The sequence below is a fragment of the Burkholderia cepacia GG4 genome (genome assembly GCF_000292915.1).
Taxonomy (GTDB): Bacteria; Pseudomonadota; Gammaproteobacteria; order Burkholderiales; family Burkholderiaceae; genus Burkholderia; species Burkholderia cepacia_D.
In genome coordinates this window covers 3187787-3301135 of the sequence record NC_018513.1, presented here as the reverse complement: position 1 = coordinate 3301135, position 113349 = coordinate 3187787, and the positions used below count along the sequence as shown (strand labels likewise).

Here is a 113349-nt window from a genome sequence, read left to right as displayed (position 1 = left end):
AGGGGCGCGAGCTGCCGAACCGGATCTACTTCGATCTGGCGACCTGGCACCTGATCAACACGGTCTACACGCCGAAGCGGCTGGGCGAGCTGAAGCTGATGAAGCACCTGTATCGCGAGGTACGGCAGTACGACCGGCTCACGCGCGTGGTCGAGCAGCGGCTCGGGCATGCGCTGATGGCGCGCGCGGAAGAAGCGAAGATCGGCGTTGCGGCGGGCGGGGAGACGATGATCGACCTGAACGACGTGGAGGAAGATCTGCAGATTGCGTTCGACGCTGATCGCCTCGTCGATGCGAGCGTCGACGACACCGCGCGTATCGTCGACGCGGCGCGCGAGACGGTGAGGCTCGCGGGTGTCGCGCCGCGCGACGTCGGCGCGCTGTATTTCACGGGCGGCTCGACCGGGCTCGCGTTCCTGTCGGGTGCGCTCGCCGGCGCGTTCCCGGATGCGCAACCGGTGTTCGGCGACCGCCTCGCGAGCGTCGCGACGGGGCTAGGCATTCACGCGCAGCGGCTGTTCGGCTAAGTGTAGGCCGACGGCCATTCGGCTTCGCGGCGGCTGCACGGCTGCCGCGCAGGAAAACAAAAAGCCCCGCCGAAGCGGGGCTTTTTTACACGAAATATCGCGCCGAACTTAGACCGGACGGATGTTCGCAGCTTGCAGACCCTTCGGGCCCGTCTTCACTTCGAATTCAACCTTCTGGTTTTCTTGCAGCGTCTTGAAGCCTTCGACGCGGATTTCCGAGAAGTGCGCGAACAGATCGTCGCCGCCGCCTTCCGGGGTGATGAAGCCGAAGCCCTTTGCGTCATTGAACCACTTGACGGTACCGGTTGCCATGTTACTTGTTCCTAAAAAGATAAAACGGGGCCGAGGCCCATGGGTGCGGAAAATCAAGGAAGGGGGTAATAGGACCAACCGGAGTACCGTTGATGGGCGAACTACGAAAGAACCAATTCACTCGCCGCTTGAAATCCTGCAACGTTGTTTATACGGCTAATCGGGCGCGCGGTCAACCGGATTTCCATGCACTCAGGGTTATTGCGGAGTTCAGGTTTACAAAGCTTGCAAGTGATGCAGATTTTTTGTAGGAGCCGAATGATTTTGGCGCCAACTCGCAGGTGCAACCGTTAAACTACGCGCCGCGTGGACGGGTTGCCCTGATCGGGTGATCCGTCCCCCCAAGAATGCGTGCGCGGTGCTGTCCGAGCCGATCCCGGACCGCGGGCCGACCATGCTTTTTGAGACACAGGAGAGGATGTGAAGAGTTCTATTCAACGGAACATCGGCCCGTTTGCACTGATGCTGACGGGGCTGGGTTCGATTATCGGCTCGGGCTGGCTGTTCGGTGCCTGGAAGGCCGCGAAGATCGCCGGTCCGGCAGCAATCTGTGCATGGATCATCGGCGCGGTCGTGATTCTCGCGATTGCCCTGACGTACGCCGAACTGGGTGCGATGTTCCCCGAGTCGGGCGGCATGGTGCGCTACGCGCGCTACTCGCACGGTTCACTGGTGGGCTTCATCAGCGCGTGGGCGAACTGGATCGCGATCGTATCGGTGATTCCGATCGAGGCGGAAGCGTCGATCCAGTACATGAGCACGTGGCCGTATCCGTGGGCGCACGCATTGTTCGTGAACGGCGAGTTGCAGACACTCGGCCTGCTGCTGTCGGCCGTGCTGGTCGTCATCTACTTCATGCTGAACTACTGGGGCGTGAAGGCCTTTGCGCGTGCGAACACCGCGATCACGATCTTCAAGTTCCTGATCCCCGGCCTCACGATCCTCGGCCTGATGCTGACGAGCTTCCACCCGGAAAACCTCGGCACCGCGTCGAATGCGAGCTTCGCGCCGTACGGCTGGTCGGCCGTGCTGACCGCGGTCGCGACGAGCGGCATCGTGTTCGCGTTCAACGGTTTCCAGAGCCCGGTGAACCTCGCCGGTGAAGCGCGCAATCCGTCGCGCAGCGTGCCATTCGCGGTGATCACGTCGATCCTGCTCGCGCTCGTGATCTACGTGCTGCTGCAGATCGCTTACATCGGCTCGGTGAATCCGGCCGACGTCGTGAAGGGCTGGGCGCACTTCAACTTCTCGTCGCCGTTCGCGGAACTCGCGATTGCGCTGAACCTGAACTGGCTCGCGATCATGCTGTATGTCGACGCGTTCATCAGCCCGAGCGGCACCGGTACGACCTACATGGCGACGACCACCCGCATGATCTACGCGATGGAGCGCAACAACACGATGCCGAAGATGTTCGGCAACGTGCACCCGATCTACGGCGTGCCGCGCCAGGCGATGTGGTTCAACCTGCTCGTGTCGTTCATCTTCCTGTTCTTCTTCCGCGGCTGGAGCTCGCTCGCGGCGGTGATTTCGGTCGCGACGGTGATCTCGTACCTGACCGGCCCGATCAGCCTGATGGCGCTGCGCCGTGCGGCGACCGACATCGAGCGTCCGCTGTCGATTCCGCTGATGAAGCTGATCGCACCGTTCGCGTTCGTCTGCGCATCGCTGATCCTGTACTGGGCGAAGTGGCCGCTGACGGGCGAGATCATCCTGCTGATGATCGTCGCGCTGCCGGTGTACTTCTTCTTCCAGGCGAAAGCGGGCTGGAGCGGCTGGGGCGACGACCTGAAGGCCGCATGGTGGCTGGTCGCGTACCTGCCGACGATGGCCGTGCTGTCGCTGATCGGCAGCAAGGAATTCGGCGGTCACGGCTACCTGCCGTACGGCTGGGACATGCTGGTCGTCGCGGCGATCGCGCTGGTGTTCTACTTCTGGGGCGTGAATACGGGCTACCGGACCAAGTATCTCGACGAGCGCGAGTCGCACGACGAGATCCTCGAAGGGGTCGGTGTCTGACGCCTGACCTGCCGCGGGAATCGGCGGCGGCAGGAAGCGTGAAAAAAGCCCGCCCGAGCATCGCTCGGGCGGGCTTTTTGTTTGTGGTCGCCGGTTGTGCCGCGGGCTCAGGCGGCCGCGCTCGCGAACACGTAGTTCGTCATCGCGAGCACGCGTTGATACGTGCCGAGCGACTGGATGCCGAGCTGGTAGTCGTCATCGGCCGCGCCGAGCGCAGTGAACACCGGCAGCAGGTGTTCATCGGTCGGATGCATCAGCGCCGCGTGCGGCGCCTGCCGCCGATAGTCGAGCAGCGCGTCGACATCGCGTGCGGCGAGCTTCGCCTCGAACCAGTCGGTGAATTCGGCGACGCGCGGGTCCGCATCCTCCGGCGCGGCGCTGAAATCGGCCGCGCGCAGATTGTGCGTGATCTGGCCCGAGCCGATTACCATCACGCCTTCGTCGCGCAGCGGCCGCAGCGCGCGGCCGAGCGCGAAGTGATGGGCCGCGTCCGCACGCGGCTGGATCGACAGCTGTGCCACGGGCACGTCGGCCTCCGGGAACATCAGCAGCATCGGCACCCACGCGCCGTGGTCGAGGCCGTGCTCGGTCGTCGCCGTCGCGATGCCGGCCGTGTTCAGCAGCACAGCCGCACGCTCGGCGACGTCCGGCGCGCCCGGTGCCGGATAGCGGATCTCGTACAGCGCGCGCGGGAAGCCATAGAAGTCGTGGATCGTTTCCGGGTGCGCGGCGACGCTTGCGACCGGTTGCTGCGTGCCCCAGTGCGCGGACAACATCAGCACCGCGCGCGGGCGCGGCAATTCGGCACCGAGGTGTGTGAACGCGCCGGACGGCAGCGTCGGGTCGATCGGCAGCGTCGGGGCGCCGTGGGACAGGTAAAGCGAGGGCAAGCGGTTCATGGTGTGGAGCCTGCAAAAGGATTTGCCTGTGACTATAGGCCCGCACCGTGCATTGATAAATGAGCTTGGTGGAATTTGATTGAATCGTCGTAGTTGATAATTCGGGCGATTCAGGGAATGCGGGAGCGGCCGCGGTCTTGCGGATGCCAGATCATGCCAGTAGGCGGCTGAATCGGCGAAGATGCGTGCAGAACGGCGCCCCGGGGCGCCGCGTCGGGCGGCTTACTGCGCCGGCCGGATGCCGGCCCACGGCGTCGTCATCGGTGCGCTGAGCGCGAACAGATCGAGCACGCGCGTGACGGTCTGGTCGACGAGTTCCTCGATCGTTTTCGGCATCGCGTAGAACGCGGGCAGCGGCGGAAACACGATGCCGCCCATTTCGGTCACGGCAGTCATGTTGCGCAGATGCGCGAGGTTGAACGGCGTTTCGCGCACCATCAGCACGAGACGGCGGCGTTCCTTCAGCGTGACGTCGGCCGCGCGCGTGATCAGGTTGTCCGACAGCCCGTGCGCGACGCTCGCGAGCGTCTTCATCGAGCATGGCGCGATCACCATCCCGTCGGTCGCGAACGAACCCGACGCGATCGTCGCGCCGACATCGCGCACCGAGTGCACGACATCCGCACGGCTTTCGACCTCGACCTTCGACAGCTTCAGCTCATGCTGGATATTGAGCCAGCCGGCGTTCGAAACCAGCAGGTGCGTTTCGACGCCGCCGGCGGCGCGCAGCAGTTCGAGCAGCCGCACGCCATAGACCGCGCCGGTGGCGCCGGTGATCGCGACGATCAGCCGGCGTGGCGGCGCGCTGGGAGATGCCATCGGAAAGGGGAGATTACGCGGCGGCGAACAGTTGCTGCAGTTCGCCCGACTGGTACATCTCCATCATGATGTCCGAGCCGCCGATGAATTCGCCCTTCACGTACAGCTGCGGAATGGTCGGCCAGTTCGAGAATGCCTTGATGCCCTGACGGATCTCGTCGTCCTCGAGCACGTTGACCGTCTTGAATTGGTCGACACCGCAGGCTTTCAGCACCTGCACGGCGCGGCCCGAAAAGCCGCACATCGGGAATTGCGCGTTGCCCTTCATGAAGAGCACGACCTGGTTTTCGTCGACGATTTGCTTGATACGTTGTTGGGTGTCCATGACTGACCTTGCGTTTGCGGGGCGTTAGAACGAAATGATAGCGGATTTCAACCGGGCGGGCGGGCCATCAACCGGGCCGGCGGCCGCCTGTCGTGCGTTCGATCGCGGCCAGATCGGCAAGCGATTCGACCGCGACGTAGCCGCGTGACACGAGCAGCGCGCGTACGGCTTCGGCCTGGTCGTAGCCGTGCTCGATCCATAGCGTGCCGCCTGGTTTCAGGTAGGCGCCGGCGCCCGCGACGATCGTGCGGATCGCGCTGAGGCCGTCGGCGTCGTCGGTGAGTGCGCCGCGCGGCTCGAAACGCAGGTCGCCCTGCGCCAGGTGCGGATCGTGCTGCGCGATGTACGGCGGGTTGCTGACGATCGTGTCGAATGCGAGCGCCGGATCGAGCGCGGCGTACCAGTCGCTCTGCAGCCAGTGCAGCGGGCCGCCGGGGCGCCGCGCGTCGAGCAGCTTTTCCGCGTTGCGTTGCGCGACGTCGAGCGCGGCCGCTGAACGATCGAGCGCCCACACGCGTGCGTCGGGCCGTTCGGCCGCGATCGACACGGCGATCGCGCCGCTGCCGGTGCCGAGATCGAGCACGGCCGGATGCGGGCGGCCGTCGATCGCATCGAGCGCGGCTTCGACCAGCAGTTCGGTTTCGGGGCGCGGGATCAGCACATCGGGCGTCACGTCGAACGGCCGGCCGAAGAATTCGCGCATGCCGACGAGCTGCGCGACCGGCTCGCCGGCCACGCGGCGTGCTTCGAGCGCGTGGTAGCGCTCGATCGCGGCGGCGTCGAGCGGGGCGTCGCCGCGCGTGATCAGCTGCGTGCGGGTCCAGCCGAGCGCGTACGCGAGCAGCACGCGTGCATCGACCGGGTCGAGCGGCGACGTGCGCAGCAGTTCGTCGGCGGTGGTGTCGGGCATCGCGGTCTCAGTCGGCGTCGCCGAGCGACGCAAGCAGTTCGGCCTGGTGTTCGGTGACGAGTGCGCCGATCAGTTCATCGAGATCGCCGTCCATGAGCGCTTCGAGCCGATACAGCGTCAGGTTGATCCGGTGGTCGGTCATCCGGCCCTGCGGGAAGTTGTACGTGCGAATCCGTTCCGAGCGATCGCCGGAGCCGATCAGGCTCTTGCGCGTCGCCGCTTCCTTCGCGTGCTGCTCGTGATACTGCTTGTCCTTGATGCGCGCGGCGAGCACCTTCAGCGCGCGATCCTTGTTCTTGTGCTGCGAGCGGTCGTCCTGGCACTCGACGACGATCCCGGTCGGGATGTGCGTGACCCGTACCGCCGAATCGGTCTTGTTGATGTGCTGGCCACCCGCGCCGGATGCACGGAACGTGTCGATCCGCAGGTCGGCAGGATTGATCTCGACTTCGCCGATCTCGTCGGCTTCCGGCATCACCGCGACCGTGCACGCGGACGTGTGAATGCGCCCTTGCGTCTCGGTCGCCGGTACGCGTTGCACGCGATGGCCGCCCGATTCGAACTTCAGGCGCGAATACGCGCCCTGGCCCGCGATCCGCACGATCACTTCCTTGTAGCCGCCGAGATCCGACGCACTCTCCGACATCATCTCGACCTGCCAGCGCTGGCGTTCCGCGAAGCGCAGGTACATCCGCAGCAGGTCGCCCGCGAACAGCGCCGATTCGTCGCCACCGGTGCCGGCACGGATTTCGAGGAAGATGTTGCGGTCGTCGTTCGGGTCCTTCGGCAGCAGCATCTTCTGCAACTCGCCTTCGAGACGGACCATGCGCTCGCGCGCGCTGCGAATCTCGTCTTCGGCGAAGTCGCGCATCGACGCATCGGCGAGCAGGTCCTGCGCGGCCGTCTCGTCGCTGCGCGACTGGCGCCACAGCGTGTACTGCTCGACGACCGGGCCGAGTTCCGCGTGTTCGCGCGTCAGCTTGCGGTACTGGTCGAGGTCGGCCGTGACGTTTTCGCGGCTCAGCAGGTCGTTCAGTTCGGCCAGCCGCGTAGACAGCTGGTCGAGCTTGCGTTGCATGCTCGTCTTCATGGTGTGGAGCGGCGCTCCCGGGCAAGGGTATTCGGAAAGGATAGGCCGGCTCGCGGCCGGCGGCAGGGCAACCGGCCGGCGCTAGTGGCCGGACGGGTCGTTCGAGCGTGGCGCGTGCTGGTAGAAGCCGCGCATCAGGTCGATCAGCGAATCGCGGTCGGTGCCGTTCACGCGGTTGAGCGCGCTCGTCGGGCCGTGGATCAGCTTGTTGGTGAGCGCTTGCGACAGCGCTTCGAGGACCGCGGCCGGATCGTCGCCGCGTGCGAGCAGCTTCTGCGCTTTCTCGACCTCCGCGCGGCGCAGCGCATCGGCCTGCGTATGCATGTGACGGATCACGGGCACGACGCTGCGCGTGTCGAGCCATTGCATGAAGTTCTGCACGCGCGTCTCGATGATCGTCTCGGCCTGCGCGACCGCGGCCTGGCGTGACGCGTTGCCTTCGCGCACGATCGCGCCGAGATCGTCGACGGTGTAGAGGAAGACGTCCTTCAGCTTGCCGACTTCGGGCTCGATGTCGCGCGGCACCGCGAGGTCGACCATGAAGATCGGCCGGTGGCGGCGTGCCTTCACCGCGCGCTCGACCGCGCCGAGGCCGATGATCGGCAGCGTCGACGCCGTGCACGACACGATGATGTCGAACTCGTGCATGCGGGCCGGCAGGTCCGACAGCGGCATCGCGCGGCCGTTGAAGCGTTCGGCGAGTCGCTGGCCGCGCTCGGCCGTGCGGTTCGCGACGACGAGTTCGCGCGGGCTTTGCGCGGCGAAGTGCGTCGCGCACAGCTCGATCATCTCGCCGGCGCCGATGAACAGCACGCGCTGATCCGACACCTTTTCGAAAATACGCTGCGCGAGGCGGACCGCGGCGGCCGCCATCGACACCGACTGCGCGCCGATCTCGGTCGTGCCGCGCACTTCCTTCGCGACGGCGAACGTGCGCTGGAACAGCTGGTTCAGATAGGTGCCGAGCGCGCCTGCTTCCGTCGCGGTGCGCACCGCATCCTTCATCTGGCCCAGGATCTGGGTTTCGCCGAGCACCATCGAATCGAGGCCCGACGCGACGCGGAAGGCATGCCGGACCGCTTCCGACTGCGGCAGCGCATAGACGTGCGGCGCGAGCTCGTCGGCCGGAATCTGGTGATACTCCGACAGCCAGCGAAGCGCGCCTTCGCGCGCGGCCCGATCGTCGGTCGCGCAATAGAGCTCGGTGCGGTTGCAGGTCGAGAGGATCGCCGCTTCGGGCGCATTGGGCGCCTGGGGGCCGAGGAACACGTTCTTGAACGTGACGAGAGCCGGCTTGATTTGCTCGAGCGGAAACGCCACGCGTTCGCGCAGGGCGACAGGCGCAGTGTGGTGGTTGATTCCGATCGTGAGGAGTTGCATATCGAGGGCTATCGTTTAGCCCCATATTATAGCGTTTCAGCGATTTCCTCACTCGCGGCATACCGGGCATCAGCGTGGCGGGGTCTTGAATTTGGGGGCTCGATCGGCACGCGGTCGAGCTGATAGCCGTAGCCGTAGAGCGGCAGAAGCCGGTAGCCACGCTCCGGAAGCAACTGCAGCTTGCTGCGCAGCCGGGACGCATGGGTGTCGAGCGTGCGCGACTTCATGTCGCGGCGACGGGCCCAGACCGTTTCGAGGATATGGGCGCGCGACACGGGCCGGGACAGGTTCGCGAACAGCAGCTGCGCGAAGCGGAATTCCTTCGGCGTGAGCGCGACGACCGCGTCGCCGAAGCGCACGAGGCTGTGGGTCGCATCGAATGCATATTCTCCATACATTTCGCGAGAACGATTCGGCGGCCGCCGGACGCCGGCGCGACGGCTCAGCGCATTGACCCGCGCGAGCAGCTCGGGCCCGCTTACCGGGCGCACGAGGCAATCGTCGGCACCCGCGTGCAGGCACGACACGACTTCGCTTTCGCGCGGCAGTTGCATCACGGCGATCGCCGGCAGCCCGGGCAGGATCGCCTGCGCGCGCGGAATGACTTCCTCGGCCGGCTGATCGCCGGCCCAGTTGCCGATGATCAGCATGTCGCAGGTATCGGTGGCGAGCCACTCGAAGAACGCAGCGCTGGACGGAAACGCGTGGCACACATGACCGCCTGCGAAGAGCAGGCGGTTCAGGAGCGCTGCGTGACGCGCCTCCGGATCGATCAGGGCGATTCGCATGAGGATTTCTTCAATACGGCTGCCGGTGCGCGCTTGCCATAACGTCGGGTCGGCCCCTACACTCGAATGTTCGCGGCGCCCGGCTGGTCTCGGGTTCGATGGATGAATCGATGCTAGCCGCTGGCAACGTTCACGCCTATGGGACGAATCTGAATTTATAGAAGGCGTCGAATGAACTGGTTTGGAATCCTTGTCCTGGGAGCGGCCGTCGGGCTGTTCGGCCGGTGGCTGCATCCGATGCGGCACACGGGCCGGCCGGCATGGTGGATCGCCGTGCTGGTCGGCATCGCAGGCGCCGCCGCCGCGCGCATGGCCGGCAGCCTCTCCGGACTGTTTTACGATGGCGAGACGCTCGAATGGCCGGTCTGCACCGGTGTCGCGTTCCTCGCCGTAGCCGCGACGGTCGCCCTGTCGGCCCGTCGCTGAATGCTCTCAGGTGAAATCATGAATGCCCGTTTCCCCGAAGTCCCGTCGGTGCCGGCCCGCCTCGCGCTGCTGCGCGGCGCAATGGCCCGCGAGGACCTGGCCGCCTATCTGGTGCCGTCCGCCGATCCTCACCTGTCCGAGTACCTGCCCGAGCGCTGGCAGGCGCGCCGCTGGCTGTCCGGTTTCACGGGCTCGGTCGGCACCCTGGTCGTGACCGCCGATTTCGCGGGCGTGTGGGTCGACAGCCGCTACTGGGTGCAGGCGGAAGCCGAACTCGCCGGCACGGGCGTCCAGCTGATGAAGATGACGGGCGGGCAGCAGAGCGCGCCGCACGTCGACTGGCTCGCGCAGAACGTGCCGGCCGGCGCGACGGTCGGCGTCGACGGCGCCGTGCTCGGCGTCGCGGCCGCACGCGGGCTGACGGCCGCGCTGAACGCACGCGGCATCGCGCTGCGTACCGATCTCGACCTGCTCGACGCGATCTGGCCCGAGCGCCCGGGGCTGCCCGGCGACGCGGTGTTCGAGCATGTGGCGCCGCAGGCCGACGCGACGCGCACGAGCAAGCTCGCCGAAGTGCGCCGTGCGATGCATGCGCAAGGCGCGCAATGGCATTTCGTGTCGACGCTCGACGATCTCGCGTGGCTGTTCAACCTGCGCGGCGCCGACGTCAACTTCAACCCCGTGTTCGTCGCGCACGCGATGATCGGCGCCGATCGCGCGACGCTGTTCGTTGCCGACGGCAAGGTCTCGCCGGCGCTGGCCGCTTCGCTCGCGCAGGACGGCGTCGAGGTCCGCGCGTACGACGCCGCGCGCGCGTCGCTCGCGGCGCTGCCCGACGGCGCGACGCTGCTGATCGATCCGCGCCGCGTGACGTTCGGCACGCTCGAAGCCGTGCCGGCCGGTGTGAAGCTGATCGAGGCCGTGAACCCGTCGACGTTCGCGAAGTCGCGCAAGACCACCGCCGAGATCGAGCACGTGCGCGTGACGATGGAGCACGACGGCGCCGCGCTCGCCGAATTCTTCGCGTGGTTCGAGCAGGCGGTGAACCGCGAGACGATCACCGAGCTGACGATCGACGAGAAGCTCACGGCCGCGCGCGCACGGCGCCCCGGCTACGTGTCGCCGAGCTTCGCGACGATCGCCGGCTTCAACGCGAACGGTGCGATGCCGCACTACCGCGCGACGCCCGAGTCGCACGCGACGATCGTCGGCGACGGCCTGCTGCTCGTCGATTCGGGCGGCCAGTACACGACCGGCACGACCGACATCACGCGCGTCGTACCGGTCGGCACGGTCAGCGACCTGCAGCGCCGCGATTTCACGATCGTGCTGAAGTCGATGATGGCGCTGTCGCGTGCACGCTTCCCGCGCGGCATCCGCTCGCCGATGCTCGACGCGATCGCGCGCGCGCCGATGTGGGCGGCCGGGCTCGACTACGGCCATGGCACCGGCCACGGCGTCGGCTACTTCCTGAACGTGCACGAGGGCCCGCAGGTCATCTCGCACTACGCGCCGGCCGAGCCGTACACGGCCATGGAAGAAGGGATGATCACGTCGATCGAGCCGGGCGTGTACCGGCCCGGCAAATGGGGCATCCGGATCGAGAACCTGGTCGTGAACCGCGCGGGTGGGCAGACCGAGTTCGGCGACTTCCTCGCGTTCGAGACGCTGACGCTGTGCCCGATCGACACGCGCTGCGTGCTGGTCGAAATGCTGCATGAAGAAGAACGCGCGTGGCTGAATGCGTATCATGCGACGGTGCGCGAGCGTGTCGGGCGGCACCTGAGCGGCGACGCGAAGGCGTGGCTCGACGCCCGCACGCAGCCGATCTGACGCAACGCGCGACCCCGGCCGGATGACGGCCGGACCATGACTGAGAGGGCAGCCGATGGCGGACGCCGCCGTGATCGTGATCGACATGCAGCGCGGGCTGGTGCAACGGGTGCGGCCCGCGTACCGGCTCGACGACGTGCTCGCGACGGAGTTCGCATGACGATCAAGGCGGTGGTGTTCGATTTCGGCGGCGTGCTGATCGACTGGCGCCCCGAGTATCTGTACCGCCAACTGATTCCGGACGAAGCCGAGCGTCAGTGGTTTCTCACGCACGTTTGCGCGATGGACTGGGTGATTCGCCAGGACGGCGGGCAGACGATCGACGAAGGAACGAGCGAGCTCGTCGCGAAGTTTCCGGAGCACGAGGCGCTGATCCGCGCGTTCTACGCGCGCTGGCACGAGATGATCGGCGGCGTGCTCGACGAAGGCGTCGCGCTCGTCGACCGGCTCGACGCGCAGGGTATGCCGCTCTTCGGGCTGACGAACTGGTCCGCGCAGACCTTTCCGTACGCATGGGACAACTTCTCGGTCCTGCGGCGCTTCACTGACGTCGTCGTGTCGGGCCACGTGAAGCTCGTGAAACCCGATCCGGCGATCTATCGCGAAATGCACGCGCGCATCGATCCACACCTGCCGGGCATCGCGCCGCACGAACTCGTGTTCATCGACGACAACGCGAAGAACGCAGCGGCCGCGACGGCGCTCGGCTGGCACGGCATTCATCACACGAGCGCGGCCGAGACCGAGGCGCGCTTGCGCGAACTCGGCGCGCTCGCGTAGGCGGCTGCCGGACGGCACCGGGTGAAAAAAAGCGGGCCATGAGCCCGCTTGTTTCGTTGTGCCGATCCGGATGCGGCCGCTTTCGGCATCCGGCCCCGCGTTGCCGCAGTGCCGGGCGCCCGGGCCGCGCCGTTCAGCGGCTGATCGGCTTGTAGCGCAGGCGCTTCGGCTTCGCGGCTTCCTCGCCGAGGCGCGCACGCTTGTCGGCTTCGTATTCCTGGTAGTTGCCGTCGAAGAACGTGACCTGCGAATCGCCTTCGAACGCGAGGATGTGCGTCGCGATCCGGTCGAGGAACCAGCGATCGTGCGAGATCACCATCACCGAGCCCGCGAATTCGAGCAGCGCGTCTTCCAGCGCGCGCAGCGTTTCGACGTCGAGGTCGTTCGACGGTTCGTCGAGCAGCAGCACGTTGCCGCCGGAGATCAGCGTCTTCGCGAGGTGCAGGCGGCCGCGTTCGCCGCCGGACAGGTTGCCGACGATCTTCTGCTGGTCGCCGCCCTTGAAGTTGAAGCGGCCGATGTACGCACGCGACGGCGTTTCGTACTTGCCGACCGTCAGCACGTCGGCGCCGCCCGAGATTTCCTCGAACACCGTCTTCGTGCCGTCGAGCGCGTCACGGCTCTGGTCGACGTACGCTAGCTTCACGGTCGGGCCCATCACGACTTCGCCCGAATCCGGCTGCTCCTTGCCGGTCAGCATCCGGAACAGCGTCGACTTGCCGGCGCCGTTCGGGCCGATGATGCCGACGATCGCGCCGGCCGGGATCTTCAGGTTCAGGTTGTCGATCAGCAGGCGATCGCCGAACGCCTTGCTGACGTTCTTGAACTCGATCACTTCATTGCCGAGACGGTCGCCGACCGGAATGAAGATTTCCTGCGTTTCGTTACGCTTCTGGTATTCCTGGCTGTTCAGCTCCTCGAAGCGTGCGATACGCGCCTTCGACTTCGCCTGGCGGCCCTTCGGGTTCTGGCGCACCCACTCCAGTTCCTTCTTGATCGCCTTCTGGCGTGCCGATTCCGACGCTTCTTCCTGCTTCAGGCGCTCTTCCTTCTGGTCGAGCCAGCTGCTGTAGTTGCCCTTCCACGGAATGCCGTGGCCGCGGTCGAGTTCGAGAATCCACTCAGCCGCGTTGTCGAGGAAGTAGCGATCGTGCGTGACGGCGACGACGGTGCCCGGGAAGCGCACCAGGAACTGTTCGAGCCAGTCGACCGATTCGGCGTCGAGGTGGTTGGTCGGTTCGTCGAGCAGCAGCATGTCCGGCTTCTCGAGCAGCAGCTTGCACAGCGCGACGCGGCGCTTCTCGCCGCCCGACAGGTGCTCGATCTTCGCGTCCCACGCCGGCAGGCGCAGCGCGTCGGCGGCCACTTCGAGCTGCTGCTCGGGGCTGCCGCCGTCGCTCGATGCGAGAATCGCTTCGTATTTCGCCTGCTCGGCCGCGAGCGCGTCGAAGTCGGCGTCCGGTTCCGCATACGCGGCGTAGATTTCTTCAAGCTTCTTGTTCGCCTGGAACAGGTCGCCGAGGCCGTCCTCGACGGCTTCGCGCACCGTCTTCGTCGGATCGAGCTGCGGTTCCTGCGGCAGGTAGCCGATGTTCAGGTTCGGCATCGGCGTCGCTTCGCCTTCGATGTCCTTGTCGACGCCCGCCATGATGCGGATCAGCGTCGACTTGCCCGAGCCGTTCAGGCCGAGCACGCCGATCTTCGCGCCAGGAAAGAACGACAGCGAGATGTCCTTCAGGATCTGGCGCTTGGGCGGCACGATCTTGCCGACCCGGTTCATCGTGAAAACGTATTGGGCCATTTCGGTGTGAAAGTCAGAAGTGGTTGAGACGGCCGCGCAGCGCGCGGGCGTGGCGGCGTCGGGTGATTCGGTACGGAGCGTGCCGCGCGGGGCGCGGCGGCGCCGCCGCGGGTTGGCGGCGCGAGCGCGTATTGTACTGCGCCGCCGCCTGCCGCTGGCACGCACCTGGCCATTCGGCCGCCCCTGCGGTCACAGCCACGCGGCGACGCCGCCGTGCCCCGAGCAGGTGCCGCGCCGATGGCGGCTGAAGCTGTAGGTGCCGTCGCGGCAACGCGCGCTCGCGCCGTCGGGCACGCGGCCCGATTTCGAATGAGCCGGCGCATGGACGGTGTCGCCGTCGCGATTGCGGTACGTGTCGTGCCGGTCGAGGTCGGCTTCGTTGCCGTAGCCATAGCCGGGCGATGCGCGATATGCATGCGCCGGAGGCGGCAGGGCGGCGCACGCGACGAACAGCGCGGCCGACAGCGTCGCGATGCGCGTCGTGCGGCGGAGCAGGGCAGGCATGGTCTCTCTCCGGATGTTGTTAGCTGCTGTCGATGGCGGGCCGACGGCCCGGGCCGGATGTTAGCGGGTCGGCTGCGTATCGGTGCCGCAGCCGTACGGCGCAGCGACGCTACGCGGCGCCCGTCATCGATGCCGCGCCGTCGGCCTGCGCGGCATCGAGAATCCACCGGCGGAACGCGGCGACCTTCGACCGTTCCGCATGATGTGGCGGATAGACGAGGTAGTACGCGAAGTCGTCGAGCCATGCGACGTCGGCAAGCTGCACGAGCCGGCCGCTCGCGAGCTCGTTGCGCACCATCGCCGCCGGCAGCAGGCCCGCGCCCTGACCGGCGAGGATCGCCTGCAGCAACAGGCCGGAATCATCGAACGCGGGGCCGCGCGGCGGACCGAAATCGTCGATCCGCTGCGCGTCGAACCAGATGTGCCAGCCCTTGCGCTCGGCGTCGTGCAGATGTGGCCATCCGGCCAGGTCGGCGGGCGTGGCCGGCATGCCAAGCCGCGCGACGAGTTCCGGCGCCGCAAGCGCGACGATCTCCACCGTCAGCAGTCGTTCGCTGCACAGCCCGATGTAGCGGCCGAGGCCGTGACGGATCGCGACGTCGACGCCGTCGCGCGAGAAATCGGCGAGCGCGTGGCTCGCGACGATCTGCAGGTCGACGTCCGGGCACGCGTCGCGGAACTGCGCGAGGCGCGGCACGAGCCATGCCGACGCGAAAAACGGTGTGACGCTCACCGTCAGCACGCCGCTGTCGGCGGCGCCCGACACACGCTGCGACGCGTCGGCGATCTGCCGGAACGCGTTGCGCACGGGCGGCAGGTAGTCGCGGCCTGCGGCGGTCAGCAGGATGCCGCGGTTCACGCGCTCGAACAGCTGCACGCCGAGGTGCGTCTCGAGCGTACGGATCATCTGGCTCACCGCGCCGGGCGTGACCGACAGCTCCTCGGCCGCGGATTTCACCGACAGGTGGCGGGCGGCCGCCTCGAACGCACGCAACGCGTTGAGCGGTGGCAGACGGGAACGGATCATTGAGTTTTTCTAAAGCGAAAGGCCGATGAAATATCGTTTGAGGCGACGGGTATGCGCGAGTACCTTTGTTGCATTGGATCGTATCGTCGTGGCCGGCATTTACGCGGTCGATGCGATCAACATAGGTCATCTATATCCATGAGGCAATCCGGGCGCCGCGCGGCGCCCGGCTGAACCTGAGAGGAGCACCGTCATGAACGGCCCGCGCGCATCGCGCGTCTTTTACGGCTGGTATGTGGTGGCGGCCGCGTTCGCCGTCACGTTCGTCGGCTTCGGCAGTGCGTACACGTTCAGCGCGTTCGTCGAATCGCTGCAGCGGGATTTCGCTGCGTCGCGCGGACAGATCTCGCTCGTGTTTTCACTGGCCGGCTTCCTGTATTTCGGCTTCGGCATCATCAGCGGCCCGCTCGCCGATCGCTTCGGCTCGCGGCGGCTCGCCGTCGCCGGCATGCTGTTGACGGCTGCAGGTCTCGCGGCGGCCGGTGCCGCGCATACCCTGCTGCAGGTCTATGTCGCGTACGGGCTCGGTGTCGGCCTCGGCGTCGGTTGCGCATACGTGCCCGCCGTCGGTGCCGTGCAACGCTGGTTCGTGCGCCGGCGCGGCTTCGCGTCGGGGCTCGCGGTCGCGGGGATCGGCGTCGGCACGCTCGTGATGCCGCCGCTCGCGTCCGCGCTGATCGCGCACGTCGGCTGGCGCGGTGCGTATGTCACGCTGGCGGCGATCGCGGTAGTGGTGGGCGTGGGCATGTCGCTGCTGATCGAGAACGATCCGCGCGGACGCGGCTTGGTGCCCGACGGCGATGCGGCGCGTGCGCATTCGGGCGACGGAGCGCGTGGCGCCGCCGCATCGGTGCCTGCCGGCGCGACCGTGCGCGAGGCCGTCACGTCGCGGCCGTTCGCGAGTCTCTACGCGGCGTGTCTCGTGTGCTCGTTCGGTGTCTTCGTGCCGTTCGTGCACCTCGTGCCGTATGCGCTCGATCATGGCGTCGCGCCGTCGACGGCCGTGCTGCTGCTCGGCGCGATCGGCGTCGGCAGCACCGCAGGGCGCTTCTTCCTCGGCGGCCTTGCCGATCGCTTCGGCCGCCGCGCGTCGCTGCTCGCGATGTTCGCGGGCATGGCCGTCGCGCTCGTCGCATGGGCCGGCGCCGGGACCGTCGCGAGGCTGGCCGCGTTCGCACTCGTATTCGGCGTGTTCTACGGCGGCTGGGTTGCCGTGTTGCCCGCCGTCGTGATGGACTACTTCGGCGGTCGCAACGTGAGCGCGATCATCGGCGTGCTGTACACGAGCGTCGCGTTCGGCACGTTGATCGGGCCCGCCGCGGCCGGCTTCATCTACGACGCGGGCGGCGGCTATCTCGTGCCGATCCTGGCCAGCGCGGCCGCCAATGCGATCGCGTTCGCGATCGTTGCCACTACCGGCCGCGCGCCGGCGGCGGCGCGCGCGGCCGGCCGCTAGCCACGCGTCGCCGAGCGCACGGTCAGACGCCTCGCGGCCAGGCGTTATCCACGATTTCCGCTACGGTGGCCGGAACGTCGATCATCGACGGACGGAGGCGCATCGTGACATTCGACCAAGTTCGGCAGATCGCGCTGGCATGGCGGGGCGTCGAGGAGGCCACGTCGTACGGCACGCCCGCCCTCAAGGTGAGGGGCAAGATGCTCGCGCGCCTGCGCGAGGACGGCGACACGCTCGTCGTGACGGGCGTCGGCCCCGACGAGCGTGCGTGGCTGATCGAATCGGAACCCGACGTGTATTACGTGACCGACCACTATGCCGGTTGGCCGATCGTGCTGGTGCGCCTGTCGGCCGCGCATCCCGACGCCGTGAAAAACCTGCTTCTGCGAGAATGGCACGCGATCGTGCCGGCCAAATGGCGGGACGCAGGGGCGAACGGCGCGAACTGAGCATTCGGCGCGGCACCGGCGGGGCACGCGAGTGTCTTTGGCCGCGCCTGTACGGCGCGATGCCGGGCGCACCTGCATCGACGGCAATCTCCTCATCCAGCGGCTCCCGAACCGCTGCCGAACCGGACCACTTGTTGCATCGGTTCGCATCGATGCAACAAGTGGTTCCATCGAAATTCTTCAATTGGTTCTTAGTGAAGAACCGTTTGATGCTTACACTCCTTCGCTTCGAAGGCGGCTGACCGACAGCCGACGGAAAGGGCGCACGCGATGCGCCGGCGCTTCGTGCGCCGCATCGCACCCGCAGCTTCGCAGAGTGCGTCGCGCCCCGACCGGAACAGGCTCGATCCGGCTCCCTGCCTGCATGCCGCGCACGCGCGGCGGGCCGCCGGATTCAACAACGACAATTCCCCGCGCCGCCTTCACGCGACACCCGGTCATACCGGAACCGTTTTTTGGAGAGAGACACATGAGTGGAAGCAAGACAGGCCTCGGCACGGGTCTGAAGCAGCGTCACGTGACGATGATGTCGATTGCCGGCGTCATCGGCGCGGGCTTGTTCGTCGGCTCCGGCCACGCGATCGCGGAAGCCGGCCCGGCTTCGATTCTCGCGTATGCGATCGCGGGCGCCCTGGTCGTACTGGTGATGCGCATGCTCGGCGAGATGGCCGTCGCGCATCCCGACAGCGGCTCGTTCTCGACCTATGCCGATCGTGCGATCGGCCACTGGGCCGGCTTCTCCATCGGCTGGCTGTACTGGTGGTTCTGGGTGCTCGTGATCCCGATCGAGGCGACGGCCGCCGCGACCATTCTCAATGCGTGGTTCCCGGGCGTCGCGACCTGGATCTTCGCGCTCGGCATCACGCTGCTGCTGACGATCACCAACCTCTTCTCGGTCAAGAACTACGGCGAATTCGAATTCTGGTTCGCGCTGATCAAGGTGGTCGCGATCGTCGTGTTCCTGTGCATCGGCGGCGCGGCGATCGTCGGCATCGTGCCCGCGCCGGCCGTGTCGGGCGTGTCGAACCTGTTTGCGCACCAGGGCTTCATGCCGAACGGCGCCGGTGCGGTGCTTGCGGCGATGCTGACGACGATGTTCTCGTTCCTCGGCACCGAGATCGTGACGATCGCAGCCGCCGAGTCGGACAACCCGCAACGCCAGATCGTGCGCGCGACGAATTCCGTCATCTGGCGTATCACGCTGTTCTATCTCGGCTCGATCCTCGTCGTCGCGGCCATCGTGCCGTGGAACGATCCGCTGCTGCCGAAGCATGGCTCGTATCAGCGCGCGATGGAGCTGATCGGGATTCCGAACGCGAAGGCGATCATCGACGTGATCGTGCTCGTGTCGGTCGCGAGCTGCCTGAATTCCGCGCTGTACACCGCATCGCGGATGCTGTTCTCGCTGTCCAAGCGCAAGGACGCGCCCGCGTTCCTGCACAGCACCGATTCGACTGGCACGCCGCGCGCGGCCGTGCTCGCCTCGACCGCATTCGGCTTCCTGACCGTGATCGCGAACTACCTGATGCCGGAGCAGGTGTTCGGCTTCCTGCTCGCGACGTCGGGTGCGATCGCGCTGCTCGTGTATCTGGTGATCGCGATCTCGCAACTGCGGATGCGCAAGACGCTCGAATCGAGCGGCGCCGACCTGACACTGCGGATGTGGCTGTTCCCGTGGCTCACATGGGCGGTGATCCTGTTCATCTGCGGCACGCTGACCGTGATGTTCGTCAGCGAGGAGCACCGGATGGAAGTGGGCGCGACGGCCGTGCTTGCGTTGATCGTGCTGTTTGCTTCGTGGCTGAACAAGCGCGGTCGCGATGCGCGGGCGGGGGCGGGGCGGCGCGTGTCGGCGATGTGATGACGAATTGACGACGTGGCTGCCGGCCTGAGCGTTCGCTGTCGGTAGGCACGGGGATTCCCGTCGTGAAAATGGCCCGATCGGCATTTGCCGATCGGGCCATTTGTTTTGCACCAGCAAACGGAGGCACTTAACGTGGCACCGTAGGGCGTTCAGCACCACGGCGCAATCATTGACATCAGGACTCGCAAAATCTAACTCGTCTGATTTCATCGCCCACGGCAACTTCATACATTGAGCGCATCGACAACCGAAGTAAATGATGAAGTCGACTCGCGTCAGCGGTCGCGCCGGGAGGGCGGTAGATGGCGAATGAGAGCTTGATTTGGATTCATCCGCGAGACGAGAACGGGCGTCGCCTGCCGCCCGTTCGTTCGAATGGGCTTGTTAACCAGCGTCGGCTCGAATCGGCGCCGTTTCGGTCACAACTGAGGGCCCAGTGAGAACGGTCATGACCGGTTTGCTCGTGTTGGTGTCGACGAATGCATTTGCCGACCCGACGCCAGCGGACGAGATAGCGGTGCACAGCGGTTTGCCGGCCAGCGAGGTCAACGCGCTGCTCAGGGACTGTAACTCGAACCAGGCGAGCATGAATTTTTGCGCGTGGCGCGATCAGATCGTCGCCGAGCGGGATTTGCAGCGGGTCGTCGACAAACAGGTGAGCGAGCGACCGGGGCGCAAGAAGGCGCTCGACGCGCAGATCGCACAGTGGAAGAGGGCGCGCGACGCATCATGCGAAAAATCGACGCGTAACGCGTGGAGCAATGGCTCGATGCGACCTGCGGCACAGGCGATCTGTGCAACGGCGGCGACGAAGGAAATGACGAAAAGGTTATCCGCGAGCGCTTCCCGCAAACCTTCATGAATCAGTTCGAAATGAAAAAAAGCCCGCGACTTCCGCGGGCTTTCCCTGGTTACCGTGACACTGCACGAAACAGCGTCGGTCGATGCGTCAGACGTTGAACAGGAAGTTCATCACATCCCCGTCGTGCACGACGTATTCCTTCCCTTCCGCACGCATCTTGCCGGCTTCCTTCGCACCCTGTTCGCCCTTGTACGTGACGAAGTCGTCGAACGCGATCGTCTGCGCGCGAATGAAGCCGCGCTCGAAGTCGGTGTGGATCACGCCGGCTGCTTGCGGCGCCGTGTCGCCGATGTGGATCGTCCACGCGCGCACTTCCTTCACGCCAGCGGTGAAGTAGGTCTGCAGGCCGAGCAGCTTGAAGCCCGCGCGGATCACGCGGTCGAGGCCCGGCTCTTCCATGCCCATGTCGGCGAGGAACGCTTCCTTGTCCGCATCGTCGAGATCGGCGATTTCCGCCTCGATTGCCGCGCACACCGCGACCACCGGCGAGTTCTCGGCTTCAGCGTACTTGCGCACCGCTTCGAGGTGCGGGTTGTTCTCGAAGCCGTCGTCCTTCACGTTCGCGACGTACATCGCCGGCTTCGCGGTGATCAGGCAGAACGGCTTGATCACCGCCTGTTCGTCGTCCGACAGCGACAGGCTGCGCACGGCCTTGCCCTGGTCGAGCTGTGCGCGCACCTTCTCGAGCACCGCGACGAGCTTCGCCGCTTCCTTGTCGTTGCCCGACTTCGCGGCCTTCGAATAGCGCGTGAGCGCCTTCTCGACGGTGCCGAGGTCGGCGAGTGCGAGTTCAGTGTTGATCACTTCGATGTCGTCGATCGGGCTGACCTTGCCGGCGACGTGGATGACGTTGTCATCCTCGAAGCAGCGCACGACGTGCGTGATCGCATCGGTTTCGCGGATGTTCGCGAGGAACTGGTTGCCGAGGCCTTCGCCCTTGCTCGCGCCTGCGACGAGGCCCGCGATGTCGACGAATTCGACGACGGCCGGCACGACGCGCTCGGGACTGATGATTTCGGCGAGCGCCTTCAGACGCGTGTCAGGCACTTCGACGATGCCGACGTTCGGCTCGATCGTGCAGAACGGGTAGTTCTCGGCGGCGATGCCGGCCTTGGTCAGCGCATTGAACAGGGTGGACTTGCCGACGTTGGGCAAGCCGACGATGCCGCATTTGAGACTCATGGAATCCTTCGGACGGGTGGAGCGGCGCGGCCGGACAAGGCACGGCGGCGCGGGAAAATAGGGACGGCCGGCGCGTGGGACGCGGCGGGCCGACGTTCAAAGGCGCTATTGTACCGTGCCGACGCCCCGGTTTCCGGGCTCGGCCCGAACGGCCGATGCGACGGGCCGCCGCGTTGCCGGCGTCGCCCGCGATTCTGCTGATTTCCCGCAAAGTCCGGCCGCGTAAGGGATTGGCCCCGCGGCTATAATGCCCGCCATGACTGCCCACCACACCTTCGATGTCGCCGTGGTCGGCGGCGGGCTCGTCGGCAAGACGGCCGCGCTCGCGCTGACCCAGTCCGGCTACAAGACCGCCTTGCTCGCCCAGCCGGCGACACCGCGCCCCGCCGATCTCGCGTTCGACACGCGCATCTACGCGCTGTCGTCCAGTTCGCAGGCGTTGCTGGAGCGACTGCGGGTCTGGCAGGCGCTCGACCATGGCCGGCTCGCACCGGTCTACGACATGCGCGTGTACGGTGATGCGCAGGCGGAACTGCATTTCTCCGCATACCAGGCTTCCGTGCCGCAGCTGGCGTGGATCGCCGAATCGTCGCTGATCGAGACGTCGCTCGATGCCGCGCTGCGATTCCAGCCGAACCTCACGTGGTTCGATGCGCGCGCGCAGGGTTTCGACGTGCACGACGACGCGGCCGTGCTGACGCTGTCGTCCGGGCAGGTGCTCGAAGCGGACCTCGTGGTCGGTGCGGACGGCGCGCATTCGTGGGTGCGCTCCCAAATGGGGGCCAAGGTCGAACGACGCGATTACCGGCAGACGGGCGTCGTCGCGAACTTCAAGGCGTCGCTTCCGCATCGCGAGACCGCGAGCCAATGGTTCTGCGACGGCGAGATCGTCGCGCTGCTGCCGCTGCCGGACGGCCACGTATCGCTCGTGTGGTCCGCGCACACCGCACACGCGGACGAATTGCTCGCGCTCGATCCCGCGCAACTCGCGGCCGAGGTCGAGCGCGTGTCGCACGGCCGGGTCGGCGCGCTCGAATGCGTGACGCCGGCCGCCGGCTTCCCGCTAGCACTGCAGACTGTCGACAAGCTGATCGCCCCGCGCGTCGCGCTCGTCGGCGATGCCGCGCACCTGATCCACCCGCTCGCGGGGCAGGGGATGAATCTCGGGTTGCGCGACGTCGCGGCGCTCGCCGACGCGATCGCGAACAAGGAAAGCTTCCGCAACCTCGGCGATACGGTGCTGCTGCGCCGCTATGAGCGTTCGCGCCGCGAGGACATTCGCGCACTGATGGTCGCGACCGACGGGCTGCAGCGGCTGTTCGCGGTGCCCGGCTCGTTTGCGAAGGCGGTACGCAACGCGGGGATGGCCTTCGTCGGTGCGCAGCCGCTCGTGAAGCGCTGGCTCGTGTCGGCCGCGCTCGGCTGATCGAACCTTCGCGCGTGTTGCGGGTCGGACAGCGTTCCGTTACGGCGTACACTGTGCCGAGCACTCCGATTGAGCTGAAGGAACCACAGGATGAAAAAAACGATCCGCATCGCATCGCTGGCGCTGGCCGTCACGATGGCGACGCTCGGCTGCACCGCGCAGGCCGACCAAACCACCGACAAGCTGAAAGCCACGCTGCAAACGCGTCTCGGCAGCGACGCGCCGATCAAGAGCGTATCGAAATCGCCGGTCGAGGGCCTGTACGAAGTGAACCTCGGCTCGCAGATCATCTATAGCGATGCAGCCGGCGACTACGTGCTGCTCGGCGATCTCGTCGATACCAAGACGCACAAGAACCTGACCGACGCGCGCCTGTCCGACCTCAACAAGATCGACTTCGCGAGCCTGCCGCTCGCGAACGCGATCAAGGTCGTCAAGGGCAACGGCGCGCGCAAGATCGCGGTGTTCTCCGATCCGAATTGCCCGTACTGCAAGCGACTCGAGACGACGCTGCAGTCGATCGACAACGTGACCGTCTACACGTTCCTGTACCCGGTGCTGTCGCCCGATTCGACCGCGAAGTCGAAGGTGATCTGGTGCGCGACCGACCGTGCGAAATCCTGGGAGGGCTGGATGCTCGACCATCGCGTACCGTCCGGCGCCGGCAATTGCGATACGACCGCACTCGACAAGAACCTCGCGCTCGGCCGCGGGATGAACGTCACGGGCACGCCGACGATCTTCCTGCCCGACGGCCGTCGCCTGCCGGGCGCGGTGTCGGCCGACCAGCTGAACCAGGCGCTCGCGTCGAGCAAGTAACCGACCGACATGCCGGGCCGCACGGTCCGGCCAGCGAGGGGCGCCCGCGGTATCTGCCGGCGCCTCTCTTCGTTTCCGCCGCCGTATTTCGTCCGATTTTCGACCGATTGCCACGATGACCCAGCCGATCCGTTATTCGATTGTCCCGAAAGATCTTGCCGCGCACCTGTTCGAAGTGTCGGTGACGGTCGCCGACCCCGATCCCGAAGGCCAGCGCTTCGCGCTGCCGGTATGGATTCCGGGTAGCTATCTCGTGCGCGAGTTCGCGCGCAACATCGTGACGCTCGCCGCGTTCAACGACGCGGGTCGCAAGGTGCGGATCGCGAAAACCGACAAGAACACGTGGCAGGCCGCGCCGGTGAACGGCGCGTTGACGCTGCGCTACGACGTGTACGCATGGGACCTGTCGGTCCGCTCCGCGTATCTCGACGACTCGGGCGGCTTCTTCAACGCCACGGCCGTATTCTTGAGCGTCGCCGGCCGCGAGGATGCGCCGTGCGAAGTCGACATTTCGAAACCGGCAGGCCCGGCGTTCCGCACGTGGCGCGTCGGCACCTCGCTGCCCGAGGCGCGCGGTACCAAGCGCTATGGCTTCGGCGCGTATCGCGCATCGAACTATGACGAGCTCGCCGACCATCCGGTGACGCTCGGCGAATTCGCGCTGGCGACGTTCGACGCGCACGGCGTGCCGCACGACATCGTGATCGCCGGACGCGTGACGCAGCTCGACCTCGAGCGGCTGCGCACCGACCTGAAGCGCGTGTGCGAAGCGCAGATCGCGCTGTTCGAGCCGAAATCGAAGAAGGCGCCGATGGACCGCTACGTGTTCATGACGCTCGCGGTCAGCGACGGCTACGGCGGCCTCGAGCATCGGGCGTCGACCGCGCTGATCTGCAACCGCACCGATCTGCCGGTGAAGGGGCGGCCGGAAACCACGGAAGGCTATCGCACCTATCTCGGCCTGTGCAGCCACGAATACTTCCATACGTGGAACGTGAAGCGCATCAAGCCGGCCGCGTTCGTGCCGTACGACCTTGCGCGGGAAAACTACACGTCACTGCTGTGGCTGTTCGAGGGCTTCACGTCGTATTACGACGACCTGATGCTCGTGCGCAGCGGGCTGATGTCGCAGGACGAATATTTCGCGGCGCTCGGCCGCACGGTCGGCGGCGTGCTGCGCGGCACGGGGCGCCTGAAGCAGAGCGTCGCAGAAAGCTCGTTCGACGCGTGGATCAAGTATTACCGTCAGGACGAGAACGCGACCAACGCGATCGTCAGCTACTACACGAAGGGTTCACTCGTCGCGCTCGCGTTCGATCTCGCGATTCGTGCGCAGACGCGCAACCGCAAGTCGCTCGACGACGTGATGCGTCTGCTGTGGCAACGCTACGGCCGCGATTTCTATCGCGGCAAGCAGGCGGGCGTCGCGGAAGACGAGGTCGAGGCGCTGATCGAGGAAGCGACGGGCGTCGCGCTCGGCAGGCTGTTCGCCGACGCCGTGCATGGCACGCGCGACCTGCCGCTCGCCGAGCTGCTTGCGCCGTTCGGCGTGACACTCGCGCCCGAAGTCGCGTCCGGCGCGGCCGCGAAGCCGACCATCGGCGCGCGCCTGCGCGGCGGCGCGGACTGCACGCTGGCGGCGATCTACGAAGGCGGCGGCGCGCATCGCGCGGGGCTGTCGGCCGGCGACACGCTGATCGCGCTCGACGGGCTGCGCGTCACCGGCTCGAACCTGGACTCTCTGCTCGCACGCTACCGGCCGGGCGACAAGGTCGAGGTGCACGCATTCCGCCGCGACGAACTGCGGACCGCGAAGTTGAAGCTGGACGGTCCGGAAGTCGCACGCTACCGGCTGACGGCGGCCGCAAAGCCGGCCGCCGCGCACAAGGCCCGGGAAGCCTGGCTGAAGGGCTGAGCGCGGGAGCGGGGAGCGGGTTACGGGGCGCGATCGAGGATTGTTCTGCTATTGCAACAATCCGTCGCCGTGAACCCGCTTTTTCGCGGCGCTGCGGACACGCACAATGGCTTCACTCGCGCTACCGAAGCGCAGCCAAACTGGAGCCTGACATGACGACCATTCTGCAAATCAATTCCGCTGCGCGTTCGCAAGGTGCGCAATCCACGCTGCTGGCCAACGAACTGACGGCAAAGCTGCAACAATCGAACCCCGGCGCGAAGGTTGTGGTTCGCGACCTGCTGGCCGATGCACTGCCGCACCTCGATGAATCGGTGCTCGGCGCATTCTTCACGCCGGCCGACCAGCGTACCGCGGAACAGAATGCGATCGTCGCCAAGAGCGATGCACTGATCGCCGAACTGCAAGCCGCCGACATCATCGTGATCGGCGCGCCGATGTACAACTTCGGCGTCTCGTCGCAACTGAAGTCGTATTTCGACTGGATCGCACGTGCCGGCGTCACGTTCCGCTATACCGAGAACGGTCCGGAAGGCCTGATCAAGGGCAAGAAGGTTCACGTGGTGACGGCCCGCGGCGGCAAGTACCTGGGTACGCCGAACGACAGCCAGACGCCGTACCTGCGCTCGTTCCTCGGCTTCATCGGCCTGACCGACGTGAACTTCATCCACGCTGAAGGCCTGAACCTCGGGCCGGATGCACAGAGCGCCGCGCTCGCCGGCGCACGCGAAGCGATCGCTGCCGCATAAGGCCGGCGCGGGTGCATCGCACCCGCTGCCTGGTCCGATGAAAAAACGCCGCGTCCCGAAAGGGGCGCGGCGTTTTTGCATGGCGGGGGCGAAAGCGGGGAGCGGAACGCGGTTACGCGAGCGTCTCGGCCACCTCCGGCAGGCGCCAGTCGATCGGCTGGCGGCCCGCGTCGACCAGATAGTCGTTCGCGAGCGCGAAGTGGCGGCAACCGAGGAAGCCGCGGTGAGCGGACAGCGGCGACGGATGCGGTGCCTCGAGCACGCAGTGCGCGTTCGCATCGAACAGTGTGCGCTTCGCCTGCGCATGCGCGCCCCACAGCATGAACACGAGCCCGCGATGGCGGCTGGCCAGTTCGCGGATCAGCGTGTCCGTGCATTGTTCCCAGCCGCGCTTCGCGTGGCTTGCGGCCGCGCCGCGCTCGACCGTCAGCACGGTGTTGAGCAGCAGCACGCCCTGGCGTGCCCAGGTGTCGAGGCAGCCGTGGCGCGGCGTGTCGTGGCCGAAATTCGCGGCGATTTCCTTGAAGATGTTGCGCAGCGACGGCGGCGTGCGGACGGCCGGCGGCACCGAGAATGCCAGGCCGTGCGCTTGCGGCGTGCCGCGGTCGTCGCCGTGGTACGGGTCCTGGCCGAGGATCACGATCTTCACGTCGTCCGGGCTCGTCAGGCGCAGCGCGCGGAACACGTCGGTCGGGTAGACCGTCTTGCCGGCCGCGCGTTCGTCGTCGACGAAGCGGCACAGCGGCGCGTAGGCGTCGCTGTCGGTGAAGGGCTTCAGCACGTCGCGCCAGACGGCCGGCAGCGCGTCGAATTGTGCGGCCAGATGCGGGACGTCCGAGGCAACGGGCTGCGGCGCGGCGGAAGCCGGGGCGGCTGCCGCGGCCTTCTTCGCGGGCTTGCGCCCGGATGCGGCCGGCACGGGCGCCGGAGCGGGAACAGCGTCCAGCGCCGTTTCCGGCACGGGATCGTCGAACAGCGACGCCTGCTGCGGCGTGCGGAGAGTCTTGCGGGTTGCCATGCGTGATGCGTGTTTATTGCGCGCGCAGCCGGTAGCCGCGCTGCGCCTTGCTGATGTTTTCGGGGGCGAGGCCCGGCAGCGCTTGCTGCAGTTCGGTGGCGAGCGTCGCGAGCGCCGCTTCCGGGCCGTCGATCAGTTCGAGTTCGATTTCGCTGATCGGTTCGCGGCGCGTGTCGTTTTCCGTCTGGACGATGATCTCGCCGACGTCCACCGCGGCCTCGACGGTTGCGCCGCCGATTGCGATGCGCCACAGCGTACGCGAAAAATCCGTCCGGAACAGCGCGTGCAGCGCGGGCGCCGCGTCGCGCAGTGCGACGGCCGCGTCCGGCACGTCGCACGCGGCGACGAGTGCATCGATTTCGAGCGCATCGCCGGTGACGGGCATTTCCCATTCATGGCGGCGATGCAGGCCGGCTTCCGCGCTGCCGACCGTCTTGAAGGTCTGCAGCCAGCCGTGCGGCGTGCGTCGCACGCGCACCGCGCTCTTCGAGCGGGCCAGCGCGAGATCGGGCGTGTCGTAGTAGACGTTCGCGAGCGTGATGACGTCGCCGGCTTCACCGGTCAGCGTCGCGAAAAAGCGCCGCGCGGCATCGGCCTGGCCAGCCGGCAGCGCGAGCTTGATTTCCTTTTCGATCGCCATCAGAAGAACATCCGCGCGAGTTCCTCGCCCGGCTGGTCGGCGCGCATGAACGCCTCGCCGACGAGGAACGCGTTCACGTTCGCCGCGCGCATCGTGTCGACGTCGGTGCGCGACAGGATGCCCGACTCGGTCACGACCATGCGGTCCGGCGGAATCATGTCGAGCATGTCGAGCGTGGTCTGGATCGTCGTCTCGAACGTGCGCAGGTTGCGGTTGTTGATGCCGAGCAGCGGCGTCTTCAGCGTCAGCGCCTGTTCCATCTCGTTGCGGTCGTGCACTTCGACCAGCACCGCGAGGCCGAGCGAGTGCGCATACGCCTCGAGGTCCTGCATCAGCGGCGTGTCGAGCGCGGCCGCGATCAGCAGGATCGCGTCGGCGCCCATCGCGCGCGCTTCGAGGATCTGGTATGCATCGACGATGAAGTCCTTGCGCAGCACCGGCAGCGTGCAGGCCGCGCGTGCTTCCTCGAGATAGCGGACGCTGCCCTGGAAGAACTGCTCGTCGGTCAGCACCGACAGGCACGCGGCACCGTGGGCTGCATACGAGCGCGCGATGTCGGCCGGCACGAAATGCTCGCGCAGCACGCCCTTCGACGGGCTGGCCTTCTTCACTTCGGCGATCACCGCCGCGTTGCCGGCCGCTTGCTTCGCGCGCAGCGCGCCGACGAAGTCGCGCAGGTCACGCGCGGACGCTTCCAGTTTCAGTGCCTCGAGCGGCGTGCTGCGCATGGCCGCCGCGATTTCTTCACGCTTGACGGCGATGATTCGGTCGAGAATGTCGCTCATGTGGGTTCCTGCTTGATTCGTAAGGGGAGTCAGCGCTTGAACTGCTGTGTGAAGCGCACGAGTTCGTCGACTTTCGCGCGTGCCTTGCCGCTCGCGATCGCTTCGCGGGCGAGCTGGATGCCGTCCGCGATCGATTCGGCGATATTGGCCGCATAGAGCGCGGTGCCCGCGTTCAGCGTGACGATCTCGCGTGCGACGCCCGGCTGGTTGTCCAGCGCGCCGAGCAGCATCGTGCGCGATTCCTCGGCATTTTCCACCTTCAGCGTGCGGTTCGACACCATCTGCAGGCCGAAGTCCTCCGGATGGATCTCGTATTCGTGCACCTGGCCGTCGCGCAATTCGCCGACGAGCGTCGCGGCGCCGAGCGACACCTCGTCCATCCCGTCCTTGCCGTACACAACCAGCACGTGCTGCGCGCCGAGGCGTTGCATCACGCGCACCTGGATGCCGACGAGGTCGGGGTGGAACACGCCCATCAGCTGGTTCGGCGCGCCGGCCGGATTGGTCAGCGGGCCGAGGATGTTGAAGATCGTCCGTACGCCAAGCTCGCGGCGCACGGCCGCGATGTTCTTCATCGCCGGATGATGGTTCGGCGCGAACATGAAGCCCATGCCTGTTTCGGCGATCGACGCCGCAACCTGGTCGGGCTGCAGGTCGATGTTCACGCCGAGCGCCTCGAGCACGTCGGCGCTGCCGGACTTGCTCGACACGCCGCGGTTGCCGTGCTTCGCGACCTTCGCGCCGGCCGCCGCCGTGATGAACATCGACGCGGTCGAGATGTTGAACGTGTGCGCGCCGTCGCCGCCCGTGCCGACGATGTCAACGAAGTTCGAGTTGTCCTGCACCTCGACGTGGTTCGCGAACTCGCGCATCACGGTCGCGGCAGCGGCGATCTCGCCGATCGTCTCCTTCTTCACGCGCAGCCCGGTGATGATCGCGGCCGCCATCACGGGCGACATGTCGCCGCGCATGATGAGCCGCATCAGGTGCAGCATCTCGTCGTGGAAGATTTCGCGGTGCTCGATCGTGCGCTGCAGCGCTTCCTGCGGGGTAATCGTCATCGTGCGTCTCCCGTCAGGCAGCCGGCGCGGCCGCACGGGCCGCTGCGCGATGCTGCTTCAGGAAATTCTCGAGCAGCGCGTGGCCGTGCTCGGACAGAATCGATTCCGGGTGGAACTGCACGCCCTCGACCGGCAGCGTCTTGTGACGCACGCCCATGATCTCGCCGTCGTCGGTCCAGGCGGACACCTCGAGGCAGTCGGGCAGCGATTCGCGTTCGATCGCGAGCGAGTGGTAGCGCGTGACGTCGAAATGCTTCGGCAGATCCGCGAACACGCCGCGGCAGTCGGTTTCGATCCGGCTCACCTTGCCGTGCATGATGGTCTTCGCGCGCACGACGCGGCCGCCGAATGCTTCGCCGATCGCCTGGTGGCCGAGGCAGACGCCGAGGATCGGCTTCTTGCCCGCGAACTCGCGCAACACGTCGAGCGTGATGCCCGCATGCTGCGGGTTGCTGGGGCCGGGCGACAGGCAGATGGTGTCGGGATTCAGGCGCGCGATGTCGTCGAGCGTGATTTCGTCGTTGCGGTACGTGTGAACGTCCTCGCCCAGTTCGCCGAAGTACTGGACCAGGTTGTAGGTGAACGAGTCGTAGTTGTCGATCATGAGCAGCATGGTCAGTCTCCGGTCAGAAGTCGCTATCGAGGCCGTCCTGGACCTGTTCGGCCGCACGCAGCACCGCGCGCGCCTTGTTTTCGGTCTCTTGCCATTCGGATTCGGGCACCGAGTCGGCGACGACGCCGGCCGCCGCTTGCACATATAGGTTGCCGTTGTGGATCAGGCCCGTGCGGATCGCGATCGCGAGATCCATCTCGCCCGAGAACGACAGGTAGCCGACGGCGCCGCCGTACAGCCCGCGCTTGATCGGCTCGAGTTCGTCGATCAGTTCCATCGCGCGCACCTTCGGCGCGCCGGACAGCGTGCCGGCCGGGAACGTCGCGCGCAGCACGTCGTAGTTCGTCATGCCGGGCTTCAGCTTGCCTTCGACCGAGCTGACGATGTGCTGCACGTGCGAGTACTTCTCGATCACCATCTTGTCGGTCACCTGCACCGAGCCGATTTCCGCGATGCGGCCGACGTCGTTGCGCGCGAGGTCGATCAGCATCACGTGCTCGGCGATTTCCTTCGGATCGTTCAGCAGTTCGGTCGCGAGTTCCGCATCGCGCTCGGGCGTGTTGCCGCGCGGACGCGTGCCGGCGAGCGGGCGGATCGTGACGATCTGGTCTTCACCGCGCTGTTCCTGGCGCACCAGGATTTCCGGCGACGCGCCGACCACATGGAAATCGCCGAAGTTGTAGTAATACATGTACGGCGACGGATTCAGCGAACGCAGCGCGCGATACAGCGACAGCGGATTGTCGCGGTACGGCTTCGTCAGCCGCTGGCCGACCTGGATCTGCATCAGTTCGCCGGCCGCGATGTATTCCTTCGCCTGGCGCACGGCGGCGAGGTAGTCGTCCTTCTTGAACTCGCGGAACGTCTCGGTGCGCACGCTCGACGACGTCACGGGCGGCTGCACGGTCGTGCGCAGGCGCTGCTTCAGTTCGCGCAGGCGCTGCTTCGCCTTCGTGTAGGCCTCGGGCTGGGCCGGGTCCGCGTAGATGATCAGGTAGAGCTTGCCGGCGAGGTTGTCGATCACCGCGACTTCCTCGGTGAGCAGCAACTGGATGTCGGGCAGGCCGAGATCGTCGCGCGGTGCCGTGTTCGCGAGCTTCTTCTCGATGTAGCGCACCGCGTCGTAGCCGAAATAACCGGCGAGGCCGCCGCAGAAGCGCGGCAGGCCCGGGCGCTGCGCGACCTTGAAGCGCGCCTGGAACGACTCGATGAATTGGAACGGGTCGCCGTCGTGCGTCTCGACCACCTGACCGTCGCGCACCACTTCGGACACGCCGTTGCGGGTGCGCACCAGCGTGCGGGCGGGCAGGCCGATGAACGAATAGCGGCCGAAGCGTTCGCCGCCGACCACCGATTCGAGCAGGAACGAGTTGGCGCCCGCGCGTTCAGGCTGGGCCAGCTTCAGGTAGAGGGACAGCGGCGTTTCGAGGTCGGCGAGCGCTTCCGCGATCAGCGGGATGCGGTTGTAGCCTTCGTTCGCAAGCGATTGGAATTCGAGTTCGGTCATGTTCCGGTCCTGTTCGGGACGAGCGGCGGCGTGCGCCAGGGATCACTTGACGCTGCGCGGGCTGCCGTCGGCGAAAGGGCGGTCGATCGAGAAGTGCCTGTTGCCGGCCGGCATACCGGGCGTGAACGTCGCGAGCCTGCGGCCGATCCTGAACGCAAGCGTTCGGGCGCGGTAGAACTCGAGGTGGTGCGACGATCGGCGCGCGGATGCGCAGCGAGATAAAAAACGGCGCTGAAGACGAGCCTCAGCGTACCTCATCGAAGAGGTTAGCGCGACCAGCGACGCCAGGGCCAGGCTCCCCGGTCGATGCTGCTCAGACTCCGTTTTTTATTCAGAAACATGCGGATGGAAGAAATAATCAGATGGTTGGCCGGCCGGCGTTGTGCGCGGTGATCGCGCGGGCTGCGACCAGCAACGAATTGACTATACCATCCGAATTTATCGTTTGTATAGCTTTGCCGTGGTTGTAGCCGTACGGCACCGTCAGCGTCGCCATCCCAGCCGCGCGGCCCGCCAGCGCGTCGTTTTCCGAGTCGCCGATCGCGACCGCCGCGTCCGGCGCGACGCCGAGCGCATCGCAGGCCGTCAGCATCGGCAGCGGATCGGGCTTCTTGCACGCGACGCTGTCGCCGCCGAGCACGATGCCGAAGCGATCGATCAGCCCGTATTGCTCGAGCAGCTCGACCGCGAAGCGGTGCGGCTTGTTCGTCACGCACGCGAGCTGGATGCCGGCCGCGCGCAACGCGTCGAGACCGGCTGCGACCTCGGGATAGAGGCGCGTATGGTGGCCGTTGATCTTCGCGTATTCGGTCTGGTAGATCGCGAGCGCGTCGTCGAAGCGCGCGTGCGCTTCGTCGGGCGTGAAGCGCGGCTTCAGCACGCTCTGGATCAGATGCTCGGAGCCTTTGCCGACGTAGCCGATCACCTCGTCGCGCGATGTGGCCGGCGCGCCGAGCTGCGCGAGCATCCCGTTCAGCCCGGCCGTGAAATCGTCGGCCGTGTCGACCATCGTGCCGTCGAGATCGATCAGCGCCGCGTCGATGCGCGGCGTCGCAAAACGGATCGGGCCGTCGGCTGTAGCCGGTGCGTGACCGGCAAGCGAGGAGTCGGCCACGGCGTCAGCTCCGCTCGACAGTGGCGAGCGCGGCGCGCATTTCGTCGATCACCTCGCGGTAGTCGGGTTTGCCGAAGATCGCCGAACCCGCGACGAAGGTGTCCGCGCCGGCCGCTGCGATTTCCGCGATATTGTCGGTTTTCACGCCGCCGTCCACCTCGAGCAGGATCTCGCGGCCGGTGCGCTTGGTGTAAGCGTCGATGCGGGCGCGCGCTTCGCGCAGCTTGTTCAGCGTTTCCGGAATGAACGACTGGCCGCCGAAGCCGGGGTTCACCGACATCAGCAGCACGAAGTCGAGGCGGTCCATCACGTGATCGAGATAGTTCAGCGGCGTGGCCGGATTGAACACGAGGCCGGCCTTGCAGCCGTGATCGCGAATGAGCGACAGCGTACGGTCGATGTGGTCCGAGCCTTCCGGGTGGAAGCTGATCAGGTTGGCGCCGGCTTTCGCGAAATCGGGCACGATCCGGTCGACCGGGCGCACCATCAGGTGCACGTCGATCGGCACCTGCACGTGCGGGCGGATCGCCTCGCAGACGAGCGGGCCGATCGTCAGGTTCGGCACATAATGGTTGTCCATCACGTCGAAGTGAATCCAGTCGGCGCCGGCGGCGACTACATTGCGGACTTCTTCGCCGAGCCGTGCAAAGTCGGCCGACAGGATGCTGGGAGCGATGCGGAATTGAGTCATGACAGGGGAGCGGGGACGCTGCGGCGCAAAACCGCCATTCTACCGTCCGGCGACCCGGTGCGCGGCGAGAGCCGTGCGGTTGCGGCCCGATTCCGCATAGAATGCCGAACCAATGCGGCGCGCCCGCGGCCTGGCCGCTCGAGTCGGCGCGGGCGGTTACCTACAGCGGAAACACCATGAGTCAGTATCAGTTCACCGTTTCGGTGAAAACCAGCTACTTGCCGGAACAATCCGACCCCGATCGACGTCAATACGCATTCGCGTACACGCTGACGATCCGCAATACCGGGCAGGTCGCGGCGCAGCTGATCGCGCGTCACTGGATCATCACGGACAGCGACAACCACGTGCAGGAAGTGAAGGGGCTCGGCGTCGTCGGGCACCAGCCGCTACTGCAGCCGGGCGAACAGTTCGAATACACGAGCTGGGCCGTGATCGCGACGCCGGTCGGCACGATGCGTGGCGCGTACTTCTGCGTGGCGGAGGACGGCGAGCGGTTCGACGCGCCGGTCGACGAGTTTGCGTTGCACATGCCGCGCACGCTGCATTGAGCGTGCGGAGCGGGTCAGCGCGGCTGGCGGTCGTTGTTGCGGGCGTGCTTCTTCCTGCCCGACGACGTCCACACGACGATGAAGATCAGCAGGGCAAGCGCTACGAAAGCTTCGAGCGCGAAGATGAGCATCGGATATTGGTCGAGAAAATCTGACATGGCGGTTTCCATCAAGAACGGACATTGTATGTGGTTTGGGCCCCGGGTGGCCGGCTGGGTCGCGGCGGCTGCGGCGGCGGCGCTGCTTGCCGCGTGCGGCGGCGCGCCGACGCGGACGTCGACCCTCAAGCCGCAGACCGGCGCGGCGATCGTGCCGGGGCAGGTCGCCGCGAAGCGGCTCACGCCGGTCGCGTGGCAGCAGGTGCCGGGCTGGCAGGACGATGCACTGATCGGCGCGACGGCCGCGCTGCGGCAGAACTGCGTGCGGCTCGCGCGCCAGCCGGCGTGGCAGCGTGCCTGCGCGGCCGCCGACCGCCTCGACGAGCTCGACGTCAGCAGCGCGCGCGCGTTCTTCGAAGCGTATTTCACGCCGTTTCAGCTGGCGAACACCGACGGCACGCTCGACGGGCTCGTGACCGGTTATTACGAGCCGCTGCTGCACGGCTCCCGCGTGCGTCGCGGTCCTTACCAGTACGCGCTGTACCGCTGGCCGGCTGGCTATCGCACTGGTGCCGCGCTGCCCGTTCGCTCGCAGCTCGAGCGCGCCGGCATCCTGAACGGCAACGAACTCGTGTGGGTCGACGATCCGATCGAGGCGTTCTTCCTGCAGGTGCAGGGTTCGGGCCGCGTGCTGCTCGACGACGGTTCGGTGATGCGGGTCGGGTTCGGCGGCACCAACAACCAGCCGTACCGGTCGATCGGCAAGTGGCTGCTCGATCGCGGCGAGCTGACGCCCGCGCAGGCGACGATGCAGGGCATCAAGGCGTGGGCGAAGGCGAACCCGAACCGCGTCGACGCGTTGCTGGACACGAATCCGCGCTTCGTGTTCTTCCGCGACATGCCGACGAAGGAAGATGCACCGCACGGCGGCGCGGACGGCCCGATCGGCGCGCTCGGCGTGCCGCTCACGCCGGAGCGTTCGATCGCGGTCGATCCGTCGTCGATTCCGCTCGGCACGCCCGTGTTCCTGCAGACCACGCGTCCGCTGACGAATACGCCGATGAACCGGCTCGTGTTCGCGCAGGATACGGGTTCCGCGATCAGGGGCGGCGTGCGGGCCGACTACTTCTGGGGACTCGGCGACGACGCTGGCGACCAGGCCGGGCGGATGAAGCAGATCGGCCGGATGTGGCTGCTGTTCCCGAATTCGTAAAGGGTCGAGGTGCCGGCGCACGCGTGCAGCCGGCGCGTCAAAACGAAACAGCCCGATCGGTGTTCGCCGGTCGGGCTGTTTTTTTTGGGCGCGCGCCGCATGGCTGTTCCGCGCGGCCGTCGTGCAGCGGCGGCTATCAGCCCTTGCGCTTGTCCACGACGCGGCGTGCCTTGCCGACCGAGCGTTCGATCCCGTTTACGGGCAGCACGTTGATCACGGCGGTCACGCCGATCAGCGACTTGATGTCGTGTGCGAGCGCCTGGCTGGCCGCGCGGATCGCCGCCGTGTCGGGGGCCGTTTCGGGACACGGCTCGACGTTGAGCGTCAGCACGTCGAGCGGACCTTCCTTCGTCAGCACGATCTGATAGTGCGGGGCGAGCGCGTGCTGCTTCAGCAGTTGTTCCTCGATCTGCGTCGGGAATACGTTGACGCCCCGCACGATCATCATGTCATCCGATCGGCCGGTGATCTTTTCCATCCGGCGCATCGTGCGGGCGGTACCGGGCAGCAGGCGCGTGAGGTCGCGGGTCCGGTAGCGGATGATCGGCAGCGCCTCCTTCGTCAGCGATGTGAAGACCAGCTCGCCGAGTTCGCCGTCCGGAAGGACTTCGCCGGTCTCGGGGTCGATGATCTCCGGGTAGAAGTAGTCTTCCCAGATGGTCGGGCCGTCCTTGGTCTCGACGCATTCCGACGCGACGCCGGGCCCCATCACTTCGGACAGCCCATAGATGTCGACTGCGTCGATCCCCATCCGCTGCTCGATCGCGACACGCATGTCGTTGGTCCAGGGTTCGGCGCCGAAGATGCCGATACGCAGCGAGCATTGTGCGGGGTCGAGGCCCTGGCGCTCGATCTCGTCGGCGATCGACAGCATGTAGCTCGGCGTTACCATGATGATGTCGGGCCGGAAGTCCTGGATCAGCTGCACCTGCTTCTCGGTCTGGCCGCCGCCGAACGGGATCACGGTCAGCCCCGCGCGTTCCGCGCCGTAGTGTGCGCCGAGCCCGCCGGTGAACAACCCGTAGCCGTAGCTGACGTGTACCTTGTCGCCACGCCGCGCGCCGGCCGCGCGGATCGAGCGCGCGACCAGATTCGCCCACGTGTCGATGTCGCGCGCCGTATAGCCGACGACGGTCGGTTTGCCGGTCGTGCCCGACGACGCGTGAATGCGCGAGATCTGATCCTGCGGTACAGCGAACATCCCGAACGGGTAGCTGTCGCGCAGGTCGCTCTTGGTCGTGAACGGGAAGCGCGACAGGTCGGCGAGCGTCTTCAGGTCGTCGGGGTGTACACCCGCTTCGTCGAATTTGCGGCGATAGACGGGGGAGTGTTCATACGCATGTCGGAGCGACCACTTCAGGCGTTCGAGCTGCAGCGCGGTCAGCTCGTCGCGTGAGGCGGTCTCGATCGGCTCGAGCGGTAGCGGGGTAGTCATGCCTGTCTCCAGTGTTTGTTATGAGCGAGCCGTTGATGTCAGCGGTCTTCCGGAAGGACCATGCCCTTGATCTGGGTCGATCTACCGCGAAACATCGCGACCGTTTCGCCTCGCTGGTTCGTGACGCGGATGTCGTAGATGCCGTGCCGGCCGCTGCGCGTCTGCTCGATCGCCTCGGCCGTCAGCAAGTCGTTGCCGTAAACGGGACGCAGGTATTCGATCGAGCAGCCGGCCGCAACGGCATTCAGGTTGTACGAGTTGCATGCGAACGCGAACGTCGAATCGGCGAGCGTGAAGATGATGCCGCCGTGGCAGGTCTGGTGCCCGTTCAGGAATTCCGGCCTCACACGCATCTGCAGCCGTGCGTAGCCGGCACGCACCTCGGCGATTTCCATGCCGAACGCGCGACTGCACGCGTCAGCGTCGTACATGGCCCGCGCGGTGGCGCGGGCGAGCGAATCGGGGTCGAGCGTGTCGGTGGCGGTCGTCATGTCAATGCCCCTCGAAACGCGGCGCGCGCTTCTCGATGAATGCCCTGACGCCTTCCGCGTAGTCGTGTGACTGGCCAAGCTTGCGCTGCAGGTCGCGCTCCAGGTCGAGTTGCTGGTCGAGCGTGTTCGTGACGCTGTCGCGCATCGACTGCTTGATCGACGCGATCGCGAGCGTCGGTTGCTGCGCGAGCTGGTTCGCGAGCTGTCGGGCCGACGCGGCGAGCGCGTCGTCGTCGACCGCGCGCCAGATCAAGCCCCATTGTTCGGCCTGTTCGGCGCCAAGCTTGTCGCCGGTCAAGGCGAGCCCCAGCGCGCGTGCCATGCCCACGCGTTGCGGCAGGAACCATGTGCCGCCCGAATCGGGCACGAGCCCGATCTTCACGAAAGCCTGGATGAAACTGCTCGAGCGCGCGGCGAACACGAGATCGCAGGCGAGCGCGAGGTTCGCGCCGGCGCCGGCCGCCGTGCCGTTGACAGCGGCGATTACCGGAATCGGCATGCGTTGGAGGCGGCGGATCAGCGGATTGAAATGCTCGTCGATCAGTGTGCCGAGATCCGTGGACGCGCCCGGCGTGAAGTCGAGGTCGGCCAGGTCCTGGCCCGCGCAGAAGCCGCGCCCGGCACCCGTCAGGATCAGCGCCCGTGCGCCGGCTGCTTCCACTTCATCGAGTGCCGACTGCAGTTCGCGGTGCATCGCGCGTGTGAAGCTGTTGAGCTTGTCCGGGCGGTTGAGGGTGATTGTGGCCACGCGGGCCGCCTGATCGATATCCAGCTGGATCGCCTGATATGACATGCAGTGTCTCCTTCATGAATTCGTTATAGGCGCGCGGCGCGTCGGCTACACGCGTTCGATGGCGAGTGCGATGCCTTGGCCGACGCCGATGCACATCGTACAAAGCGCAAAACGGCCGCCCGTACGCTCGAGTTGGTGAAGCGCGGTGGTCACGAGCCGGGCGCCCGATGCACCGAGCGGGTGGCCCAGCGCGATCGCACCGCCGTTCGGGTTCACGCGCGGATCGTCGTCTGCGACGCCGAGCATGCGCAGCACCGCAAGACCCTGCGACGCGAACGCTTCGTTCAGCTCGATCACGTCGAACTGGTCGATCGACATGCCGAGCTGGCGCAGCAGCTTCTGCGCGGCCGGCGCCGGGCCGATGCCCATCACGCGCGGTTCGACGCCGGCAGTCGCCATGCCGATGACGCGTGCGCGGCGGCGCAGCCGATATTCATCGGCGGCTTCCGCGTTGGCGAGGAGCAGCGCGCATGCACCGTCGTTGACGCCCGACGCGTTGCCGGCCGTCACCGAGCCGTCCGGGCGCACGACACCCTTCAGCTTCGCAAGCGCTTCGAGCGAGGTCTCGCGCGGATGCTCGTCGCGCGACACGACCAGCGCGTCGCCTTTCTTCTGCGCAATCGTGACCGGGACGATTTCCGCGGCAAGCGTGCCGTCCTGCTGCGCACGCGCGGCCTTCTGCTGGCTGCGCAGCGCGAACAGATCCTGGTCGGCACGGCTGATGTTGTAGTCGACTGCGACGTTCTCGGCCGTCTCCGGCATCGAATCGACGCCATGCAGCTGTTTCATCAGCGGATTGACGAAGCGCCAGCCGATCGTCGTGTCGAAAATGTCGGCCTGACGGGCGAATGCGCTGGCGGCCTTGCCCATCACGAAGGGCGCGCGCGTCATGCTTTCGACGCCGCCCGCGATCATCAAACGTGCCTCGCCTGCCTTGATCGCGCGTGCGGCCGTGCCGACCGCGTCCATGCCCGAGCCGCACAGCCGGTTCAGCGTCGTGCCCGGCACGGCGGTCGGCAGGCCCGCCAGCAGCGCGGACATGCGCGCGACGTTGCGGTTGTCCTCGCCGGCCTGGTTCGCGCAGCCGTAGATCACGTCATCGATCGCCGACCAGTCGACGTCGCGGTTGCGTTCGATCAGCGCCTTGAGCGGCACCGCACCGAGATCGTCGGCTCGAACGTCTTTCAGGGCGCCGCCGTAGCGGCCGATGGGGGTGCGAATCGCGTCGCAGATGTAGGCGTCTGTCATGGGCGTATCGATGTGCAACGAACCCGCCGGTTGGCGGATTCGTTCATGGTAGAGAACGTGGCGGCGTTTGCACGTCGGCCATTCGGGTTATGCCGTCTGGCCAGCTTCCGCGGGCGCTGCCTTCGGCGCAACATGGACTCGGCTTTGCACCACGCGGAACCGGTTGGCGACGAACGCCGGGTCGGCCAGCGCCGCGTTGGCTGCCGGGTTTGCACCGGTGCCGTGGAAGTCGGAGAACGCGGCCGACTGATTGACGAACACCCCGCCCGTCAGGTTGATCGACAGCGCGACGCCGCCACGCACCGCGGCATCGTGTGCAGCGTCGAGGGTCTGGTCGTCGGTGCTGTAGACGGAGAGCGTCAGCGCGCCATGCTCCGCGGCGATTTCGCCGGCGAGATCGAGCGACTGTGCGGTCGAGTCGGTCGCGATCACGAACGAGATCGGGCCGAACCACTCCTGCGTGAATTTCGCGCGGTCGGCCACGTCGAGCTGCAGCACGAGCGGCGTGCGCACACGTGCGTCGGGGAACGCCGGGTGCTGGAGCGTCTGGCTGTCGGCGAGCACGCGGCCGAGCTTGCGGGCGTCGTCGATGCGTGCGGTCACGCCGTCGTTCTGGATCGCGCCGATCAGTTCGACCGAGCGCGCCGGGTCGCTGGTGAGCTTCTGTACGGAGACGGCGATCGCCTGGGCGACTTCGTCGAAGCTCGCATGGCCATCCGCCGTCCGGATGCCGTCGCGCGGCACGTAGATATTCTGCGGTGCCGTGCACATCTGGCCGGAGTACAGCGCCAGCGAGAATGCGATGTTCTTGGCAGCGGCCTTCAGGTCGTCGGTCGAGTCGATTACGATCTGGTTGACGCCCGCCTTCTCCGTATACACCTGTGCCTGATGGGCATGGCGTTCGAGCCACGTGCCGTTTTGCGTGCTGCCGGTGAAGTCGATCAGCTTGATTTCGGGGCGCAACGCGAGGTCCTGCACGAGCGCGCCGTCGTTCGGTTCGGTCGCGAGGAGCGTGACGACGTTCGGATCGAAGCCGGCGTCGCGCAGCACGTCGCGCGCGATGCGGACCGTGATCGCGAGCGGCAGGATCGCGCCCGGGTGCGGTTTGACGATCACGGTGTTGCCGGTCGCCAGGTCGGCGAACAGGCCGGGGTAGCCGTTCCAGGTCGGGAACGTGCAGCAGCCGAGCACGAGGCCGGTGCCGCGCGGGACGACCGTATAGCGCTTGTGCATCGCGAGCGGCGGATTCTTGCCCTGCGGCTTTTCCCAGTGCGCATCGGCGGGGATGCGGCGCAGTTCGTCCCATGCATAGGCGACCGCTTCGAGCGCACGATCCTGCGCGTGCGGGCCGCCGGCCTGGAACGCCATCATGAACGCCTGGCCCGTGGTGTGCATCACGCTGTAGGCAATCTCGAAGCTCGCGCGGTTCAGGCGCGCGAGGATTTCGAGGCTGACGCCGATCCAGGCGCTCGGGCCGGCTTCGCGCCACGCGCGCTGAGCGGCGGCGGCCGCGGCAATCAGCTCGTCGGGCGTCGATTTCGGATAGCGGATGCCCAGCGCGATCCCGTACGGCGACTGCTCCGCGCCGACGGTTCCGCCGGATGCCGGCTGGTCTAGTCCGAACGTGCTGTCGAGGTGGGCTTTGAACGCGGCTTCACCATCGGCATTGGCGCTTTCCCCGTACACTTTGGGACTCGGCATTTCCGCGAACGGGCTCCAGTACCCGCGGCTCTCGATGGCGGCGAGGGCGTGTTTCAGCGTGTCTTCGTGCTTCGTGAACAGTGCATGGGTCATGACGGCGGCCTGATGGACGTTGAGAAGGGTTGGATCGATTAATTAACCGACCGGTTGGTCGGAGAATGGTAGCATCAAACTATTCGCATGTGCGAGGCGTTTCTCATTTCATTGATCGAGGAGAAATAGATGTCTTACGAGAACATCCTGGTGGAGACCCGTGGACGAGTCGGGCTGGTCACGCTGAACCGTCCGAAGGCGCTGAACGCGCTGAACGATGCGCTGATGGATGAATTGGGCGCTGCGCTGAAAGCGTTCGACGCGGACGACGATATCGGCGCGATCATCGTGACGGGCAGCGAAAAGGCGTTCGCGGCCGGGGCCGACATCGGCATGATGGCGACCTATTCCTATATGGATGTCTACCGCGGCGACTACATCACGCGTAACTGGGAGACCATCCGCGAGATCCGCAAGCCGATCATTGCCGCCGTGTCGGGCTTTGCGCTCGGTGGTGGCTGCGAACTCGCGATGATGTGCGACATCATCTTCGCGGCAGATACGGCCAAGTTCGGCCAGCCCGAAATCAAGCTGGGCGTCATGCCGGGCGCGGGCGGCACGCAACGCCTGCCGCGCGCAGTATCGAAGGCGAAGGCCATGGACATGTGCCTGACCGCGCGCTTCATGGACGCGGCCGAGGCGGAGCGAGCCGGGCTCGTGTCGCGCGTGCTGCCGGCCGACAAGTTGCTCGACGAAGCGATTGCCGCTGCGACGACGATTGCCGAGTTTTCGCTGCCGGCGGTCATGATGGTCAAGGAGTCGGTGAACCGCGCATACGAGACGACGCTGGCCGAAGGCGTTCATTTCGAGCGTCGACTGTTCCATTCGCTGTTCGCGACGGAGGACCAGAAGGAGGGGATGGCGGCATTCGTCGAGAAGCGGAAGCCGGTATTCAAGAACCGCTGATTCGGCGGCGACGGGCGGAGCCTGGCGAGCGACTGGTATCGGTCGCCGGGGTGATCGGCCGATGCAACGAACCCAAAGCCCCCGTGCGCGGCAGCGCACGGGGGCTTTTTCAAAATATTTTCACAAAGGGGCTTGCGGAGATGGGGCAGGGTGCTTAGAATCACGCCTCTTTCGCGCTAACGGAAACGCAGCGCGGGAGGGAAGGGAAGCGGTGCTGTCGGGGTTGTTGTAGCGACCCAGGCGCACACGAAGTTGAACCCCAACCGTCGCAACGACGACGAGTTCGGCGTCCTCGAGCTTGCGCGCGACCAGGCTCGAATCCGCCGGCGCGCGGCCGCGGATCGCCAGGTCGAAACCCTCCTCGGCGAAGTCGATGTTGCGATTGCTCAGGTGTGTTTCGACGCGTACGTCCGGATATTGCTCGCGAAATGCGGGCAGCAGCGGCAGCACGCGATAGTGTCCGTACGGCGTCGGCATGCTGATGCGCAACACGCCCGCCGGGGTCGCCTGCTGGCCCGTCGCTTCGCGCTCCGCGTCGACGAGCTGCGACAGCGCATCACGGCATTGCTCGAAGTAGCGCCGCCCGGAATCGGTCAGGCGGATCTGCCGCGTCGTGCGTACGAACAGGCGTACGCCGAGACGCTCCTCGAGCCGCGCGACCGACCGGCTGACCGCGGCCGGCGTGACGCTCGCCGCGGCTGCCGCGAGCGTGAAGCTGCCGAGTTCGGCCGCCAGGCAGAACAGCTCGATGCTGCCGAGCAGCAGATCGTCGAATTTTCTTTGCATGGGCCCGCTCCTGCTGTCTCCGGTGCTTGGCGCGATCTCAAGTCGGTGAGTCCACCGAGCGCTTGCGATTGGGCATCGGGCTTCCCGTCTGCCGGCGCCCGTTGCTTGCGTCGCGGGAGTCGAAGCAGCGAGTGTGCATGAATCCCGGGCGCGAAACCAGCGCACCGACGCGCGCGGCAGGCGGCGCCGGACGACCCTCCGGCACGCGTTCGCGCCGCTTCGTGCCGCGCGCGATTCGTTACATCGCGTGTCGAATCAATTGCGCGAACGATATTTACCGGCATCGACCGCATCACTAGAGTGACTGACAGAGGCCCTGGCGAGCGAAGCTTCCGCGCGGCGGCCGCCCAATCAAACTTCCCCGAAGGAGCACGCAATGACGATCGAACAGAAGCTGGCCGAACTCGGCTTCACGCTACCCGAACCGCCGCAACCGCTTGGCAGCTATACGGCCGTCAGCGAAGCCGGCAACCTGTTGTTCGTTTCCGGACAACTGCCGCTCGTCGACGGCAAGGTCTTCTATACGGGCCGTGTCGGCGAACAGCTGAGCGTCGATGACGGGCGTCACGCGGCGCAGCTCGCCGCGCTGAACGTGCTCGCGCAGATCAGAAGGCACCTGGGCGGGTTCGACCGCCTGCATCACATCGTGCGAGTCGAGGGACACGTCGCATCGGCCGACGGCTTCTACGGTCAGCCGGCCGTGATCGACGGTGCGTCCGACCTGTTTGCCGCGGTGCTCGGCGACAAGGCGGGACACGCGCGCTCGGCCTTTTCCCAGCACCAGTTGCCGGCCGACGCGGCCGTGATCCTGGTCGTGATCGCTGAAATCCGCCCGGCATAACCGGGTTGTCGCCCCCGAGGCAGCAGCGAGTCCACGGGGCGTCTGCCCTGCCCGCCGTGAAATTTCCCGCCTGCTTCGTCTTTTGAATATAAGGGAGTGATCGCCAGAAAGCCTTGCTCCACAAGGCCGTACACGATCCAGATACATTGAAATACAAAATGTCGCATGCGATTTAATCGAATCCGCTTGACGCGATGGATCGCCTCGACCAAACTGCATCGCATGCGATCGAATCGCATCAGAGGAAAACCTTCAAACCTGACGGAGTGAATGATGAGCAAGATCGAAAAAGTGCTGTACACGGGCAAGACGCACACGACTTCCGGCGGCCGCGACGGCGCGGCGCGCAGTTCCGACGGCCGCCTCGACATCCAGCTGTCGTCGCCGGGCAGCGCCGGCACCGGCACCAATCCGGAACAGCTGTTCGCGGCCGGCTGGTCGGCCTGCTTCATCGGCGCGATGCAGCTTGCGGCGCGCGCGGCAAAGGTGACGCTGCCGGCCGACCTCGCAGTCGATGCCGAAGTCGACCTCGGCATGGGCGGCAATGCGTACTTCCTGCAGGCCCGCCTGAACGTGAGCGCGCCAGGGTTCGATCGTGACGTCGTGCAGCAGATCGTCGATACCGCGCATCAGACTTGCCCGTATTCGAAGGCGACGCGCGGCAACATCGATGTCGAGATCCGCATCGTCTGAACATTGCATTGGGCGGCCAGCTGCCGCCCTCCCGACTGTCCTGCCATCTTCTTGTCGAGGTGAATGATGAAAACCCGATTGATCGCCGCCGTTCTCGTTGCCGTGTCCGCTGCCGTTGCCGCGCCGGCCTTCGCCAGTGAAGCCGTCGTGACCCGTGCGCAAGTGCGCGCCGAGCTCGTGCAGCTTGAAAAGACCGGCTATGCGCTGAACCGCGCAAGCGACGCGACCTACCCGGACAACCTGCAGGCCGCGTTGACGCAGATCCAGGCCGACGATGCGGTGGCCAACTCGCCGTCGACGGCCGGCTACGGCGGCGACGCCAGTGCGTCGACGCAAGCGGGCCGACGCGCGGTCGTGCGCGTGGCCGAGCGGTCGATCTACTTCGGTCATTGAGCGCGGCCTGCACCGGCCTGAACCCCACATTTTTCCAACTGATTCTGTCGAGGTGAATGATGAAAACCCAATTGATCGCTGCCGTTCTCGTTGCCGTGTCCGCTGCCGTTGCCGCGCCCGCGTTTGCCAGTGAAGCCACCGTGACCCGTGCGCAAGTACGTGCCGAACTCGTGCAGCTGCAGCAAGCCGGCTATGTGCCGGGCCGCGCGAACGATCCGCACTATCCGGACAACCTCCAGGCCGCGCTGACGCGTATTCACGCGAACGACACCGTGGCGGCCGATACGGCGACGTCCGGTTATGGCAGCGATGCCGCGGCCGTCGCGCAATCGGGCAGCCGCCCTGCGACGCGCGTCGCCGAGCGCTCGATCTACTTCGGCCATTGAACGAAACCGCGATCGGCGCCGGTTGCCGGCGTGCGACGCTCACACTCCGCATACTCCTTTTTCCATCGAGGTAAATGATGAAGACCCAATTGATTGCAGCCCTGCTCGTCGCCGTGTCGGCTTCCGCTGCCGTGCCGGCATTCGCCGCCGAAAGTACCGTGACGCGTGCGCAGGTGCGTGCGGAGCTGGCCGCGCTCCAGAAGGCCGGCTATCTGCCGAGCCGCCCGAACGATCCGAACTATCCGGACAACCTGCAGGCGGCGCTGAGACAGATTCGCGACAACGATGCGGTCGCAGCCGATACGCAAGCATCCGGTTACGGCAGCAACGCCGACAGCGCAACGCAGTCCGGCCGCCGCAGCGCGATTCGCACGGCCGAGCGTTCGATCTATTTCGGGCATTGAGCGTTGCGACGGTTGGGGTTCAAAATTACTGCTTCTTCCCAGATTGGTCGCGCTGCGAAGCAACGCGACAACCCTCTTTGCCTGATGACCATAGCGAGTCGGTCCCACCCCTTCCCATCCCGAACAGGACCGTGAAACGACTCTACGCCGATGATAGTGCGGATTCCCGTGTGAAAGTAGGTAATCGTCAGGCTCCCTAAGCCAAGAACCCCCGCCCGAAAGGCGGGGGTTTTTGCATTGGTGCGGCGAAATTCACCATCCCGAGCCATTCCCCGGCCCCCGGCTCATTCGCTCGTATCTTCTTCGGCCCAAGAGCGATTCGTTTCGGCTGGACGAAGCCGCCACGCAGTGCCTTTCCCTCACCAACTCCACACCGATATCGCCGCACCGGCAGTTCGACGCTGGGCCCAGGGCCGATATTCACCATTCCCCGTTGCCGCTTTTCCGCCAAGCAGGCAGGAAACCCGCGTGAAATGAAGCCTTATTGGGCACACCCACGTAAAATCTGCGAATCTCGCTTTCCGCATCCAGAACGATGAACGTCGCCACCCAGATAGCTCGGGCCGTTTGCCCACACGATTGTCCGGACACGTGCGCAATGCGCGTGACCGTTGAAAACGGCAAGGCGATCAAGGTCACGGGCGATCCCGACCATCCGCCGACGCAAGGCGTGTTGTGCACGAAAGTCAGCCGATACGCCGACCGCGTTCATCATCCCGACCGTCTCACCGTTCCGCTCAAGCGCGTCGGTGCGAAGGGGGAAGGCCGCTTCGAGCCGATCAGCTGGAGCGAAGCGTTCGACGAGATCGGTCGCCGCCTCGGTGAAATCGCCGCGCGTGCGCCGGAGGCGATCGTGCCTTACAGCTATGCGGGAACGATGGGGCTTGTGCAGGGGGAGGGCATCGCGCAGCGGTTCTTCCACAAACTCGGCGCATCCAGGCTCGAGCGCGCGATCTGCGCGGCCGCCGGTGCGGCAGGGCTGCGTTATACGTATGGCGGAAGCGTCGGAATGCATCTCGAGCATTTCGAGGAGAGCGAACTGATCCTGATCTGGGGCGCGAATCCGATCGCATCGAGCCTGCATTTCTGGACGCGTGCGCAGGAAGCCAAGCGTCGCGGTGCCCGTCTGGTCGCAATCGATCCCTATCGCTCGCTGACGGCGGAGAAGTGTCATCAGCACATCGCACTGAAGCCTGGCACCGACGGCGCGTTCGCTCTCGGCATGATGTATGTGCTGATTACCGAAGATCTGCTCGATCATGACTACATCGAGCACCATACGCTGGGTTTCGATGCGCTCAAGGCGCGAGCCCTCTCCTATCCGCCGGAACGGGTCGCGCAGATTTGCGGCATCGAAGCATCCGAATTGATCGAACTCGCCCGCCGTTACGGCGCGACCCGCAAGGCATCGATCCGTCTCAATTACGGGATGCAGCGCGTGCGCGGCGGCGGCAATGCCGTGCGCGCAATCGCGAGCCTGCCTGCGCTGACGGGCGCGTGGCGCGACCGGGCCGGCGGGTTGCTGCTGTCGTCGTCGGAATCCGCACCGGTCAACCAGGCGGCGCTGCTGCGCCCCGATTTGATGCCCGGCTGGCCGCACAAGCTGCCGCGCATCATCAACATGAACGCGATCGGCGACGCGCTGCTGCATTCGGGCGATGCGACTTTCGGGCCGAAGGTCGAAGCGGTGATCGTCTACAACTCGAATCCGGTGGCCGTCGCGCCGGACTCGTCGAAAGTGGCCGCGGGTTTCGCACGCGAAGACCTGTTCACAGTCGTTCTCGAGCACTTCAAGACAGATACGGTCGATTTCGCCGACATTGTATTGCCGGCTACTACGCAGCTCGAGCATCTCGACGTCCACAAGTCGTATGGTCACACCTACGTGATGGCGAATCTGCCGGCGATTCCCCCGGTGGGAGAGGCGCGACCGAATACGGAGATCTTTCGCGGCATCGCGCGCAGCATGGGGCTCGAGGAGCCCGCGCTCTATCACAGCGACGAAGAGGTCGCGCGCGCGGCACTCCGCTGGGACGATCCGGCGCTCGACAGCGACTGGGACACCCTGAAGCGTGCCGGCTGGTTGAAGCTCAATTTGGCGGATGCTCCTTTCGCGAACGGCGGCTTCCGCACGCCGTCCGGCAAGTGCGAGTTCTACAGCGCGCGACTCGAGCAGATGGGCATGGATCCGGTGCCCGATTACCTGCCGCCGTACGAATCAGCCGAGGCCGCGCCCGAGCTGGCCGCGCGCTATCCGCTCGCGATGATTTCACCGCCGGCCCGGCATTTCCTGAACAGCACCTTCGTGAACGTGGACAGCCTGCGCAGCACGGAAGGCCAGCCGCACCTCGACATGCACCCAGCAGATGCCGCGGCGCGCGGCATCGGGGATGGGGACGTCGTACGCATCTTCAACGACCGCGGATCGATGCAGGCGGTGGCGAGAATTACCGATCGCGCACGCGAAGGTCTCGTCGTCGGCCTGTCGATCTGGTGGAAGAAATTGTCGGCGGACGGCCGGAACGCGAACGAAGTGACGAGCCAGGCGCTGACCGATCTCGGCAATTCGGCGACGTTTTACGATTGCCTCGTGGAAGTTGGCCGGATTTGACCGAACATCTCGATATGATTGGACAAATTTGTCCGTGAGTTCGAGGTGGTCATCTAACCCTGTTGTCTCGCGACGGGCGAGCCGCTACGATGCGTTTTAGCACGACCATTCGAAAATCTGTGAGGAGACGCGCAGTATGGACAAAATTTGGCTGAAATCGTACCCACCCGGCGTTCCAGCCGAAATTGACGCGTCCCCGTATCCCTCCATCCCGGATCTCCTCGACGAAAGCTTTCGGCAGTATCGCGACCGCAAGGCGTTCGTCTGCATGGGCAAGAGCATCACGTATGGCGAACTCGATGCGTTGTCGCGCCAGTTCGGCGCGTGGCTGCAGTCGCGCGGTCTGAAGCGCGGCGCGCGCGTCGCGCTCATGATGCCGAACGTGCTGCAATACCCGGTAGCGATCGTCGCGGTCCTGCGCGCGGGCTACACGGTCGTCAACGTCAACCCGCTCTATACGCCGCGCGAACTCGAACACCAGTTGAAGGACAGCGGGGCGGAGGCGATCGTCATCCTCGAGAATTTCGCGTCGACGCTTCAGGCCGTCATTGCAAACACCGCGGTCAAGCACGTCGTCGTCGCGTCGATGGGCGACTTGCTGGGCATCAAGGGCTGGCTCGTCAACTACGTCGTGCGCAACGTGAAGAAGATGGTGCCGGTCTGGCAGCTTCCGTCGTTCACGCGTTTCAAGGCTGCACTGTCGGAAGGCGCGCGGCAGACCTTCAAGCCGCAGAAGCTCGGCCCCGACGATGTCGCATTCCTCCAATACACGGGCGGTACGACGGGTGTCGCGAAGGGCGCGACGCTGTTGCACCGGAACATCGTGTCGAACGTGTTGCAGGCCGGCGCGTGGCACCATCCCGCGCACGAGAAGTACCCTGACGTGAAGCAGTTCGTGACGGTCGTCGCGCTGCCGCTCTATCACGTGTTTGCGCTGACGGTTTGCGGCTTCCTGACGATGCGCACGGGCGGCATGGGTATCCTGATCCCCAACCCGCGCGACATCGGCGGGATGATCAAGGAGTTGAAGGGGTACCAGATCTCGACGATTCCGGCCGTCAACACGCTGTACAACGCACTGCTGAACCATCCCGAATTCAACCAGCTCGACCTGTCGAAGCTCGTGATCGCCAACGGCGGCGGCATGGCGATCCAGGAAGGCGTCGCGAAGCGCTGGTATGAGAAGACCCATACGGCGATCGTCGAAGGGTATGGCCTGTCGGAAACCTCGCCGGTCGCGACCTGCAACCCGGTGACGGCGACTGAGTACAGCGGGACGATCGGCCTGCCGCTGCCGTCCACCGAGGTTGCGATCCGCGACGACGCGGGTAACGATGTCGCACTCGGTGAACCGGGCGAGATCTGCATCCGCGGGCCGCAGGTCATGGCCGGCTACTGGAACCGTCCGGAAGAAACCGAGAAGGTCATGTGCCCGGACGGGTTCTTCAAGACCGGCGACGTCGGCGTGATGGACGCGCGCGGTTACGTGAAGATCGTCGATCGGAAGAAGGACATGATTCTCGTATCCGGTTTCAACGTGTATCCGAACGAAGTCGAGGACGTGGTGGCGTCGCACCCGGGCGTGTTCGAGGTGGCGGCGGTCGGCGTGCCGGACGAGCACTCGGGCGAAGCCGTGAAGCTGTTCGTCGTGAAGAAGGACCCGGCACTCACCGACAAGGACATCCTCGCGTATTGCAAGGAGCGGCTCACCGGCTACAAGCGGCCGAAACTCGTCGAGTTCCGCACGGAGCTGCCGAAGACGAACGTCGGCAAGATCCTGCGGCGCGAACTGCGCGACGGCCGCGCGTAATACCGAAGTCGAACGAACGAGCCCGGCCTGTGCCGGGCTTAATAGGATGGTCAGCCCGATCCTCACTCAGTGGACTACGCTGAGTGAGGATTTTGTCCTTTCAGGGGGCCATCATGAACACGGTATCGCTAGTCGGGTCATCGGCGGCCGCTCGCGGGTCGAACGGTGCAGGACTTCGGCGCACGCGGCCGCGGGCGCTCCATCGGCGAAGTGCCGCGAATGTGCCGGGTCACCGCGCATGCATCGCCCGACGATCATCTGGCGCAACGCTAACGCTTCGCTACCACAATAGAAAAAGGCGCCCGAAGGCGCCTTCAATATGCTGCGGCTTGTCAGGCAAGCTGATTAGAACTTGTGACGGATGCCGACGCGAGCTGCGACCTGGTTGCTGGTGGTCGACGGGTCGAGACCGTTGATCGAAGCATGGGCCTGAACGACGTTGCCTTCTGCGTCGAGCGCGTTGCCCGATGCATGCTGGTACACGCCGATCACGTAGACGTCCGTGCGCTTCGACAGGAAGTAGTCGACGCCCAGCGAGCCTTGGTGGTACTTGGCTGCCGAGTTGCCGTCGACCTTGCTGCCTTGCGTGTAGTCGTACGCGGCGCCGACGATGAGCGCCGGGGTCAGCTGATACTTGAAGTTGATTTCGCCGTTGTTGAACGTCGCGGTCTGGTCCACGAACGGACCAACCGAGAAGCCCTTGAACTTCGTGTTCGAGTACGTCGCGCCGATGGTCGCTGCGCCGAACGTGTAGGCGCCGCCCGCACCGATGACCTGGTACGTGTTCGCGCTGTTCGCGTACGCGCCGTAGACCGGCGACGACACGGCCGTCGCGGCAGCCGATGCGCCGGTGTTGAACATGCCGCCGAAGTTCGCCGGCGTGCGTGCGTTCAAGTAGCCGACACCCAGGACGAGCGGGCCGTTGTTGTACCCGGCACCGAGCGACCAGACCTGGTTCTTCGAGAACTGGCCGGCCTGACCGCCGAAGCTGTACATGCCGCCGAACGAGAAGCCGGCGTAGGTCGGGCTCGTGTACTTGACCGCGTTGTTCACACGGTACGCGTTGTTGAAGTTGTCGAGGTCGCCCGGGTGAGCAGCGATGTAGCCGCCCCACTGGTCGCCTGCCTCGAGCGGGCCGACGAAGTCGACGACGGAGTCGTACTGGCGACCCAGCGTGACCGTGCCGTACTGGCTCGACAGGCCGACGTACGCCTGACGACCGAACATCAGGCCGCCCTGGCCGAGCTTGCCGGAGTTGACGTCAAAACCGTTCTCGAGCACGAAGATCGCCTTCAGGCCGGCGCCCAGATCTTCGGTACCGCGCAGGCCGAAGCGGCTGCCTTGCATCACGCCGCTTGCCAGACCGTACAGATGGCCGCCCTTCGCGTTGTTGTTGAAGATGAGGCCTTCATCGATGATGCCGTAAAGCGTCACGCTGCTTTGCGCATGGGCTGCGCCAGCAAACGCGCCCAGCGCGACGAGCGCGAGAAGCGACTTTTTCATTAACGGATCTCCAAGATTCACTGAATTTTTTTGGCGGGGCGGATAGTTATGTTGTGTTGACGGGCCCCATCAACTTCGCAAGAAGTCGCTCGTAATGTAGCAAAGCCGATTTTTCCGACAAAGCGAAATGCCGTGGCGCAAGGCCGCCATGTTTCCTTTATGCAACAATGGTTAAAATCACGGGTTAACCGCAATTTCCGCTGAATAATCAAGTCGGTTACACAGCCGGACACGTGCCTTTGCCGCTCGCGGCAGCACACGCAGCCAGGAGAACAGGATGGTGTTGGATGAACTGATCAGCGAATTCGATCGCGGCTTGCGATCGCTGACCGGCATTAGCCGGATGAGCCGCGCGGTGCCCGTGCCGGCGGAGCCGCCGGCCGGCGAATTGACGCCCGCGGAGCGCACGCATGCCGCCGGGCTGATGCGCGTGAACCACGTCGGCGAAGTCTGTGCGCAGGCGCTCTATCAGGCGCAGAAGCTGACCGCGCGCTCGGCGTCGTCGAAGGCGATGTTCGAGGAGGCCGCGCGCGAGGAGGAGGACCATCTCGCCTGGACCGCGCACCGGCTGAAGGAACTCGATTCGCGCCCGAGCCTCCTCAACCCGCTGTGGTACGCCGGTGCGCTCGCGATCGGCGTCGCGGCCGGCACGCTGGGCGACAAGGTCAGCCTTGGCTTCATGGCGGAGACGGAGCGTCAGGTCGAGAGCCATCTCGACGGGCACCTGTCCGAGTTGCCGGCGACCGATACGGCATCGCGTGCGATCGTCGAGCAGATGCGACTCGACGAGGTGAAGCACGGCAAGGCAGCGACCGACGCCGGCGGGATCGAACTGCCGCTGCCCGCGCGCATGCTGATGCGCGCCGCGTCGAAAGTCATGACGAGCACTGCATACTATCTGTGACATTTGTGCCGGGGCGGCGCACGACGCCGCCCCGGTTCGCCGCCCCCGATACCGCCCGTTTTTTCCGCGTTTTCCCGCCCCCGAAAGCCTCGTCCGCACGCCAGTCTGGCCCACCTTTCTCACGTATCACCTTCACAAGTTGCACTAGCTCATTCATTTATAACGGTTTTTAGAATGAGGGGTGGCATGAGCATGTGCGCGTAAGTCCTTGTTCTAACTAACAAAATTCGTCAAAAATCCGGGCCGCTCCCTTGACCGTGCCAAACCCTTCCTCTAAAGTGGGAGACAGTGTGAGAAAGTGTATTTTTGTGTGATTTAGCGAGCCATTCCGGCTAAATTCTGAGGCGTTGAGCGGGTGCTTCGGTGCCCTGAACGGGAGAGCGGAACGTGTTCCAAGGGGCGTCGGCGCTGACGCTCGATGCGAAAGGGCGGATGTCGGTGCCGGCTCGCTATCGCGAAGCGCTGCAAGGACAGGCAGAAGGACGGGTGACTGTGACCAAGCACCCGGACGGCTGCCTGTTGCTGTTTCCGCGCCCCGAATGGGAGGTTTTCCGCGCCAAGATCGCCGCGCTGCCGATGGACGCGCACTGGTGGCGGCGCATTTTTCTCGGCAATGCGATGGATGTCGATCTCGACAGCGCGGGCCGGATTCTCGTATCGCCCGAGCTGCGGATGGCGGCCGGACTGGAAAAGGAAGTCATGTTGTTGGGAATGGGTAGTCACTTCGAGCTGTGGGATTCGCAGACCTACATCGCGAAGGAGCAGGCAGCGATGGCGCAGGGCATGCCCGACGCGCTGAAAAACTTTACGTTCTGATTGCGGTGACGGAGACGCCCGCGATGGGAAATGAATTGCAGCATCGGACCGTGTTGTTGGACGAAGCGGTCGAGTCGCTCGTGACGCGCCCCGACGGCATTTATGTCGACGGCACGTTCGGGCGGGGTGGTCATAGCCGTGCGGTACTCGCGCGGCTGGCGCCGGCTGGCCGGCTGATCGCGTTCGACAAGGATCCGAGGGCGATCGAGACGGCGCAGGGCATCGAGGATGCGCGCTTCTCGATCGTGCATGACAGCTTTGCATCGATGCGCGATGCGCTTGCGGCGCGTGGCATCGAGAAGGTGTCGGGTGTGTTGCTGGACCTGGGCGTGTCCTCGCCGCAGGTGGACGATCCGGCGCGCGGCTTCAGCTTTCGCGCCGATGGCCCGCTGGACATGCGAATGGATCCGACGCGCGGCGAGTCGGCGGCCGAATGGCTCGCGCGGGCTTCGGTGCAGGAATTGACGGAGGTGATACGGGATTATGGGGAAGAACGGTTTGCTTTTCAGATTGCAAAGGCGCTTGTTGCTCGCCGGGCAGAGTCCGACCGTCTTGGGCCTCTCGACACCACGGGCGAGCTTGCCCAAATCGTGGGTCACGTCGTCAAAACCCGTGAGAAGGGCAAGGATCCGGCAACCCGCACCTTTCAGGCTATACGGATTCACGTCAATCAAGAGCTTGCGGACCTGCAAGTCGTACTAGACGCGGCATTGTCGTTGCTGGAGCAAGGAGGGCGGCTGGTGGTCATCAGCTTTCATTCACTCGAGGACCGGATCGTCAAGCGATTCATGCAGGCGCACGCGAGTGCGCCTGCGGTTGATCGTCGCCTGCCGATCCGTGCCGTCGACCTCCCGAGCCCGCCGCTCAAGATAATCAGCCGTCAGTTCCCGAGCGAAGCGGAAGTCGTTGCGAATCCGCGCGCCAGGTCGGCCGTGATGCGCATTGCGGAGCGCATCACGCCATGAGCCGCTTCAATATCTTCCTGCTGATCATCGTGATGGGATGCGCGCTGTCGGTCGTCAATTCGACGAACCAGCAACGCCAGATATTCATCCAGCTGCAGCGCGCACAGTCGCAGGAGCGTCAGCTCCAGCAGGACTATGCGCAGCTTCAATATCAGCAGAGCGCGCTGTCGAAGACGTCGCGCATCGAGCAACTCGCGAACGACTCGCTGAAGATGCAGCCGGTCACAACGGGCCGCACGCAATACCTGACGCTGCCGCCGGGCGCCGCGAGGGCGATCGACGCGCCGATTCCCGCTTCGGCCGACACGACTGCCAAGGGCAACGGAGGCGCGCGATGAAGCCGTCGCAAAAGCGCCAGGACGTGAAATTCTCGGCGAGCCCGGTGCTCGGCGTGCACCTGCCGATGTGGCGCTCGAAATTCGTCGTGTTCCTGCTGTTCATGGCGTTCGTCGCGCTGGCCGCGCGGGCGTTCTGGATCCAGGGGCCCGGCAACGCGTTCTATCAGAAGCAGGGCGAAAGCCGCTACCAGCGCACGATCGAGCTGCCGGCCACGCGCGGCAAGATCCTCGACCGTAACGGGCTCGTGCTCGCGACGAGCCTGCCCGTGCGCGCGATCTGGGCAATTCCGGACGCCGTGCCGGACGATCTCGGCGCGGACAAGGTCAGCCAGCTCGGCACGCTCCTCGGCATGACGCCGAAGGAACTGCGCGTGAAGCTGTCTGAAGACAAGGGTTTCGTGTACGTGAAGCGCCAGGTGCCGATCGACGTCGCGGACAAGGTCGCCGCGCTCGACATCCCCGGTATCTATCAGCGCAACGAATACAAGCGTTTCTATCCGGAAGGCGAGATCACCGCCCACCTGATCGGCTTCACGAATGTCGAGGACGAAGGGCAAGAGGGCGTCGAGCTCGGCGACCAGAAGATGCTGTCCGGCACGTCCGGCGTGCGCCGCGTGATCAAGGACCGGATGGGGCACATCATCGAGGACGTCGCCGAACAGATTCCGCCGCACAATGGCACGGACGTCGACCTGTCGATCGACAGCAAGATCCAGTACATCGCCTATGCGAACCTGAAGGCCGCCGTCGAGAAGTTCAAGGCGAAGGCCGGCGCGGCGATGGTCGTCGACGTGCGTACCGGCGAGGTGCTCGCGCTGGTCAACTATCCGACCTACAACCCGAACGACCGTACGCGCCTGACCGGCGAGCAACTGCGCAACCGGATCCTGACCGACGTATTCGAGCCGGGCTCGATCATGAAGCCGTTCACGGTGTCGCTCGCGCTCGACTTGCATCGCGTGACGCCGAACACGCTCGTCGAGACGGGCAACGGGCATTTCGTGCTCGACGGCGCGCCGATCACCGACGATGCGGGCTTCGGCACGCTGACGGTCGGCGGGGTGATCCAGAAGTCGAGCAACATCGGCGCGACGAAGATCGCGATGACGATGCGGCCCGAGGAAATGTGGAATATGTATACGAGCATCGGCCTCGGCCAGGCGCCGAAGGTCGGCTTCCCGGGTGCCGCGGCCGGCCGCCTGCGTCCGTGGAAGAGCTGGCGCCGCATCGAGCAGGCGACGATGTCGTACGGCTACGGCCTGTCGGTGTCGCTGTTCCAGCTGGCGCGCGCGTACACCGCGATCGCGCACGACGGCGAGATGATGCCGGTGACCATTTTCAAGACTGACCCCAACCAGCAGATCACGGGCACGCAAGTGTTCAACCCGACCACCGCGCGCGAAGTGCGCACGATGCTCGAGACTGTGGTCGCGCCGGGCGGCACGTCGCCGGATGCCGCCGTGCCCGGCTATCGCGTCGGCGGCAAGAGCGGTACCGCGTACAAGCATGAAGGCCATGGCTATACGCGCAAGTACCGTGCATCGTTCGTCGGCATGGCGCCGATGCCGAATCCGCGTATCGTCGTCGCGGTGTCGGTCGATGAACCGACCGCCGGCAGCCACTTCGGCGGCCAGGTGTCGGGCCCCGTATTCTCGGCGATCGCCGGCGATACGATGCGCGCGCTCAACGTACCGCCGAACATGCCGATCAAGCAGCTCGTCGTGTCCGACGACGCGCCGGGCGCGCCCGCTGCGACGGGCCCGCAAAAGCTGGCCGCGGGCGGCGGCGCGAAGCATATGATCGTATCCAGCACGACGCGTAATTCACCAGGAGTTGTTCGATGAGCGCCGCTCGCAGTTCCCATCCGGCGCATCAGCAGATCGCAGCCGCGCTCGCGTGGCTGCGTCAGCATGTGGCCCCCGCGGCGCAACTGCATGCCGACACGCGCAGCCTGCAGGCTGGCGACGTGTTTCTAGGCTATGCAGTCGACGGGGCCGATAATCGCGCCTTCATATCCGACGCCGTTGCTCAAGGCGCGGCCGCCGTGCTGTATCAGCCGGACGGCCTCGCAGCCGCACCGTCGGTGCCGGTCGCGCTCGCCGTGCCGGCGCTCGATCAGCTGGCGGGTGACATCGCCAGCGGATGGTACGGCGACCCGAGCGACACCCTGCTTGCGGTCGGCGTGACCGGCACGAACGGCAAGACGTCGTGCACGCACTGGATAGCAGCCGCGCTGACGGCGCTGCACCAGCCGTGCGCGCTGATCGGCACGCTCGGCAGCGGCATGCCGGGCCAGCTGGTGCCGACGGGCTTCACGACGCCGGATGCGCCGCAGCTGCAGCGCAGCCTCGCGCAGCTGCGCGACTCGGGCGCGCAGGCCGTCGCGATGGAAGTGTCGTCGCACGCGCTGCATCAGGGTCGCGTGAACGGCACGGCATTCGATATCGCCGTGTTCACGAACCTCACGCAGGATCACCTCGACTATCACGGTACGTTCGACGCATACGAAGCCGCGAAGGTGAAGCTGTTCGCGTGGCGCGGCCTGCGCGCGGCGGTCGTCAACCGCGACGACGCAGCCGGCCGACGCCTGCTCGAGAAGCTGGCCGGCCGCGTGCGCACGATCGCATACGGGATCGGTGACGCGCAGACGCCCGACGCCGATCGCGAACTGGTCGCGCTCGACGTGCGCGCGACCGCCACCGGCACGGCGTTTCGCCTCCGCTCGTCGTGGGGCGATGCGGACGTCGAGGTCGGCACGCTCGGCACGTTCAACGTCAGCAACCTGCTCGCGGTGCTCGGCTCGCTGCTCGCGGCCGACGTGCCGTTCGACGCGGCCGTGGCGGAGATTGCGCGACTCGAGCCCGTCAACGGCCGGATGCAGCGTCTCGGCGGCCGGCTGCAGAACGACGAACCGCTGGTCGTGATCGACTACGCGCACACCCCGGACGCACTCGAGAAGACGCTCGACGCGTTGCGCCCGATCGCGGCGGCGCGCGGCGGCCGGCTCGTCTGCATGTTCGGTTGCGGCGGCGATCGCGACGCGACGAAGCGGCCGCTGATGGGCGCGATCGCCGAGCGGCTTGCCGACGAGGTCGTCGTCACGAGCGACAACCCGCGCAGCGAAAATCCGCAGCACATCATCGACCAGGTCATCGCGGGCATGACCGCGCCCGATCACGCACGCCGCATCGAGGATCGCGCGAGCGCGATCCTGCAGGCCGTGCGCGGAGCCGCCCGCGAGGATGTCGTCGTGCTGGCCGGCAAGGGCCACGAGGCGACGCAGGAAATCATGGGCAAGAAGCGCACGTTCTCCGATCAGGATCACGCGCGGCTCGCGCTCGCGGCACGTGCGACGCACGGCAAGGGAGGCGGCGAATGACGATGCTCGGTCTCGGCGAAGCCGCTCGCCTGATCCCCGGCGCCACCGTCCACGGCGATCCGGACACCACGTTCGAGCGTGTGTCGACGGACAGCCGCACGGTCGGCCCGGGCGACCTGTTCGTCGCGTTGAAGGGCGACCGCTTTGATGCGCATGACTTCCTCGGCGACGTGGCCGCACGCGGCGCAGCCGCGGCGCTCGTCGCGCACGTGCCGGCGGGCCTCGCGATGCCGGTCATCGACGGCGGCGAAACGCGTGCCGCGCTCGGCGCGCTCGCCCACGGCTGGCGCAAGCGCTTCGCGGTACCGCTCGTCGCGGTGACGGGCAGCAACGGCAAGACGACCGTGAAGGAAATGATCGCGTCGATCTTTGCCGCTGCAGTCGGCGCCGACGCACGGCTGGCCACGGCCGGCAACCTGAACAACGACATCGGCGTGCCGCTGACGCTGCTGCGCCTGTCGGGCGCGCATCGCGTCGCGGTGATCGAACTCGGGATGAACCATCCGGGCGAGACCGAAATCCTCGCGCGCATCGCCGCGCCGACCGTCGCGCTCGTCAACAACGCACAACGCGAGCACCAGGAATTCATGGCGACGGTCGAGGCGGTCGCGCTCGAACACGCAGCCGTGATCCACGCGCTGACGCCGGACGGTGTCGCGGTGTTTCCGGCCGACGATGCATACGCCGGCATCTGGCGTGTCGCGGCGACGGGCAACCGGATCCTCGATTTCGCGCTGCATGACGCGGAGCGGCAAGTCGCAGCCCAGGTGACGGGCCGCCTGCACGGTGGAGAACTCGCGATCGATACGCCGGCCGGCGCGGTGACGATGCGGTTGCGCGCGCTCGGCGAGCACAACGCACGCAACGCGCTGGCGGCAACGGCCGCGGCGCTCGCGGCCGGCATCGATCTGGCCGCGATCAAGCGGGGCCTGGAATCGTTCGAACCGGTCAAGGGTCGGCTGCAGGTCCGGCAGGCGGCCGTCGGCAGCCTCGCAGGCGCGACGGTCGTCGATGACACCTACAACGCGAACCCCGACTCGATGCGCGCCGCGATCGACGTGCTGGCCGCACAGCCTGCGCCGCGCGTGCTGGTGATCGGCGACATGGGCGAGGTCGGCGACGAAGGCCCGGCATTCCACCGCGAGATCGGCGCGTATGCGCGCGAGCGCGGAATCGATGCGCTGTTCGCGCTCGGCGATGCGTCGCGCGATGCATGTACGGCGTACGGCGACACGGCCCGCCATTTCGGCGACGTCGGCGCACTGGTCGAGGCGCTGCTCGCGGCGGGCTACGGCGCGCAGGCGACGGTGCTCGTGAAGGGCTCGCGGTACATGAAGATGGAGCGCGTGGTCGACGCGCTGATGAACCAACCCGCGGCGGGCACGGCGCCCGCTGCACACTGAGTAGAAGGAAGGAAGCATGCTGCTGGCGCTGGCGCAATGGCTGCAAGGAGACGCAAGCTTTTTGCGCTTGTTCACGTACCTGACGTTCCGTGCGGTGATGGCCACCATCACCGCGCTCGGTATCGGGCTCGTGTGCGGACCGTGGGTGATCCGCAAGCTGACGCAAATGAAGGTCGGGCAGGCCGTGCGCAAGGACGGCCCGCAGAGTCATCTCGTCAAATCCGGCACGCCGACGATGGGCGGCGTGCTGATCCTGATCGGCATCGCGGTTGCGACGCTGCTGTGGGGCGACCTGACCAACCGGTTCATCTGGATCGTGATGCTCGTCACGTTCGGCTTCGGCGTGATCGGCTGGGTCGACGACTATCGCAAGGTCGTCTACAAGGACCCGCGCGGGATGTCGTCGCGCGAAAAGTACTTCTGGCAGTCGGTGATCGGCCTGTTCGCCGCCGTCTATCTCGCGTTCAGCGTGTCCGAGGCGAACAACGTGCGCGTGTTCGACCTGTTCATGGCGTGGGTGAGGAGCGGCCTGTCGATGGGGCTGCCGGCTCGCGCGGACCTGATGCTGCCGTTCCTGAAGTCGATCAGCTACCCGCTGGGCGTCTGGGGCTTCATCGTGCTGACCTACTTCGTGATCGTCGGCGCGAGCAACGCGGTGAACCTGACCGACGGTCTCGACGGTCTCGTGATCATGCCGGTCGTACTGGTCGGCGGGTCGCTCGGCGTGTTCGCGTACGTGATGGGCAGTTCGGTCTATTCGAAATACCTGCTGTTCCCGCATATCCCGGGCGCGGGCGAACTGCTGATCTTCTGTTCCGCGATGGGTGGGGCAGGGCTCGCGTTCCTCTGGTACAACACGCACCCCGCGCAGGTGTTCATGGGCGACGTCGGCGCGCTGGCGCTCGGCGGCGCGCTCGGCACGGTCGCGGTGATCGTACGCCAGGAAATCGTGCTGTTCATCATGGGCGGCATCTTCGTCGCGGAAACGCTGTCGGTGATGCTGCAGGTTTCGTGGTTCAAGTACACGAAGAAGCGTTACGGCGAAGGGCGGCGCCTGCTGAAGATGGCGCCGCTGCATCACCATTTCGAATTGTCCGGCTGGAAGGAAACGCAGGTGGTGGTACGTTTCTGGATCATCACGCTGATGCTGTGCCTGTTCGGTCTGTCCACCCTCAAGCTGCGGTAAAGGAAAGGTAACAAGGATGTCTGGCGAGATGTTTGGAGATCGGCAGCGGCCGATGGTGCTCGTACTGGGGCTCGGGGAGTCGGGCCTTGCGATCGCGCGATGGTGCGCGAGGCACGGGTGCCGGCTGCGTATTGCCGATACCCGAGAGGCGCCGCCGAACCTTGCCGCGCTGCAGGCCGAAGGCATCGATGCGGAGTTCGGCGGCGGGCCGTTCACGCCCGCGCTGCTTGACGGCGGTGTCGAGATCGTCGGGCTGAGCCCCGGCCTGTCGCCGCTCGAACCGGCACTCGCGGCGCTGGTCGCGGCCGCGCACGAGCGCGGGATCGCGGTGTGGGGCGAACTGGAATTCTTCGCGCAGGCGTTGCGCGCGCTCGGCACGAGCGGCTACCAGCCGAAGGTGCTCGCGATCACCGGCACCAACGGCAAGACCACGACGACGAGCCTCACCGGCCTGCTGTGCCAGCGCGCGGGCAAGAAGGTCGCCGTCGCGGGCAACATCAGCCCGGCGATGCTCGACCGGCTCGCGGGCGCGATCGACGACACCGCGCTGCCCGACGTCTGGGTGCTCGAACTGTCGAGCTTCCAGCTCGAGACCGCGCGCACGTTCGCGCCTGACGCGGCCGCGATTCTCAACATCACGCAGGATCACCTCGACTGGCACGGCAGCTTCGACGCGTATGCGGCGGCAAAGGGCCGGATCTTCGGCGCGACGACGACCCGCGTGCTGAACCGCGACGATGCAGCGGTGATGAAGTTCGCGCCGGCTGCAGGTGCGGCCGATGCCGCGCGCACGGTCACGTTCGGCCTGAACGAACCGGCGCAGCAGGGCGACTACGGCCTGTCGCGCGACAACGGCATCGCGTGGCTGGTCGAAGCGGTCGATCGCGACGCGCCGGACGAAACGATGACGAGCCGCCGGCGCAAGCGCGACGGCGCACATACGCCGGACATCGCGCAAAAGCGGCTGATGCCGGCCGATGCGCTGCGTATCCGCGGGCTGCACAACGCGGCGAACGCGCTGGCCGCGTTCGCGCTCGCACGTGCGATCGACCTGCCGGCCGCGCCGCTGTTGCACGCGCTGCGCGAATACCGCGGCGAAGCGCATCGCGTCGAAGTGATCGCGACGATCGACGACGTGGACTACGTCGACGACAGCAAGGGAACGAACGTAGGCGCGACGGTTGCCGCGCTCGATGGGCTCGCACAGAAGATCGTGCTGATCGCGGGCGGCGACGGCAAGGGGCAGGACTTCGCGCCGCTGGTCGCGCCGGTCGCGCGCTGGTGTCGCGCGGTGATGCTGATCGGCCGCGACGCGCCGGCGATTCGCGACACGCTCGCCGAAACCGGCGTGCCGCTCGCCGACCACGCAACGCTCGAAGGCGCGGTGCGTGCGGCGGCCGAGCTCGCTGAACCGGGCGACGCGGTGCTGCTGTCGCCCGCATGCGCGAGCCTCGACATGTTCAGGAACTATGCCCATCGCGCGGACGTATTCCGCGCGGCGGTGGACGAAATCGCCATCGACAAAGGAGCGACGCCATGAGCTGGTCCGATCGCCTCGTCTCCCGTTTCAACGACCGGCGCGACACCGGCGGCAATGCCGCGGGCGGCCGCGTCGCCTCGGCCACGCGCGCTGCGACCGGCGGCCTCGCGAGCGTCGTCAACGGCGTGCGGCCGAGCCGCTCGCGCATGCTCGACTTCGACTACTCGCTGCTGTGGGTCGCGATCGCGCTGCTCGGGCTCGGCGTCGTGATGGTGTATTCGGCGTCGATCGCGATGCCGGATTCGCCGAAATACGCGTCGTATCACGATTACGCATTCCTGATGCGCCACTGCGTGTCGCTCGTCGTCGCGTTCATCGCGGCGGTGATCGCGTTCCGCGTGCCCGTGTCGACCTGGGACAAATACGCGCCGCATCTCTTCCTGATCGCGCTGGTCGGCCTCGTGATCGTGCTGATCCCGCACGTCGGCAAGGGCGTGAACGGCGCGCGCCGCTGGATTCCGCTCGGCATCACGAACATGCAGCCGTCGGAAATCATGAAGCTCGCGGTGACGATCTACGCGGCGAACTACACGGTGCGCAAGCAGGAGTACATGCAGAGCTTCGCGAAGGGCTTCCTGCCGATGGCGTTCGCGGTCGGCCTCGTCGGCGCGCTGCTGCTGCTCGAACCCGACATGGGCGCGTTCATGGTGGTCGCGGCGATCGCGATGGGCGTGCTGTTCCTCGGTGGCGTGAACGGCAAGCTGTTCGGCGGCCTGGTCGCGACGGCGGTCGGCACGTTCACGATGCTCGTATGGCTGTCGCCGTGGCGTCGCGAACGGATCTTCGCGTATCTCGATCCGTGGGACGAACGCTACGCGCAGGGCAAGGCATACCAGCTCACGCACTCGCTGATCGCGTTCGGCCGCGGCGAGTGGTTCGGCGTCGGCCTCGGCGGCAGCGTCGAGAAACTGAACTACCTGCCGGAAGCGCATACCGACTTCATCCTCGCGGTGATCGGCGAGGAGCTCGGTTTCGTCGGCGTGCTGGTCGTGATCCTGCTGTTCTACTGGATCGTGCGCCGCGCGTTCGAGATCGGCCGCCAGGCGCTCGCGCTCGACCGCACGTTCGCGGGCCTGATGGCGAAGGGCATCGGCATCTGGTTCGGGGCGCAGACGTTCATCAACATGGGCGTGAACCTCGGGCTGCTGCCGACCAAGGGCCTGACGCTGCCGCTGGTGAGCTACGGCGGCTCCGGCATCCTGCTGAACTGCGTTTCGCTCGCGGTGCTGCTGCGGGTCGACTACGAAAACCGGGTGCTGATGCGCGGAGGGAAGGTATGACCGCGTCGCGACGCACGCTGATGGTGATGGCAGGCGGCACCGGGGGCCACGTGTTCCCGGGGCTCGCGGTCGCGCACCGGATGGAAGCGGCGGGCTGGCGCGTCGTATGGCTCGGCAATCCGGCCGGGATGGAAGCGACGCTCGTACCGAAGCACGGCATTCCGATGGAATACGTGCGCTTCGGCGGGCTGCGCGGCAAGGGCCTGAAGACCAAGCTGATGCTGCCGTTCAACCTGCTGCGCGCGTGCTGGCAGAGCCTCGGCGCGCTGCGTCGCGTGCGGCCGGACGTCGTGCTCGGGATGGGCGGCTACATCACGTTCCCGGCGGGCGTGATGACCGCACTGTCGGGCCGTCCGCTCGTGCTGCACGAACAGAATTCGATCGCGGGTCTCACGAACAAGGTGCTCGCGAAATTCGCGAAGCGCGTGCTGGTCGCCTTCCCCGGCGCGCTGCCGCACGCGGAATGGACCGGTAACCCGATTCGCGTGGAACTTGCGCGCACGGAAACGCCCAAAGCACGCTATGCGGCGCGCAGCGGTCCGCTGAACGTGCTGGTCGTCGGCGGCAGTCTCGGCGCCGCCGCGCTGAATGAAGTCGTGCCGCGCGCGCTGGCGCTGCTGGCGCCGGGCGAGCGCCCGCGCATCGTGCACCAGGCCGGCGCGAAGCACATCGACGCGCTGAAGGCGAACTACGAGGCCGCCGGTTTCGCGGGCGGCGACGACGTTCGGCTCGTGCCGTTCATCGACGACATGGCGGGCGCGTACGCGGCGGCGGATCTCGTGATCTGCCGTTCCGGCGCGATGACGGTGTCCGAGATCGCGGCGGTGGGCGTGGCGGCGCTGTTCGTGCCGTTTCCGTACGCGGTCGACGATCACCAGACGACCAATGCCGCGTTCCTCGCCGATGCGGGGGCCGCGGTGCTGGTGCAACAACGCGACCTGTCGGCGGATCTGCTCGCCGACTGGCTGCACGACCAGTCGCGGGCCTCGCTTGCGGACATGGCGGAGCGTTCGCGCTCACTGGCGAAGCCCGAGGCCACCGACGAAGTCGCGCGCATCTGCGCGAAGGTAGCCGGCGCGAACCTGGAAACACTGCAATGAAACACATCGTCAAACATATTCATTTCGTCGGGATTGGCGGCGCGGGCATGAGCGGCATCGCCGAAGTGCTCGTCAACCTCGGCTACGAGGTCAGCGGCTCGGACCTGTCGCGCAACGCGGTGACCGATCGTCTCGCGGCGCTCGGCGCGCGGATCGCGATCGGCCACGACGCAGCGAACATCGAGGGCGCGAACGCGGTCGTTGTGTCGACGGCCGTGCGCTCGGACAACCCGGAAGTGCTGGCCGCGCGTCACCAGCGCGTGCCGATCGTGCAGCGCGCAGTGATGCTCGCCGAATTGATGCGCCTGAAGCAGGGGATCGCGATTGCCGGCACGCACGGCAAGACCACGACGACGAGTCTCGTCGCGAGCGTGCTCGCGGCGGGCGGCCTCGATCCGACCTTCGTGATCGGCGGCCGGCTGATCAGCGCCGGCGCGAACGCGCGGCTCGGCACCGGCGATTTCATCGTCGCCGAGGCCGACGAGTCGGACGCCTCGTTCCTGAACCTGTACCCGGTGATCGAAGTCATCACGAACATCGACGCCGACCACATGGATACCTACGGCCACGATTTCGCGCGGCTCAAGCAGGCGTTCATCGAGTTCACGCAGCGCTTGCCGTTCTACGGCAGCGCGGTCGTGTGCGTCGACGATCCGAACGTGCGGCAGATCATCCCGTTCATCTCGAAGCCGGTGGTGCGCTACGGGCTGTCGCCGGACGCGCAGGTGCGCGCGGAAGACATCGACGCGCGCGACGGCCGGATGCACTTCACGGTGATCCGGGAAGGTCGTGCGCCGCTCGCGGTGGTGCTGAACATGCCGGGCCTGCACAACGTGCAGAACGCACTCGCGGCGATCGCGATCGCCACCGACCTCGGCGTGACGGATGACGCGATCCAGCTGGCGCTGGCGGAATTCAACGGCGTCGGCCGGCGTTTCCAGCGTTACGGCGAGGTGCCGACCGCGGACGGCGGCCAGTACACGCTGATCGACGACTACGGTCATCACCCGGTCGAGATGGCCGCGACGATCGCGGCCGCGCGCGGCGCGTTCCCGGGCCGCCGCCTCGTGCTGGCGTTCCAGCCGCACCGCTACACGCGCACGCGCGACTGCTTCGACGACTTCGTCAACGTGCTGTCGACGGTCGACGCGCTGGTGCTGACGGAAGTCTACGCCGCCGGCGAAGCGGCAATCGCGACGGCCAACGGCGACGCGCTGTCGCGTGCGCTGCGCGCGGTGGGGAAGGTCGATCCGGTGTTCGTCGCGACGGTCGACGACGTGCCGGACGCACTGGCCAAGGTCGCGCAGAACGGCGACGTGGTGATCACGATGGGCGCGGGTTCGATCGGCGGTGTGCCGGCGAAGGTCGTGCAGAACACACAACAGAAGGCATGACATGAGCGGGATCGATCCGAAACGTTTCGGCAAGGTGGCAGTGTTGTTCGGCGGCGAATCCGCCGAGCGCGAGGTGTCGCTCACCTCGGGCCGCCTCGTGCTGCAGGGCCTGCGCGACGCGGGCGTCGACGCGCATCCGTTCGACCCGGCCGAGCGGCCGTTGTCGGCGCTGAAGGACGAAGGCTTCGTGCGCGCGTTCAATGCGCTGCATGGTGGCTATGGCGAGAACGGCCAGATCCAGGGCGCGCTCGATTTCTACGGGATCCGCTATACGGGCAGCGGCGTGCTCGGCTCGGCGCTCGGCCTCGACAAGTTCCGCACGAAGCTCGTGTGGCAACAGACGGGCGTGCCGACGCCGCCGTTCGAGACGGTGCTGCGCGGTGACGACTACGCGACGCGCGCGACGGAAATCGTCGCAAAGCTCGGCCTGCCGCTGTTCGTGAAGCCGGCGAGCGAAGGCTCGAGCGTCGCGGTGCTGAAGGTGAAGACGGCCGACGCGTTGCCCGCCGCACTGTCGGAAGCCGCGACGCACGACAAGATCGTGATCGTCGAGAAGAGCATCGAAGGCGGCGGCGAATACACCGCGTGCATCGCCGGCGACCTCGACCTGCCGCTGATCAAGATCGTGCCGGCGGGCGAGTTCTACGACTACCACGCGAAGTACGTCGCCGACGATACCCAGTACCTGATCCCGTGCGGGCTGCCGGCCGAACAGGAAACGGAACTGAAGCGCATTGCGCGCCGCGCGTTCGACGTGCTCGGCTGCACCGACTGGGGCCGGGCCGACTTCATGCTCGACGCCGCCGGCAACGCGTATTTCCTCGAAGTGAACACGGCCCCCGGGATGACCGACCACTCGCTGCCGCCGAAGGCCGCGCGCTCGATCGGCATCAGCTATTCCGAGCTGGTCGTGAAGGTGCTGTCGCTTACGCTCAACGACTGACGCAGGAACGGAACGACGTATGTGGAACAACGTTCGCCAACTCAACCTTGCCGCCAGCGCGCTGTACGCGCTGCTGCTGCTCGTGTTGGCGGCGGCCGGCTGCTACTGGCTGATCCAGCGTCCGACGTTCGCGCTGCGCGAAATCCGGATCGATGGCGACACCGAGCACATCAACACGCCGACGGTGCGCGCGGGCGTGGTTGGCCGGCTGAAGGGCAATTTCTTCACGGTCGATCTCGACACGGCGCGCGCCGCATTCGAGCAGATGCCGTGGGTGCGCCACGCGAGCGTGCGCCGCGTGTGGCCGAATGCGCTGGCTGTCACGCTCGAGGAGTACAAACCGCTCGGGACCTGGGGCAGCGCGCAGCTCGTGAGCGTCGACGGCGAGCTGTTCACCGCGAACCAAGGCGAGCTGGATCAGGAACTGCCGGCGTTCGACGGCCCGGAGGGCAGTGCGAAGGAAGTCGTCACGCGGTATCGCGACTTCGCGAACTGGTTTGCGCCGCTGAAGGCGGCGCCGGAAGAAGTGACGCTGTCGGCGCGCTATGCGTGGACGGTGAAGCTGTCGAACGGCATGCAGGTCGAACTGGGCAAGGAGCGTACCGGCGAAACCCTGCATGACCGGAGCCAGCGCCTCGTCGCCGCGTGGCCGGCCGTCACGGAGCGCTGGGGCAACGACATCGAGTACGCGGACCTGCGTTATCCGAACGGATTCGCGATTCGTGCGGCAGGCATGCGGTTCCTGACCGATACCGACAAGCGCAAGAAGTAACGATAGATCACACGCAAGAGCACTTTATGAGCAAAGACTACAAGGATCTGCTGGTTTCCCTCGACATCGGCACGTCGAAGGTGGTGGCCATCGTCGCCGAGCTGAAGGGCGAGGGCCATTACGAGGTGATCGGCCTCGGCCAGAGCGAATCGAAAGGTCTGAAGAAGGGCGTGGTGGTCAACATCGAGGCCACCGTGCAGTCGATCCAGCGCGCGCTCGAGGAAGCCGAGCTGATGGCTGATTGCAAGATCACCAACGTGTTCACGGGGATCGCGGGCAGCCACATCCGCAGCTTCAATTCGAGCGGGATGGTTGCGATCAAGGACAAGGAAGTCACGCAGACCGACGTCGCGCGCGTGATCGAGACCGCGAAGGCGATCAACATCCCGACCGACCAGCAGGTGCTGCACATCCTCACGCAGGAATTCATCATCGACGGCCAGGAAGACGTGCGCGAGCCGATCGGGATGAGCGGCATCCGCCTCGAGGTGAAGGTGCACATCGTGACGGGCGCGGTCAGCGCAGCGCAGAACATCGTCAAGTGCGTGCGCCGCTGCGGGCTGGAAGTGAACGACCTGATCCTGCAGCCGCTCGCGTCGTCGCTGGCCGTGCTGACGGAAGACGAGAAGGATCTCGGCGTGGTGCTGGTCGACGTCGGCGGCGGCACGACCGACATCGCGATCTTCGCCGAAGGTGCGATCCGCCACACCGCGGTGATTCCGATCGCCGGCGACCAGATCACGAGCGACATCGCGATGGCGCTGCGCACGCCGACGCCGGACGCGGAAGACATCAAGGTCGGCTACGGGATCGCGAAGCAGGCGCTCGCCGATCCGGACGAGATGGTCGAAGTGCCGGGACTCGGCGAACGCGGCCCGCGCACGCTGTCGCGGCAGGCGCTCGCGGCCGTGATCGAGCCGCGCGTCGAGGAACTGTTCTCGCTCGTGCAGCAGGTCGTGCGCGAGTCGGGTTACGAAGAACTGCTGAGCTCCGGCGTGGTCATTACCGGCGGGGCTTCGATGATGCCGGGCATGGTCGAGCTCGGCGAAGACATTTTCCTGAAACCGGTGCGCATCGGCGCGCCGGAATATGCAGGCGGCCTCGCCGACGTCGTGCGCAATCCGCGCTACTCGACGGCGATGGGCCTGCTCGTCGAAGGGAGTGCGCAGCGCATGCGCGGCCGCAAGGTCGCCGTGCAGTCCGGCAACGCGGGGCAGGTCTTCTCGCGGATGAAGGAATGGTTTCTGAGCAACTTCTGACCGACCGAATCGAAATTCGCGCTGGTGCCGGCGGCTGGCGCGCGACAGGGGGTTGCCCGATCTCCTGCCGAATAACGGCCGAGTAGGTTTATTTTCTTGACGGAGGCAACAATGGAATTCGAAATGCTGGAAACCGAAACCAACGGCACCATCATCAAGGTGGTCGGCGTTGGCGGCGCTGGCGGCAATGCCGTTCAGCACATGATCAACCGCGGCGTGCAAGGCGTCGACTTCATCGTGATGAACACGGATGCCCAGGCGCTGTCGCGTTCGCGCGCATCGTCGGTGATTCAGCTGGGCAACACGGGCCTCGGCGCCGGTGCGAAGCCGGAAATGGGCCGTGCCGCGGCGGAAGAAGCGCGCGAGCGCATCGCCGATGCACTGCGCGGCGCGCACATGGTGTTCATCACGGCCGGCATGGGTGGCGGCACGGGCACGGGCGCAGCGCCGGTGGTCGCGCAGATCGCGAAGGAGATGGGCATTCTGACGGTGGGTGTCGTCAGCAAGCCGTTCGAGTTCGAAGGCGGCAAGCGGATGCGCGTCGCGGAAGCAGGTTCGCAGCAACTGGAGGATCACGTCGACTCGCTGATCGTCGTCCTGAACGACAAGCTGTTCGACGTGATGGGCGATGACGCCGAGATGGACAAGTGCTTCCAGTGCGCGGACGACGTGTTGAACAACGCGGTTGCAGGCATTGCTGAAATCATCAATGTCGATGGCCTCGTGAACGTCGACTTCGAAGACGTGAAGACGGTGATGGGCGAACAGGGCAAGGCGATGATGGGCACGGCGACGGTCGCCGGCGTCGATCGCGCACGCCTCGCGGCGGAACAGGCCGTGGCGAGCCCGCTGCTCGAAGGCGTCGATCTGTCGGGCGCGCGTGGCGTGCTGGTCAATATCACGTCGAGCCGTTCGCTGCGCCTGTCGGAAACGCGCGAAGTGATGAACACGATCAAGAGCTACGCGGCGGAAGATGCGACGGTGATCTTCGGTGCGGTGTACGACGACGCGATGGGCGATGCACTGCGCGTGACGGTCGTGGCGACGGGTCTGGGCCGTGCGGCGAAGAAGCAGCAATCGGCTCCGATGACGCTGCTGCGTACCGGTACCGACAACCAGCCGGTCAGCGCGGTGTCGCACGGCTATGCACAGCAGCATCACGTCAGCACGGCCGACTACGGCGCGCTCGATACGCCGGCGGTATGGCGCAATTCGCGCGAAACCGCGGCATCGCACGTGCAGGCGCTGCAGGAGAAGGGTGTCGACACGTACGACATCCCGGCTTTCCTGCGCAAGCAGGCTGACTGACGACGCACACACAGGCGAAGCCGCGGCGGGGTCGCCGCGGTAACGCCGGCGTGACGGATGCTACGGACCACGACAGGCCGCGTCGGATGCGACGCCGGGCCGGGAAACGTGCCCTCTTCGCATGAGCGGAGCGGGATGGGACGTGCTGTCCGCAATACGCCGAAAAACCGAATCGCTATGAGGGACCAGCCATGATTCAAGTGGGCGACGCGCTGCCCGACGCGCAACTGTTCGAGTTCATCGACGACGCGCGCGAAGGCTGCACGCTGGGGCCAAATGCCTACAGCGTGCGCGACCAGGTTGCGGGAAAGCGGGTGGTGATCTTCGGATTGCCGGGCGCTTTCACGCCGACCTGCTCGGCGCAGCATGTGCCGGGCTATGTCGAGCACGCCGAGCAACTGCGCTCGGCGGGCATCGACGAGCTCTGGTGCGTGTCCGTCAACGACGCATTCGTGATGGGCGCATGGGGACGTGATCTGCACACCGCGGGCAAGGTGCGCATGATGGCGGACGGCAGCGCTGCTTTCACTCATGCGCTGGGGCTGACGCAGGATTTGTCCGCGCGTGGCATGGGAATCCGTTCCCTGCGCTACGCGATGGTGGTCGACGACGGTGTGGTCAAGACGCTGGCCGTCGAAGCGCCGGGCAAGTTCGAAGTGAGCGATGCGGCGAGTGTGCTTGCGACGTTGAAGTCCTGATCGTGCGGTGCGCCGTTGCCTGCCGGCAACGCTGCTCACCCGCCTCGGGACAGTTGTAACACGGGCCGATGACCGGAAACGCCTCCGTTCCGGGCATCGGCCCGTCCCGTATCGGCGCGGGTAAACAGTCGAAACAGATTGATACGCAGTTTCAAACAGCGTCGAATAGGGAATTACGCTATAATCCCACCTATCGAATATAACTCCTGATTGATATTCTCAATCAAGATGAAGAACACCATGCTGAAGCAGCGCACCATCAAATCGATCGTGAAGACCGTGGGCATCGGTCTCCACTCGGGCCGCAAGGTTGAACTGACGCTCCGTCCGGCCGCGCCGGGCACGGGTATCGTTTTCTCGCGCGTCGACCTGCCCACGCCCGTCGACATTCCGGCATCCGCGATGTCGATCGGCGACACGCGGCTCGCGTCGGTGCTGCAGAAGGATGGTGCGCGCGTGTCGACCGTCGAGCACCTGATGTCGGCGTGCGCCGGCCTCGGGATCGACAACCTCTATGTCGACGTGACGGCCGAGGAAATCCCGATCATGGACGGCAGCGCCGCGTCCTTCGTGTTCCTGATCCAGTCGGCAGGCATCGAGGAGCAGAACGCGCCGAAGCGCTTCATCAAGGTGAAGAAGCCGGTCGAGATCCGCGACGGCGACAAGTTCGCACGCCTCGATCCGTATTTCGGTTTCAAGCTGAAGTTCACGATCGACTTCCGTCACCCGGCCGTCGACAAGACCGGCCAGGAACTCGAGGTCGACTTTGCGAACACGTCGTACGTGCGCGAGATCGCGCGCGCGCGCACGTTCGGGTTCGCCCATGAAGTCGAGATGATGCGCGAGCTGGGCCTCGCACGCGGCGGCAGCATGGACAACGCGATCGTGCTCGACGAATACCGGATCCTGAACAACGACGGGCTGCGCTACGACGACGAGTTCGTGAAGCACAAGATGCTCGACGCGATCGGCGACCTGTACGTGGTCGGTCATCCGCTGCTGGCGTCGTACACGGCGTACAAGTCGGGGCACGGGCTGAACAACGCGCTGCTGCGCGAACTGCTCGCGAACGAAGACGCGTACGAGATCGTCACGTTCGAGGATCCGCAGTCCGCACCGAGCGGCTTCGCGTTCGACACGCAGACGGCCTTCGCGTAACCGGCGTCCGGCGCAAGCGATAAAAAAAGCGACCTTCGGGTCGCTTTTTTATTGGTCGGCCGTTGTCGGCGCGGTGCTCAGCGTGGCGATTTCGCGCCGTGCCGCGCGGCCATCCGCGCCAGCGCGGCCTGCAGCGGCGACGGCTCGAGGTGGTCGGCGAGGTCGCGCAACGCGGCGGCGCCGACGGACGTCATCCGCGCCTGCTTTACATGTGGCGGCGGCGGCGCGTCCTTCGGACGGACGCGCACGCGCAGCGCGGCGACCGGCCAGCCGCGCTTCTGGAGATCGGCGAGCAGCCGCGGCTCGACCTGCCGCAGTCTGGCTGCGAGCGCGTTGTGCGCGGCAAAGAGGGTCAGGGTGCCATCCTTGATGGAGCCCGGTTCGACATGATTCGCCAGGTAGTCGGGCAGGAGCGTGGAGAGGTCGCGTTGCAGCGACGCGACCTGTTCGACGCCGGCGCGCAGCGCCGCGAACGCGTCGGTGCGGTTGAGCACTTCGGACACGGGTTGCGGGCGATACGCGGCGAGCGGGCCGAAACGCTTGGAAAATCGATTCATCGAGGCATTCTTCGGGCGCGCAAGCGCGCGGACGTTGACGCCGATTGTACCCCGCGCCGGCCCGCGCACGCGCGGCTTTCGGGCCGTCCGAGCGGTTGTCGGCGCCCTTTCCCCGCATGGTGCGGGTCCGGCCGGGACACGGGCGCAGGCGTCCCCGCGTGCTAAAATTCCTCGTTTGATTCCACTAATTCGCTAAGCCGCCGAGGCTCGGGCGTCGGGGCGCGCACTACGCGCCGGGCGCCGGTGCTGCGACGCAGGATCCGATCCGATGACAACCGGTTTTCTCCAGAAAATTTTTGGCAGCCGCAACCAGCGGCTCGTCAAGCAATACCAAAAGACCGTCGCGACGATCAATGCGCTCGAAACGCAGATCGAGAAGCTGACGGACGACCAGTTGCGCGGCAAGACGGATGAATTCCGCCAGCGGATCGCGGGCGGCGAGTCGCTCGACAAGCTGTTGCCCGAGGCGTTCGCGGTCTGCCGGGAGGCGAGCCGCCGCGTGCTGAAGATGCGCCACTTCGACGTGCAGATGATCGGCGGCATGGTGCTCCACTACGGCAAGATTGCGGAAATGCGCACCGGCGAGGGCAAGACGCTCGTCGCGACGCTGCCGGTGTACCTGAATGCGCTGGCGGGCCGCGGCGTGCACGTCGTGACGGTCAACGACTACCTCGCGCAGCGCGACGCCGAATGGATGGCGCGCCTCTACAACTTCCTCGGTCTGTCGGTCGGCATCAACCTGTCCGGCATGGAGCACGACCAGAAGCAGCAGGCCTACGCGTCGGACATCACGTACGGCACGAACAACGAGTTCGGCTTCGACTACCTGCGCGACAACATGGTCTACGAGACCGACGCTCGCGTGCAGCGGGCACTGAACTTTGCAGTCGTCGACGAAGTGGACTCGATCCTGATCGACGAGGCGCGTACGCCGCTGATCATTTCGGGTCAGGCGGAAGATCACACCGAACTGTACGTGCGGATGAACGCACTGCCGCCGCTGCTCGAGCGCCAGATCGGCGAGGAGAAGGCCGACGGCACGGGCGTCGAGAAGCCGGGCGACTACACGCTCGACGAGAAGGCGCGCCAGGTGTTCCTGACGGAATCGGGTCACGAGAAGGCCGAGCGGCTGCTCGGCGAGTGGGGCCTGATCGGCGAGGGCGAAAGCCTGTACGCGCCGCAGAACATCACGCTGATGCACCACGTGTACGCGGCGCTGCGCGGACACACGCTGTTCCACAAGGATCAGCACTACGTCGTGCAGAACGGCGAAGTGGTCATCGTCGACGAATTCACGGGCCGCCTGATGGCGGGCCGCCGCTGGTCCGACGGCCTGCACCAGGCGGTCGAGGCCAAGGAGCACGTGAAGATCCAGAGCGAGAACCAGACGCTCGCGTCGATCACGTTCCAGAACTACTTCCGGATGTACGCGAAGCTGGCGGGCATGACGGGTACCGCGGACACCGAAGCGTACGAATTCAACGAGATCTACGGCCTCGAGACGGTCGTGATCCCGACCAACCGTCCGCCGAAGCGGATCGACAAGCAGGACCAGATCTACAAGACGGCCAAGGAGCGCTACGACGCGGTGATCCGCGACATTCGCGAGTGCTACGAGCGCGGCCAGCCGGTGCTGGTCGGCACGACGTCGATCGAGAACTCGGAACTGCTGTCGCACCTGCTGAAGCAGGCCGGGCTGCCGCACGAAGTGCTGAACGCGAAGCAGCACGAGCGTGAAGCCGCGATCGTCGCGGAAGCCGGCCGTCCGAACCGCATCACGATCGCGACCAACATGGCCGGTCGCGGTACCGACATCGTGCTCGGCGGCAACGCCGAGAAGCAGGCTGCGTTCATCGATGCCGACGACGCGATTCCGGCCGACGAAAAGGCACGCCGCATCAAGCAGTTGCACGACGAGTGGGAAACGCTGCACGAACAGGTGAAGGCCGCGGGCGGCCTGCACATCATCGGCACCGAGCGTCACGAATCGCGCCGGATCGACAACCAGCTGCGCGGCCGTGCGGGCCGCCAGGGCGATCCGGGCTCGTCGCGCTTCTACCTGTCGCTCGACGATCCGCTCCTGCGCATCTTCGCGGGCGACCGCGTGCGCTCGATCATGGATCGCCTGAAGATGCCGGAAGGCGAGGCGATCGAGGCCGGCATCGTCACGCGCTCGATTGAATCCGCGCAGCGCAAGGTCGAAGCGCGCAACTTCGACATCCGCAAGCAGCTGCTCGAATACGACGACGTGTCGAACGACCAGCGCAAGGTGATCTACCAGCAGCGCAACGAACTGCTCGAAGCCCACGACATCACCGAGACGATCTCCGCGATGCGTCACGGCGTGATTGCCGAAGTCGTCCACCAGTTCGTGCCGGAAGGCAGCATCGAGGAACAGTGGGACGTGCCCGAGCTCGAGGAAGCGCTGCGCAACGACTGGCAGCTCGACCTCGCGATCCAGGAAATGGTGAACGAGTCGTCGTCGATCACGGCCGAGGAGATTCTCGACGCCGTGACGACCTCCGCCGACGAACAGTACGAGGCCAAGGTCGCGCTGGTCGGCCGCGAATCGTTCAGCGCGTTCGAGCGTTCGGTGATGCTGCAGACGGTCGACCGCCTGTGGCGCGAACACCTCGCGGCGCTCGACCACCTGCGCCAGGGCATCCACCTGCGCGGTTATGCGCAGAAGAACCCGAAGCAGGAATACAAGCGCGAAGCGTTCGAGCTGTTCGCCGCGATGCTCGAGGCGATCAAGCAGGAAGTCACGCGCATCGTGATGAACGTGCAGATCCAGTCGCCGGAGCAACTCGAGGAGGCCGCCGAGCAGATCGAGGAGCGCGGCGGTCATCTCGAGAACGTCGAATACCAGCACGCCGACTACGCGGAATCCGGCGCGCCGGTCGCGAACGTCGCGGCCGCCACCGCGGCCGCGGCGACGGCCGACATGGTCGGCAGTGCGATGACCCACAGCGGCCCCGGCGGCGAGATGCCGAAGGTCGGCCGCAACGACCCGTGCCCGTGCGGCAGCGGCAAGAAGTACAAGCAATGTCACGGGAAGCTGTCATGATCGGCGGCGGCGCGCATCGCGCGTGCCGCTTCGTTCGCAGCTTCGAGTCAGTGATGTGAGTTGCGGCGGCCCGCTCGTGCGGCCGCCGGTTCTTCCAATCGATGCCGGCGCGTGCCGGCATTTTCCATCCGGCAGGTGTGCCCCATGGCTGTCAATTTTCCGTCGATCGATCCCGCCCAACTGCATCCCGTCGCCGGCGTCACGCTCGGCTGGGCGGAAGCGAACATCCGCAAGCCGAATCGCAAGGACGTGCTGGTCATTTCCGTCGAAGAAGGGGCGACGGTCGCCGGCGTATTCACCGAAAACCGCTTCTGCGCCGCGCCCGTGACGGTGTGCCGCGAACACCTGGCAAAGGTGCGCGCGGGCGGCGCAGGCATCCGCGCGCTCGTGGTGAATACGGGCAATGCGAATGCGGGCACCGGCGAGCCGGGCCTCGTGAACGCGCGCGAAACCTGCTCGGAACTCGCACGCCTCGCGGGCATCGACGCCGCGCAGGTGCTGCCGTTCTCGACCGGCGTGATTCTCGAACCGCTGCCGATCGATCGCCTGAAGGCCGGGCTGCCGGCTGCGCTCGCGAACCGCAAGGCCGCGCACTGGTTCGACGCCGCGCAGGCGATCATGACGACCGACACGCTGCCGAAGGCCACGTCGCGCCAGGTGACGATCGACGGCCACACGGTCACGCTGACGGGCATCAGCAAGGGTGCGGGCATGATCAAGCCGAACATGGCGACGATGCTTGGCTTCCTCGCATTCGACGCCAATGTCGCGCAGCCGGTGCTCGACACGCTCGTGAAGGAAGTGGCCGACCGCTCGTTCAACTGCATCACGATCGACGGCGACACGTCGACGAACGACTCGTTCATCCTGATCGCGTCGGGCAAGAGCACGCTGCCCGCGATCACGTCGACCGACTCGCCGGCCTATGCGGCGCTGCGCGACGCGGTCACGCAGGTCGCCCAGGTGCTGTCGCAGCTGATCGTGCGCGACGGCGAAGGCGCGACGAAATTCATGACGGTGCAGGTCGAAGGCGGCAAGAACGTCGCCGAGTGCCGCCAGATCGCGTACGCGATCGGCCATTCGCCGCTCGTGAAGACGGCCTTCTATGCATCCGACCCCAACCTCGGCCGAATTCTCGCGGCGATCGGCTATGCGGGCGTCACGGATCTCGATGTCGGCAAGATCGATCTTTATCTCGACGACGTGCTCGTCGCGAAGGCCGGGGGCCGCAACCCGGCGTACCAGGAAGAAGATGGCCAGCGCGTGATGAAGCAGAGCGAAATCACGATTCGCGTGCTGCTCGGCCGTGGCGATGCGCACGCAACCGTCTGGACGTGTGACCTGTCGCACGATTACGTGAGCATCAACGCGGATTACCGCTCCTGATCGGGGCGCTTGAAGAACATGGACAAGCTCGAACAGTTTCTGACGCGCGCGGAAGCGTTGCTCGGCCGCCTCGAGGGGATACTGCCGCCTGCGCCGACGGCCGTCGACTGGAATGCCGCTACCGCGTTCCGCTGGCGCAAGCGCCAGGGGCGTGGCTATCTGCAGCCGGTGCCGGCTGCGTCGTCGATCACGCTCGACGACCTGCACAACATCGATCGGCAGAAAGGGTTGATCGAACAAAATACGCGACAGTTCGTGCAGCGCAAGCCGGCGAACAACGTGCTGTTGACCGGTGCCCGCGGCACCGGCAAGTCGTCGCTGATCAAGGCGTGCCTGAACGCGTATGCGAAGGACGGGCTGCGCCTGATCGAGGTGGACAAGGACGACCTGCATGACCTCGGCGACATCGTCGAGCTGATCTCGCAGCGTCCGGAGCGGTTCATCGTGTTCTGCGACGACCTGTCGTTCGAGGAGGGCGAATCGGGCTACAAGGCGCTGAAGGTCGCGCTCGACGGCTCGATTGCCGCGCAGTCCGACAACGTGCTGATCTACGCGACGTCGAACCGCCGGCATCTGTTGCCCGAATACATGAGCGACAACGAGTCGTACAAGCATCTGCCGGACGGCGAGATCCACCCCGGCGAAGTCGTCGAGGAGAAGATCTCGCTGTCGGAGCGCTTCGGCCTGTGGGTCAGTTTCTACCCGTTCAAGCAGGACGACTACCTCGACATCGTCGCGCACTGGCTGCGTCATTTCGGCTGCGCGGACGCCGAGATCGAGACCGCACGCGGCGACGCGCTCGTCTGGGCGCTCGAGCGCGGTTCGCGCTCGGGGCGCGTCGCGTGGCAGTTCGCGCGCGACTGGTCGGGCCGCAAGGAGCAGGCATGAGTGTGGATTCCGCAGCGGGCGCGGTGCGCGCGCCCGACGGCCGCAAGGTGACGGAAGTCGCGGTCGGCGTGATGGTGCAGCCGGACGGGCCGGTCGGCCGCAGCCGTTACCTGCTCGCGCAACGGCTGCAGGGCAAGCCGTACGAAGGCTACTGGGAGTTTCCGGGCGGCAAGCTGGAGGTCGGGGAGAGCGTCGAAGACGCGCTGGCGCGCGAGTTGCACGAGGAACTCGGCATCGTCGTCACCGCCAGCCACCGCTGGCATACGCTCGAGCACGATTATCCGCACGCGTACGTGCGGCTCTATTTCTGCAAGGTGACGGGCTGGACGGGCGAGCCGCACAGCAAGGAAGGGCAGGCGTTCGTGTGGCAGCAACTGCCGGTCGACGTCGCGCCGCTGTTGCCGGCTGCGCTGCCGGTGCTGGAACTGCTCGAGAAGGAAGCGGCGTCGCAATGACGCCGTGGCGGCCCGCCTGAAAGGCGGGCCAGATCCGCCGACGGGCGGTGCCGTGCGCCGCTCAGCTGTCGCGGCGGCCGTCGGTGCCGTCTTCCTCCGATGACGGACCTTCGTCGGAGGATCCTCCGATCCGGTACTTTTCCGCGGCCCATGCGCCGAGGTCGAGCTGCTTGCAGCGGGCCGAACAGAACGGACGGAACTTGTTTTCAGGCGTCCAGCGCACTTCTGCGCCGCACGAAGGACATTTCACAACGGTAGTCATACGAAAGCGTCGGACCGGCACGCGGCCGTTACAGATTGCACAGGGTCAGATGGAACGGCACGTCGATGTCCACCGCGCGCGGCCGCACGTCGCCGTCCTGCATGGTGAACCGTACCCACAGCATGTATTTGTTGGCGCTCGCTTCGGGAATCACGCGCAGTTCCGGCGGCACGCGTACCTGCATCAGCTGGTAGGTGCGCCCCGACAGCATCTGCTGGTAGCTGCCCTGCATCGCCATCACCTTCGACGCCTGGCCTGATTCGCGCGCAAGCCGCAGCACGATCGCCGCGGCGTCGCGCAGCGGCAGCAGCGGCAGGATCCATTTCGCGATGTCCTGGCGCCGCTGTTCGGCGGGCCATTGCTGCCACGCATAGTAGGACGGCAGGTCGAACTTGCACGTGCCGCCGGGAATCACTGCGCGGCTGCGGATGCTGGCGAGCCACTCGTTGTCGACCAGATGCTGCCCGGTCTTGCCCTGCATCTGCGCAAGATTGGCGAGCGTCTGCTCGATTTCGCCGAGCACGGCTTCGAGCGCGTTCTGCTCGATGCCCGGATTGCCGCGAAAGGGGGCGAGCGTCTGGCGCTGACGTTCGAGCTCCTTCATCAGATCCGATTTCAGATCCGCGCGGCCTGTCACCTCGGCGATTTCGAACAGCGTCGTCAGCGCGACGTGGTGTTCACGCGGGTCTTCCTGAGCCAAAAAGAACGCGAAGCGCTCGAACAGGTCTTCGAGGCGCAACAGCGTGCGAATTCGCTCGTTGAACGGATACTCGTAAAGAATCAAGCGCGCTCGCCTCTCGGGTAGGGATTGAAACAATGCAGGACATTCTAATGCTCACTCTCTACCCTAGCAACGCGCCAATTTCGTACACCATCACGATTGCGCGCGCCGATCAGCGTGTAGCGGCCGCGAATCCGAGGTAGCGTTGATGCAGTGCATCGACCTGTGCGGCGAGCGCATCGGGCGTCGTCGCATCGTTGACGATCACGTCGTCGGCCGCCGCGAGACGCGCTTCGCGCGTCGCCTGTCTCGCGATGATTGCTTCGACCTGTTCGCGCGTGAAACCATTGCGCCGCATAACACGTGCGATCTGCGTTTCGACCGGACAGTCGACGACGAGCACCCGATTGCTGCGCGCCTTCCAATTGCCTGACTCCACGAGCAGCGGCACGACGAACATCACGTAAGAGCCCTGCGCTTCGCGGGCTTCGCGATCGGTCTCCGCACGGATCAGCGGATGCGTGATCGCTTCGAGGCGCCGGCGTGCGTCGTCGTCGCTGAAAATCAGTGCACGCATCCTGGCGCGATCCATCGAGCCGTCCGCCGCGATGAAATCCGGCCCGAATGCCTGTTCGATCGCCGGCATCGCGAGACCAGCCGGTGCGGTGATGCGGTGCGCGATCAGATCGGTATCGACGAGCGATGCACCGCGTGCGGCGAACAGGTCGGCGACGGTCGTCTTGCCGCTGCCGATGCCGCCGGTGAGTCCTATTGCAAACATGTCAGCCTCCGCCGGGCCGCCACAAGGAAGCGCATCGCCTCCCCGCGGCGCAGCGAACAAAGCGGACGCGGGCGGTGCATCATGTCAGCCGCCGAGCGTCAGATAAAAAGGGGTGCCGAAAAACAGCGTCGCGACGCCGCCCGCCGCGAGGAACGGACCGAACGGAATCGGCTCCTCGAAGCGCATGCGGCCGCGCCAGGTCGCGATGAGCCCGACGATCGCGCCCGTCACCGCGGCGAACAGCACGACCTGCGGCAGCGCGGCCCAGCCCATCCATGCGCCGAGCGCGGCAAGCAGCTTCAGGTCGCCGAAGCCGATGCCCTCGATGCCGCGCAGCCATTTGAACAGCCAGTAGATCGACCACAGGAACAGGTAGCCGGCCATCGCGCCGATCACGGCCGAGCGCAGCGACGTAAATGTGCCGGCGAGGTTCAGTGCGAGCCCGGCCCACAGCAGCGGCAGCGTCATCGAATCGGGCAGGTAGCCGGTCCGGATATCGATTGCGCTCATCGCCAGCAGCGCGGCGCACAGCCCGAACGCGGCGAGTGCGGCGACGGTGGGGCCGAATGCGGCGAGCGAACCGGCCGCCAGCAGCGCACCCGCGAGCTCGACCAGCGGATAGCGCACGCCGATCGCGTGGCCGCATTGACGGCAGCGCCCGCGCAACATCAGGTAGCTGAAGAGCGGGATATTTTCCCATGCGCGCAGCACGTGGCCGCAGTGCGGGCATGCGCTGCGCGGGCGCCACAGATCGTAGTGCGGCGGATAGCCGTCGTCCGGCGCCGCGCTCGCGTTGCCGGTCGCTTCGGCGATTTCGGCCTGCCACGCGCGCTGCATCATCACCGGGATCCGGTGCACGACGACGTTCAAGAAGCTGCCGACGCACAGACCGAGCACGATGGCGAACGCATACTGCACCGCGGGTGGCAGCATCGCCAGCGCGAGCAACGTGCTGTCGGGCGAATCGAAAACGGTGTTCAGGGGCGCGGGCGTCATGGGGCTCGGGTTCGGGCTCGAAAGGCGACAGAATCGGTTGCGATGCTACACCACGTTGCCCAGCTGAAGGATGGGCAGATACATCGCGATCACGAGGCCGCCGACGAGTGCGCCCAGCACGACCACGATCAGCGGCTCGCCGAGCGCGGCGAGCGCATCGAGACGCGCGTCGAGCTGACGCTCGCATAGCGCGGCGATGTCGGCGAGCATCGTGTCGAGCGCGCCGGTTTCCTCGGCGACGGCGATCGGCTGCACGACGTCGTCCGGGAAGCAGCCGGCCGCATGCATCGCATCGGCAAGCCGCGCGCCGCGCAGCACGCGTGTGGCGATCTGTGCGGTGGCCTGCTCGAACACCGGATGGCCGGCCGTGCGTTCGAGCGTCGCGAATGCATCGGCGAGCGGTACGCCGGCGCCGAGCAACGTTGCAAGCGAGCGGCACCAGCGCGCGGTGGCGAATCGCCTGAGCGCGTTGCCGACCAACGGCGCGTCCAGCAAGTGCCGCGCGGCGGCATAGCGCAGCGGTGGCGAGCGCCGCAGCGCATGGTGCGCGGCGAACCCCGCCGCTGCGGCGCCGGCCACGAGCGTGCCGCCCCAGGCCGAGGTGGCGGAAGACAGCGCGAGCAGCGCGCGGGTCGGCGCCGGCAGCGCTGCGCCGAAGCCGTCGAAGATCTGCCGGAACGTCGGCACGACCCACACCATCAGCGCGGCCGAGATCGCGAGCGCGAACACGATGACGGCAGCCGGATAGGCGAGCGCGGCGCGCAGCTTGCGCCACTGCGCATCCGCGCGCTCGCGGTGCTCCGCGACGCGGGTCAGGACGGTGCCGAGCGCACCCGATGCTTCGCCGACCTCGATCAACTGGCGATACAGCGTGCCGAACTGGGACGGATAGCGTGCAAGCGCGGCGGCGAAGCGCTGGCCACCGACGATCTCGCGCGCGAGGCCAGCGGCGATGCGCGGCAACCCGTCACGCGTACGGGTGCGGGCGAGCATCTCGAGCGACGGGGCGAGCGGTAGCCCGGCCTGCAGCAGGCTCGCGAGCTGACGCGTGAAGCGCGTGACGTCCTGTGCATCGGCAGCGGGCGGCCGGGCCGTGCCGCGGGCGTCGAGCGACAGCACTGCGATGCCGTCGCGCGTGAGCGCCGCGCGTGCCGCGGCTGCATCGAATGCGATGACGATCCCGCGGCATGGCGTGCCGTCGCGACGACGGCCGCGCCATGCGAAGCGGGTTTCATGCGGTGGCATGCGCATCGCGATCACGCGTCCGGCGTCGCGGCCAGCGCTTCCGCCACGCTCGTCGTGCCGTCGCGAACATGCGCGAGTGCCGCGGCGCGCAGATTGCGCACGCCCTCGGCCGCCGCGCGTTGCGCGAGTGCACCAACGCTTGCGCGCGCGACGATGCGCTCCGCCATCTCCGATGAAACCGGCATCGTCTGATGCAGGCCGATCCGGCCTCGATAACCGATGCCGTGACAGGCGGCACAGCCGCGTGCGACGAACGGGCGCCATCCGGCCTCCAGGGCTGCCGTATCGCAGCCGGATTCGCGCAGCACGCGCAGCGGCGCGTCCGAATGCGCTCGACATGCGGTGCACAGGCGTCGAACGAGGCGTTGCGCGGTGACGAGGCGCAACGCGGCCGCGAGGTTGTACGGTGCGACGCCGATGTCGAGCAGTCGCGCGACGGCGGCCGGCGCGTCGTTCGTGTGCAGCGTCGACAGCACGAGGTGGCCCGTCTGCGCGGCCTTGATCGCGACGTCGGCCGTCTCCGCATCACGAATCTCGCCGACCATGATGACGTCCGGATCCTGCCGCAGCAGCGCGCGCAGCGCGGTGGCGAAGGTGAGCCCGGCCTTTTCGGCGACGCCGACCTGGTTGATTCCGTCGAGCTGAATCTCGGCCGGATCCTCGACCGTGCATACGTTATGCGCGTCGCGGTCGAGCATCTGCAGCGCGCAGTAGAGCGACAGCGTCTTGCCGCTGCCGGTCGGGCCGGTGACGAGCACGAGACCGTGCGGTGCGCGTATCGCGGCCTCCATCGCGGCGGCTTGCCGCGCGTCGAAGCCGAGTCGCGCGAGCGTGAGGTCGGGCGGCAGCGTTTCGAGGCGGCGCAGCACGAGCTTCTCGCCGAACAGCGTGGGCAGCGAGCTGACCCGGTAGTCGCCGCGCATGCCGCCGTCGACCGCGATGCGCAGCCGGCCGTCCTGCGGGAGCCGGCGTTCGGCGATGTCCATGCGTGACAGCACCTTGATCCGCGTCACGAGCGCGTCGCGCAGATGAGCGGGCGGTCGCGCGTGTTCGTGCAGCATGCCGTCGATGCGCAGGCGGATGCGCCAGCCGGCTTCGAAGGGTTCGACGTGGACGTCGGATGCGTCGCGCACGCGTGCGGCATGAAGCGTGTCGGTCAGCAGCCGTACGGCGGGTGAATCGTCGAGTTGCGTCGCATCGAGCGGGCGGGGCGCGTCGGCGGGCGACGCGTCGGACGGGACGGGCGGCCGCTGCGCATGCAGCGGCGCCCCGGGAGCAGGGAAATGCATGTGAGCCGGCACTCGGCCGCCTGTTGATCGTGACCTGCAAATGGTCGCGTATCGCGAGCGGCGCCGACAGTCGGCCGTTCGGCTAGCGTGCGGCGGTGCGTGCGCGCGTGCCGCGCGGCTTGAAGAGCTTGACGGTGCGTACTGCCTGATCGTCGCTGCGCATCACCTCGAGCATCACGTCGCGGATTTTCACGCACACGTCGCCTTCCGGAATTTCCTCGAGGATCTCGAGGATCAGGCCGTTCAGCGTCTTCGGGCCGTCGGTCGGCAGTTGCAGGTGCAGCCAGCGGTTCAGTTCGCGCAGCGGCATGCTGGCGGCGACGATGCATTCGCCGTTCTCGTCCCAGCCGCCCGCGCGTTCGCCGCGCGGCATCGACGTCGTGAATTCGCCGATCAGTTCCTCGATGATGTCCTCGGGCGTGACGAGCCCCTCGAGTTCGCCGTACTCGTTGACGACGAGCGCGGTGCGCTGCCGGCTTTCCTGGAAATACTGGAGCTGCTGAACGACCGGCGTGCCCAACGGCACGTAGTACGGTTCGGCGAGCAGCGTGCGCAGCGTTTCGCGGTCGAAGTCCTGGTTGTGCAGCGCGGTGAGCGTCTTGCGGACGTGCAGCACGCCGAGCACCTTGTCGATATCGCCTTCGTAGACGACCAACCGGTTGTGATAGCAGGTCTCGAGCTGATGCAGGACGTCGTCGAGCGGCGCGTAGAAGTTGAGCGACTCGATCTGCCGGCGCGGCACCATCACGTCGTCGACCGTGATGTTCTCGAGGTCGAACAGGTTGAGCAGGATGCTGCGGTGCTTGGTCGGCATGAAGCTGCTCGACTCGAGCACGATCGCGCGCAGCTCGTCGGCCGACATGCGCTGGTCGCGGCCCTTCTTCGTGTTGATGCGCAGCACCCAGAGCACGCCGTTCGCGAGCGCGTTGACGAACCAGACGACAGGCTTGAATACGCGCATCAGCGGCGCGATCACGAGACTCGCGGGCAGCGCGATGCGCTCGGGAAAAGTCGCGCCGACGATCTTCGGCGCGATTTCCGCGAACACGATGATCAGGAACGCGACGATGCCGGTCGCGATCGACAGCGCGACGTTGTTACGGCCGAACGTGTGCAGCGCGAGCGACGTGGTCAGGACCGGGATGATCGTGTTGAACAGGTTGTTGCCGATCAGGATCACGCTGAGCAGCAGGTCCGTGCGAGTGAGGAGGCCCTGCGTGGTTTTCGCGCCGAGCACGCCCTGGCCGGCGAGATGCTTCAGCCGATGACGGTTGAGCGCCATCATCGCGGTCTCGGAAATGGAAAAGAAGCTGGAGCAGAGGAGAAGCAGGAAGACGGCGCTGATTTGCGCCCATAAGGGAATTTGGTCCACGCGTCAGAAGGGCAGTGAAGGACAGGGATGGAGGGAATATAGCAGAGGCCGGCGGCCGGGATGTGTCGCGCATGGCACGAGGCCTGCGCGACCGGGCAGCAAGAAGGCAAAAAAAAACCGTGCACACGGTGCACGGTTTTTCAAATCTGGTCGGGGTGAGAGGATTCGAACCTCCGGCCTCTACGTCCCGAACGTAGCGCTCTACCAGGCTAAGCTACACCCCGATTTTTTGCTCTTCCGACTTCGCTGCTTTCGTTCAGATCGCTGCGTTGTCACAAGCAAGAACGTAACTATAACGATGTTTTTTCGAAAAGGGAATACCTTGATGAAGAAATTTTTCGAGACAAGGTATCGCCTCTCGTTCGCAGCACGTTTACGACTGCCGCGATGTCGAGTACGAGCACAACGCGAGCAGGCTTTCCTTGTAGATCGAATCGGGGAACGCGGTGATCGCCGCGGCAGCGGCCTGTGCTTCCTGGCGCGCGCATTCGAGCGTATGGTCGAGCGCGCCGGAGCGCGTGATCGCGTCGAAGATCGTGTCGAAGCGATCGGTGCCGCCGTGTTCGATCGCCTCGCGTGCGAGCGCCGACTGTTCGGGCGTGCCGCGTTCGATCAGATAGATGAGCGGCAGCGTCGGTTTGCCTTCGCGCAGGTCGTCGCCGGCATTCTTGCCCATCGCTTCGGCCGTGCCCGCGTAGTCGAGCCAGTCGTCCATGATCTGGAACGCGGTGCCGATCCGGCGGCCGTATTCGGCCGCGGCGGCTTCGGTCGGCGCATCCGCGCCCGCGAGCACCGCGCCCAGGCGAGCCGATGCTTCGAACAGCTTCGCCGTCTTGTAGCGGATCACCTGCATGTAGCGGGTCTCGTCGACGTCCGCGTCGTGCATGTTGAGCAACTGCAGCACTTCGCCTTCGGAAATGATCGTCGTCGCTTCCGACAGAATCTCCATCACGCGCATCTTGCCGACGCCGACCATCATCTCGAACGAGCGCGAATAGAGGTAGTCGCCTACCAGTACGCTCGCCGCGTTGCCGAACAGCGCGTTCGCCGTCTGGCGGCCGCGCCGCAGTTCGGATTCGTCGACGACGTCGTCATGCAGAAGCGTGGCCGTGTGGATGAACTCGACGACGGCGGCCAGCACGTGCCGCTGGTGCGACGTCTCGCCGAGCGCGCCGGCGACGAGCAGCAGCAGGGCCGGACGCAGCCGCTTGCCGCCGGCACCGATGATGTACTCGGCGATCTGGTTGATCAGCAGTACGTCGGACGCGAGGCTTTGCCGGATAACGCGATTCACCTGCTCCATGTCGCTGGTGATCGGAGCGAGCAGGTGGGCGGCGCTGAGGGTGGGGGAGGCGGTGGACGACGACATGATGATCGAAATGGGTGATGCCGCGGATTATAAGTCGAATCCGCGATATGCCGGTCTGTCGGACGCGCCGGGGCCGTGATTTTGGCCGTCCGGCCAGGGTGCGCGCGCGGCAATCGTGGATCGGCTTTGACTTGGGTGCTAAGCCCATGTATAATCACGTGTTTTCCGCGCGTGGTGTGCGGAAAAATTGGATCCAGAGTGAGGTTCTCAATGTACGCGGTCATAAAAACCGGCGGCAAGCAGTACAAGGTTGCCGTTGGCGAAAAACTCAAAGTAGAACAGATACCGGCTGACATTGACGCTGAAATCACGCTCGACCAGGTTCTCGCAGTGGGCGAAGGCGAATCGATTAAGTTCGGTACGCCGCTGGTCAGTGGGGCTTCCGTCAAGGCCACCGTTGTGTCGCACGGTCGTCATGCCAAGGTCACCATCTTCAAGATGCGTCGCCGGAAGCACTACCAAAAGCACGGCGGCCACCGCCAGAACTACACTGAGCTGCGCATCGACGCGATCAACGCGTAAGCGCCTCGGTAAAGGAGCAATCAGATGGCACACAAAAAGGCAGGCGGCTCTTCCCGGAACGGCCGCGACTCCGAGTCGAAGCGTCTCGGCGTGAAAGTGTACGGCGGCCAGGCGATCAACGCTGGCGGCATCATCGTGCGTCAGCGCGGTACGCGCATGCACGCAGGCGAGAACGTCGGCATGGGCAAGGATCACACCCTGTTCGCGCTGGTCGACGGTCACGTCAAGTTCGCGACCAAGGGCGCGGACAAGAAGCATCTGGTCATCGTTGTCCCGGCGGCTGCCTAAGTTCAGGCACCCACGGGCTTCGTAGCCGAAAGGCCCCGCAGTCTTCGCGGGGCCTTTTTTTATTTGGCCGCCGGGCGCATGTGCGCGCCGGCGGCTGTCGCGAAACCGGTGCGCAATCAGCCGAACGGCAGATTGTTCAAGCACGCCGGCGCGCGGCACAATAGCGGAAATACTGGTCGGAGTGACGAATGAAGTTCATTGACGAAGCACGAATCGAAGTCATCGCCGGCGACGGAGGCGATGGCAGCGCGTCGATGCGCCGCGAGAAGTTCGTTCCGTTCGGCGGGCCGGACGGCGGCGACGGCGGCCGGGGCGGCAACGTCTACGCGATTGCCGACCGCAACATCAATACGCTGATCGACTACCGTTATGCGAAGAAGCACCTGGCGCGCAACGGCGAAAACGGTCGCGGCTCGGATTGCTACGGCAAGGGCGGTGACGACGTCACGCTGCGCATGCCGGTCGGCACGGTCGTCACCGATATGGACACGGGCGAGCTGATCGCCGACCTGACCGAGCATGACCAGCAGGTGATGCTCGCGCAGGGCGGTGCCGGCGGTCTCGGCAACCTGCATTTCAAGTCGAGCACGAACCGCGCACCGCGCCAGAAGACCGACGGCAAGCCCGGCGAGCGGCGCATGCTGAGGCTCGAACTGAAGGTGCTCGCCGATGTCGGGCTGCTCGGCATGCCGAACGCCGGCAAGTCGACCTTCATCTCGTCGGTGTCGAACGCGAAGCCGAAGATCGCCGATTATCCGTTCACGACGCTCGCGCCGAATCTCGGCGTCGTGCGGGTCGGCCCGAGCAAGAGCTTCGTGATCGCCGACATCCCGGGGCTGATCGAGGGCGCAGCTGAAGGCGCGGGCCTCGGCCACCAGTTCCTGCGACACCTGCAGCGCACCGGCGTGCTGCTGCATCTCGTCGATTTGGCCCCGTTCGACGAAAGCGTCGATCCGGTCGCGGAAGCGACGGCGATCGTCGGCGAGCTGCGCAAGTACGACGAGGCGCTGTACGAAAAGCCGCGCTGGCTCGTACTCAACAAGCTCGACATGGTGCCGGAGGACGAGCGCGAGGCGCGCGTCGCCGATTTCCTCGATCGTTTCGGCTGGGACGGCCCGGTGTTCGAGATTTCGGCGCTGACCGGCCAGGGCTGCGAAGCGCTGGTCTACGCGATCTACGACTACCTCGCCGAGCATTCGGACGCGCATCGCGCGGCCGAAGAGGAAGATCTGGCCGCGGACGTGCGGTTCCGCGATGCACCGTCCGCCGATGGCGGTGCGACGCCGGGCGACGACGCCTGAGCGAGTCCGAAACGCACCGGGCATGACGCCCGGTGCCGGAATTCAATCGCGCCCGGCCGGGCAGGCATCAGATACAGGAGACAGCGCACGATGCGTTCGATCATCGCGGATTCGAAGCGATTGGTGGTGAAGGTGGGTTCCAGCCTCGTGACCAACGATGGCAAGGGGCTCGATCATGCTGCAATCGGCCGCTGGGCTGCCCAGATCGCCGCGCTGCGCGCGCAGGGCAAGGAAGTCGTGCTCGTCAGCTCGGGCGCGATTGCCGAAGGGATGCAGCGGCTCGGTTGGAGCAAGCGTCCGCGCGAGATCGACGAGTTGCAGGCTGCCGCCGCGGTCGGCCAGATGGGGCTCGCGCAAGTCTACGAAAGCCGCTTCACCGAGCACGATATCCGCACCGCGCAGATCCTGCTCACGCACGCCGACCTGGCCGATCGCGAACGCTACCTGAATGCGCGTTCGACGCTGCTCACGCTGCTGCGGCTCGGCGTCGTGCCGATCATCAACGAGAACGACACCGTCGTCACCGATGAAATCAAGTTCGGCGACAACGACACGCTCGGTGCGCTCGTCGCGAACCTGATCGAAGGCGATGCGCTGATCATCCTGACCGATCAGTCGGGGCTGTTCACCGCCGATCCGCGCAAGGACCCGAACGCGACGCTGGTCGCGGAGGCCAGCGCGGGTGCGCCGGAACTCGAGGCAATGGCGGGCGGCGCTGGCTCGAGCCTCGGCCGCGGCGGGATGCTGACGAAGATCCTCGCGGCGAAACGCGCGGCGCATAGCGGCGCGAACACCGTGATCGCGAGCGGTCGGGAATCCGACGTGCTGGTGCGGCTGGCGGCAGGCGAGGCGATCGGCACGCAGCTGATCGCGCGCACTGCGCGGATGGCGGCGCGCAAGCAGTGGATGGCCGATCACTTGCAGGTGCGCGGGCACGTCGTGATCGATGCGGGCGCGGTCGAGAAGCTGACGTCCGGCGGCAAGAGCCTGCTGCCGATCGGCGTGACCGGTGTGCAGGGTGCGTTCGCGCGCGGCGAGGTGATCGCGTGTGTCGGCCCCGACGGGCGTGAAGTGGCGCGCGGCCTCACGAACTACAGCAGCGCGGAAACGAAGCTGATTCACCGCAAGCCGAGCGGCGAGATCGAGACGGTGCTCGGCTACATGCTCGAGCCGGAACTGATTCACCGCGACAACCTCGTGCTGGTGTAAGCGTCCGACGGGGCGTCGAACGACAATGAAAAAAGCCCGCATTGCGCGGGCTTTTTTCATTGCGGCGGGCAGGCGGCCCGCGTCGCACGGTCAGCGCAGCTGGCTCATCGCCGTGCGGTGGAACCGGATGTTCTCGAGGATCTGCTGAGTCGTGCCCTGCGGCATCTTGTTCGAGCAGAAGTAGTCCTGGTACAGCGCCGAGTGGTAAGCGTTCAGCTCGCCGTTCTCGATGCGGCGCCAGTCGTTCTCGACCGTGCGGTCCCAGCCGTCGTGATCCGAATTCAGGCCCGCATACTGACGCCATTCGTAGGTGTCGCAGCGGATACCTTCGTAGTTCACGTTGCGCGCGCCGGCCGGGCTCGTGATCACGACTGCGTACCGCACGACGCCGTCGGTGCCGACCGCGAGCGACTTCGCATCGACGGAGAACTTGAGCGGCGTGTTCTGCGAGACGTTGAACGGCAGGAGGTTGCCTGCTTCCGGCAGCGGCGGCAGCGTGTCGACCGCGTTTTCCTTCCAGCTGCCCTGGCGGTCGAGCAGATACACGAACTCGCTGTCATCCTTGTTGGTCGGCGTCTTCGAATTCGCGCAACCAGCCAGCGTGGCCGCCGCGACAATCGATGCGAGCGCGAGAGCAATCGCTTTCAATATGCATTCCTCGTAAAAAAAGGGCGCGACACCAAGGTCGCGCCCGGTCATGCAGTCCGACTCGTCATTTGCCGACGATCACGTGGGGCGGCATCTCGTCGAGCGTGCTCGCCTCCACTTCGATCTCCGAACAGACTACCGATGTGTCGACAATCGTCAGCGTCTGCTGGGCCTGTACGCCGATGACGCGCGGATAGCGCGACAGACGCGGCCCGCGCGGCTTTTCGGCTCGCTGCGCCGGGTGGCGCAGGAAGCGCGACAGTTCCGTCAGCGCCAACTGATAGACATCCCGCTTGAACTCGATCACCGCATCGAGCGGCACCCAGTACTCGTTCCAGCGCCACGCATCGAACTCCGGGTGATCGGTCGCGCGCAAGCAAATGTCGCAATCGCGTCCAACCATCCGCAGCAGGAACCAGATCTGCTTCTGGCCGCGGTAATGACCGCGTACTTCGCGTTTGATGAACTTGTCAGGCACCTCGTAACGCAACCAGTCGCGAGTGCGGCCGATTATCTTGACGTGTTCCGGATGCAGGCCCGTTTCCTCGTGCAATTCCCGGTACATCGCCTGCATGGGGGTCTCGCCGTACTTGATCCCACCTTGAGGAAACTGCCAGGAATGCTCGCGGAGCCGCTTGCCCCAAAACACCTCGTTGCGCGCGTTCAAGAGGATGATGCCGACGTTCGGGCGAAAGCCTTCACGATCCAGCATACAACCACCTTCGAATCCTTTAAAATTGCTTTGATTATAAACAGATAACGGGCGCTGCGCACCGTGACGGAGCGAATCCGCGCGGGTGCACCGACTGAATTGTCCCTGATTTGTCTGCTACGTCATCTGCGCCATCGTCGTTCGTCGCGCGCAGCTTTTTCACCTTGAAACTTTTTCGGGCGCCCCGCCTGGGGGCGCCGTATTTGGAACCGTCCGCATGAAAGCTTCCCGTTTCTTTATCGGCACCCTCAAAGAAGCACCGGCCGACGCAGAGATCGTCAGCCACAAGCTGATGGTGCGCGCCGGCATGATTCGTCGCGTCGCCGGCGGCATCTACAACTACCTGCCGGTCGGCCTGCGCTCGATTCGCAAGGTCGAAGCCATCGTGCGCGAGGAAATGAACCGGGCAGGCGCCATCGAGCTGCTGATGCCGGCCGTGCAACCGGCCGAGCTGTGGCAGGAATCGGGCCGCTGGGAACAGTACGGCCCCGAGCTGCTGCGTTTCAAGGACCGCAAGGACAACGACTTCGTGATCGGGCCGACGCACGAGGAAGTCGTCACCGACATCGCGCGCAACCAGATCAAGAGCTATCGGCAGATGCCGGTGAACTTCTACCAGATCCAGACGAAGTTCCGCGATGAGATCCGTCCGCGCTTCGGCGTGATGCGCGGTCGCGAATTCATCATGAAGGACGCGTATTCGTTCGACAAGGACGCGGCGGGCCTGAACGAGTCGTATCGCAAGATGTACGACGCGTACGTGCGCATCTTCACGCGCCTCGGCCTCGAGTTCCGTGCGGTCGCGGCCGACAGCGGTTCGATCGGCGGCAACTTCTCGCACGAATTCCACGTGATCGCCGATACCGGCGAGGACGCGATCGCCTACAACCCGTCGTCCGAATTCGCGGCGAACATCGAAGCGGCCGAAGCGCTGCCGCTGATCGCGGAGCGTGCCGCACCGGCCGAAGCGATGGCAAAGATCGCAACGCCCGGCAAGGCGAAGTGCGAAGCCGTCGCCGAGCTGCTGGAGATCCCGCTCGAGCGCACGATCAAGTCGATCGTGCTTGCCACCGAGAACGAAGGCGCCGAGCCGACCATCTGGCTCGTGATGCTGCGCGGCGACCATGACCTGAACGAGATCAAGGTGTCGAAACTTCCGGGGCTGAAGAACCATCGCTTCGCGACCGAGCAGGAAATCGTCGAATGGTTCGGCACGCCGCCGGGCTATCTCGGCCCGGTCGGCACGAAGAAACCGGTGAAGGTGATCGCCGATCGCACGGTCGCGAACATGAGCGATTTCGTCGTCGGCGCGAACGAGGTCGACTATCACATCGCGGGCGTGAACTGGGGCCGCGATCTGCCGGAACCGGACGTCGCCGACGTGCGCAACGTGCAGAAGGGCGATCCATCGCCGGACGGCAAGGGCGTGATCGACATCTGCCGCGGCATCGAAGTCGGCCACGTGTTCCAGCTCGGCACCAAGTACTCGGAAGCGATGGGCGCGACGTTCCTCGACGAGTCGGGCAAGCCGCAGCCGATGCTGATGGGCTGCTACGGCGTCGGCGTCACGCGGATTCTCGGCGCGGCGATCGAACAGAACTTCGACGACAAGGGCATCATCTGGCCCGAGTCGATCGCGCCGTTCGAGGTCGTGCTGTGCCCGATGGGCTACGATCGCAGCGAAATGGTCCGCGAGGCCGCCGACAAGCTGTACGCGGAACTGGCCGCCGCCGGCATCGACGTGATCCTCGACGATCGCGGTGAGCGCCCGGGCGTGATGTTCGCCGACTGGGAACTGATCGGCGTGCCGCATCGCCTGGTGATCGGCGAGCGCGGCCTGAAGGACGGCAAGATCGAGTACCAGGGCCGCCGCGACGCCGAAGCGACGCTGCTGCCGGCCGACACGGCGGCGGCGACGGTGGCGGAGAAGATCCGCGCCGCGCTCGCGCGCTAAACACTGCGACCGGGGGACACGGTGGAATACACCTTCCTGTCGGCCACCGTGCTCCTCGTGCTGATCACGGATCCGCTGGGCAACATCCCACTGTTCATTTCGGCGATGCGGGAGGTGCCGCGCGAGCGGCGCGTGAAGCTGATCCTGCGTGAAGTGGGGATCGCGTTCGTGATCCTGCTGTTCTTCATGGTGGTCGGCGACCGCTTCCTGCGGATGATGAACCTCACGGACCTGTCGCTGCGGCTCGGCGGCGGCATCGTGCTGTTCCTGATCGCGCTGCGGATGATCTTCCCGCATCCGGACGGCGCGCTCGGGAGCGATCCGCGCGCGGGCGGCGAACCGTTCATCGTGCCGCTCGCGATCCCGGCGCTTGCCGGGCCGTCGGCGCTCGCGACGGTGATGCTGCTGACGTCGCAGGCGCCGGGCAAGATGTTCGAGTGGGTTGGCGCGTTGACGGTCACGATGATCGTCTGCGCGATCACGCTGGTGCTGGCCGAACGGATCCAGCAGTGGCTCGGCGAGCGGACCGTCGCGGCGTTCGAGCGGCTGATGGGCCTCGTGCTCGTCGCGATCTCGGTCGAGATGCTGCTGGCCGGCATCCGGGCGTTCGTGCACCAGCTGTAGCACGGGCGGCGCGGGCCGACGAAAAAAGCGGCGCTCCGGGACACCGGAGCGCCGCTTTTTCTTTTATGGCGGGCAGGGCGATCAGACGTTCGTGGTCAGCGCACGGATCGTCGGCAGGTTGCGCCAGTAGCCCTTTGCGTCCATCCCGCAGCCGAACACGTAACGGTCCGGTACCGAGAAGCCGCAGAAGTCGGGGTGCAGCGGTTTCGCCTTCGCGAGCGTCTTCTCGCACAGCACGGCCGACATGAAGCGTTTCGCGCCCATGTCGAGGATGCGGTCGCGGATCGCGGCCATCGTCTCTCCTTCGTCGAGGATGTCGTCGAGCACGAGCACGATCCGGTCCTTCACCGATTCGCGCGGCGCGACGCGCCAGTGCATCTCCGGGCTGCCCTGCGTCGTGTTGCGGTAGCGGGTCAGGTGGATGTAGTCGAATTCCAGCGGGAAATCGAGATGCGGCAGCAGCATCCCGGTAAACACCGCGGCGCCACCCATCACCGAGAGAACGAGCGGGAACGCGTCGCCGATCTCGGCGCGGATCGCGTCGGCCATCCGGGCGATCGATGCGTTGACGGCATCTGCCGAGACGATCTCTTCGGAGTGGTCGAAAATGTGGAGGGCTTCTTCGCGGTTCATGTGTTCTGGCGGACAGTCGGTATACAAACAAGAATGAAGCAGAACGGCCGGCGCGCGCTACGGCAAAAACCCGCGCGCCCGGCCGACGGGCGGAATCAGCGCATGCCGGGCATCATGCCCTTCAGGCCGCGCATCATCTTCTGCATGTTGCCGCCCTTCAGCTTCTTCATCATCGTACGCATCTGATCGTACTGGTTCAGCATCCGGTTGACTTCCTGCACCGGCACGCCCGCGCCGGCTGCAATGCGGCGCTTGCGCGTCGCCTTGATGATCTCGGGTTTCGCGCGCTCGGCGGGCGTCATCGAGCTGATGATCCCTTCCATCCGGCGGATCGACTTCTCGGCCTGGCCCATGTCGGCGCCGGCCGCCGCCTGCTGGAACTGCGCGGGCAGCTTGTCCATCAGCGACGACAGGCCGCCCATGTTCTTCATCTGCGAGATCTGCGCGCGGAAATCGTTCAGGTCGAAGTCGCCGCCTTTCTTCACCTTGTCGGCGAGCTTCTGCGCGGCCTGCACGTCAACGCCGCGCTGCGCTTCCTCGACGAGCGCGAGGATGTCGCCCATGCCGAGGATCCGGTTCGCCATCCGGTCCGGGTGGAACACCTCGAGGCCGTCGAGCTTCTCCGCGACGCCGACGAACTTGATCGGCTTGCCCGTGATGTGACGCACCGACAGCGCGGCACCGCCGCGCGAATCGCCGTCGAGCTTGGTCAGCACGACGCCGGTGAGCGGCAGCGTGTCGTTGAACGCCTTCGCGGTGTTGACCGCATCCTGGCCGAGCATCGCGTCGACGACGAACAGCGTTTCGGCCGGCTTCAGCGTGCCGTGCAGCGCGGCGATTTCCTGCATCATCGCCTCGTCGATGCCGAGGCGGCCGGCCGTGTCGACGATCAGCACGTCATGGTAGTGGCGCTTCGCCCAGTCGACCGCGGCGAGCGCGATATCGACGGGCTTCTGGTCCGGCGTCGACGGGAAGAAGTCGGCGCCGACCTGTTCGCTCACCGTTTTCAACTGCATGATGGCGGCCGGGCGATACACGTCGCACGACACCGTCAGCACCTTCTTCTTGTACTTCTCGCGCAGCAGCTTCGCGAGCTTGCCGGCGGTCGTGGTCTTGCCGGCGCCCTGCAGGCCGGCCATCAGGATCACCGCGGGCGGCGTGACCGCGAGGTTCAGCTCGGCAGCCTTGCCTTCGTAGTCACCGCCGATCACGGCGGTCAGTTCCTTCTGGACCACGCCGACGAGCGCCTGACCCGGCGACAGGCTGCTGATCACTTCCTCGCCGAGCGCCTTTTCCTTGACCTTGGCGATGAATTCGCGGACGACGGGCAGCGAGACGTCGGCCTCCAGCAGCGCGAGACGCACCTCGCGGAGCATCTCCTGGGTGTTCGCCTCGGTAAGCCGGGCCTCGCCGCGCAGCGTCTTGACGACGCGCGCCATCCGTTGAGTGAGATTGTCGAGCATGGGGAGCGATGGACAGTGGGGCCCGAAGGCGCGACGGAACTGAACAAAGGGAGCCGTCGCGGGAAGGGGGCCTAGTGTAAACTTCGAACATGGATATTGTACTGTATGCCCTCACTGCATTCCTGTACGGCGGCCTCGCCGTCGCAGGCTGGCGCACGCACCGTCAGGGCGCGGCGCCGCTCGTCGCGAGCGTGCCGGCCGTGCCGGTTCCGGCGTCCGCCGCGTCGGGGATGAGCGGGGCCGGCCGCGCGCTGCTGTTCGCGGCGCTCGTGGCGCACGGCGTGCTGCTCCACATGACGATCTTCCCGCACGACGCGATGATCTTCGGCTTCGCGTTCGCGCTGTCCGCGATGTTCTGGCTCGGCGCCGGCATCTACTGGATCGAGAGCTTCTTCTTCCCGCTCGACAGCCTGCGCCTGCTGGTGCTGCCGCTCGCGTGCGGCGCGTCGCTGCTGCCGCTCGGGTTCGGCGGCGTGCGGGTGCTGCCATATGCCGCAGCCCCGCTGTTCAAGATGCACTTCCTGATCGCGAACATCGCGTACGGCCTCTTTGCGATCGCCGCGCTGCACGCGGTCCTGATGCTGATGGTCGAGCGGCGCCTGCAGTCGCTGCGGAGCGGCGGGCGCGACGGCTCGACCGGCTGGATCGCGAGCTGGCTCGAAACGCTGCCGCCGCTCCTCACGCTCGAGAAGCTGCTGTTCCGCCTGATCGGCGCCGGCTTCGTGCTGCTCACGCTGACGCTCGCGTCGGGGATCCTGTTCAGCGAACAGGTCGAGGCGCGCGCGCTGCGGCTCGACCACAAGACCGTGTTCGCGGTGCTGTCGTGGCTGATGTTCGGCGGCCTGCTGGTCGCCCACAAGACGTCGGGCTGGCGCGGGCGCGGCGCGGCGCGCTGGGTGCTTGTGTCGTTCGTCGCGCTGCTGCTCGCGTATGTCGGCAGCCGGTTTGTTTTAGAGGTGCTGCTGCACCGCTCCGTGGTTTGAACGCAGGTTTCCGATGCGACAGATTCTTCTCCTGATTCTCCTTTTCTTCGTGGGTTCGTGGGCCGCGCGCAAGCTGCGCCAGGCCCAGGAGCACGCGCAGGCGCGCACCGGCCGCGGCGCCGGCCACGACGGTGCGCCCGGTCACGGCGGCGCCGGCGCGGCACACCCGAACGGCGACGCGCGGTCGCTGCCCGAACCGATGGTGCGCTGCGCCGAATGCGGCGTGCATGCGCCGAAGGGCGACGCGATCGCTGCCGGCGGCGAGTACTTCTGCAGCGTCGAGCATGCGCAGCGTCACGGCGCACGCGCGAGCGGCCACGACGCACGATGAGCGGCGCACCCACGTTGCTGTCGGTCGACGTGAACGGCTGGGTGCGCGAAGCGCGCCATGCGCCGTCGCCGAATTTCGAGGCGCGGCCCGCGGCTGCGGTGCCGACGCTCGTCGTTGTCCACAACATCAGCCTGCCGCCCGGCGAGTTCGGCGGCGACGCGATCGAAGCGCTGTTCCTGAACCGTCTCGATTGTGATGCGCACCCCTATTACCAGAGCCACCTGCGCGGCGTGCGCGTGTCCGCGCACTTCCTGATCCGCCGCGACGGCGAGCTCGTGCAGTTCGTGTCGTGCGACGAGCGCGCATGGCATGCGGGTGCGTCCGAGTTCCGCGGCCGGCCGCGTTGCAACGACTTCTCGATCGGCATCGAGCTCGAAGGCGCGGACGACGTGCCGTTCGACGCCGCGCAGTACGCGACGCTCGGCAGGCTCACGCGCACGCTCGCCGCGCGCTACCCGATCGATGCCGTTGCCGGGCACTCGGACGTCGCGCCGGGCCGCAAGACCGACCCCGGGCCGCATTTCGATTGGCAACGCTTCGCGGGCGATGCCGGCTTTTCCGCCGAATACTTTCCTTTCCGTCAGCACTGAGCGCAGGGTTTTTGAGCCGGCGAAATTTTTTTTTCCGACCAATGCCTTGTCGCGTCTGCGCCTGCGCGGGGCGGGGGTGATGTCAATACCTCCAGCGCAAATTATCCGTTTTGACCTCGTCCGAATGTCCACTATACTTGGTGCCAGTTGAGCGGTTCTGCACTAGATATAGTGTGTGTCGCAGGGGAAGCCCGAGCGGCACCGGCCGGCGGGCAACGCCGGCGGACAGGGTTCTCAGGGCGGCGCGCCAGGCCGGGCGGTCCGGGCGTCGCGATCAAGCGCAGCGAACTTCGACGGGGCAGGTACACATGACGAAGCACACGACCGGATCGGTTGTCGCGCATCGACCGAACCGGCTTCCCCGACGCATCGCTCGCCTCTTACCGCTCGCGCACCGCATTGCGCAGCGTTCGTTTTAATCCGCGGTTCTCTCCGCACCATCCAACACCAGGAGCTTTGCACATGCAAACCACCGACAACGCGACGTCCCCGTACGAGAGCGCCTCGAGCCGTCCGCTCGGCGGGACCGAACAGGGCGCGCAGGCGCTCGCGCCGCAGGCCACGTTCGCCGACTACAAGGTGATCCGCCGCAACGGCAGCGTAGTGTCGTTCGAGCCTTCGAAGATCGCGATCGCGGTGACCAAGGCTTTCCTGGCCGTCAACGGCGGGCAGGGCGCGGCATCGGCGCGCGTACGTGAACTCGTCGAGCAGCTGACGCACAACGTCGTGCGCGCGCTCGTGCGCAGCCGTCCGAACGGCGGTACGTTCCATATCGAAGACATCCAGGACCAGGTCGAACTCGCGCTGATGCGCGGCGGCGAGCACAACGTCGCACGTGCGTACGTGCTGTATCGCGAGAAGCGTCACCTCGAGCGCCAGCATGCGGGCGAGGAAGCAGCGGCAGCGGGCGGCGAGTCGAACACCGGCATCAACGTCGTCGACAACGGCATCACGCGTCCGCTCGACCTGAACGCACTGCGCGCGCTGATCGTGTCGGCATGCGACGGTCTCGGCGCTGCGGTTAACCCTGACCCGATCGTCGCGGAAACGGTGAAGAACCTGTACGACGGCGTGCCGATGAGCCAGGTCTACGACTCGGCGATCCTTGCTGCGCGCACGATGATCGAGAAGGACCCGGCGTACAGCCAGGTCACGTCCCGCATCCTGCTCCACACGATCCGTCGCGAGATCCTCGGCGAGGAAGTGGTCCAGTCGGAGATGTCGGCCCGCTACGCGGAATACTTCCCGCAGTTCCTGAAGCGCGGCGTCGACGCCGGCCTGCTCGACGACAAGCTGCTGCAGTTCGACCTGACGCGCCTCGGCGAAGCGCTCGACGCGAACCGCGACCTGCAGTTCGGCTATCTCGGCCTGCAGACGCTGTACGACCGCTACTTCCTGCATGTCGAAGGCAGCCGCATCGAAATGCCGCAGGCATTCTTCATGCGCGTCGCAATGGGCCTGTCGCTGAACGAGATCGACCGCGAGACGCGCGCGATCGAGTTCTACAACGTGCTGTCGAGCTTCGACTTCATGAGCTCGACGCCGACGCTGTTCAACTCGGGTACCCACCGCTCGCAGCTGTCGTCGTGCTACCTGACGACGGTCGCGGACGACCTCGACGGCATCTATGAAGCGCTGAAGGAAAACGCGCTGCTGTCGAAGTTCGCCGGCGGTCTCGGCAACGACTGGACGCGTGTGCGTGCACTCGGCTCGCATATCAAGGGCACGAACGGCAAGTCGCAAGGCGTGGTCCCGTTCCTGAAGGTCGTCAACGACACGGCCGTCGCGGTCAACCAGGGCGGCAAGCGCAAGGGCGCGGTGTGCGCGTACCTCGAATCCTGGCACCTCGACATCGAGGAGTTCCTCGAGCTGCGCAAGAACACCGGCGACGATCGCCGCCGCACCCACGACATGAACACGGCGAACTGGATTCCCGACCTGTTCATGAAGCGCGTGATGGAAGGTGCCGACTGGACGCTGTTCTCGCCGTCGACCTGCCCGGACCTGCACGACAAGTTCGGCGCGGAGTTCGAGGCGGCTTACACGGCTTACGAAGACAAGGTCGCGCGCGGCGAGATCAAGCTGTTCAAGAAGATTCCGGCGCAGCAGCTCTGGCGCAAGATGCTCGGCATGCTGTTCGAAACGGGCCACCCGTGGATCACGTTCAAGGATCCGTGCAACGTGCGCTCGCCGCAGCAGCACGTCGGCGTCGTCCACTCGTCGAACCTGTGCACGGAAATCACGCTGAACACGAGCGACACCGAAATCGCGGTGTGCAACCTCGGCTCGGTGAACCTCGTCGCCCACCTGGTGAAGCAGGCCGACGGCAGCTACGCGCTCGACCACGACAAGCTGCAGCGTACGATCCGCGTCGCGATGCGGATGCTCGACAACGTGATCGACATCAACTACTACGCGGTGCCGAAGGCGCGTAACTCGAACCTGAAGCACCGTCCGGTCGGCATGGGCATCATGGGCTTCCAGGACTGCCTGCACCTGCTGCGCACGCCGTACGCGTCGGAAGCGGCAGTCGAGTTCGCCGATCGCTCGATGGAAGCGGTCTGCTACTACGCGTACTACGCGTCGACCGAGCTGGCCGAAGAGCGCGGCCGCTACTCGAGCTACCGCGGTTCGCTGTGGGATCGCGGCATCCTCCCGCAGGACACGCTGAAGCTGCTGACGGAAGCGCGCGGCGGCTACGTCGAGGTCGACACGTCCGAGGCGCTCGACTGGACGTCGCTGCGTTCGCGGATCGCCGCACACGGCATGCGCAACTCGAACTGCGTCGCGATCGCGCCGACGGCGACGATCTCGAACATCATCGGCGTGTCGGCGTGCATCGAGCCGACCTTCCAGAACCTGTACGTGAAGTCGAACCTGTCGGGCGAATTCACGGTGGTGAACGAGTACCTGGTTCGCGACCTGAAGGAGCGCGGCCTGTGGGACGAAGTGATGGTCGCCGACCTGAAGTACTTCGACGGCATGCTGTCGCGCATCGACCGCATCCCGGCCGACCTGCGCGCGATTTACGCGACGGCGTTCGAGGTCGACCCGACGTGGCTGGTCGAAGCAGCATCGCGTCGCCAGAAGTGGATCGACCAGGCGCAGTCGCTGAACATCTACATGGGCGGCGCGTCGGGCAAGAAGCTCGACGAGGTCTACAAGCTCGCATGGCTGCGTGGTCTGAAGACGACCTACTACCTCCGCACGATGGCGGCGACGCACGTCGAGAAGTCGACGGTCGCACACGGCGCGCTGAACGCAGTGCCGACGAGCGGTGGCTCGAGCAGCGGCGGCGCACAAGGCGCGGCAGGCGGCTTCGGTGCAGCGGGCGGCGATGCATCGTCGGGCGCGGTCAATGCGGCAGCGGCGCTGGCGCCGGTCGAAGCAGACGGTCCGGTGTGCACGATGCGTCCGGGCGATCCTGGCTTCGACGAGTGCGAAGCCTGCCAGTAACGCGGCGCGCATGACCTGAAGAAGGTTCGGGCGGCGCGCACGACAACCGATCGAGGTTGAAGTGTGCGCCGCTCTCAACTAAAAAAATGATAAGGAATCTGTAACGCGGCACTCGCGTTGCAGGCAGTGACAAGCGATCGAAACTTCCCCGACGACGTCGCGTTTCGATCAGCGTTCGATGCGTCGAGCGCACCTCGCGATACATGTGCGACACGCGTCGCGCTCTGCATGAACGACGATGCGTTGCTCAAAGTGTTGTATCGAGGTCGCAACGCGAATCGAAAAAAGGATTTTTCGTGAGCGAACCCTTTTATCGCTCAGGAAAAGATGGTACAAACCGTTCTAAATTGATGGTGAGAATTTATGCTCAACTGGGATGACGAGAAGACTGCCGTAACCCCCGCGAGCGGAGCGCAGCAAAACGCGATGCGCACCTCCGCCGGGATGGCTGTCGGAATGCAGGCTGCAACGCCTGCCGCCCATCAGGTCCGTGACATTTTCGAAGGCGATCTTGCGGTGCCGCCGCAAGCATCGGCTGTTCCCGCCGGCGGTTCGGAAGCGCGGGTCAATGTCGCCGACAAGCGCATCATCAACGGCCAGACTGACGTGAATCAGCTGGTGCCGTTCAAGTACAAGTGGGCGTGGGAAAAGTATCTGGCCGGTTGCGCGAACCACTGGATGCCGCAGGAAATCAACATGTCCCGCGACATCGCACTGTGGAAGGACCCGAACGGTCTGACCGAGGACGAGCGCCGCATCGTGAAGCGCAACCTCGGCTTCTTCGTGACGGCCGATTCGCTCGCGGCGAACAACATCGTGCTCGGCACGTACCGCCACATCACGGCGCCCGAGTGCCGGCAGTTCCTGCTGCGCCAGGCGTTCGAGGAAGCGATCCACACGCACGCGTACCAATACATTGTCGAATCGCTCGGTCTCGATGAAGGCGAGATCTTCAACGCGTACCACGAGGTCACGTCGATCCGCGCGAAGGACGAATTCCTGATTCCGTTCATCCACACGCTGACGGATCCGGCCTTCAAGACCGGCACGCTCGAAGCGGATCAGAAGCTGCTGAAGTCGCTGATCGTGTTCGCCTGCATCATGGAAGGCCTGTTCTTCTATGTGGGCTTCACGCAGATCCTCGCGCTCGGCCGCCAGAACAAGATGACGGGTGCTGCAGAGCAATATCAGTACATCCTGCGCGACGAGTCGATGCACTGCAATTTCGGCATCGACCTGATCAACCAGATCAAGCTCGAGAATCCGCATCTCTGGACCGCGGAATTCCGCGCGGAGATTCGCGAGCTGTTCAAGCAGGCTGTCGAACTCGAATACCGCTACGCCGAGGACACGATGCCGCGCGGCGTGCTGGGCCTGAACGCGTCGATGTTCAAGAGCTATCTGCGCTTCATCAGCAACCGCCGTTGCCAGCAGATCGGCCTCGACCCGCTGTACCCGAACGAGGAAAACCCGTTCCCGTGGATGAGCGAGATGATCGACCTGAAGAAGGAACGCAACTTCTTCGAGACGCGTGTGATCGAGTATCAGACGGGCGGCGCGCTGTCCTGGGAATAACCCGCAGCAGCGAACCCGTCACATGATGGAGCAGCCGGCGGCCTCTCGGCCCCGGCCCAAGGTTTAGGAGCAAGAACGCCTGATGCAAAGTATGCCCGGTGCCTTAACGGCCCAACGACATGATCGGCACTTTGCGAACCCTTCAGTGGGATGGGCAAACTTCCCTCCGGAAAAAGCGGACGGCCGTGTGGCGGTCCGCTTGATCAAGCGATTAGGGGTGGCGGTGCGAGGTGCGCCGGCTACCGACTTGATTTGGCGCGCGAGGCCATGGGGTCACGCGCGCCATACCGTATTCATTAGCGTAAGCGCGTGGTATCCGCGTACGCCGATGAATAGCCCGCTTCGAAGCGCACGTCCTGAACAGCGTCCGCGGGAAGCGGGTTTTGACGAAGGGTGTAGTTTGAACTGACTCTCATCTGAACCTGAAGGAGAACAACATGGCTACTGCCAAGAAAAAACCGGCTGCTAAGAAGGTTGCTGCCAAGAAGACCGTTGCCAAGAAGGCTGCTGCTCCGGCGAAGAAGGCCGCTGCAGTGAAGAAGGTTGCTGCGAAGAAGGTCGCGGTGAAGAAGGTTGCCGCGAAGAAGGCAGCACCGGCGAAGAAGGCCGCGGTGAAGAAGGTTGCTGCGAAGAAGGCAGCACCGGCGAAGAAGGTCGCTGCGAAGAAGGTTGCAGCCAAGAAGGTCGCGGTGAAGAAGGTTGCTGCGAAGAAGGCAGCACCGGCGAAGAAGGCCGCTGCGAAGAAGGTTGCAGCCAAGAAGGTCGCAGTGAAGAAGGTTGCTGCGAAGAAGGCAGCACCGGCGAAGAAGGCTGCTGCCAAGAAGGCCGCGCCGGCGAAGAAGGCTGCTGCGAAGAAGGCTGCGCCCGCTGCGAAGAAGGCTGCGCCTGCTGCGAAGAAGGCTGCGCCCGCGAAGAAGGCTGCTGCGAAGAAGGCTGCGCCTGCCGCCAAGAAGGCTGCTGCTCCTGCGAAGCCGGCTGCTGCACCGGCGAAGCCGGCGGCTGCTCCGAAGGCTGCTGCTGCTCCGAAGAAGGCTGCTGCTCCCAAGAAGGCTGCTGCTCCGAAGAAGGCCGTCGTGAAGAAGGCCGCACCGGCAACCACCGCGTCGACCGCATCGGTTGCGCCGGCATCGGGCGTGAAGACCGCGCTCAACCCGGCAGCGGCATGGCCGTTCCCGACCGGCAGCCGTCCGTAATCGCGGCTGACCCGTACTACCCGGACACTCACGTGGTGTCCGCGGGTTGAGTAGCGCGACTCAATCGATCCCGCCATCTGGCTCAGGTGGCGGGATTTTTTTTGTCCGGATTCATCCAGGTGCCGGCCGGCGGCGAGCCCGGACGAAAAAAAACGCATGTGCAGCTTCGCACATGCGTTTGACCGCGGCTTGCGCCGCGTGCTGAGGATGCAGGTTAGTGCGTGACGCGCGTGACGCCGCCGCTCGACAGCAGTCGTACACGCTCGCCGGCGCGGAACATTTCGCCGCTTGCCGCCTGCGTGATCGAGCGCAGGTCGCCGTTGTCGAGGCGCACGGTGATTTCGACACCGTTCGCCGTGCTGAGGTTTTCGCCGACCGCATTGCCTGCGACCGCGCCGACGAGACCGCCCGCGATGGCCGTCAGGATCGATCCCTTGCCACCGCCGATCGCGCTGCCCGCGACCGCGCCGATCGCACCGCCGCCGAGCGTGCCGATCGCGCTGCCGCCGCCGTCGGACTGGATGCGCACTGCACGGACGCTTTCGACGGTGCCCATGCGCACCGTCTGTTCGCGCTGCGCCTGGCCGACGCTATAGACATCCGCCGAGCCCGGCGCGGTGAAGCAGCCGGCGAGCGTCAGCGTGGCCGTCAGCATGGCCGCGAGCGTGAGGGTTTTGTTGGTCAACATCTGTGCTCTCCCACAATATTCATTTGAGACTGTAACCGAAGGCAGCCTCGAAGCGCGCATCGATATCGGCGCGCGTCAGTGCGTAAGTCTGGGGCCCCTGATGGGCGATCTTGATCGAGCCCATCAGGCTCGCGAGGCGGCCCGTGGTTGCCCAGTCGAGGCCATTCTCGATGCCGTACAGCAGGCCGCCCCGGAAGGCGTCGCCGCAGCCGGTCGGATCGACGACACGTTCTGCCTGCACGACCGGAATCTGTTCTTCGCCGTTTTTGTGAAGAATGGTCGAACCGTGCTCGCCGCGCGTGATGATCAACGCCTGAACCCGGCTGGCGATTTCCTGTTCGGACCAGCCCGTCTTGTCGCTGACGAGTTTGCCCTCGTAATCGTTGACCGCGACGAAGGTCGCGAGTTCAATGATGCGGCGCAGCGTCGCACCGTCGAACAGCGGCAGACCCTGGCCGGGATCGAAGATGAACGGGATGCCGGCCTTCGCGAATTGCTCGGCGTGCTGGACCATCCCGTCGAAGCCGTCCGGCGCAACGATGCCGAGCTTCACGCCCGGCACTTCGTCCGCGCGGTTCAGGTGCGACTGCATCATCGCGCCGGGGTGGAATGCGGTGATCTGGTTGTTGTCGAGATCGGTCGTGATCATCGCCTGCGCGGTGTGCGATTCGGGCACCACGCATACACTGGCCTTCGACAGGCCGAGGCTGTCGAGACGCTCGAGATAGCGGTCGGCGTCGTTCGCGCCGACCGTCGCCATGATGCGCGCGTCGCCGCCGAGCATGTGCAGCGCGTAAGCGATGTTCCCCGCGCAACCGCCGAATTCGCGACGCATCGTCGGCACGAGGAAGCTCACGTTCAGAAGGTGAACCTGGTCGGGCAGGATGTGCTCGCGAAACCGGCCTTCGAAGGTCATGATGTTGTCGTAGGCGAGCGAGCCGCAAATCAGCGTAGTCAAGGCGTGCGTTCCTGTAGAGAGCAAAGGGAGGCGGCCGCCCGGCCGGCGCGCGGAGACCGTCGGGCCTCGCGCGGCAGGGCCGGGCGCCAGCGGGTTACTTCAGTGCGGCGAGCGCTGCGTCGTAGTTCGGCTCGTCCTTGATCTCGCCGACGAGTTCCGCGTGGATCACCTTGTCCTGCGCGTCGAGCACGACGACCGCGCGGGCCGTCAGGCCGTTCAGCGGGCCGCTCGTCACGTCGACACCGTACGCGTTCGCGAATGCGCGGGCGCCGCGGAACGTCGAAGCCGTCACGACGTTCGCGAGGCCTTCGGTCGTGCAGAAGCGCGTGGCGGCGAACGGCAGGTCGCCGGACACGACGACCACGACCGTGTTGTCGAGCGACGACGCGGCTTCGTTGAACTTGCGGGTCGACGTCGCGCAGGTCGGCGTGTCGAGGCTCGGGACGATGTTCAGCACCTTGCGCTTGCCGGCGAAGCTGGCGAGCGACAGATCGGCAAGGTCCTTGCCGACCAGCGTGAAGTCGGGGGCTTGCGAGCCGACGGCCGGGAACGTGCCGGCGAGATCGATCGGGTTGCCACCCAGCGTAACTTTGCTCATGTTCGTGCTCCGAAATAGCGCGCCGCTCGGGCGCGCGGGTTGAGACGGCGCGCATGCGCGCGCCGCGGTGCGTCACGGATAGAAGATCTGGACGCGGAAATTCGAGGCGGGCGTGCCGTTGGTCTCGAGACGCACGACCATCGTCTGCGTCGTGCCGGGCGGCAGCCCGGCGTCGATCGGCGTGCCCGGGCGCACGTAGTCGCGCGGCGCGAGCACGCGGCGCACGGTCACGTGATTCGTGTCGTCGAGCAGCGTCAGCTCGAGCGACGGGTAGGCAAGCGCGACGCGGTAACGGTTCGTCAGCGGCACCTTCAGTTCCAGTACGCGCGGGCCGTCGAGCTGGCGCAGATCGGTCGCGTCGAGCCGCAGGCCGTCGATCGCACGCGGCGGCGTGACCGTGCAGCCGAGCGGCGCGCATGCGTGCCGGAACCAGCCCTGCGTGACGGGCCAGTAGATCATCACGGTTTCGCGCTGCCACCACGCGAGTTGCGCGACGAGCAGCGCCGCGAGCGCGGCGGCGACGAGGCCGCCGAAAAAGCCGCCGAGCAACCCGCGCCGCTGCGGTTCGCGCGCCTCGCGCGTGACGGCGAAGTGCGGGCGGTCGTCATCGGTGAGTGCGGCAGGGAATGGTGCGGCGGGTTCGCTGGCGGCCGCGGCCGGTGCGGGGGCGCGTTCCTCGGTGTCGGGTTCGGATGCGGCTTGCGCCGGCGCGAATGCGAAGCGCGGTTCGCGTGGCGCGTGATCGTCATCAGGCACGGCGAAGCGCGCGTTGCCGACCGGTTCGGCGCCATCGACAGCGGCTTCTTCGCTCGCTGGCGTGTGCGCGACGAAGCGCGGTTCGCGCAGGTCGCGTTCGGCGGGCGGCGTGGCTGATGCGTCGGTTTCGTGCGGTGTCGCTTCCGGTTCGGCCGGTTGCGCGGCGGTAGCGTGCAGCTCGGCCGGGGCGGATGCGATCGGCGCGGGTGTGCCGGACAGGTGAACGACGCCAGCCTCCGTGGCCGGCAGCGCCAGCGGCACCAGCGGCTCGGTGCGCACGGTCTGCACGTTGTGCTGCAGGGACGGATCGACGCCGGCGTCGAGCCACGGCGCCCACATGTCCCACCCTTCGGGCTTGTAGTCGGCATCGGACGCCGGCGTGGCCGGCAGGTCGGCGGTGAAGAGCCGGGCCGGCGCGCCCTCGTGTTGCGGGGCGGCGGCCGTCTCGGTCAGCGTCGGCTCGGGCTGCTGCGCGAGTTCGGGAACGAGCGACTGCGACGCGTTGAAGACCTGCTGGCAGTGTCCGCAGCGCACGAGCCCGTCATGCAGCGAGAGCTGTTCCTGCTGCAGCCGGAAGACGGTTTCGCAATGAGGGCAGCGCGTCGCAAGAAGCATGTCGAGCCGGGCGGCCTGCTGGCCAGAGTGAAGGACAGCGCTATTCTAATGGCTTTCCCGCCGGGTTCCGGCGAGGCATACCCAACCTTCGTGTTCGCGCCAGACCGAGATGTCGACGTAGCGCGCATAGACGGCCGCGACTTCGTCCGCCTGGCGCGCGAGCACGCCCGACAGCGCGATGCGCCCGCCCGGCTTCACCTTCGACGCGAGCATCGATGCCATCAGCTTCAGCGGATTCGACAGGATGTTCGCGACGACGATGTCGAATTCGTCGGCCGGGCACGCATCGGGCAGCCCGTACGTGACTTCCGCGTGGTTGCGCTCGCTGTTCTGCCGCGCCGATTCGACCGCCTGCGGATCGATGTCGATACCGACCACGGGGTTCGCCCCGCATTTCTTCGCGAGGATCGCGAGAATGCCGGAGCCGCAGCCGTAGTCGAGCACCGACTGGCCGGGCTTTACCGACTGCTCGAGCCATTCCATGCACAGACGCGTGGTGGGGTGGCTGCCGGTACCGAATGCGAGACCGGGGTCGAGTTCGAGGATCAGCGCGTCGGGATCGGGCGCGTCGTGCCACGACGGCACGACCCAGATCCGCTCGCCGATCGGGATCGGCTCGAATTGCGACTGCGTGAGCCGCACCCAGTCCTGTTCCTCGACTTCGCGCACGTCGAACCTGGGCGTCTCGGCGATGCCGATCTCGTTCGCGGCCGCCGCGAGCAGCACGGCCGGTTCGTGATCGGGCGACAGCAGCGCGACCACGCGCGAGTGCTGCCACGCGGTGCGGTCCGGCACGAGGCCCGGCTCGCCGAAGAGCGGCTGTTCGTCAGGCGTGTCGGCGTCGGCGTCCTCGACGGACACCGACAGCGCGCCGAGTTCGAGCAGCGCGTCGGACAGCGCCTCCGCATGCTCACGGGCCAGTTCGACGACGAGTTCGCGGTAACTCATGCTTACGCTTCTTCCGGTGCGACCTGCTGCTTCTGTGCGAGCCGGTTTTCGAGGTAGTGGATGCTGGTGCCGCCTTCGACGAACTTCGAGTCGATCATCAGCTCGCGGTGCAGCGGGATGTTGGTCTGGATGCCTTCGACCACCATTTCCGACAGCGCGATGCGCATCCGGCTGATCGCCTGCTCGCGGGTCGCGCCGTAGGTGATCAGCTTGCCGATCATCGAATCATAGTTCGGCGGCACGAAATAGCCATTGTACGCATGCGAGTCGACGCGCACGCCGGGGCCGCCCGGCGTATGCCACGACGTGATCCGGCCCGGCGACGGCGTGAACTTGAACGGATCTTCGGCGTTGATCCGGCATTCGATCGCATGTCCGCGGAACTGGATGTCGCGCTGGCGCAGCGTGAGCTTCTCGCCGGCCGCGATGCGGATCTGTTCCTGCACGATGTCGACGCCCGTGATCAGCTCCGATACCGGATGCTCGACCTGCACGCGCGTGTTCATCTCGATGAAGTAGAACTCGTTGTTCTCGTACAGGAATTCGAACGTGCCCGCGCCGAGGTAGCCCATCTTCTTGCATGCGTCGGCGCAGCGGTCGCCGATGCGCTCGATCAGGCGGCGCGGAATGCCGGGTGCCGGCGCTTCCTCGATCACCTTCTGGTGACGGCGCTGCATCGAGCAGTCGCGTTCGCCGAGCCAGATCGCGTTCTTGTGCGCGTCCGACAGCACCTGGATTTCGATGTGGCGCGGGTTCTCGAGGAACTTCTCCATGTACACCTGCGGGTTGCCGAACGCACGGCCGGCTTCCTCGCGGGTCATGTTGACCGCGTTGACGAGCGCGGCCTCGGTGTGCACGACGCGCATCCCGCGCCCGCCACCGCCGCCCGCTGCCTTGATGATGACCGGATAGCCGATCGCGCGCGCAATCTTCACGATCTCCTTCGGATCGTCCGGCAACGCGCCTTCCGAACCCGGCACGCACGGCACGCCGGTCTTGATCATGGTCTGCTTCGCGGTGACCTTGTCACCCATCATGCGGATCGTTTCCGGGCGCGGGCCGATGAACGTGAAGCCCGACTGCTCGACGCGCTCCGCGAAGTCGGCGTTCTCCGACAGGAAGCCGTAACCGGGGTGGATCGCCTCGGCGTCGGTGACTTCCGCGGCGCTGATCAGCGCCGGCATGTTCAGATAGCTCAGGTTCGACGGGGCGGGGCCGATACAGACGGCTTCGTCCGCGAGGCGCACGTACTTGGCTTCCTTGTCGGCTTCCGAGTAGACGACCACCGTCTTGACGCCGAGCTCGCGGCACGCACGCTGGATGCGTAGCGCGATTTCACCGCGGTTGGCAATGAGGATTTTTTCAAACATAGCGAGTATTCGTCTCTTCGAGGGGCGCGCGAACGGCGCCTGGCGAGCATCGGCGGCGCGCGGCCGGCAGGCCGCGCGGCGGACTTAGCCGATCACGAAAAGCGGCTGGCCGTATTCGACTGCCTGGCCGTTCTCGACGAGGATTTCCTTGATCACGCCGGCTTTGTCCGACTCGATCTCGTTGAGCAGCTTCATCGCTTCGATGATGCAGATCGTCTGGCCTTCCTTGACCGTGTCGCCGACCTGGACGAACGGGTCCGCGCCCGGCGACGGTGCGCGATAGAACGTGCCGACCATCGGCGACGTCACGACGTGGCCCTGCGGGACGGCCGGTGCGGCAGCGCCGCCTGCGGCCGGCGCGGCGGCGCCTTCGGTCGGCAGCGCGGCCGACGGAGCGGGCGCGCTGATTTGCGGGGCATACCCAGCCGTCGGCTGTACGTAGACCGGCGGTGCGTTCTTGACGATGCGCACCTTGCCTTCGCCTTCCGTCACTTCCAGCTCGGAGATGCCGGATTCGGAAACGAGGTCGATCAGAGTTTTCAGCTTACGAAGATCCATCGGGAATTCCCCTTTCAATACGTGAAAGCGCCGGGTGAGACCGGCGCTGAATCTAGATCGCGAAATCAGCCGCGCGACGTGCTTTGCAGCTTGTCCAGCGCGTACTCGAGCGCGTACAGATAACCTTTCCAGCCGAGCCCGCAGATCACGCCTTCGGCCTGGTCGGAAAAGTAGGAGTGATGCCTGAACGCTTCGCGGCGGTGCACGTTCGACAGATGAACCTCGACGAACGGGATGCCAACGCCGGCGATCGCGTCCCGGATCGCGACGCTCGTGTGCGTATACGCGGCGGGATTGATCAGGATGAAATCGGTCTGTTCCTCCCGCGCGGCCTGGATGCGGTCGACGAGCGCGCCTTCATGGTTGCTCTGGAACGACGACAGTTCGGCACCGGCTTCCTGCGCCCGCGCGGCAAGCGCCTGATCGATCTGCGCGAGCGTGACGCGGCCGTACACCTCCGGTTCCCGGGTGCCGAGAAGGTTCAGGTTGGGGCCGTGCAGCACCAGCAATCGTGTCATGGTCGCTTCTATTTCTGCGGAATTGCGCGAACTTTAGCGCTATTTAGAGAAATTTGTCTAGTTTTGCCGAACGGCCGTGCGCGCCGGACCTGCAAGAATTACCGGTGCGGATCCAAAGTATCGGCGAATTGACGTGAAATTGCGGCGATCGACGCATAAATCACCGCCAACGTGCGGGCGACCGTTCAGGGCGATCACAACGCGTCGAGGGTCTTTTTCAGCTCGGCCGGTTGGATTTGTCCTAATTTTGTCTCGCGAATTTTGCCGGTTTCGTCGATGACGACCGTAAACGGGAGTGCGCCGGCCGTATTTCCGAAATTGCGGGCCAGATCGGCGCCCGCATAACCGCTGACGAACACCGGATAGTCGACCTTCACCTTCTGCAGAAAATTCTTCACGTTCTGGTCGGAATCGACGCCGATCCCGATGAAGCGGATGCCTTTTTGCTTGTATTGATGCGACAGCGCGACGAGCTCGGGCATTTCCTCGACGCACGGCCCGCACCACGAAGCCCAGAAATTGACCACGACCTTCTGGCCCTTGAAGGAAGCCAGCGTGGCCGGCTTGCCGTCGAGGCCCGTCAGCGACGCGGCCCACAACTGGTCGACGGGGCTGCCCTGTGCGGCGGGCGTGGCGGGTGCGGCGACGGCGACGCCGTCGTCGGCGCTGCCGACGCGGAACCAATGGCCGGCGGCGATCCCGCCGGCGACGGCGGCGGCCGCGACGACCGCGAGCGCCAACATGCGTTTCATCATCATCGTTGAATCATTCCGGTTCGGAAGGGGCTTTGCCTGCCTCGACCAGCGCGCGCAATGCGGCGGCGTCCGCGCGGGCGACCCGGCCGCGTGCGTCGGCCTTGACCGCGCCGCGCAGGTCGTCGCTCGCGTAGAGCGCGACGTGTATGCCGATCGCGTCCACGTCGCGCCGCGGGCGCCACAGGAAGCTGAGCGTCTCGACGTCGGCGCGACCGGCGAAATGCCGCGTCTCGGAGACGTCGTACTGGACGTTCTGGTTCAGCAGGTAGATCGCGACGTCCTTCGGGTTGTCGGTGAATATCTGCAAATGGATGTCCGAATGCTCGTTCGCGGTGCCATTGAGCACCGCGCCCGTCACATACGGATTGAACTCGGCGAGCCGGCGCATCCAGTCGAGCGCGATCTCGCGCAGGCGGCGAAGTTCGTCCGGCTGCGTGTCGCTCTGGAACAAGGCGAGGTACTCGCGCAGTTCTTCCTCGATCAGGTCGTTATCCGGCAGCCATTCGCCGGCAACGCGCGAATCGCCGAACAGCTGGCGCGCAGCCTTGCGCTTCGCGCCGGCGTAATCGAGACCGTCCTCCGCGATCAGGCGGGCGGCGGACTGGGCGATTTCCTCGCGGGCGCGCCGCGGGTCGACAAGTGATTTGCGAGACATGATCCGGCAATCATACTCGATCGCCGCAGCGCCCGAACGCGGTGCGGCTGCGCGCCGCCCGCCGCGCCCGGCGGCATCCGCGCGCATCGTTCGGGCTGCCGGGCACGACGGGCCGTCAGTTACAATGACGGTCTTTGTGTCGCGGCGAAAGTCGTTGGCCGGGCGGCCTGTCCGGCGAGCCGCAGACCTTCCTTTCCGAATCGACGGCGCCCGGCGGCGCGAAAGCATTCATCTATGCACATCCACATTCTTGGCATCTGCGGCACCTTCATGGGCGGTCTCGCCGTGCTCGCGCGCGAGGCGGGCCACACGGTGACGGGTTGCGACGCGGGGGTCTATCCGCCGATGAGCACGCAGCTCGAGGCGCAGGGCATCACGCTGATCGAAGGCTACGGCGCCGAGCAGATCGACCTGAAGCCCGACCTGTTCGTGATCGGCAACGTCGTCACGCGCGGCAACCCGCTGATGGAGGCGATCCTCGATCGCGGCCTGCCTTATGTATCGGGCCCGCAATGGCTCGGCGAGCACGTGCTGGCCGGCAAGTGGGTGCTCGCGGTCGCGGGCACGCACGGCAAGACGACCACTTCGTCGATGCTCGCGTGGCTGCTGGAGGATGCCGGCCTGAACCCGGGCTTCCTGATCGGCGGCGTGCCGCTGAATTTCGGCGTATCGGCGCGCCTGACCGATTCGAGCTTCTTCGTGATCGAGGCCGACGAATACGATACGGCGTTCTTCGACAAGCGCTCGAAGTTCGTCCACTACCGGCCGCGCACCACGGTGCTCAACAATCTCGAATTCGATCACGCCGACATCTTCCCGGATCTCGCCGCGATCGAAACGCAATTCCATCATCTGGTGCGCACCGTGCCGGGCGTCGGCCGGATCGTCACGAACGGCCGCTCGGACGCGCTGGAGCGCGTGCTCGCGCGCGGCTGCTGGAGCGAGGTCGAGCGTTTCGGCGTCGACGGCGGCTGGCAGGCGCTGCCGGCCGAGGACGGCGTGCCGGTCGACGAACGGTTCGCGGTGTATTCGCAGGCCGAGCGCGTCGGTGAAGTCGCGTGGCAGGTGCA

At 66.0% G+C, this 113349-nt stretch carries 109 protein-coding genes, 1 tRNA gene, 1 rRNA gene and 2 pseudogenes (2 of these 113 only partly in view); 61 read left to right on the top strand and 52 right to left on the bottom strand.

What is annotated here, in order from left to right:
- Positions 1-527 carry the 3' end of an Hsp70 family protein gene (locus GEM_RS15025; RefSeq protein WP_041490562.1) on the top strand. It extends 724 nt beyond the left edge of the window, so only the last 527 of its 1251 coding nucleotides appear in the window; the start codon falls outside the window, past its left edge; the stop codon is at positions 525-527.
- A gap of 108 nt (positions 528-635) precedes the next feature.
- On the opposite strand, the gene GEM_RS15020 is transcribed toward GEM_RS15025, so the two are convergent.
- Positions 636-839 (bottom strand): cold-shock protein, encoded by a 204-nt coding sequence (locus GEM_RS15020; RefSeq protein WP_006477070.1) that lies wholly within the window; start codon positions 837-839, stop codon positions 636-638.
- A 420-nt stretch (positions 840-1259) separates the two neighbouring features.
- Between GEM_RS15020 and GEM_RS15015 the strand changes: the two genes are divergently transcribed.
- Positions 1260-2858, top strand: coding sequence for an APC family permease (locus tag GEM_RS15015; RefSeq protein WP_014898235.1), 1599 nt, complete (start codon positions 1260-1262; stop codon positions 2856-2858).
- Between the two features lie 107 nt (positions 2859-2965).
- On the opposite strand, the gene GEM_RS15010 is transcribed toward GEM_RS15015, so the two are convergent.
- The 7 genes from GEM_RS15010 to GEM_RS14980 form a co-directional block, all read right to left on the bottom strand.
- Positions 2966-3757, bottom strand: a complete 792-nt coding sequence (locus tag GEM_RS15010; protein WP_014898234.1) for a DODA-type extradiol aromatic ring-opening family dioxygenase — start codon at positions 3755-3757, stop codon at positions 2966-2968.
- Between the two features lie 222 nt (positions 3758-3979).
- On the bottom strand, positions 3980-4576 hold the full coding sequence (locus GEM_RS15005) for a UbiX family flavin prenyltransferase (RefSeq protein ID WP_014898233.1): 597 nt from the start codon (positions 4574-4576) through the stop codon (positions 3980-3982).
- Between the two features lie 13 nt (positions 4577-4589).
- Positions 4590-4901, bottom strand: coding sequence for a Grx4 family monothiol glutaredoxin (gene grxD, locus GEM_RS15000; RefSeq protein WP_006477066.1), 312 nt, complete (start codon positions 4899-4901; stop codon positions 4590-4592).
- Positions 4902-4968: 67 nt separating this feature from the next.
- Positions 4969-5811: a peptide chain release factor N(5)-glutamine methyltransferase gene (gene prmC / locus GEM_RS14995; RefSeq protein ID WP_014898232.1), complete on the bottom strand. Its 843-nt coding sequence runs from the start codon at positions 5809-5811 to the stop codon at positions 4969-4971.
- A gap of 7 nt (positions 5812-5818) precedes the next feature.
- Positions 5819-6901: a peptide chain release factor 1 gene (gene prfA, locus GEM_RS14990; protein ID WP_014898231.1), complete on the bottom strand. Its 1083-nt coding sequence runs from the start codon at positions 6899-6901 to the stop codon at positions 5819-5821.
- Positions 6902-6982: 81 nt separating this feature from the next.
- On the bottom strand, positions 6983-8281 hold the full coding sequence (hemA, locus tag GEM_RS14985) for a glutamyl-tRNA reductase (protein WP_014898230.1): 1299 nt from the start codon (positions 8279-8281) through the stop codon (positions 6983-6985).
- Between the two features lie 26 nt (positions 8282-8307).
- On the bottom strand, positions 8308-9069 hold the full coding sequence (locus tag GEM_RS14980; protein ID WP_014898229.1) for a response regulator transcription factor: 762 nt from the start codon (positions 9067-9069) through the stop codon (positions 8308-8310).
- A 171-nt stretch (positions 9070-9240) separates the two neighbouring features.
- On the opposite strand from GEM_RS14980, the gene GEM_RS14975 reads away from it, so the two are divergent.
- From GEM_RS14975 to GEM_RS14965, 4 genes and pseudogenes are all read left to right on the top strand, one after another.
- The gene (locus tag GEM_RS14975; RefSeq protein ID WP_014898228.1) at positions 9241-9495 is read left to right on the top strand and encodes a hypothetical protein; all 255 of its coding nucleotides are present in this window, start codon (positions 9241-9243) and stop codon (positions 9493-9495) included.
- 18 nt (positions 9496-9513) lie between these two features.
- Positions 9514-11328: an aminopeptidase P family protein gene (locus GEM_RS14970; protein WP_014898227.1), complete on the top strand. Its 1815-nt coding sequence runs from the start codon at positions 9514-9516 to the stop codon at positions 11326-11328.
- 55 nt (positions 11329-11383) lie between these two features.
- Positions 11384-11473: pseudogene (locus tag GEM_RS31285) on the top strand (cysteine hydrolase); the annotation flags it as partial.
- Between the two features lie 11 nt (positions 11474-11484).
- Entirely contained in the window at positions 11485-12108 is a 624-nt protein-coding gene (locus GEM_RS14965) for an HAD family hydrolase (RefSeq protein ID WP_014898225.1), read from the top strand.
- 133 nt (positions 12109-12241) lie between these two features.
- Here GEM_RS14965 and ettA read toward each other — a convergent pair whose 3' ends face one another.
- From ettA to gcvA, 3 genes are all read right to left on the bottom strand, one after another.
- On the bottom strand, positions 12242-13909 hold the full coding sequence (gene ettA / locus GEM_RS14960; protein ID WP_014898224.1) for an energy-dependent translational throttle protein EttA: 1668 nt from the start codon (positions 13907-13909) through the stop codon (positions 12242-12244).
- A 189-nt stretch (positions 13910-14098) separates the two neighbouring features.
- Positions 14099-14413: a DUF3761 domain-containing protein gene (locus tag GEM_RS14955; protein WP_014898223.1), complete on the bottom strand. Its 315-nt coding sequence runs from the start codon at positions 14411-14413 to the stop codon at positions 14099-14101.
- Positions 14414-14522: 109 nt separating this feature from the next.
- Positions 14523-15440 carry a transcriptional regulator GcvA gene (gene gcvA / locus GEM_RS14950; RefSeq protein WP_014898222.1) on the bottom strand — a complete coding sequence of 306 codons (918 nt, stop codon included), beginning with the start codon at positions 15438-15440 and terminating at the stop codon, positions 14523-14525.
- 193 nt (positions 15441-15633) lie between these two features.
- On the opposite strand from gcvA, the gene GEM_RS14945 reads away from it, so the two are divergent.
- The 4 genes from GEM_RS14945 to GEM_RS14930 all read left to right on the top strand — a co-directional run bounded on the left by GEM_RS14945 (position 15634) and on the right by GEM_RS14930 (position 20071).
- Positions 15634-16896 carry an MFS transporter gene (locus GEM_RS14945; RefSeq protein WP_014898221.1) on the top strand — a complete coding sequence of 421 codons (1263 nt, stop codon included), beginning with the start codon at positions 15634-15636 and terminating at the stop codon, positions 16894-16896.
- A gap of 104 nt (positions 16897-17000) precedes the next feature.
- The gene (locus GEM_RS14940) at positions 17001-17345 is read left to right on the top strand and encodes an MmcQ/YjbR family DNA-binding protein (protein ID WP_014898220.1); all 345 of its coding nucleotides are present in this window, start codon (positions 17001-17003) and stop codon (positions 17343-17345) included.
- A 469-nt stretch (positions 17346-17814) separates the two neighbouring features.
- Complete coding sequence (gabP, locus tag GEM_RS14935; RefSeq protein WP_014898219.1) at positions 17815-19206, top strand: GABA permease; 1392 nt, start codon at positions 17815-17817, stop codon at positions 19204-19206.
- A 451-nt stretch (positions 19207-19657) separates the two neighbouring features.
- Positions 19658-20071, top strand: coding sequence for a lysozyme inhibitor LprI family protein (locus GEM_RS14930; protein WP_014898218.1), 414 nt, complete (start codon positions 19658-19660; stop codon positions 20069-20071).
- Positions 20072-20158: 87 nt separating this feature from the next.
- On the opposite strand, the gene ychF is transcribed toward GEM_RS14930, so the two are convergent.
- On the bottom strand, positions 20159-21253 hold the full coding sequence (ychF, locus tag GEM_RS14925) for a redox-regulated ATPase YchF (protein WP_014898217.1): 1095 nt from the start codon (positions 21251-21253) through the stop codon (positions 20159-20161).
- Between the two features lie 247 nt (positions 21254-21500).
- Between ychF and GEM_RS14920 the strand changes: the two genes are divergently transcribed.
- From GEM_RS14920 to GEM_RS14905, 4 genes are all read left to right on the top strand, one after another.
- A complete protein-coding gene (locus tag GEM_RS14920) occupies positions 21501-22679 on the top strand; it encodes a UbiH/UbiF family hydroxylase (protein WP_014898216.1) in 1179 nt (392 codons plus the stop codon).
- 90 nt (positions 22680-22769) lie between these two features.
- Positions 22770-23498, top strand: coding sequence for a DsbC family protein (locus tag GEM_RS14915; protein ID WP_014898215.1), 729 nt, complete (start codon positions 22770-22772; stop codon positions 23496-23498).
- Between the two features lie 115 nt (positions 23499-23613).
- Entirely contained in the window at positions 23614-25413 is a 1800-nt protein-coding gene (locus GEM_RS14910) for a M61 family metallopeptidase (RefSeq protein ID WP_014898214.1), read from the top strand.
- Between the two features lie 152 nt (positions 25414-25565).
- Positions 25566-26162, top strand: coding sequence for an FMN-dependent NADH-azoreductase (locus GEM_RS14905; protein WP_014898213.1), 597 nt, complete (start codon positions 25566-25568; stop codon positions 26160-26162).
- Between the two features lie 112 nt (positions 26163-26274).
- Here GEM_RS14905 and GEM_RS14900 read toward each other — a convergent pair whose 3' ends face one another.
- The 8 genes from GEM_RS14900 to rpe form a co-directional block, all read right to left on the bottom strand.
- Positions 26275-27180, bottom strand: a complete 906-nt coding sequence (locus GEM_RS14900) for a uracil-DNA glycosylase (RefSeq protein WP_014898212.1) — start codon at positions 27178-27180, stop codon at positions 26275-26277.
- 13 nt (positions 27181-27193) lie between these two features.
- On the bottom strand, positions 27194-27820 hold the full coding sequence (locus tag GEM_RS14895; protein ID WP_014898211.1) for a CYTH domain-containing protein: 627 nt from the start codon (positions 27818-27820) through the stop codon (positions 27194-27196).
- Positions 27820-28605, bottom strand: a complete 786-nt coding sequence (trpC, locus tag GEM_RS14890) for an indole-3-glycerol phosphate synthase TrpC (RefSeq protein WP_014898210.1) — start codon at positions 28603-28605, stop codon at positions 27820-27822. The genes GEM_RS14895 and trpC overlap by 1 nt, the downstream gene beginning before the upstream one ends.
- Positions 28606-28634: 29 nt before the next feature.
- Positions 28635-29666, bottom strand: coding sequence for an anthranilate phosphoribosyltransferase (gene trpD / locus GEM_RS14885; protein ID WP_014898209.1), 1032 nt, complete (start codon positions 29664-29666; stop codon positions 28635-28637).
- A 13-nt stretch (positions 29667-29679) separates the two neighbouring features.
- Entirely contained in the window at positions 29680-30279 is a 600-nt protein-coding gene (locus GEM_RS14880) for an aminodeoxychorismate/anthranilate synthase component II (RefSeq protein WP_014898208.1), read from the bottom strand.
- Positions 30280-30292: 13 nt separating this feature from the next.
- Positions 30293-31786 carry an anthranilate synthase component I gene (gene trpE / locus GEM_RS14875; RefSeq protein WP_014898207.1) on the bottom strand — a complete coding sequence of 498 codons (1494 nt, stop codon included), beginning with the start codon at positions 31784-31786 and terminating at the stop codon, positions 30293-30295.
- Between the two features lie 358 nt (positions 31787-32144).
- Positions 32145-32900, bottom strand: coding sequence for a phosphoglycolate phosphatase (locus GEM_RS14870; protein ID WP_014898206.1), 756 nt, complete (start codon positions 32898-32900; stop codon positions 32145-32147).
- Between the two features lie 4 nt (positions 32901-32904).
- Entirely contained in the window at positions 32905-33591 is a 687-nt protein-coding gene (gene rpe, locus GEM_RS14865) for a ribulose-phosphate 3-epimerase (RefSeq protein WP_014898205.1), read from the bottom strand.
- Positions 33592-33767: 176 nt separating this feature from the next.
- Here rpe and apaG point away from each other — a divergent pair, with 176 nt between their 5' ends.
- Positions 33768-34142: a Co2+/Mg2+ efflux protein ApaG gene (gene apaG, locus GEM_RS14860; protein WP_014898204.1), complete on the top strand. Its 375-nt coding sequence runs from the start codon at positions 33768-33770 to the stop codon at positions 34140-34142.
- 14 nt (positions 34143-34156) lie between these two features.
- Here apaG and GEM_RS32245 read toward each other — a convergent pair whose 3' ends face one another.
- The gene (locus tag GEM_RS32245) at positions 34157-34300 is read right to left on the bottom strand and encodes a hypothetical protein (protein WP_014898203.1); all 144 of its coding nucleotides are present in this window, start codon (positions 34298-34300) and stop codon (positions 34157-34159) included.
- Positions 34301-34328: 28 nt separating this feature from the next.
- Here GEM_RS32245 and GEM_RS14855 point away from each other — a divergent pair, with 28 nt between their 5' ends.
- Positions 34329-35453: a murein transglycosylase A gene (locus GEM_RS14855; RefSeq protein ID WP_014898202.1), complete on the top strand. Its 1125-nt coding sequence runs from the start codon at positions 34329-34331 to the stop codon at positions 35451-35453.
- A 136-nt stretch (positions 35454-35589) separates the two neighbouring features.
- On the opposite strand, the gene paaK is transcribed toward GEM_RS14855, so the two are convergent.
- The 5 genes from paaK to paaN all read right to left on the bottom strand — a co-directional run bounded on the left by paaK (position 35590) and on the right by paaN (position 41214).
- The gene (paaK, locus tag GEM_RS14850; RefSeq protein WP_014898201.1) at positions 35590-36888 is read right to left on the bottom strand and encodes a phenylacetate--CoA ligase PaaK; all 1299 of its coding nucleotides are present in this window, start codon (positions 36886-36888) and stop codon (positions 35590-35592) included.
- Between the two features lie 38 nt (positions 36889-36926).
- Positions 36927-37379, bottom strand: coding sequence for a hydroxyphenylacetyl-CoA thioesterase PaaI (gene paaI, locus GEM_RS14845; protein WP_014898200.1), 453 nt, complete (start codon positions 37377-37379; stop codon positions 36927-36929).
- Between the two features lies 1 nt (position 37380).
- Positions 37381-38172 (bottom strand): 2-(1,2-epoxy-1,2-dihydrophenyl)acetyl-CoA isomerase PaaG, encoded by a 792-nt coding sequence (gene paaG / locus GEM_RS14840; protein WP_014898199.1) that lies wholly within the window; start codon positions 38170-38172, stop codon positions 37381-37383.
- 45 nt (positions 38173-38217) lie between these two features.
- Complete coding sequence (gene pcaF / locus GEM_RS14835; protein ID WP_041490560.1) at positions 38218-39420, bottom strand: 3-oxoadipyl-CoA thiolase; 1203 nt, start codon at positions 39418-39420, stop codon at positions 38218-38220.
- Between the two features lie 87 nt (positions 39421-39507).
- Entirely contained in the window at positions 39508-41214 is a 1707-nt protein-coding gene (gene paaN / locus GEM_RS14830) for a phenylacetic acid degradation protein PaaN (RefSeq protein ID WP_014898197.1), read from the bottom strand.
- A gap of 129 nt (positions 41215-41343) precedes the next feature.
- On the opposite strand from paaN, the gene GEM_RS14825 reads away from it, so the two are divergent.
- Positions 41344-42120, top strand: a complete 777-nt coding sequence (locus tag GEM_RS14825; protein ID WP_014898196.1) for an enoyl-CoA hydratase — start codon at positions 41344-41346, stop codon at positions 42118-42120.
- Between the two features lie 231 nt (positions 42121-42351).
- On the opposite strand, the pseudogene GEM_RS14820 reads toward GEM_RS14825, so the two are convergent.
- Positions 42352-42906 (bottom strand): annotated as a pseudogene (locus tag GEM_RS14820) (LysR family transcriptional regulator); the annotation flags it as partial.
- Between the two features lie 376 nt (positions 42907-43282).
- On the opposite strand from GEM_RS14820, the gene GEM_RS14815 reads away from it, so the two are divergent.
- The 8 genes from GEM_RS14815 (at position 43283) to GEM_RS14780 (ending at position 50044) form a co-directional block, all read left to right on the top strand.
- The gene (locus GEM_RS14815; protein ID WP_014896992.1) at positions 43283-43747 is read left to right on the top strand and encodes a RidA family protein; all 465 of its coding nucleotides are present in this window, start codon (positions 43283-43285) and stop codon (positions 43745-43747) included.
- 273 nt (positions 43748-44020) lie between these two features.
- Positions 44021-44440, top strand: coding sequence for an organic hydroperoxide resistance protein (locus tag GEM_RS14810; protein WP_014896993.1), 420 nt, complete (start codon positions 44021-44023; stop codon positions 44438-44440).
- A 66-nt stretch (positions 44441-44506) separates the two neighbouring features.
- Complete coding sequence (locus tag GEM_RS14805; protein ID WP_014896994.1) at positions 44507-44833, top strand: DUF4148 domain-containing protein; 327 nt, start codon at positions 44507-44509, stop codon at positions 44831-44833.
- Between the two features lie 59 nt (positions 44834-44892).
- The gene (locus GEM_RS14800; RefSeq protein WP_014896995.1) at positions 44893-45219 is read left to right on the top strand and encodes a DUF4148 domain-containing protein; all 327 of its coding nucleotides are present in this window, start codon (positions 44893-44895) and stop codon (positions 45217-45219) included.
- A gap of 74 nt (positions 45220-45293) precedes the next feature.
- On the top strand, positions 45294-45623 hold the full coding sequence (locus GEM_RS14795) for a DUF4148 domain-containing protein (protein ID WP_041490487.1): 330 nt from the start codon (positions 45294-45296) through the stop codon (positions 45621-45623).
- Positions 45624-45703: 80 nt separating this feature from the next.
- Positions 45704-45816, top strand: a 5S ribosomal RNA gene (gene rrf, locus GEM_RS14790).
- 342 nt (positions 45817-46158) lie between these two features.
- Entirely contained in the window at positions 46159-48234 is a 2076-nt protein-coding gene (locus GEM_RS14785; protein ID WP_041490559.1) for a molybdopterin-containing oxidoreductase family protein, read from the top strand.
- A gap of 136 nt (positions 48235-48370) precedes the next feature.
- Positions 48371-50044: a long-chain fatty acid--CoA ligase gene (locus GEM_RS14780; RefSeq protein ID WP_014898193.1), complete on the top strand. Its 1674-nt coding sequence runs from the start codon at positions 48371-48373 to the stop codon at positions 50042-50044.
- A gap of 345 nt (positions 50045-50389) precedes the next feature.
- Here GEM_RS14780 and GEM_RS14775 read toward each other — a convergent pair whose 3' ends face one another.
- Entirely contained in the window at positions 50390-51547 is a 1158-nt protein-coding gene (locus GEM_RS14775; RefSeq protein ID WP_014898192.1) for a porin, read from the bottom strand.
- Between the two features lie 277 nt (positions 51548-51824).
- On the opposite strand from GEM_RS14775, the gene coq7 reads away from it, so the two are divergent.
- The 18 genes from coq7 (at position 51825) to lpxC (ending at position 71990) form a co-directional block, all read left to right on the top strand.
- Positions 51825-52451 (top strand): 2-polyprenyl-3-methyl-6-methoxy-1,4-benzoquinone monooxygenase, encoded by a 627-nt coding sequence (gene coq7, locus GEM_RS14770; RefSeq protein WP_014898191.1) that lies wholly within the window; start codon positions 51825-51827, stop codon positions 52449-52451.
- Between the two features lie 387 nt (positions 52452-52838).
- On the top strand, positions 52839-53267 hold the full coding sequence (mraZ, locus tag GEM_RS14765; protein WP_006400450.1) for a division/cell wall cluster transcriptional repressor MraZ: 429 nt from the start codon (positions 52839-52841) through the stop codon (positions 53265-53267).
- A gap of 23 nt (positions 53268-53290) precedes the next feature.
- A complete protein-coding gene (gene rsmH / locus GEM_RS14760; RefSeq protein WP_014898190.1) occupies positions 53291-54232 on the top strand; it encodes a 16S rRNA (cytosine(1402)-N(4))-methyltransferase RsmH in 942 nt (313 codons plus the stop codon).
- Positions 54229-54570, top strand: a complete 342-nt coding sequence (gene ftsL, locus GEM_RS14755; protein WP_014898189.1) for a cell division protein FtsL — start codon at positions 54229-54231, stop codon at positions 54568-54570. Before rsmH ends, ftsL begins: the two co-directional genes overlap by 4 nt.
- Entirely contained in the window at positions 54567-56414 is a 1848-nt protein-coding gene (locus GEM_RS14750; RefSeq protein ID WP_014898188.1) for a peptidoglycan D,D-transpeptidase FtsI family protein, read from the top strand. Before ftsL ends, GEM_RS14750 begins: the two co-directional genes overlap by 4 nt.
- Positions 56411-57949 carry a UDP-N-acetylmuramoyl-L-alanyl-D-glutamate--2,6-diaminopimelate ligase gene (locus GEM_RS14745; protein ID WP_014898187.1) on the top strand — a complete coding sequence of 513 codons (1539 nt, stop codon included), beginning with the start codon at positions 56411-56413 and terminating at the stop codon, positions 57947-57949. The genes GEM_RS14750 and GEM_RS14745 overlap by 4 nt, the downstream gene beginning before the upstream one ends.
- Positions 57946-59352, top strand: coding sequence for a UDP-N-acetylmuramoyl-tripeptide--D-alanyl-D-alanine ligase (locus GEM_RS14740; RefSeq protein WP_014898186.1), 1407 nt, complete (start codon positions 57946-57948; stop codon positions 59350-59352). Before GEM_RS14745 ends, GEM_RS14740 begins: the two co-directional genes overlap by 4 nt.
- Positions 59353-59368: 16 nt before the next feature.
- Positions 59369-60538 carry a phospho-N-acetylmuramoyl-pentapeptide-transferase gene (gene mraY / locus GEM_RS14735; protein WP_006752439.1) on the top strand — a complete coding sequence of 390 codons (1170 nt, stop codon included), beginning with the start codon at positions 59369-59371 and terminating at the stop codon, positions 60536-60538.
- Between the two features lie 28 nt (positions 60539-60566).
- Positions 60567-62078 (top strand): UDP-N-acetylmuramoyl-L-alanine--D-glutamate ligase, encoded by a 1512-nt coding sequence (murD, locus tag GEM_RS14730; RefSeq protein ID WP_014898185.1) that lies wholly within the window; start codon positions 60567-60569, stop codon positions 62076-62078.
- Positions 62075-63358, top strand: a complete 1284-nt coding sequence (gene ftsW, locus GEM_RS14725) for a putative lipid II flippase FtsW (protein ID WP_014898184.1) — start codon at positions 62075-62077, stop codon at positions 63356-63358. Before murD ends, ftsW begins: the two co-directional genes overlap by 4 nt.
- On the top strand, positions 63355-64458 hold the full coding sequence (murG, locus tag GEM_RS14720; RefSeq protein WP_014898183.1) for an undecaprenyldiphospho-muramoylpentapeptide beta-N-acetylglucosaminyltransferase: 1104 nt from the start codon (positions 63355-63357) through the stop codon (positions 64456-64458). Before ftsW ends, murG begins: the two co-directional genes overlap by 4 nt.
- Positions 64455-65852 carry a UDP-N-acetylmuramate--L-alanine ligase gene (gene murC / locus GEM_RS14715; RefSeq protein WP_014898182.1) on the top strand — a complete coding sequence of 466 codons (1398 nt, stop codon included), beginning with the start codon at positions 64455-64457 and terminating at the stop codon, positions 65850-65852. Before murG ends, murC begins: the two co-directional genes overlap by 4 nt.
- Position 65853: 1 nt before the next feature.
- Complete coding sequence (locus GEM_RS14710; protein ID WP_014898181.1) at positions 65854-66795, top strand: D-alanine--D-alanine ligase; 942 nt, start codon at positions 65854-65856, stop codon at positions 66793-66795.
- Between the two features lie 19 nt (positions 66796-66814).
- On the top strand, positions 66815-67567 hold the full coding sequence (locus tag GEM_RS14705) for a cell division protein FtsQ/DivIB (protein WP_014898180.1): 753 nt from the start codon (positions 66815-66817) through the stop codon (positions 67565-67567).
- A 26-nt stretch (positions 67568-67593) separates the two neighbouring features.
- Positions 67594-68826, top strand: coding sequence for a cell division protein FtsA (gene ftsA, locus GEM_RS14700; protein ID WP_014898179.1), 1233 nt, complete (start codon positions 67594-67596; stop codon positions 68824-68826).
- Positions 68827-68937: 111 nt separating this feature from the next.
- Positions 68938-70134, top strand: coding sequence for a cell division protein FtsZ (gene ftsZ / locus GEM_RS14695; RefSeq protein ID WP_014898178.1), 1197 nt, complete (start codon positions 68938-68940; stop codon positions 70132-70134).
- 191 nt (positions 70135-70325) lie between these two features.
- Complete coding sequence (locus GEM_RS14690; RefSeq protein ID WP_014898177.1) at positions 70326-70832, top strand: peroxiredoxin; 507 nt, start codon at positions 70326-70328, stop codon at positions 70830-70832.
- 240 nt (positions 70833-71072) lie between these two features.
- On the top strand, positions 71073-71990 hold the full coding sequence (gene lpxC / locus GEM_RS14685) for a UDP-3-O-acyl-N-acetylglucosamine deacetylase (protein WP_039317455.1): 918 nt from the start codon (positions 71073-71075) through the stop codon (positions 71988-71990).
- 77 nt (positions 71991-72067) lie between these two features.
- Here the strand turns inward: lpxC and GEM_RS14680 are convergent, their stop codons facing one another.
- Positions 72068-72547: a DUF721 domain-containing protein gene (locus tag GEM_RS14680; RefSeq protein ID WP_014898175.1), complete on the bottom strand. Its 480-nt coding sequence runs from the start codon at positions 72545-72547 to the stop codon at positions 72068-72070.
- A 268-nt stretch (positions 72548-72815) separates the two neighbouring features.
- On the opposite strand from GEM_RS14680, the gene secA reads away from it, so the two are divergent.
- From secA to GEM_RS14660, 4 genes are all read left to right on the top strand, one after another.
- The gene (gene secA / locus GEM_RS14675; protein ID WP_014898174.1) at positions 72816-75614 is read left to right on the top strand and encodes a preprotein translocase subunit SecA; all 2799 of its coding nucleotides are present in this window, start codon (positions 72816-72818) and stop codon (positions 75612-75614) included.
- A 144-nt stretch (positions 75615-75758) separates the two neighbouring features.
- Positions 75759-77000 (top strand): bifunctional glutamate N-acetyltransferase/amino-acid acetyltransferase ArgJ, encoded by a 1242-nt coding sequence (argJ, locus tag GEM_RS14670; RefSeq protein ID WP_014898173.1) that lies wholly within the window; start codon positions 75759-75761, stop codon positions 76998-77000.
- A gap of 18 nt (positions 77001-77018) precedes the next feature.
- The gene (locus tag GEM_RS14665; RefSeq protein ID WP_014898172.1) at positions 77019-77888 is read left to right on the top strand and encodes an ATP-binding protein; all 870 of its coding nucleotides are present in this window, start codon (positions 77019-77021) and stop codon (positions 77886-77888) included.
- Entirely contained in the window at positions 77885-78343 is a 459-nt protein-coding gene (locus GEM_RS14660; RefSeq protein ID WP_014898171.1) for an NUDIX domain-containing protein, read from the top strand. Before GEM_RS14665 ends, GEM_RS14660 begins: the two co-directional genes overlap by 4 nt.
- Positions 78344-78404: 61 nt before the next feature.
- Here GEM_RS14660 and GEM_RS14655 read toward each other — a convergent pair whose 3' ends face one another.
- The 9 genes from GEM_RS14655 to GEM_RS14615 all read right to left on the bottom strand — a co-directional run bounded on the left by GEM_RS14655 (position 78405) and on the right by GEM_RS14615 (position 86378).
- Positions 78405-78605: a DNA gyrase inhibitor YacG gene (locus GEM_RS14655; RefSeq protein ID WP_039317342.1), complete on the bottom strand. Its 201-nt coding sequence runs from the start codon at positions 78603-78605 to the stop codon at positions 78405-78407.
- Between the two features lie 28 nt (positions 78606-78633).
- Positions 78634-79389 (bottom strand): cell division protein ZapD, encoded by a 756-nt coding sequence (gene zapD / locus GEM_RS14650; protein ID WP_014898170.1) that lies wholly within the window; start codon positions 79387-79389, stop codon positions 78634-78636.
- A 109-nt stretch (positions 79390-79498) separates the two neighbouring features.
- A complete protein-coding gene (gene coaE / locus GEM_RS14645; RefSeq protein WP_014898169.1) occupies positions 79499-80107 on the bottom strand; it encodes a dephospho-CoA kinase in 609 nt (202 codons plus the stop codon).
- Between the two features lie 84 nt (positions 80108-80191).
- The gene (locus tag GEM_RS14640) at positions 80192-81103 is read right to left on the bottom strand and encodes a prepilin peptidase (RefSeq protein WP_014898168.1); all 912 of its coding nucleotides are present in this window, start codon (positions 81101-81103) and stop codon (positions 80192-80194) included.
- Between the two features lie 45 nt (positions 81104-81148).
- On the bottom strand, positions 81149-82354 hold the full coding sequence (locus GEM_RS14635; RefSeq protein ID WP_014898167.1) for a type II secretion system F family protein: 1206 nt from the start codon (positions 82352-82354) through the stop codon (positions 81149-81151).
- A gap of 5 nt (positions 82355-82359) precedes the next feature.
- The gene (locus tag GEM_RS14630; RefSeq protein WP_014898166.1) at positions 82360-83637 is read right to left on the bottom strand and encodes a GspE/PulE family protein; all 1278 of its coding nucleotides are present in this window, start codon (positions 83635-83637) and stop codon (positions 82360-82362) included.
- Positions 83638-83719: 82 nt separating this feature from the next.
- Positions 83720-85009 carry an HlyC/CorC family transporter gene (locus GEM_RS14625; protein WP_080599410.1) on the bottom strand — a complete coding sequence of 430 codons (1290 nt, stop codon included), beginning with the start codon at positions 85007-85009 and terminating at the stop codon, positions 83720-83722.
- Between the two features lie 147 nt (positions 85010-85156).
- A tRNA-Pro gene (locus GEM_RS14620) sits at positions 85157-85233 on the bottom strand.
- 149 nt (positions 85234-85382) lie between these two features.
- Positions 85383-86378, bottom strand: coding sequence for a polyprenyl synthetase family protein (locus GEM_RS14615; protein WP_014898164.1), 996 nt, complete (start codon positions 86376-86378; stop codon positions 85383-85385).
- A 210-nt stretch (positions 86379-86588) separates the two neighbouring features.
- On the opposite strand from GEM_RS14615, the gene rplU reads away from it, so the two are divergent.
- The 4 genes from rplU (at position 86589) to proB (ending at position 89698) form a co-directional block, all read left to right on the top strand.
- Entirely contained in the window at positions 86589-86900 is a 312-nt protein-coding gene (gene rplU, locus GEM_RS14610; protein ID WP_006025184.1) for a 50S ribosomal protein L21, read from the top strand.
- 24 nt (positions 86901-86924) lie between these two features.
- On the top strand, positions 86925-87188 hold the full coding sequence (gene rpmA, locus GEM_RS14605; RefSeq protein ID WP_006476999.1) for a 50S ribosomal protein L27: 264 nt from the start codon (positions 86925-86927) through the stop codon (positions 87186-87188).
- Between the two features lie 188 nt (positions 87189-87376).
- On the top strand, positions 87377-88489 hold the full coding sequence (gene cgtA / locus GEM_RS14600; protein ID WP_014898163.1) for an Obg family GTPase CgtA: 1113 nt from the start codon (positions 87377-87379) through the stop codon (positions 88487-88489).
- A 90-nt stretch (positions 88490-88579) separates the two neighbouring features.
- The gene (gene proB / locus GEM_RS14595) at positions 88580-89698 is read left to right on the top strand and encodes a glutamate 5-kinase (RefSeq protein WP_014898162.1); all 1119 of its coding nucleotides are present in this window, start codon (positions 88580-88582) and stop codon (positions 89696-89698) included.
- Between the two features lie 90 nt (positions 89699-89788).
- Here the strand turns inward: proB and GEM_RS14590 are convergent, their stop codons facing one another.
- Both GEM_RS14590 and GEM_RS14585 read right to left on the bottom strand, forming a co-directional pair.
- On the bottom strand, positions 89789-90397 hold the full coding sequence (locus tag GEM_RS14590; protein ID WP_014898161.1) for a CNP1-like family protein: 609 nt from the start codon (positions 90395-90397) through the stop codon (positions 89789-89791).
- Positions 90398-90410: 13 nt separating this feature from the next.
- Complete coding sequence (locus tag GEM_RS14585; RefSeq protein WP_014898160.1) at positions 90411-91058, bottom strand: RNA pyrophosphohydrolase; 648 nt, start codon at positions 91056-91058, stop codon at positions 90411-90413.
- A 217-nt stretch (positions 91059-91275) separates the two neighbouring features.
- Between GEM_RS14585 and GEM_RS14580 the strand changes: the two genes are divergently transcribed.
- Both GEM_RS14580 and GEM_RS14575 read left to right on the top strand, forming a co-directional pair.
- Positions 91276-93012, top strand: coding sequence for a proline--tRNA ligase (locus tag GEM_RS14580; protein WP_014898159.1), 1737 nt, complete (start codon positions 91276-91278; stop codon positions 93010-93012).
- Positions 93013-93033: 21 nt separating this feature from the next.
- A complete protein-coding gene (locus GEM_RS14575) occupies positions 93034-93636 on the top strand; it encodes a MarC family protein (protein WP_014898158.1) in 603 nt (200 codons plus the stop codon).
- 81 nt (positions 93637-93717) lie between these two features.
- Here GEM_RS14575 and GEM_RS14570 read toward each other — a convergent pair whose 3' ends face one another.
- Both GEM_RS14570 and ffh read right to left on the bottom strand, forming a co-directional pair.
- A complete protein-coding gene (locus tag GEM_RS14570) occupies positions 93718-94269 on the bottom strand; it encodes a hypoxanthine-guanine phosphoribosyltransferase (RefSeq protein WP_014898157.1) in 552 nt (183 codons plus the stop codon).
- Positions 94270-94364: 95 nt separating this feature from the next.
- The gene (ffh, locus tag GEM_RS14565; protein ID WP_014898156.1) at positions 94365-95732 is read right to left on the bottom strand and encodes a signal recognition particle protein; all 1368 of its coding nucleotides are present in this window, start codon (positions 95730-95732) and stop codon (positions 94365-94367) included.
- 89 nt (positions 95733-95821) lie between these two features.
- On the opposite strand from ffh, the gene GEM_RS14560 reads away from it, so the two are divergent.
- From GEM_RS14560 to GEM_RS14535, 7 genes are all read left to right on the top strand, one after another.
- A complete protein-coding gene (locus tag GEM_RS14560; RefSeq protein ID WP_014898155.1) occupies positions 95822-96715 on the top strand; it encodes a cytochrome C assembly family protein in 894 nt (297 codons plus the stop codon).
- 13 nt (positions 96716-96728) lie between these two features.
- Positions 96729-97046: a PP0621 family protein gene (locus tag GEM_RS14555; RefSeq protein ID WP_014898154.1), complete on the top strand. Its 318-nt coding sequence runs from the start codon at positions 96729-96731 to the stop codon at positions 97044-97046.
- Positions 97043-97636: a 1,6-anhydro-N-acetylmuramyl-L-alanine amidase AmpD gene (ampD, locus tag GEM_RS14550; protein WP_014898153.1), complete on the top strand. Its 594-nt coding sequence runs from the start codon at positions 97043-97045 to the stop codon at positions 97634-97636. The genes GEM_RS14555 and ampD overlap by 4 nt, the downstream gene beginning before the upstream one ends.
- 462 nt (positions 97637-98098) lie before the next feature.
- Entirely contained in the window at positions 98099-101092 is a 2994-nt protein-coding gene (locus GEM_RS14545) for a ribonucleoside-diphosphate reductase subunit alpha (protein ID WP_014898152.1), read from the top strand.
- Between the two features lie 363 nt (positions 101093-101455).
- Positions 101456-102667, top strand: coding sequence for a ribonucleotide-diphosphate reductase subunit beta (locus GEM_RS14540; protein WP_014898151.1), 1212 nt, complete (start codon positions 101456-101458; stop codon positions 102665-102667).
- Positions 102668-102749: 82 nt separating this feature from the next.
- Positions 102750-103076: a hypothetical protein gene (locus GEM_RS30020; RefSeq protein WP_080599407.1), complete on the top strand. Its 327-nt coding sequence runs from the start codon at positions 102750-102752 to the stop codon at positions 103074-103076.
- A gap of 28 nt (positions 103077-103104) precedes the next feature.
- A complete protein-coding gene (locus GEM_RS14535; RefSeq protein WP_014898150.1) occupies positions 103105-103860 on the top strand; it encodes a histone H1-like repetitive region-containing protein in 756 nt (251 codons plus the stop codon).
- A 214-nt stretch (positions 103861-104074) separates the two neighbouring features.
- Here GEM_RS14535 and GEM_RS14530 read toward each other — a convergent pair whose 3' ends face one another.
- From GEM_RS14530 to GEM_RS14485, 10 genes are all read right to left on the bottom strand, one after another.
- A complete protein-coding gene (locus GEM_RS14530; RefSeq protein WP_014898149.1) occupies positions 104075-104548 on the bottom strand; it encodes a glycine zipper 2TM domain-containing protein in 474 nt (157 codons plus the stop codon).
- 19 nt (positions 104549-104567) lie between these two features.
- The gene (locus GEM_RS14525; RefSeq protein ID WP_014898148.1) at positions 104568-105506 is read right to left on the bottom strand and encodes a carbohydrate kinase family protein; all 939 of its coding nucleotides are present in this window, start codon (positions 105504-105506) and stop codon (positions 104568-104570) included.
- A 94-nt stretch (positions 105507-105600) separates the two neighbouring features.
- Complete coding sequence (gene tpx / locus GEM_RS14520) at positions 105601-106104, bottom strand: thiol peroxidase (RefSeq protein WP_014898147.1); 504 nt, start codon at positions 106102-106104, stop codon at positions 105601-105603.
- Between the two features lie 72 nt (positions 106105-106176).
- Positions 106177-107475 carry a DUF3426 domain-containing protein gene (locus GEM_RS14515; RefSeq protein WP_014898146.1) on the bottom strand — a complete coding sequence of 433 codons (1299 nt, stop codon included), beginning with the start codon at positions 107473-107475 and terminating at the stop codon, positions 106177-106179.
- A gap of 45 nt (positions 107476-107520) precedes the next feature.
- On the bottom strand, positions 107521-108423 hold the full coding sequence (gene prmA, locus GEM_RS14510; RefSeq protein WP_014898145.1) for a 50S ribosomal protein L11 methyltransferase: 903 nt from the start codon (positions 108421-108423) through the stop codon (positions 107521-107523).
- 2 nt (positions 108424-108425) lie between these two features.
- Positions 108426-109793 carry an acetyl-CoA carboxylase biotin carboxylase subunit gene (accC, locus tag GEM_RS14505; protein WP_014898144.1) on the bottom strand — a complete coding sequence of 456 codons (1368 nt, stop codon included), beginning with the start codon at positions 109791-109793 and terminating at the stop codon, positions 108426-108428.
- A gap of 84 nt (positions 109794-109877) precedes the next feature.
- Complete coding sequence (accB, locus tag GEM_RS14500; RefSeq protein ID WP_014898143.1) at positions 109878-110351, bottom strand: acetyl-CoA carboxylase biotin carboxyl carrier protein; 474 nt, start codon at positions 110349-110351, stop codon at positions 109878-109880.
- A gap of 65 nt (positions 110352-110416) precedes the next feature.
- Entirely contained in the window at positions 110417-110869 is a 453-nt protein-coding gene (gene aroQ, locus GEM_RS14495; protein WP_014898142.1) for a type II 3-dehydroquinate dehydratase, read from the bottom strand.
- Positions 110870-111063: 194 nt separating this feature from the next.
- Positions 111064-111627, bottom strand: coding sequence for a TlpA family protein disulfide reductase (locus tag GEM_RS14490; RefSeq protein WP_014898141.1), 564 nt, complete (start codon positions 111625-111627; stop codon positions 111064-111066).
- Positions 111628-111634: 7 nt separating this feature from the next.
- Positions 111635-112279, bottom strand: a complete 645-nt coding sequence (locus tag GEM_RS14485; protein WP_014898140.1) for a UDP-N-acetylmuramate--alanine ligase — start codon at positions 112277-112279, stop codon at positions 111635-111637.
- A 234-nt stretch (positions 112280-112513) separates the two neighbouring features.
- On the opposite strand from GEM_RS14485, the gene mpl reads away from it, so the two are divergent.
- Positions 112514-113349, top strand: the 5' portion of a protein-coding gene (gene mpl, locus GEM_RS14480; protein ID WP_014898139.1) for a UDP-N-acetylmuramate:L-alanyl-gamma-D-glutamyl-meso-diaminopimelate ligase. 550 nt of this gene lie beyond the right edge of the window; 836 of the gene's 1386 nt are visible here — the first part of the coding sequence; it begins with the start codon at positions 112514-112516; its stop codon lies beyond the right edge, outside the window.

Coding starts and splice junctions, on each gene's coding strand:
- GEM_RS15020 (WP_006477070.1), bottom strand. CDS start 839: ATGGCAACCGGTACCGTCAAGTGGTTCAATGACGCAAAGGGCTTCGGC.
- GEM_RS15010 (WP_014898234.1), bottom strand. CDS start 3,757: ATGAACCGCTTGCCCTCGCTTTACCTGTCCCACGGCGCCCCGACGCTG.
- GEM_RS15005 (WP_014898233.1), bottom strand. CDS start 4,576: ATGGCATCTCCCAGCGCGCCGCCACGCCGGCTGATCGTCGCGATCACC.
- grxD (WP_006477066.1), bottom strand. CDS start 4,901: ATGGACACCCAACAACGTATCAAGCAAATCGTCGACGAAAACCAGGTC.
- prmC (WP_014898232.1), bottom strand. CDS start 5,811: ATGCCCGACACCACCGCCGACGAACTGCTGCGCACGTCGCCGCTCGAC.
- prfA (WP_014898231.1), bottom strand. CDS start 6,901: ATGAAGACGAGCATGCAACGCAAGCTCGACCAGCTGTCTACGCGGCTG.
- hemA (WP_014898230.1), bottom strand. CDS start 8,281: ATGCAACTCCTCACGATCGGAATCAACCACCACACTGCGCCTGTCGCC.
- GEM_RS14980 (WP_014898229.1), bottom strand. CDS start 9,069: ATGCGAATCGCCCTGATCGATCCGGAGGCGCGTCACGCAGCGCTCCTG.
- GEM_RS14975 (WP_014898228.1), top strand. CDS start 9,241: ATGAACTGGTTTGGAATCCTTGTCCTGGGAGCGGCCGTCGGGCTGTTC.
- GEM_RS14970 (WP_014898227.1), top strand. CDS start 9,514: ATGAATGCCCGTTTCCCCGAAGTCCCGTCGGTGCCGGCCCGCCTCGCG.
- GEM_RS14965 (WP_014898225.1), top strand. CDS start 11,485: ATGACGATCAAGGCGGTGGTGTTCGATTTCGGCGGCGTGCTGATCGAC.
- ettA (WP_014898224.1), bottom strand. CDS start 13,909: ATGGCCCAATACGTTTTCACGATGAACCGGGTCGGCAAGATCGTGCCG.
- GEM_RS14955 (WP_014898223.1), bottom strand. CDS start 14,413: ATGCCTGCCCTGCTCCGCCGCACGACGCGCATCGCGACGCTGTCGGCC.
- gcvA (WP_014898222.1), bottom strand. CDS start 15,440: ATGATCCGTTCCCGTCTGCCACCGCTCAACGCGTTGCGTGCGTTCGAG.
- GEM_RS14945 (WP_014898221.1), top strand. CDS start 15,634: ATGAACGGCCCGCGCGCATCGCGCGTCTTTTACGGCTGGTATGTGGTG.
- gabP (WP_014898219.1), top strand. CDS start 17,815: ATGAGTGGAAGCAAGACAGGCCTCGGCACGGGTCTGAAGCAGCGTCAC.
- GEM_RS14930 (WP_014898218.1), top strand. CDS start 19,658: ATGACCGGTTTGCTCGTGTTGGTGTCGACGAATGCATTTGCCGACCCG.
- ychF (WP_014898217.1), bottom strand. CDS start 21,253: ATGAGTCTCAAATGCGGCATCGTCGGCTTGCCCAACGTCGGCAAGTCC.
- GEM_RS14920 (WP_014898216.1), top strand. CDS start 21,501: ATGCCCGCCATGACTGCCCACCACACCTTCGATGTCGCCGTGGTCGGC.
- GEM_RS14915 (WP_014898215.1), top strand. CDS start 22,770: ATGAAAAAAACGATCCGCATCGCATCGCTGGCGCTGGCCGTCACGATG.
- GEM_RS14910 (WP_014898214.1), top strand. CDS start 23,614: ATGACCCAGCCGATCCGTTATTCGATTGTCCCGAAAGATCTTGCCGCG.
- GEM_RS14905 (WP_014898213.1), top strand. CDS start 25,566: ATGACGACCATTCTGCAAATCAATTCCGCTGCGCGTTCGCAAGGTGCG.
- GEM_RS14900 (WP_014898212.1), bottom strand. CDS start 27,180: ATGGCAACCCGCAAGACTCTCCGCACGCCGCAGCAGGCGTCGCTGTTC.
- GEM_RS14895 (WP_014898211.1), bottom strand. CDS start 27,820: ATGGCGATCGAAAAGGAAATCAAGCTCGCGCTGCCGGCTGGCCAGGCC.
- trpC (WP_014898210.1), bottom strand. CDS start 28,605: ATGAGCGACATTCTCGACCGAATCATCGCCGTCAAGCGTGAAGAAATC.
- trpD (WP_014898209.1), bottom strand. CDS start 29,666: ATGACGATTACCCCGCAGGAAGCGCTGCAGCGCACGATCGAGCACCGC.
- GEM_RS14880 (WP_014898208.1), bottom strand. CDS start 30,279: ATGCTGCTCATGATCGACAACTACGACTCGTTCACCTACAACCTGGTC.
- trpE (WP_014898207.1), bottom strand. CDS start 31,786: ATGACCGAACTCGAATTCCAATCGCTTGCGAACGAAGGCTACAACCGC.
- rpe (WP_014898205.1), bottom strand. CDS start 33,591: ATGACTCAATTCCGCATCGCTCCCAGCATCCTGTCGGCCGACTTTGCA.
- apaG (WP_014898204.1), top strand. CDS start 33,768: ATGAGTCAGTATCAGTTCACCGTTTCGGTGAAAACCAGCTACTTGCCG.
- GEM_RS32245 (WP_014898203.1), bottom strand. CDS start 34,300: ATGTCAGATTTTCTCGACCAATATCCGATGCTCATCTTCGCGCTCGAA.
- GEM_RS14855 (WP_014898202.1), top strand. CDS start 34,329: ATGTGGTTTGGGCCCCGGGTGGCCGGCTGGGTCGCGGCGGCTGCGGCG.
- paaK (WP_014898201.1), bottom strand. CDS start 36,888: ATGACTACCCCGCTACCGCTCGAGCCGATCGAGACCGCCTCACGCGAC.
- paaI (WP_014898200.1), bottom strand. CDS start 37,379: ATGACGACCGCCACCGACACGCTCGACCCCGATTCGCTCGCCCGCGCC.
- paaG (WP_014898199.1), bottom strand. CDS start 38,172: ATGTCATATCAGGCGATCCAGCTGGATATCGATCAGGCGGCCCGCGTG.
- pcaF (WP_041490560.1), bottom strand. CDS start 39,420: ATGACAGACGCCTACATCTGCGACGCGATTCGCACCCCCATCGGCCGC.
- paaN (WP_014898197.1), bottom strand. CDS start 41,214: ATGACCCATGCACTGTTCACGAAGCACGAAGACACGCTGAAACACGCC.
- GEM_RS14825 (WP_014898196.1), top strand. CDS start 41,344: ATGTCTTACGAGAACATCCTGGTGGAGACCCGTGGACGAGTCGGGCTG.
- GEM_RS14815 (WP_014896992.1), top strand. CDS start 43,283: ATGACGATCGAACAGAAGCTGGCCGAACTCGGCTTCACGCTACCCGAA.
- GEM_RS14810 (WP_014896993.1), top strand. CDS start 44,021: ATGAGCAAGATCGAAAAAGTGCTGTACACGGGCAAGACGCACACGACT.
- GEM_RS14805 (WP_014896994.1), top strand. CDS start 44,507: ATGAAAACCCGATTGATCGCCGCCGTTCTCGTTGCCGTGTCCGCTGCC.
- GEM_RS14800 (WP_014896995.1), top strand. CDS start 44,893: ATGAAAACCCAATTGATCGCTGCCGTTCTCGTTGCCGTGTCCGCTGCC.
- GEM_RS14795 (WP_041490487.1), top strand. CDS start 45,294: ATGATGAAGACCCAATTGATTGCAGCCCTGCTCGTCGCCGTGTCGGCT.
- GEM_RS14785 (WP_041490559.1), top strand. CDS start 46,159: ATGAACGTCGCCACCCAGATAGCTCGGGCCGTTTGCCCACACGATTGT.
- GEM_RS14780 (WP_014898193.1), top strand. CDS start 48,371: ATGGACAAAATTTGGCTGAAATCGTACCCACCCGGCGTTCCAGCCGAA.
- GEM_RS14775 (WP_014898192.1), bottom strand. CDS start 51,547: ATGAAAAAGTCGCTTCTCGCGCTCGTCGCGCTGGGCGCGTTTGCTGGC.
- coq7 (WP_014898191.1), top strand. CDS start 51,825: ATGGTGTTGGATGAACTGATCAGCGAATTCGATCGCGGCTTGCGATCG.
- rsmH (WP_014898190.1), top strand. CDS start 53,291: ATGGGAAATGAATTGCAGCATCGGACCGTGTTGTTGGACGAAGCGGTC.
- ftsL (WP_014898189.1), top strand. CDS start 54,229: ATGAGCCGCTTCAATATCTTCCTGCTGATCATCGTGATGGGATGCGCG.
- GEM_RS14750 (WP_014898188.1), top strand. CDS start 54,567: ATGAAGCCGTCGCAAAAGCGCCAGGACGTGAAATTCTCGGCGAGCCCG.
- GEM_RS14745 (WP_014898187.1), top strand. CDS start 56,411: ATGAGCGCCGCTCGCAGTTCCCATCCGGCGCATCAGCAGATCGCAGCC.
- GEM_RS14740 (WP_014898186.1), top strand. CDS start 57,946: ATGACGATGCTCGGTCTCGGCGAAGCCGCTCGCCTGATCCCCGGCGCC.
- mraY (WP_006752439.1), top strand. CDS start 59,369: ATGCTGCTGGCGCTGGCGCAATGGCTGCAAGGAGACGCAAGCTTTTTG.
- murD (WP_014898185.1), top strand. CDS start 60,567: ATGTTTGGAGATCGGCAGCGGCCGATGGTGCTCGTACTGGGGCTCGGG.
- ftsW (WP_014898184.1), top strand. CDS start 62,075: ATGAGCTGGTCCGATCGCCTCGTCTCCCGTTTCAACGACCGGCGCGAC.
- murG (WP_014898183.1), top strand. CDS start 63,355: ATGACCGCGTCGCGACGCACGCTGATGGTGATGGCAGGCGGCACCGGG.
- murC (WP_014898182.1), top strand. CDS start 64,455: ATGAAACACATCGTCAAACATATTCATTTCGTCGGGATTGGCGGCGCG.
- GEM_RS14710 (WP_014898181.1), top strand. CDS start 65,854: ATGAGCGGGATCGATCCGAAACGTTTCGGCAAGGTGGCAGTGTTGTTC.
- GEM_RS14705 (WP_014898180.1), top strand. CDS start 66,815: ATGTGGAACAACGTTCGCCAACTCAACCTTGCCGCCAGCGCGCTGTAC.
- ftsA (WP_014898179.1), top strand. CDS start 67,594: ATGAGCAAAGACTACAAGGATCTGCTGGTTTCCCTCGACATCGGCACG.
- ftsZ (WP_014898178.1), top strand. CDS start 68,938: ATGGAATTCGAAATGCTGGAAACCGAAACCAACGGCACCATCATCAAG.
- GEM_RS14690 (WP_014898177.1), top strand. CDS start 70,326: ATGATTCAAGTGGGCGACGCGCTGCCCGACGCGCAACTGTTCGAGTTC.
- lpxC (WP_039317455.1), top strand. CDS start 71,073: ATGCTGAAGCAGCGCACCATCAAATCGATCGTGAAGACCGTGGGCATC.
- GEM_RS14680 (WP_014898175.1), bottom strand. CDS start 72,547: ATGAATCGATTTTCCAAGCGTTTCGGCCCGCTCGCCGCGTATCGCCCG.
- secA (WP_014898174.1), top strand. CDS start 72,816: ATGACAACCGGTTTTCTCCAGAAAATTTTTGGCAGCCGCAACCAGCGG.
- argJ (WP_014898173.1), top strand. CDS start 75,759: ATGGCTGTCAATTTTCCGTCGATCGATCCCGCCCAACTGCATCCCGTC.
- GEM_RS14665 (WP_014898172.1), top strand. CDS start 77,019: ATGGACAAGCTCGAACAGTTTCTGACGCGCGCGGAAGCGTTGCTCGGC.
- GEM_RS14660 (WP_014898171.1), top strand. CDS start 77,885: ATGAGTGTGGATTCCGCAGCGGGCGCGGTGCGCGCGCCCGACGGCCGC.
- GEM_RS14655 (WP_039317342.1), bottom strand. CDS start 78,605: ATGACTACCGTTGTGAAATGTCCTTCGTGCGGCGCAGAAGTGCGCTGG.
- coaE (WP_014898169.1), bottom strand. CDS start 80,107: ATGTTTGCAATAGGACTCACCGGCGGCATCGGCAGCGGCAAGACGACC.
- GEM_RS14640 (WP_014898168.1), bottom strand. CDS start 81,103: ATGACGCCCGCGCCCCTGAACACCGTTTTCGATTCGCCCGACAGCACG.
- GEM_RS14635 (WP_014898167.1), bottom strand. CDS start 82,354: ATGCGCATGCCACCGCATGAAACCCGCTTCGCATGGCGCGGCCGTCGT.
- GEM_RS14630 (WP_014898166.1), bottom strand. CDS start 83,637: ATGCATTTCCCTGCTCCCGGGGCGCCGCTGCATGCGCAGCGGCCGCCC.
- GEM_RS14615 (WP_014898164.1), bottom strand. CDS start 86,378: ATGTCGTCGTCCACCGCCTCCCCCACCCTCAGCGCCGCCCACCTGCTC.
- rplU (WP_006025184.1), top strand. CDS start 86,589: ATGTACGCGGTCATAAAAACCGGCGGCAAGCAGTACAAGGTTGCCGTT.
- rpmA (WP_006476999.1), top strand. CDS start 86,925: ATGGCACACAAAAAGGCAGGCGGCTCTTCCCGGAACGGCCGCGACTCC.
- cgtA (WP_014898163.1), top strand. CDS start 87,377: ATGAAGTTCATTGACGAAGCACGAATCGAAGTCATCGCCGGCGACGGA.
- proB (WP_014898162.1), top strand. CDS start 88,580: ATGCGTTCGATCATCGCGGATTCGAAGCGATTGGTGGTGAAGGTGGGT.
- GEM_RS14590 (WP_014898161.1), bottom strand. CDS start 90,397: ATGACCGGGCGCGACCTTGGTGTCGCGCCCTTTTTTTACGAGGAATGC.
- GEM_RS14585 (WP_014898160.1), bottom strand. CDS start 91,058: ATGCTGGATCGTGAAGGCTTTCGCCCGAACGTCGGCATCATCCTCTTG.
- GEM_RS14580 (WP_014898159.1), top strand. CDS start 91,276: ATGAAAGCTTCCCGTTTCTTTATCGGCACCCTCAAAGAAGCACCGGCC.
- GEM_RS14570 (WP_014898157.1), bottom strand. CDS start 94,269: ATGAACCGCGAAGAAGCCCTCCACATTTTCGACCACTCCGAAGAGATC.
- ffh (WP_014898156.1), bottom strand. CDS start 95,732: ATGCTCGACAATCTCACTCAACGGATGGCGCGCGTCGTCAAGACGCTG.
- GEM_RS14560 (WP_014898155.1), top strand. CDS start 95,822: ATGGATATTGTACTGTATGCCCTCACTGCATTCCTGTACGGCGGCCTC.
- GEM_RS14555 (WP_014898154.1), top strand. CDS start 96,729: ATGCGACAGATTCTTCTCCTGATTCTCCTTTTCTTCGTGGGTTCGTGG.
- ampD (WP_014898153.1), top strand. CDS start 97,043: ATGAGCGGCGCACCCACGTTGCTGTCGGTCGACGTGAACGGCTGGGTG.
- GEM_RS14545 (WP_014898152.1), top strand. CDS start 98,099: ATGCAAACCACCGACAACGCGACGTCCCCGTACGAGAGCGCCTCGAGC.
- GEM_RS14540 (WP_014898151.1), top strand. CDS start 101,456: ATGCTCAACTGGGATGACGAGAAGACTGCCGTAACCCCCGCGAGCGGA.
- GEM_RS30020 (WP_080599407.1), top strand. CDS start 102,750: ATGCAAAGTATGCCCGGTGCCTTAACGGCCCAACGACATGATCGGCAC.
- GEM_RS14535 (WP_014898150.1), top strand. CDS start 103,105: ATGGCTACTGCCAAGAAAAAACCGGCTGCTAAGAAGGTTGCTGCCAAG.
- GEM_RS14530 (WP_014898149.1), bottom strand. CDS start 104,548: ATGTTGACCAACAAAACCCTCACGCTCGCGGCCATGCTGACGGCCACG.
- tpx (WP_014898147.1), bottom strand. CDS start 106,104: ATGAGCAAAGTTACGCTGGGTGGCAACCCGATCGATCTCGCCGGCACG.
- GEM_RS14515 (WP_014898146.1), bottom strand. CDS start 107,475: ATGCTTCTTGCGACGCGCTGCCCTCATTGCGAAACCGTCTTCCGGCTG.
- prmA (WP_014898145.1), bottom strand. CDS start 108,423: ATGAGTTACCGCGAACTCGTCGTCGAACTGGCCCGTGAGCATGCGGAG.
- accC (WP_014898144.1), bottom strand. CDS start 109,793: ATGTTTGAAAAAATCCTCATTGCCAACCGCGGTGAAATCGCGCTACGC.
- accB (WP_014898143.1), bottom strand. CDS start 110,351: ATGGATCTTCGTAAGCTGAAAACTCTGATCGACCTCGTTTCCGAATCC.
- aroQ (WP_014898142.1), bottom strand. CDS start 110,869: ATGACACGATTGCTGGTGCTGCACGGCCCCAACCTGAACCTTCTCGGC.
- GEM_RS14490 (WP_014898141.1), bottom strand. CDS start 111,627: ATGATGATGAAACGCATGTTGGCGCTCGCGGTCGTCGCGGCCGCCGCC.
- GEM_RS14485 (WP_014898140.1), bottom strand. CDS start 112,279: ATGTCTCGCAAATCACTTGTCGACCCGCGGCGCGCCCGCGAGGAAATC.